Source organism: Corynebacterium sp. MSK019 (assembly GCF_030232425.1).
GTDB classification, from domain to species: domain Bacteria; phylum Actinomycetota; class Actinomycetes; order Mycobacteriales; family Mycobacteriaceae; genus Corynebacterium; species Corynebacterium jeikeium_D.
Map to the genome: position 1 here is coordinate 57,672 of NZ_JASPJT010000005.1, position 112,723 is coordinate 170,394.

Annotated in this window: 105 protein-coding genes, 3 tRNA genes and 1 pseudogene (1 of these 109 running past the window's edge); 51 read left to right on the plus strand and 58 right to left on the minus strand. The window is 58.7% G+C overall.

Features of this window, described 5'->3' with window-relative positions; all coding sequences use genetic code 11:
- The 3 genes from QP982_RS04820 to QP982_RS04830 all read right to left on the minus strand — a co-directional run.
- Positions 1 to 255, minus strand: the beginning of a protein-coding gene (locus tag QP982_RS04820) for a zinc metalloprotease (protein ID WP_126108112.1). The gene continues 351 nt to the left of window position 1, outside the view; the window shows 255 of its 606 coding nt (coding positions 1-255); its start codon is at positions 253 to 255; its stop codon lies off the left edge, out of view.
- 71 nt (positions 256 to 326) lie between these two features.
- A tRNA-Val gene (locus tag QP982_RS04825) sits at positions 327 to 398 on the minus strand.
- 123 nt (positions 399 to 521) lie between these two features.
- Complete coding sequence (locus tag QP982_RS04830; protein ID WP_005511050.1) at positions 522 to 932, minus strand: DUF3052 domain-containing protein; 411 nt, start codon at positions 930 to 932, stop codon at positions 522 to 524.
- A 276-nt stretch (positions 933 to 1,208) separates the two neighbouring features.
- Between QP982_RS04830 and aceE the strand changes: the two genes are divergently transcribed.
- Together aceE and QP982_RS04840 are read left to right on the plus strand one after the other, a co-directional pair.
- The gene (gene aceE, locus QP982_RS04835; protein WP_049170155.1) at positions 1,209 to 3,965 is read left to right on the plus strand and encodes a pyruvate dehydrogenase (acetyl-transferring), homodimeric type; all 2,757 of its coding nucleotides are present in this window, start codon (positions 1,209 to 1,211) and stop codon (positions 3,963 to 3,965) included.
- Positions 3,965 to 4,330, plus strand: a complete 366-nt coding sequence (locus tag QP982_RS04840) for an acyl carrier protein (RefSeq protein ID WP_049170153.1) — start codon at positions 3,965 to 3,967, stop codon at positions 4,328 to 4,330. The genes aceE and QP982_RS04840 overlap by 1 nt, the downstream gene beginning before the upstream one ends.
- Here QP982_RS04840 and QP982_RS04845 read toward each other — a convergent pair.
- From QP982_RS04845 to QP982_RS04860, 4 genes are all read right to left on the minus strand, one after another.
- Positions 4,306 to 4,929: a DUF3145 family protein gene (locus QP982_RS04845; protein ID WP_049170151.1), complete on the minus strand. Its 624-nt coding sequence runs from the start codon at positions 4,927 to 4,929 to the stop codon at positions 4,306 to 4,308. The genes QP982_RS04840 and QP982_RS04845 overlap by 25 nt on opposite strands.
- A 267-nt stretch (positions 4,930 to 5,196) precedes the next feature.
- Positions 5,197 to 6,051, minus strand: coding sequence for a serine hydrolase domain-containing protein (locus QP982_RS04850; RefSeq protein WP_049189602.1), 855 nt, complete (start codon positions 6,049 to 6,051; stop codon positions 5,197 to 5,199).
- A gap of 10 nt (positions 6,052 to 6,061) precedes the next feature.
- Positions 6,062 to 7,444: a dicarboxylate/amino acid:cation symporter gene (locus tag QP982_RS04855; protein WP_016423084.1), complete on the minus strand. Its 1,383-nt coding sequence runs from the start codon at positions 7,442 to 7,444 to the stop codon at positions 6,062 to 6,064.
- A gap of 317 nt (positions 7,445 to 7,761) precedes the next feature.
- Positions 7,762 to 9,405, minus strand: a complete 1,644-nt coding sequence (locus tag QP982_RS04860) for a DHA2 family efflux MFS transporter permease subunit (protein WP_080969555.1) — start codon at positions 9,403 to 9,405, stop codon at positions 7,762 to 7,764.
- 257 nt (positions 9,406 to 9,662) lie between these two features.
- Between QP982_RS04860 and QP982_RS04865 the strand changes: the two genes are divergently transcribed.
- Positions 9,663 to 9,736, plus strand: a tRNA-Ile gene (locus QP982_RS04865).
- 20 nt (positions 9,737 to 9,756) lie between these two features.
- Here QP982_RS04865 and QP982_RS04870 read toward each other — a convergent pair.
- Positions 9,757 to 10,323, minus strand: a complete 567-nt coding sequence (locus QP982_RS04870) for a thymidine kinase (RefSeq protein ID WP_048732776.1) — start codon at positions 10,321 to 10,323, stop codon at positions 9,757 to 9,759.
- Between the two features lie 94 nt (positions 10,324 to 10,417).
- Between QP982_RS04870 and QP982_RS04875 the strand changes: the two genes are divergently transcribed.
- Entirely contained in the window at positions 10,418 to 11,422 is a 1,005-nt protein-coding gene (locus QP982_RS04875) for a PfkB family carbohydrate kinase (protein WP_069359224.1), read from the plus strand.
- 69 nt (positions 11,423 to 11,491) lie between these two features.
- On the opposite strand, the gene QP982_RS04880 is transcribed toward QP982_RS04875, so the two are convergent.
- The 10 genes from QP982_RS04880 to QP982_RS04925 form a co-directional block, all read right to left on the minus strand.
- Entirely contained in the window at positions 11,492 to 12,124 is a 633-nt protein-coding gene (locus QP982_RS04880; protein WP_070546210.1) for a MusI family membrane protein, read from the minus strand.
- Between the two features lie 115 nt (positions 12,125 to 12,239).
- A complete protein-coding gene (locus QP982_RS04885; protein WP_502870631.1) occupies positions 12,240 to 13,154 on the minus strand; it encodes a carbohydrate ABC transporter permease in 915 nt (304 codons plus the stop codon).
- Positions 13,155 to 14,000, minus strand: coding sequence for a carbohydrate ABC transporter permease (locus QP982_RS04890; RefSeq protein ID WP_016423090.1), 846 nt, complete (start codon positions 13,998 to 14,000; stop codon positions 13,155 to 13,157).
- A gap of 179 nt (positions 14,001 to 14,179) precedes the next feature.
- Positions 14,180 to 15,187 carry an ABC transporter substrate-binding protein gene (locus QP982_RS04895; RefSeq protein WP_284870267.1) on the minus strand — a complete coding sequence of 336 codons (1,008 nt, stop codon included), beginning with the start codon at positions 15,185 to 15,187 and terminating at the stop codon, positions 14,180 to 14,182.
- Positions 15,180 to 15,509, minus strand: a complete 330-nt coding sequence (locus tag QP982_RS10695) for an extracellular solute-binding protein (protein ID WP_284870268.1) — start codon at positions 15,507 to 15,509, stop codon at positions 15,180 to 15,182. The genes QP982_RS04895 and QP982_RS10695 overlap by 8 nt, the downstream gene beginning before the upstream one ends.
- 480 nt (positions 15,510 to 15,989) lie before the next feature.
- Positions 15,990 to 17,201 (minus strand): DUF4032 domain-containing protein, encoded by a 1,212-nt coding sequence (locus tag QP982_RS04905; protein WP_172620277.1) that lies wholly within the window; start codon positions 17,199 to 17,201, stop codon positions 15,990 to 15,992.
- Positions 17,202 to 17,282: 81 nt separating this feature from the next.
- On the minus strand, positions 17,283 to 18,419 hold the full coding sequence (locus QP982_RS04910; RefSeq protein WP_016423093.1) for an ABC transporter ATP-binding protein: 1,137 nt from the start codon (positions 18,417 to 18,419) through the stop codon (positions 17,283 to 17,285).
- 97 nt (positions 18,420 to 18,516) lie between these two features.
- Complete coding sequence (gene phoH2 / locus QP982_RS04915) at positions 18,517 to 19,791, minus strand: RNA 5'-3' helicase PhoH2 (RefSeq protein WP_042388806.1); 1,275 nt, start codon at positions 19,789 to 19,791, stop codon at positions 18,517 to 18,519.
- 188 nt (positions 19,792 to 19,979) lie between these two features.
- Entirely contained in the window at positions 19,980 to 21,416 is a 1,437-nt protein-coding gene (locus QP982_RS04920) for an FtsX-like permease family protein (protein WP_284857638.1), read from the minus strand.
- Positions 21,413 to 22,129 carry an ABC transporter ATP-binding protein gene (locus tag QP982_RS04925; protein WP_042389415.1) on the minus strand — a complete coding sequence of 239 codons (717 nt, stop codon included), beginning with the start codon at positions 22,127 to 22,129 and terminating at the stop codon, positions 21,413 to 21,415. Before QP982_RS04925 ends, QP982_RS04920 begins: the two co-directional genes overlap by 4 nt.
- Positions 22,130 to 22,255: 126 nt before the next feature.
- Here QP982_RS04925 and QP982_RS04930 point away from each other — a divergent pair, with 126 nt between their 5' ends.
- From QP982_RS04930 to exaC, 3 genes are all read left to right on the plus strand, one after another.
- Complete coding sequence (locus QP982_RS04930; RefSeq protein ID WP_147721824.1) at positions 22,256 to 23,035, plus strand: sensor histidine kinase; 780 nt, start codon at positions 22,256 to 22,258, stop codon at positions 23,033 to 23,035.
- A complete protein-coding gene (locus tag QP982_RS04935; protein ID WP_005511017.1) occupies positions 23,032 to 23,757 on the plus strand; it encodes a LuxR C-terminal-related transcriptional regulator in 726 nt (241 codons plus the stop codon). The genes QP982_RS04930 and QP982_RS04935 overlap by 4 nt, the downstream gene beginning before the upstream one ends.
- Before the next feature lie 121 nt (positions 23,758 to 23,878).
- Positions 23,879 to 25,399: an acetaldehyde dehydrogenase ExaC gene (exaC, locus tag QP982_RS04940; RefSeq protein WP_147721826.1), complete on the plus strand. Its 1,521-nt coding sequence runs from the start codon at positions 23,879 to 23,881 to the stop codon at positions 25,397 to 25,399.
- 184 nt (positions 25,400 to 25,583) lie between these two features.
- On the opposite strand, the gene QP982_RS04945 is transcribed toward exaC, so the two are convergent.
- Positions 25,584 to 26,021 carry a hypothetical protein gene (locus QP982_RS04945; RefSeq protein WP_147721828.1) on the minus strand — a complete coding sequence of 146 codons (438 nt, stop codon included), beginning with the start codon at positions 26,019 to 26,021 and terminating at the stop codon, positions 25,584 to 25,586.
- A 430-nt stretch (positions 26,022 to 26,451) separates the two neighbouring features.
- Positions 26,452 to 26,526, minus strand: a tRNA-Asn gene (locus QP982_RS04950).
- A gap of 276 nt (positions 26,527 to 26,802) precedes the next feature.
- On the opposite strand from QP982_RS04950, the gene QP982_RS04955 reads away from it, so the two are divergent.
- Both QP982_RS04955 and QP982_RS04960 read left to right on the plus strand, forming a co-directional pair.
- Positions 26,803 to 27,960: an S-(hydroxymethyl)mycothiol dehydrogenase gene (locus QP982_RS04955; RefSeq protein ID WP_049170748.1), complete on the plus strand. Its 1,158-nt coding sequence runs from the start codon at positions 26,803 to 26,805 to the stop codon at positions 27,958 to 27,960.
- On the plus strand, positions 27,957 to 28,589 hold the full coding sequence (locus tag QP982_RS04960) for an MBL fold metallo-hydrolase (RefSeq protein ID WP_049170745.1): 633 nt from the start codon (positions 27,957 to 27,959) through the stop codon (positions 28,587 to 28,589). Before QP982_RS04955 ends, QP982_RS04960 begins: the two co-directional genes overlap by 4 nt.
- A gap of 14 nt (positions 28,590 to 28,603) precedes the next feature.
- Here QP982_RS04960 and dnaG read toward each other — a convergent pair whose 3' ends face one another.
- The gene (dnaG, locus tag QP982_RS04965) at positions 28,604 to 30,535 is read right to left on the minus strand and encodes a DNA primase (protein ID WP_101687542.1); all 1,932 of its coding nucleotides are present in this window, start codon (positions 30,533 to 30,535) and stop codon (positions 28,604 to 28,606) included.
- A 119-nt stretch (positions 30,536 to 30,654) separates the two neighbouring features.
- Between dnaG and QP982_RS04970 the strand changes: the two genes are divergently transcribed.
- A complete protein-coding gene (locus QP982_RS04970) occupies positions 30,655 to 31,158 on the plus strand; it encodes a guanyl-specific ribonuclease (protein ID WP_049189621.1) in 504 nt (167 codons plus the stop codon).
- A gap of 26 nt (positions 31,159 to 31,184) precedes the next feature.
- On the opposite strand, the gene QP982_RS04975 is transcribed toward QP982_RS04970, so the two are convergent.
- Positions 31,185 to 31,895 carry a GAP family protein gene (locus QP982_RS04975; protein ID WP_256885211.1) on the minus strand — a complete coding sequence of 237 codons (711 nt, stop codon included), beginning with the start codon at positions 31,893 to 31,895 and terminating at the stop codon, positions 31,185 to 31,187.
- Between the two features lie 69 nt (positions 31,896 to 31,964).
- Here QP982_RS04975 and QP982_RS04980 point away from each other — a divergent pair, with 69 nt between their 5' ends.
- The gene (locus QP982_RS04980; RefSeq protein WP_048732681.1) at positions 31,965 to 32,540 is read left to right on the plus strand and encodes a TetR/AcrR family transcriptional regulator; all 576 of its coding nucleotides are present in this window, start codon (positions 31,965 to 31,967) and stop codon (positions 32,538 to 32,540) included.
- A 15-nt stretch (positions 32,541 to 32,555) separates the two neighbouring features.
- Here QP982_RS04980 and QP982_RS04985 read toward each other — a convergent pair whose 3' ends face one another.
- A complete protein-coding gene (locus QP982_RS04985; protein WP_049170738.1) occupies positions 32,556 to 33,848 on the minus strand; it encodes a deoxyguanosinetriphosphate triphosphohydrolase in 1,293 nt (430 codons plus the stop codon).
- 28 nt (positions 33,849 to 33,876) lie between these two features.
- Between QP982_RS04985 and QP982_RS04990 the strand changes: the two genes are divergently transcribed.
- Positions 33,877 to 35,910, plus strand: a complete 2,034-nt coding sequence (locus QP982_RS04990) for a TPM domain-containing protein (protein WP_284870269.1) — start codon at positions 33,877 to 33,879, stop codon at positions 35,908 to 35,910.
- An 8-nt stretch (positions 35,911 to 35,918) separates the two neighbouring features.
- Here QP982_RS04990 and QP982_RS04995 read toward each other — a convergent pair whose 3' ends face one another.
- The 3 genes from QP982_RS04995 to QP982_RS05005 are packed head-to-tail and all read right to left on the minus strand — an operon-like array spanning position 35,919 to position 38,277.
- The gene (locus QP982_RS04995) at positions 35,919 to 36,335 is read right to left on the minus strand and encodes a hypothetical protein (protein ID WP_049170733.1); all 417 of its coding nucleotides are present in this window, start codon (positions 36,333 to 36,335) and stop codon (positions 35,919 to 35,921) included.
- Positions 36,323 to 36,892, minus strand: a complete 570-nt coding sequence (locus QP982_RS05000; protein WP_049170730.1) for a hypothetical protein — start codon at positions 36,890 to 36,892, stop codon at positions 36,323 to 36,325. The genes QP982_RS04995 and QP982_RS05000 overlap by 13 nt, the downstream gene beginning before the upstream one ends.
- On the minus strand, positions 36,892 to 38,277 hold the full coding sequence (locus QP982_RS05005) for a glycine--tRNA ligase (RefSeq protein ID WP_049170727.1): 1,386 nt from the start codon (positions 38,275 to 38,277) through the stop codon (positions 36,892 to 36,894). The genes QP982_RS05000 and QP982_RS05005 overlap by 1 nt, the downstream gene beginning before the upstream one ends.
- A 190-nt stretch (positions 38,278 to 38,467) precedes the next feature.
- Here QP982_RS05005 and QP982_RS05010 point away from each other — a divergent pair, with 190 nt between their 5' ends.
- Positions 38,468 to 38,962 carry a Fur family transcriptional regulator gene (locus QP982_RS05010; protein WP_016423111.1) on the plus strand — a complete coding sequence of 165 codons (495 nt, stop codon included), beginning with the start codon at positions 38,468 to 38,470 and terminating at the stop codon, positions 38,960 to 38,962.
- A gap of 36 nt (positions 38,963 to 38,998) precedes the next feature.
- Here QP982_RS05010 and QP982_RS05015 read toward each other — a convergent pair whose 3' ends face one another.
- The 12 genes from QP982_RS05015 to QP982_RS05070 form a co-directional block, all read right to left on the minus strand.
- Complete coding sequence (locus QP982_RS05015) at positions 38,999 to 39,721, minus strand: isoprenyl transferase (RefSeq protein WP_016423112.1); 723 nt, start codon at positions 39,719 to 39,721, stop codon at positions 38,999 to 39,001.
- 28 nt (positions 39,722 to 39,749) lie between these two features.
- Positions 39,750 to 40,499, minus strand: coding sequence for a DNA repair protein RecO (recO, locus tag QP982_RS05020; protein WP_070549895.1), 750 nt, complete (start codon positions 40,497 to 40,499; stop codon positions 39,750 to 39,752).
- A 4-nt stretch (positions 40,500 to 40,503) separates the two neighbouring features.
- Positions 40,504 to 41,445 carry a GTPase Era gene (gene era, locus QP982_RS05025; protein ID WP_042389423.1) on the minus strand — a complete coding sequence of 314 codons (942 nt, stop codon included), beginning with the start codon at positions 41,443 to 41,445 and terminating at the stop codon, positions 40,504 to 40,506.
- 4 nt (positions 41,446 to 41,449) lie between these two features.
- Positions 41,450 to 42,778, minus strand: coding sequence for a hemolysin family protein (locus QP982_RS05030; RefSeq protein WP_016423115.1), 1,329 nt, complete (start codon positions 42,776 to 42,778; stop codon positions 41,450 to 41,452).
- Positions 42,775 to 43,308 carry an rRNA maturation RNase YbeY gene (ybeY, locus tag QP982_RS05035; protein ID WP_005511056.1) on the minus strand — a complete coding sequence of 178 codons (534 nt, stop codon included), beginning with the start codon at positions 43,306 to 43,308 and terminating at the stop codon, positions 42,775 to 42,777. The genes QP982_RS05030 and ybeY overlap by 4 nt, the downstream gene beginning before the upstream one ends.
- A gap of 16 nt (positions 43,309 to 43,324) precedes the next feature.
- Positions 43,325 to 44,353, minus strand: coding sequence for a PhoH family protein (locus QP982_RS05040; protein WP_070549896.1), 1,029 nt, complete (start codon positions 44,351 to 44,353; stop codon positions 43,325 to 43,327).
- A gap of 12 nt (positions 44,354 to 44,365) precedes the next feature.
- The gene (locus QP982_RS05045; RefSeq protein ID WP_070549897.1) at positions 44,366 to 45,145 is read right to left on the minus strand and encodes a 16S rRNA (uracil(1498)-N(3))-methyltransferase; all 780 of its coding nucleotides are present in this window, start codon (positions 45,143 to 45,145) and stop codon (positions 44,366 to 44,368) included.
- Positions 45,146 to 45,189: 44 nt separating this feature from the next.
- Entirely contained in the window at positions 45,190 to 46,320 is a 1,131-nt protein-coding gene (gene dnaJ / locus QP982_RS05050) for a molecular chaperone DnaJ (protein WP_049170716.1), read from the minus strand.
- A gap of 2 nt (positions 46,321 to 46,322) precedes the next feature.
- Positions 46,323 to 47,360: a heat-inducible transcriptional repressor HrcA gene (gene hrcA / locus QP982_RS05055; protein WP_070549898.1), complete on the minus strand. Its 1,038-nt coding sequence runs from the start codon at positions 47,358 to 47,360 to the stop codon at positions 46,323 to 46,325.
- Between the two features lie 9 nt (positions 47,361 to 47,369).
- A complete protein-coding gene (gene hemW, locus QP982_RS05060) occupies positions 47,370 to 48,533 on the minus strand; it encodes a radical SAM family heme chaperone HemW (RefSeq protein WP_049170714.1) in 1,164 nt (387 codons plus the stop codon).
- Positions 48,530 to 49,216 carry a hypothetical protein gene (locus tag QP982_RS05065; protein ID WP_016423121.1) on the minus strand — a complete coding sequence of 229 codons (687 nt, stop codon included), beginning with the start codon at positions 49,214 to 49,216 and terminating at the stop codon, positions 48,530 to 48,532. Before QP982_RS05065 ends, hemW begins: the two co-directional genes overlap by 4 nt.
- A gap of 205 nt (positions 49,217 to 49,421) precedes the next feature.
- Positions 49,422 to 51,254 (minus strand): AMP-dependent synthetase/ligase, encoded by a 1,833-nt coding sequence (locus QP982_RS05070; RefSeq protein WP_016423122.1) that lies wholly within the window; start codon positions 51,252 to 51,254, stop codon positions 49,422 to 49,424.
- A gap of 154 nt (positions 51,255 to 51,408) precedes the next feature.
- On the opposite strand from QP982_RS05070, the gene malQ reads away from it, so the two are divergent.
- Positions 51,409 to 53,628, plus strand: coding sequence for a 4-alpha-glucanotransferase (gene malQ / locus QP982_RS05075; RefSeq protein WP_284870270.1), 2,220 nt, complete (start codon positions 51,409 to 51,411; stop codon positions 53,626 to 53,628).
- Positions 53,629 to 53,987: 359 nt separating this feature from the next.
- Here malQ and QP982_RS05080 read toward each other — a convergent pair whose 3' ends face one another.
- Both QP982_RS05080 and QP982_RS05085 read right to left on the minus strand, forming a co-directional pair.
- On the minus strand, positions 53,988 to 54,203 hold the full coding sequence (locus QP982_RS05080; RefSeq protein ID WP_284870271.1) for a hypothetical protein: 216 nt from the start codon (positions 54,201 to 54,203) through the stop codon (positions 53,988 to 53,990).
- Positions 54,204 to 54,278: 75 nt separating this feature from the next.
- Complete coding sequence (locus tag QP982_RS05085; protein WP_284870272.1) at positions 54,279 to 56,333, minus strand: M3 family metallopeptidase; 2,055 nt, start codon at positions 56,331 to 56,333, stop codon at positions 54,279 to 54,281.
- Positions 56,334 to 56,433: 100 nt separating this feature from the next.
- Here QP982_RS05085 and QP982_RS05090 point away from each other — a divergent pair, with 100 nt between their 5' ends.
- The 6 genes from QP982_RS05090 to QP982_RS05115 all read left to right on the plus strand — a co-directional run bounded on the left by QP982_RS05090 (position 56,434) and on the right by QP982_RS05115 (position 65,089).
- Entirely contained in the window at positions 56,434 to 57,708 is a 1,275-nt protein-coding gene (locus QP982_RS05090; protein WP_284870273.1) for a carboxylesterase family protein, read from the plus strand.
- Between the two features lie 231 nt (positions 57,709 to 57,939).
- Positions 57,940 to 58,428 (plus strand): PH domain-containing protein, encoded by a 489-nt coding sequence (locus QP982_RS05095; protein WP_049192868.1) that lies wholly within the window; start codon positions 57,940 to 57,942, stop codon positions 58,426 to 58,428.
- A 60-nt stretch (positions 58,429 to 58,488) separates the two neighbouring features.
- Positions 58,489 to 59,808, plus strand: a complete 1,320-nt coding sequence (locus QP982_RS05100) for a PH domain-containing protein (protein ID WP_284870274.1) — start codon at positions 58,489 to 58,491, stop codon at positions 59,806 to 59,808.
- Between the two features lie 108 nt (positions 59,809 to 59,916).
- Positions 59,917 to 61,728, plus strand: a complete 1,812-nt coding sequence (gene treS / locus QP982_RS05105; protein ID WP_070653225.1) for a maltose alpha-D-glucosyltransferase — start codon at positions 59,917 to 59,919, stop codon at positions 61,726 to 61,728.
- Between the two features lie 32 nt (positions 61,729 to 61,760).
- Positions 61,761 to 63,113: a maltokinase N-terminal cap-like domain-containing protein gene (locus QP982_RS05110; RefSeq protein WP_049189388.1), complete on the plus strand. Its 1,353-nt coding sequence runs from the start codon at positions 61,761 to 61,763 to the stop codon at positions 63,111 to 63,113.
- Between the two features lie 59 nt (positions 63,114 to 63,172).
- The gene (locus QP982_RS05115; protein WP_284870275.1) at positions 63,173 to 65,089 is read left to right on the plus strand and encodes an ABC transporter ATP-binding protein; all 1,917 of its coding nucleotides are present in this window, start codon (positions 63,173 to 63,175) and stop codon (positions 65,087 to 65,089) included.
- 55 nt (positions 65,090 to 65,144) lie between these two features.
- Here QP982_RS05115 and QP982_RS05120 read toward each other — a convergent pair whose 3' ends face one another.
- Complete coding sequence (locus tag QP982_RS05120; RefSeq protein WP_049170694.1) at positions 65,145 to 66,104, minus strand: diacylglycerol kinase; 960 nt, start codon at positions 66,102 to 66,104, stop codon at positions 65,145 to 65,147.
- A 224-nt stretch (positions 66,105 to 66,328) separates the two neighbouring features.
- Between QP982_RS05120 and QP982_RS05125 the strand changes: the two genes are divergently transcribed.
- The 3 genes from QP982_RS05125 (at position 66,329) to QP982_RS05135 (ending at position 71,477) form a co-directional block, all read left to right on the plus strand.
- Positions 66,329 to 68,023 (plus strand): FAD-binding oxidoreductase, encoded by a 1,695-nt coding sequence (locus QP982_RS05125; RefSeq protein WP_049192862.1) that lies wholly within the window; start codon positions 66,329 to 66,331, stop codon positions 68,021 to 68,023.
- Between the two features lie 622 nt (positions 68,024 to 68,645).
- Positions 68,646 to 70,229: a glycerol-3-phosphate dehydrogenase/oxidase gene (locus QP982_RS05130; protein WP_049189384.1), complete on the plus strand. Its 1,584-nt coding sequence runs from the start codon at positions 68,646 to 68,648 to the stop codon at positions 70,227 to 70,229.
- 96 nt (positions 70,230 to 70,325) lie between these two features.
- Positions 70,326 to 71,477: a MalY/PatB family protein gene (locus QP982_RS05135; protein WP_284870276.1), complete on the plus strand. Its 1,152-nt coding sequence runs from the start codon at positions 70,326 to 70,328 to the stop codon at positions 71,475 to 71,477.
- A gap of 8 nt (positions 71,478 to 71,485) precedes the next feature.
- On the opposite strand, the gene QP982_RS05140 is transcribed toward QP982_RS05135, so the two are convergent.
- The 4 genes from QP982_RS05140 to QP982_RS05155 form a co-directional block, all read right to left on the minus strand.
- Positions 71,486 to 72,844, minus strand: coding sequence for an acid phosphatase (locus QP982_RS05140; protein ID WP_049170684.1), 1,359 nt, complete (start codon positions 72,842 to 72,844; stop codon positions 71,486 to 71,488).
- Between the two features lie 280 nt (positions 72,845 to 73,124).
- On the minus strand, positions 73,125 to 73,991 hold the full coding sequence (locus QP982_RS05145) for a 3-hydroxybutyryl-CoA dehydrogenase (protein ID WP_016423138.1): 867 nt from the start codon (positions 73,989 to 73,991) through the stop codon (positions 73,125 to 73,127).
- 184 nt (positions 73,992 to 74,175) lie between these two features.
- The gene (locus QP982_RS05150; RefSeq protein WP_016423139.1) at positions 74,176 to 74,793 is read right to left on the minus strand and encodes a hypothetical protein; all 618 of its coding nucleotides are present in this window, start codon (positions 74,791 to 74,793) and stop codon (positions 74,176 to 74,178) included.
- On the minus strand, positions 74,793 to 75,116 hold the full coding sequence (locus QP982_RS05155) for a putative quinol monooxygenase (protein WP_038629105.1): 324 nt from the start codon (positions 75,114 to 75,116) through the stop codon (positions 74,793 to 74,795). Before QP982_RS05155 ends, QP982_RS05150 begins: the two co-directional genes overlap by 1 nt.
- A gap of 106 nt (positions 75,117 to 75,222) precedes the next feature.
- Between QP982_RS05155 and QP982_RS05160 the strand changes: the two genes are divergently transcribed.
- Complete coding sequence (locus tag QP982_RS05160) at positions 75,223 to 75,777, plus strand: gamma carbonic anhydrase family protein (protein ID WP_069359250.1); 555 nt, start codon at positions 75,223 to 75,225, stop codon at positions 75,775 to 75,777.
- 62 nt (positions 75,778 to 75,839) lie between these two features.
- On the opposite strand, the gene QP982_RS05165 is transcribed toward QP982_RS05160, so the two are convergent.
- A complete protein-coding gene (locus tag QP982_RS05165; protein ID WP_016423140.1) occupies positions 75,840 to 76,547 on the minus strand; it encodes an isochorismatase family protein in 708 nt (235 codons plus the stop codon).
- Between the two features lie 171 nt (positions 76,548 to 76,718).
- On the opposite strand from QP982_RS05165, the gene QP982_RS05170 reads away from it, so the two are divergent.
- A complete protein-coding gene (locus QP982_RS05170) occupies positions 76,719 to 77,672 on the plus strand; it encodes a DUF808 domain-containing protein (protein WP_069359251.1) in 954 nt (317 codons plus the stop codon).
- Here QP982_RS05170 and QP982_RS05175 read toward each other — a convergent pair.
- A complete protein-coding gene (locus tag QP982_RS05175) occupies positions 77,669 to 77,974 on the minus strand; it encodes a YchJ family protein (protein WP_342585523.1) in 306 nt (101 codons plus the stop codon). The two genes, QP982_RS05170 and QP982_RS05175, sit on opposite strands and share 4 nt — an antisense overlap.
- Positions 77,975 to 78,285: 311 nt before the next feature.
- A complete protein-coding gene (locus QP982_RS05180; protein ID WP_070859050.1) occupies positions 78,286 to 79,719 on the minus strand; it encodes a GuaB1 family IMP dehydrogenase-related protein in 1,434 nt (477 codons plus the stop codon).
- 152 nt (positions 79,720 to 79,871) lie between these two features.
- Here QP982_RS05180 and QP982_RS05185 point away from each other — a divergent pair, with 152 nt between their 5' ends.
- The 5 genes from QP982_RS05185 to QP982_RS05205 all read left to right on the plus strand — a co-directional run bounded on the left by QP982_RS05185 (position 79,872) and on the right by QP982_RS05205 (position 85,237).
- Positions 79,872 to 81,122, plus strand: a complete 1,251-nt coding sequence (locus tag QP982_RS05185) for a glutaminase (RefSeq protein WP_284870277.1) — start codon at positions 79,872 to 79,874, stop codon at positions 81,120 to 81,122.
- Between the two features lie 98 nt (positions 81,123 to 81,220).
- Complete coding sequence (locus QP982_RS05190) at positions 81,221 to 82,093, plus strand: patatin-like phospholipase family protein (protein WP_284870278.1); 873 nt, start codon at positions 81,221 to 81,223, stop codon at positions 82,091 to 82,093.
- Between the two features lie 295 nt (positions 82,094 to 82,388).
- Complete coding sequence (locus tag QP982_RS05195; protein WP_049189374.1) at positions 82,389 to 82,913, plus strand: CBS domain-containing protein; 525 nt, start codon at positions 82,389 to 82,391, stop codon at positions 82,911 to 82,913.
- A gap of 69 nt (positions 82,914 to 82,982) precedes the next feature.
- Positions 82,983 to 84,206, plus strand: a complete 1,224-nt coding sequence (locus QP982_RS05200) for an MFS transporter (protein ID WP_502870632.1) — start codon at positions 82,983 to 82,985, stop codon at positions 84,204 to 84,206.
- 146 nt (positions 84,207 to 84,352) lie between these two features.
- Positions 84,353 to 85,237 carry a hypothetical protein gene (locus tag QP982_RS05205; RefSeq protein ID WP_284870279.1) on the plus strand — a complete coding sequence of 295 codons (885 nt, stop codon included), beginning with the start codon at positions 84,353 to 84,355 and terminating at the stop codon, positions 85,235 to 85,237.
- Between the two features lie 99 nt (positions 85,238 to 85,336).
- Here QP982_RS05205 and QP982_RS05210 read toward each other — a convergent pair whose 3' ends face one another.
- The gene (locus QP982_RS05210) at positions 85,337 to 85,831 is read right to left on the minus strand and encodes a 2'-5' RNA ligase family protein (protein ID WP_049189371.1); all 495 of its coding nucleotides are present in this window, start codon (positions 85,829 to 85,831) and stop codon (positions 85,337 to 85,339) included.
- A gap of 322 nt (positions 85,832 to 86,153) precedes the next feature.
- Between QP982_RS05210 and QP982_RS05215 the strand changes: the two genes are divergently transcribed.
- On the plus strand, positions 86,154 to 86,477 hold the full coding sequence (locus QP982_RS05215) for an amphi-Trp domain-containing protein (protein ID WP_049189370.1): 324 nt from the start codon (positions 86,154 to 86,156) through the stop codon (positions 86,475 to 86,477).
- A 16-nt stretch (positions 86,478 to 86,493) separates the two neighbouring features.
- On the opposite strand, the pseudogene QP982_RS05220 reads toward QP982_RS05215, so the two are convergent.
- A pseudogene (locus tag QP982_RS05220) lies at positions 86,494 to 86,592 on the minus strand (YtoQ family protein); the annotation flags it as partial.
- A 194-nt stretch (positions 86,593 to 86,786) separates the two neighbouring features.
- Between QP982_RS05220 and QP982_RS05225 the strand changes: the two are divergent.
- The 8 genes from QP982_RS05225 (at position 86,787) to arfB (ending at position 93,521) form a co-directional block, all read left to right on the plus strand.
- Positions 86,787 to 87,095, plus strand: a complete 309-nt coding sequence (locus QP982_RS05225; RefSeq protein ID WP_005510705.1) for a hypothetical protein — start codon at positions 86,787 to 86,789, stop codon at positions 87,093 to 87,095.
- Between the two features lie 286 nt (positions 87,096 to 87,381).
- Entirely contained in the window at positions 87,382 to 89,094 is a 1,713-nt protein-coding gene (locus QP982_RS05230; protein ID WP_049189369.1) for a SulP family inorganic anion transporter, read from the plus strand.
- A 189-nt stretch (positions 89,095 to 89,283) separates the two neighbouring features.
- Positions 89,284 to 89,505, plus strand: coding sequence for a DUF488 family protein (locus QP982_RS05235; protein ID WP_224783734.1), 222 nt, complete (start codon positions 89,284 to 89,286; stop codon positions 89,503 to 89,505).
- A 174-nt stretch (positions 89,506 to 89,679) separates the two neighbouring features.
- Positions 89,680 to 90,039, plus strand: a complete 360-nt coding sequence (cmtR, locus tag QP982_RS05245) for a Cd(II)/Pb(II)-sensing metalloregulatory transcriptional regulator CmtR (protein WP_012359887.1) — start codon at positions 89,680 to 89,682, stop codon at positions 90,037 to 90,039.
- On the plus strand, positions 90,036 to 91,928 hold the full coding sequence (locus QP982_RS05250) for a heavy metal translocating P-type ATPase (protein ID WP_049189368.1): 1,893 nt from the start codon (positions 90,036 to 90,038) through the stop codon (positions 91,926 to 91,928). Before cmtR ends, QP982_RS05250 begins: the two co-directional genes overlap by 4 nt.
- A gap of 205 nt (positions 91,929 to 92,133) precedes the next feature.
- Complete coding sequence (locus QP982_RS05255; RefSeq protein WP_160310014.1) at positions 92,134 to 92,298, plus strand: hypothetical protein; 165 nt, start codon at positions 92,134 to 92,136, stop codon at positions 92,296 to 92,298.
- 157 nt (positions 92,299 to 92,455) lie between these two features.
- Positions 92,456 to 93,046 carry a putative glycolipid-binding domain-containing protein gene (locus QP982_RS05260; RefSeq protein WP_180950653.1) on the plus strand — a complete coding sequence of 197 codons (591 nt, stop codon included), beginning with the start codon at positions 92,456 to 92,458 and terminating at the stop codon, positions 93,044 to 93,046.
- 31 nt (positions 93,047 to 93,077) lie between these two features.
- The gene (arfB, locus tag QP982_RS05265; protein ID WP_010187974.1) at positions 93,078 to 93,521 is read left to right on the plus strand and encodes an alternative ribosome rescue aminoacyl-tRNA hydrolase ArfB; all 444 of its coding nucleotides are present in this window, start codon (positions 93,078 to 93,080) and stop codon (positions 93,519 to 93,521) included.
- 54 nt (positions 93,522 to 93,575) lie between these two features.
- On the opposite strand, the gene QP982_RS05270 is transcribed toward arfB, so the two are convergent.
- Both QP982_RS05270 and QP982_RS05275 read right to left on the minus strand, forming a co-directional pair.
- Complete coding sequence (locus tag QP982_RS05270) at positions 93,576 to 93,836, minus strand: HigA family addiction module antitoxin (protein ID WP_049189394.1); 261 nt, start codon at positions 93,834 to 93,836, stop codon at positions 93,576 to 93,578.
- A 34-nt stretch (positions 93,837 to 93,870) separates the two neighbouring features.
- On the minus strand, positions 93,871 to 94,152 hold the full coding sequence (locus tag QP982_RS05275; protein ID WP_049189367.1) for a type II toxin-antitoxin system RelE/ParE family toxin: 282 nt from the start codon (positions 94,150 to 94,152) through the stop codon (positions 93,871 to 93,873).
- Between the two features lie 287 nt (positions 94,153 to 94,439).
- Here QP982_RS05275 and QP982_RS05280 point away from each other — a divergent pair, with 287 nt between their 5' ends.
- The gene (locus QP982_RS05280; protein WP_049189366.1) at positions 94,440 to 94,763 is read left to right on the plus strand and encodes a type IIL restriction-modification enzyme MmeI; all 324 of its coding nucleotides are present in this window, start codon (positions 94,440 to 94,442) and stop codon (positions 94,761 to 94,763) included.
- A gap of 219 nt (positions 94,764 to 94,982) precedes the next feature.
- Here the strand turns inward: QP982_RS05280 and erm are convergent, their stop codons facing one another.
- From erm to ychF, 3 genes are all read right to left on the minus strand, one after another.
- Entirely contained in the window at positions 94,983 to 95,837 is an 855-nt protein-coding gene (gene erm / locus QP982_RS05285; RefSeq protein ID WP_251769470.1) for a 23S ribosomal RNA methyltransferase Erm, read from the minus strand.
- A gap of 349 nt (positions 95,838 to 96,186) precedes the next feature.
- Positions 96,187 to 96,420 (minus strand): recombinase family protein, encoded by a 234-nt coding sequence (locus tag QP982_RS05290; RefSeq protein WP_284870280.1) that lies wholly within the window; start codon positions 96,418 to 96,420, stop codon positions 96,187 to 96,189.
- Positions 96,421 to 96,525: 105 nt separating this feature from the next.
- Positions 96,526 to 97,605 carry a redox-regulated ATPase YchF gene (gene ychF / locus QP982_RS05295; RefSeq protein ID WP_049189393.1) on the minus strand — a complete coding sequence of 360 codons (1,080 nt, stop codon included), beginning with the start codon at positions 97,603 to 97,605 and terminating at the stop codon, positions 96,526 to 96,528.
- A gap of 94 nt (positions 97,606 to 97,699) precedes the next feature.
- Between ychF and QP982_RS05300 the strand changes: the two genes are divergently transcribed.
- The 4 genes from QP982_RS05300 (at position 97,700) to QP982_RS05315 (ending at position 102,180) form a co-directional block, all read left to right on the plus strand.
- On the plus strand, positions 97,700 to 99,250 hold the full coding sequence (locus QP982_RS05300) for an AI-2E family transporter (RefSeq protein WP_069359260.1): 1,551 nt from the start codon (positions 97,700 to 97,702) through the stop codon (positions 99,248 to 99,250).
- A 146-nt stretch (positions 99,251 to 99,396) separates the two neighbouring features.
- Positions 99,397 to 100,485 (plus strand): DUF6542 domain-containing protein, encoded by a 1,089-nt coding sequence (locus tag QP982_RS05305; RefSeq protein ID WP_042388835.1) that lies wholly within the window; start codon positions 99,397 to 99,399, stop codon positions 100,483 to 100,485.
- A 107-nt stretch (positions 100,486 to 100,592) separates the two neighbouring features.
- The gene (xseA, locus tag QP982_RS05310) at positions 100,593 to 101,828 is read left to right on the plus strand and encodes an exodeoxyribonuclease VII large subunit (protein WP_049181635.1); all 1,236 of its coding nucleotides are present in this window, start codon (positions 100,593 to 100,595) and stop codon (positions 101,826 to 101,828) included.
- A 61-nt stretch (positions 101,829 to 101,889) separates the two neighbouring features.
- Positions 101,890 to 102,180 (plus strand): exodeoxyribonuclease VII small subunit, encoded by a 291-nt coding sequence (locus QP982_RS05315; protein ID WP_049181637.1) that lies wholly within the window; start codon positions 101,890 to 101,892, stop codon positions 102,178 to 102,180.
- A 118-nt stretch (positions 102,181 to 102,298) separates the two neighbouring features.
- On the opposite strand, the gene QP982_RS05320 is transcribed toward QP982_RS05315, so the two are convergent.
- Positions 102,299 to 102,928: a DUF4245 domain-containing protein gene (locus QP982_RS05320; RefSeq protein WP_083309521.1), complete on the minus strand. Its 630-nt coding sequence runs from the start codon at positions 102,926 to 102,928 to the stop codon at positions 102,299 to 102,301.
- A gap of 373 nt (positions 102,929 to 103,301) precedes the next feature.
- On the opposite strand from QP982_RS05320, the gene glpX reads away from it, so the two are divergent.
- The 5 genes from glpX (at position 103,302) to QP982_RS05345 (ending at position 109,887) form a co-directional block, all read left to right on the plus strand.
- Positions 103,302 to 104,327 (plus strand): class II fructose-bisphosphatase, encoded by a 1,026-nt coding sequence (gene glpX / locus QP982_RS05325; protein ID WP_038626141.1) that lies wholly within the window; start codon positions 103,302 to 103,304, stop codon positions 104,325 to 104,327.
- 160 nt (positions 104,328 to 104,487) lie between these two features.
- The gene (locus QP982_RS05330) at positions 104,488 to 105,888 is read left to right on the plus strand and encodes a class II fumarate hydratase (RefSeq protein ID WP_284870281.1); all 1,401 of its coding nucleotides are present in this window, start codon (positions 104,488 to 104,490) and stop codon (positions 105,886 to 105,888) included.
- A 227-nt stretch (positions 105,889 to 106,115) separates the two neighbouring features.
- Positions 106,116 to 107,411: a TIGR01777 family oxidoreductase gene (locus tag QP982_RS05335; RefSeq protein WP_284870282.1), complete on the plus strand. Its 1,296-nt coding sequence runs from the start codon at positions 106,116 to 106,118 to the stop codon at positions 107,409 to 107,411.
- 192 nt (positions 107,412 to 107,603) lie between these two features.
- Positions 107,604 to 108,299, plus strand: a complete 696-nt coding sequence (locus tag QP982_RS05340; protein ID WP_049172273.1) for a TetR/AcrR family transcriptional regulator — start codon at positions 107,604 to 107,606, stop codon at positions 108,297 to 108,299.
- A complete protein-coding gene (locus tag QP982_RS05345; protein ID WP_016423176.1) occupies positions 108,289 to 109,887 on the plus strand; it encodes an MDR family MFS transporter in 1,599 nt (532 codons plus the stop codon). The genes QP982_RS05340 and QP982_RS05345 overlap by 11 nt, the downstream gene beginning before the upstream one ends.
- 30 nt (positions 109,888 to 109,917) lie before the next feature.
- Here QP982_RS05345 and QP982_RS05350 read toward each other — a convergent pair whose 3' ends face one another.
- A complete protein-coding gene (locus tag QP982_RS05350) occupies positions 109,918 to 110,550 on the minus strand; it encodes a GNAT family N-acetyltransferase (RefSeq protein WP_016423177.1) in 633 nt (210 codons plus the stop codon).
- 64 nt (positions 110,551 to 110,614) lie between these two features.
- Positions 110,615 to 111,367 carry a type 2 periplasmic-binding domain-containing protein gene (locus QP982_RS05355; RefSeq protein WP_284870283.1) on the minus strand — a complete coding sequence of 251 codons (753 nt, stop codon included), beginning with the start codon at positions 111,365 to 111,367 and terminating at the stop codon, positions 110,615 to 110,617.
- 40 nt (positions 111,368 to 111,407) lie between these two features.
- On the opposite strand from QP982_RS05355, the gene QP982_RS05360 reads away from it, so the two are divergent.
- Positions 111,408 to 111,800 carry a DUF5997 family protein gene (locus QP982_RS05360; protein ID WP_284870284.1) on the plus strand — a complete coding sequence of 131 codons (393 nt, stop codon included), beginning with the start codon at positions 111,408 to 111,410 and terminating at the stop codon, positions 111,798 to 111,800.
- Positions 111,801 to 111,852: 52 nt separating this feature from the next.
- The gene (locus QP982_RS05365) at positions 111,853 to 112,626 is read left to right on the plus strand and encodes an alpha/beta fold hydrolase (protein WP_284870285.1); all 774 of its coding nucleotides are present in this window, start codon (positions 111,853 to 111,855) and stop codon (positions 112,624 to 112,626) included.
- Positions 112,627 to 112,723 lie beyond the last annotated feature (97 nt).

Sequence of the window (112,723 nt, forward strand, 5' to 3'; positions counted from 1 at the left end):
CTGTGCGCGGTACGGAAAATCCGGGGCAACAACGTAATCCAAAGTGCCGTCGGCAATGTAGGAAGGCATCTGATCCGAGAGATGGAGAATCGACGGATTATCCACCGGCTCTCCCGCATCTGCAGCCTTGACCATTGCTTTACAGGTGGCCGAATCGATTATCGGTTTACCATCCCCGCCGATTGCGTAGGCGGGAGCGCCCGCGAGCAGAGATCCGACAAAAACAATGGTGGCAAGCGATTTTGTAAAACGCACAGACCGGAAGTTTAGCACAAACAAAATCCGCCCGGATTCTCCATTACAAGAATCCGGGCGGATTATGTCTGTGCGGCGAGAGGGTTTCGAACCCCCGACCGCTGGTGTGTAAAACCAGAGCTCTACCGCTGAGCTATCGCCGCGCTGCTGCGAAACTCTAACACACGGCAAACATAGATTGCCAATTGCGCACTACAAACAGCGTTTATGTAGATTGTTTCAACAGCTCAGCTAGTAGCCGATTCAAACGAGACAGCTAAAGCCGGCTAACTAGAGCGCTGCACCAGGCAATTGCCCTGCCAATCCCCCAGCCGGAGCGCCGAGGTGTTGGAGAAACCTGCCAGCTGTGCGGACTCGTCAATCACGCCAGGATCAATGGCACCCGGCTGACCAGCGCCCGGCGTGAGTAGCCAAACGCGACCTTCATCCTCCAAAGGGCGGGAAGCATCCACAAGACCATCGACCAAGTCGCCGTCTTCTTCACGCCACCACAGCAATACGACGTCGACAACTTCATCCGTGTCTTCGTCGAGCAGGTCTGCATCCAGGAAATTCTCGACCGACTCACTGATTGCTGAGTCACAGTCTGTATCCCAGCCAACCTCCTGGACTAGCTGACCTTCCTTGATGCCGAGCCTGCTCGCATATTCATGAGCAGCGCCTGTGGCGTTGACCACTTCCCTTTTCCTCCTCTAGAAAAACTATTCAGCTCGATTTTTCGAACTATGTGCAGGAATTTTACCGCTCAAATACATTTTTCACAGCTGCAAAATAAGAATTTCCCCAAAAAGGTGCAGTTTTCGCAGTGTTCTTCGCAATGTTCGTCGTAAAGCCAAGCGGATTATTCAGTGAAAGCGTGTGTAAGAAACGGCTGGGGGCACAACAAACGATTCAGAAGTAGAGTGGAGAAAAATAACCTTTGCCTTTCCTTCAGGGACTGAAAGGAGCTCACAATGTCCGATACATCGTCAGGTACGCCACAAGCCCACTCTGATGAGTCAAATTTTGCCCTTATCCGTGATGGGGTCGCCTCCTATCTCACGGATGCAGATCCTGAAGAGACCAAGGAGTGGCTTGAGTCTCTCGACGGCCTGCTGGAAGAGGCAGGTCCGGAACGCGCACGCTTCCTCATGCTGCGGCTGCTGGAACGTGCCACGGCAAAGCGCGTGGCCCTACCGCCGCTGACCTCGACAGACCTCGTCAACACCATCCCGACTGAGATGGAGCCAGAATTCCCAGGCGATGAGGACATTGAGCGCCGCTACCGCAAGTGGATCCGCTGGAATGCGGCAATTATGGTCCATCGCGCACAGCGTCCAGGTATCGGCGTGGGCGGACATATCTCCACCTATGCGGGTGCCGCACCGCTTTACGAGGTCGGCTTTAACCACTTCTTCCGCGGCAAGGACCACCCAGGCGGCGGTGACCACGTCTTCTTCCAGGGCCACGCTTCGCCGGGCATGTACGCCCGTGCATTCCTAGAGGGGCGCCTGACCGAAGAGGACCTCGACGGTTTCCGTCAGGAAGTCTCCCTCGGTGAGGGCAATGGCCTTCCCTCCTACCCGCACCCGCATGGCATGCCGGAGTTCTGGGAGTTCCCGACGGTGTCTATGGGGCTGGGACCAATTAACGCTATCTACCAGGCCCGTTTTAACCGCTATCTCCACGACCGCGGCATCAAGGACACTTCCCAGCAGCACGTTTGGGCCTTCCTCGGTGACGGCGAAATGGACGAGCCGGAATCCCGTGGTGCCATTCAGCATGCGGCGCTGAACAACCTGGACAACCTGACATTCGTCATTAACTGCAACCTGCAACGTCTCGACGGTCCGGTGCGCGGTAACACCAGCATCATCCAAGAGTTGGAGTCGTTCTTCCGCGGCGCTGGTTGGAATGTCATCAAGGTCGTTTGGGGCCGCGAATGGGACGAGCTCTTCGCCAAGGACAAGGACGGCGCACTAGTCGACCTGATGAATAAGTTCTGCGATGGCGATTACCAGACGCTGAAGGCTAACAACGGCGCTTGGGTGCGAGAGCACTTCTTCGGCCGTGACCCGCGCACTGCCAAGCTGGTCGAGGACATGACCGACGAGGAGATTTGGAACCTCCGTCGCGGTGGCCACGACTACCGCAAGATTTACGCTGCCTACAAGAAGGCCTTGGAGACCAAGGATCAGCCGACTGTCATCCTGGCGCACACGGTTAAGGGCTATGGCCTTGGCCACAACTTCGAGGGCCGCAACGCGACCCACCAGATGAAGAAGCTAGCACTCGACGACCTGAAGCTTTTCCGCGATAACCAGCGCATTCCAATCTCCGACGAGGAGCTGGAGAAGGATCCCTACCTGCCGCCGTACTACAACCCGGGCCCGGAGTCCGAGGAAGTGCAGTACATGCTGGAGCGGCGTAAGGAGCTCGGCGGTTTCGTGCCGGAGCGCCGCACTAGCTACGAGCCTCTGACAGTGCCAAAGCCTGAGAGCCTGAAGAACCTGCTCAAGGGATCAGGTAAGCAGAAGGTTGCCACCACTATGGCGACGGTGCGTGTTTTCAGGGACCTGATGCGCGATAAAGAACTCAAGGACCGCTTCGTGCCCATCATCCCTGATGAGGCCCGTACTTTCGGCATGGACTCCTGGTTCCCGACGCTGAAGATTTACAACCCGCACGGCCAGAATTACACTCCGGTCGACCATGAGCTGATGCTGTCCTACAAGGAAGCGAAGGACGGCCAGATTCTGCACGAGGGCATCTCCGAGGCGGGCTCTGTGGGCTCGTTTACCGCTGTCGGCTCAGCGTACGCCACCCATGGCGTGGCCATGATTCCGCTCTACATCTTCTACTCGATGTTCGGTTTCCAGCGCACGGCTGACTCCATTTGGGCCGCTGGTGACCAGATGTCCCGTGGCTTCCTGCTCGGCGCTACAGCTGGTCGCACGACGCTGACCGGTGAAGGCCTGCAGCACATGGACGGTCACTCCCAGCTGCTGGCGGCTACGAACCCGTCTGTGGTCTCCTACGACCCGGCGTTTGCCTACGAGATTGCCTACATCGTCTGCGACGGTATCGACCGCATGTACGGGCCAGAGCGCGGCGAAGATATCATCTACTACCTGACTATCTACAATGAGCCGACTTCGCAGCCGGCCGTCCCGGAAGACCTCGATGTCGAGGGGCTGCTTGGCGGTATCTACCGCTTCCGCAAGGCTGAGGGCGACAAGCATGTCAACCTGCTGGCTTCCGGCATTGGCATGCAGGAGGCGCTGCGCGCCGCGGACATCCTGGAAGACTACGGCGTGGCTTCCTCGATTTACTCGGTGACATCGTGGAATGAGCTGGCCCGCGATGGGCACGAGCGTGACACTGAGCGTCTACACAACCCGACTGAAGAGGTCGACGACGCCTTCGTTACCCGCCAGCTGTCCGACACCGATGGGCCGTTCATCGCAGTGACCGACTTCCAGCGTGCGGTCCCGGAGCAGATTCGCAAGTGGGTTCCGGGTGACTACACCGTCCTCGGCACCGACGGCTACGGCTTCTCGGATACCCGTCCGGCCGCTCGCCGCTACTTCAACTCCGACGGCGAGTCAGTCGCTGTTGCGGCCCTGTCCGCGCTGGCACGCGCTGGCAAGCTCGACATGGATGTCGCCCAGGAAGCCGCTGAAGAGCTGCAGATTACCGACCCAACTGCAACCATCCAGGACGCTGAATAATGACCTCAAGCCTTGGAGATCAGCTCAGCGCCCTACTGGGCACACAGGTCACCGGCGCCGGTGACGCTGGCGATGCCTCACCTAATGCAGCGAACGGGGGCCCGAAGAAGAGTTCCGCCGACGCTGACCTGCCCGCAGGTCTTCACGGCGAGGTCGCGGCAATCGTCAAAAAGATGGCTAACGACGAGGTGGAGTCCTTAGAGCTCTCCACCCCGCTGACCGACTACGGTTTTGACCGCCTAAGCGTCGTAGAGTTGGCCGTCCGTTGCGAAGAAGAGCTGGGAGCCCGCGTTGAGGACGAGGACATTTCCTCGTTTAAGACCCTCGGCGATGTAGTTGACTACATCGCCGCCCGGCGCGGGTAGAGCTGCAGCACGTTAGCTGCCTCTACCCCACCAAGGTCTGCGTTGCCAGCGGTCGAGTTGCCGCTGGCACTGTCGGTCCCGGCAGGGGTGGACGTCGTAAAGCAGTCTTCGGGGGCGTAGCCTGCCGTCATCATGCGCATCGGCTCTAACACGCGGTCCCACGGCCCACCGATGGCCGCGTCGAGGGCACCTTTGATATCGCCGCCGCGCGCCATGATGGAACGCAGTGCGTCTTCGTTGACCACGATGTTTCCGGCGGCATCGGTCTGTCCGGCGAAAGTCCCCAGCTGCGGGGTATGGCAGTAGCGCATACCGTCGATGGCGTAGCCGTCATCATCCACGGCTGGGTCTTGCGCCAGCTCGAAATAGAGGCGCGGCCACCTAGCCAGGTTGTCCACCAGTGTGGCGATGGTGTCAGCACTTGCAGTGAAAGGCACCTCGGCGCACAAAGTGGCATCCTGGTCGGTCGCACGCCAAATATCCCGGCCTGGCTTAGTGCCATCGGGCATGCTGAGTCGGGCCAGCGCCCACGTGATGTGTGGTTGCAGCGGCCCTGGCATGCTGTGAATCCACAGAACGCCTGAAAGCTGGGTGCGCATAGACGAAGGTCCTCGGAAAAGTTGCGGTCAATTGGTGTAAGACGAGATTCGTCTTCCCCTACGAACTCATCCAACGACACTTGCCACACTGCAGAAAAAGCACTGCGGTAAAACAACACTTCTGAGGTTTACGTTGCACGTGTTTATGATTGTTATTTCCGAGACGGCTGCTGGCAACCCTCAAGTTGTCCTTAATCCCCCAGATGTGATTTAACGCTGAGACGAAAAATCGGCGCCGCAAGCGACGCCGGCTTACTCCACATCCCCTTAATCCTCAGCGTGTTCTTCCAGCTCACTCCAGAGTTCGTCGTTGAAGTCGGCCCATAGAGGCTTTGCCCACTCGCCGAAATCTCGGTCGGTCAGCGCGATTGCCGCCCGTCCGGTTGGACGATGCAGCCACAGGAATGTGCCCGCTTGCCCAAAATGGCCTGCGACATCCTTGGGCATCGAGGCACCAAACCACAGCCCCTGCTTGGAATCGGGGTGCCCGAAGATTTCAAAGCCCAGGCCCCAATCGGCCGGACGTTGCATACCATAGCCAGGCACAACACCATTCAGCCCCGGGAACTGCACCGTCAACGCCTCAGTCACGGTATCGGGATGCAGAAGAGTCGGGGCGAGAATCTCATCGACGAAGGCCATGAGATTAGCGACGCTGCTACGCGCGCCATGCCCTGCCGATCCATCCAGCACGGAATCTGACATCCCCAGCGGCTCAAACACGGCCTGGCGCAGGTATTCACTAAACGGCATGTCTGCCTCCGCAGCGATGGCATCGGCGATGATTTCAAAGCCCGCGGAGGAGTAAATGCGCCGCTCCCCTGGTTCTTTTTCCAGCTCACGGCTGGCAAACCTCACCCCGCCGGCGTGCGCCAGAAGGTGACGCACAGTCGCGCCGTGACCGGGTGGCGTGAGCTCTTGGTCGAGCTCCACCGCGCCCTCCTCGACGGCCACAAGCATGCCCACAGCGGCCAGTAACTTGGTCACGCTAGCGAGCTCAAAAACGCGACCGCTATCACCGTGGGTATGCCAACTGCCATCGTCGGCACGCACGGCAGCCGCGACCGTGTCAACTGGCCACTGATCAACTTGCGCAAGAACAGAGGGCTTCCAAGAAGTCATGTCCTCAAGACTACGCAAGCGTGGCGGACTCGGATTTTTCGGCGGACTCGGACTTCTCAGCAGGCGCGTCTGCAGACTCGTCGTCCGACTCGTCGGCTGGCGACAGGTCGGCGTTGGCGCTGGCGTCCCACTCGTCCTTGTCCCAGATTCCCGCACGCTTTGCGACGACCAACGGGACCACAGCCTGACCGGTGACGTTCACCGCAGTGCGGCCCATATCCACGATCGGCTCGACAGCCAGCAGGAGACCGACGCCGGCGAGTGGCAGGCCAAGGGTCGACAGAGTCAGGGTCAGCATGACAGTAGCGCCGGTGGTGCCAGCAGTTGCTGCCGAACCGATGACGGAGACGAAGATGATGAGCAGGTAGTCCGTGAAGTCCAACGGCACACCGTAGAACTGCGAGACGAAGATAGCCGCGATAGCCGGGTAAATGGCGGCGCAACCATCCATCTTCGTGGTGGCGCCCAGCGGCACGGCGAAGGAGGCGTACTCATCCGGTACTGCCAGACGACGGGAGACAACGCGCTCAGTGACCGGCATGACGCCCATAGACGAACGGGTGAAGAAGCCGAGCGAGGTCACTGGCCAGACGCGACGGAAGAAGTCGATTGGGCTAATGCCATGAATCTTCAGCACAACTGGGTACACAACTGCGATGACCAGGAACAGACCAATGTAGATGGCAATGGCGAACTTGCCCAGGCTGCCGAGTGCTTCCCAGCCATACTCAGCGACGGCGTGGCCGATGAGGGCTGCGGTACCAATCGGTGCCAGACGTATGACCCACCACAGGACCTTCTGCACGATGGTCAAAAGAGAGCCGGAAAACTCGATGAATGGCTCAGCCTTCGGGCCAACCTTCACCGCGGCGACACCGAAGACAATCGCGATGACCAGCAGCTGCAGGACGTTGAAGTTCAGCGATCCAGATACAGCACCGTCAGATTCGCTGATCTTCACGCCAAGGCCGAGGAAGTTCTGCGGGACAATGCTCTGCAGGAATCCCCACCAGGAGCCCACGGAACTCGGCTCTTGCGCTGCCGAGGCATCCACACCAGAGTTAACGCCCGGTTTGATGACCAAGCCCAGCACGATGGCGATGACCACCGATACAAAGGACGTAATGGCAAACCAAATCAGTGTCGAAACAGCCAGCTTGGCTGCGCCTGCGACCTGGCGCAGGTTGGCAATCGACACCACGACCGCGGTGACCACCAGCGGCGGGATGAGCAGCTTCAACAGCGTGACGTAGGTACTGCCGACCTCGTCGAGCGCTGTGCGCAGCGAGGAGTCATCGCCAGTACTGCGGGCCATGAAGCCCAAAATGAGACCAATAATCAGGCCATAGACAACTTGGGCACCGAAGCCGGTCGCCCATTTAAATTTATTCACTTTTCCTCCTGGAGTTTTATTTCTCTGAAAACACTTGTGCCGCGCCTTATGCCGTCTGACAAATGCGCGCGACGGGATCCGAGGCCGCTGAGCTCAGCCTCGAAGAGACAGGCGCAGCGAGGCGGAAGCCCCGAAGTGTTTAGCGACAGGAGGAAGTGGAGATTCGGCCGTAATCGAGCCAACGCCGCTTTGTGAGCATTTTCATGTTGGTCATTTCTATCTAGCAAGTCCGGTCAAGAGACAAACGATAAGACTGCCACGATTGATGTTGTGACACCAATTTCCAACACGGCCCCTCACCCGAATATTCCACATCGCTAATTCGATTTCTCAGCCTGCCTGCGCAACTGCAGTACCTTCAGCGAGCAGAGGAAGCCAATAGTCAACGCGCCGACAGCGGAATACAGCGCAAACTGCGTGGCATGTGCAAACGCATTTGTCAGCGGCACCAACACACCGTCGGGAGCACCCTGCGCACGCAGACCAATCAGCATCGAGCCGGCGGAATCCTTCAGCCCCTGCCCCATCTGCTCCAGGCCCGGCGACAGCTTCGCGATCTCACGATCCAGCCCAATCGTCAGCGCCATACCACCGAGCGCAGCACCGAGCGCCGAACCAATCTGCCGAATCGTCGACTGCGTTGCCGATGCCTGCCCCGACAGCCGCACCGGAATATCACCAAGCACCAACGAGGTCAGCTGCGCCGATGCCAGACCAAGACCCAGACCGTAGACAATCAATGCAAACACAACCAGCCACAGCGGCAGGTCAACGCGCTCTTCGGCCGCCAACTGCAGCGAACCAAAGACCTCGAGACCAAGGCCCACAATCACCACACCGGCCGGGGTAATCCGAGCTGCCAGATGACGCGCCATGGCACCTGCGAAGAACGCACCGAGAGCCATTGCTGCCAGGACCAGGCCGGTTGCGATCGTCGATAAGCCAATCGCCGACACCAGGTAGAGCGGCAGCACGAAGACCAGCGCGAACTCACCCACCGCGACAAGCATCGCCGTGGTATTCCCCCAGCTGAACGTGGCGTAGGAGAACATCGACACGTCCAACAGCGCAGGATCCGCGTTCTTCCGACGACCGTTTTCCCACAGCACGAAAGCGACAAGCACCACCGCACCAACCAAGAGCGTGACGACGGGTGCGGAGGGAAAAGCAAACCCTATCTTGGCGCCCTGAATGATGCCGAAGACCACGGCGCCAAAGCCGATTCCAGACAGCACCAGCCCAAGGACATCGAAGCCACCCGCGCCATTGGTATCGCCTGCGGTGTTCGGCACCCAGCGCAGCGCAAGGACGAAAAGCACGACGGCGATAGGCACGTTGACCCAGAAGATAGCTTCCCAACCAGCAAACTGCGTAAGCACGCCACCCAGGAGTGGGCCGACTGCTGCAGCACCAGACATGACCGCACCCCAGATGCCGAATGCGGTGGCACGATCTTTATCACGGAATAGTGCGTTCACGCTGGACAGTGTTGATGGCAGAATGCACGCGCCACCAATGCCTTGGATGACGCGGGCAATGACCAGTGGCGCCAAGGCTGTGGAAAGTGCGGCCACGACGGAGCCGACCGTGAAGATGACCAGACCGACGAGAAAAAGCGTTCGACGGCCGAAGCGGTCGCCAGCGCGGCCAGAGGTCAGGAGTAGTGCGGCGAAAACGACGGAGTAGATTGTGGTGATCCACTGCGCGCCCACGATGTCGAGACTCAGCTCCGAAATGATGGTCGGCAATGAAACACCGACGATGGTGCCGTCCAGGACGATCATGCCGAGGCCAACCGCGAGCACGAGCAACCCCCACCATCGCTGTGGTGAGGCCGCGAACTCAGCGATCTGATCCTCGTTGGCGATTGCCATGACGGGGGTGCCCTTCGCTTTCGCTGTGGCACCGGCTTGTGCGTCGGCTGAGACGTCGGCGCTGCTCAAGGGAGGTTTTGTACTCATAGGATTAATGCTAGAAGTGTCCAAGCACTGATTCATCAACCGAAAGTCGTAACTTTGCGGAAAGATCAACTTCGTTGAGAACGAGGATTGCCTTCGTTGGCACGGAAATACTTTGCTTCATTGAAACTGTGCAATGGCAGCCGAACCCGCTGGGTATAGGGCTTTTATCACCGCACGGTGGCAGATTGCTATGATGCTATGAGGTTTTGGGCACTGGTTCATAGTGCTTAATTGTCACTTCACAATGCCCAATCCTTGCCCCTATAGCTCAGTCGGTTAGAGCAGAGGACTCATAATCCTTTTGTCGCAGGTTCGAGCCCTGCTGGGGGCACTAAAAACTCCGGGTTCACCTCACGCCCACTTCCCCGACATCCGGTTGTAACAGCTGGCGCACAGGGAGATGTACTTCGGCGCTTCGAGTGCCTCAATTTCCACGGTTTCGCCGTCGAGGATAATGCTGCCGTCCGGATTCAACCGTGCAGTAAAGATGGCCTTCTGCCCACAAGTGCAGATTGTCTTAATTTCCTCAATGGTGTGGGCAACTTCGAGCAATCGCTGGGAGCCTGGAAAGGCATGGGTGCGAAAGTCGGTACGCAGACCGTAGCAGAGCACCGGAGTACCGCGAAGGGTAATTCCCAGCAACTGATCGACCTGGTCAGGGGTAAGAAACTGTGCCTCATCGATGATTAGACAATCGTAGCCGTCGGCAAGCGAGGAGAGGTCATCGCCATCGTGGATGAGGTGCGCGCGTTCCGCGATTCCGATGCGGGAGTGCACGTCGCCGTCAGCCAAAGTATCCACGGCCGGCTTGGCGATCAACGGCCGCATATCGCGCTCGCGGTAGTTGTGGGCGACGCGGAGGACCTCGATGGATTTTCCGCTGTTCATGGTTCCGTAGCGGAAGTACAGTTTTGCCATAGCCATCGATTGTAGGGCATCGATTCGCGGGCTCTGACGGCTGTAAACTCGGGCCGCCAACACGGATTTGAATTCCCGACTATCCTTTATTTTTATGCAGCCGATTCCTGACCTGAATGAGAATCCAACAGTTGTTGTATGTGGATCTATCCACCTAGATACCTTGGTACAGGTCGATAGTGTCCCCGCAGAAGGTGGCACGCTCATCGTTGATGACGGCACGAATATGCTGGGCGGCAAGGGCGCTAACCAGGCCGTTGCTATCGCTTATGACGGCGTCCGTGCGATCATGGCCGGTACGGTTGGTGAGGACCGCGCAGCGGATTTCGTGGTCGAGGAACTCAACGCACACGGCGTAGATGTCCACTCCATTCAGACGTCCTGGGATTTGCCGACCGGCAGCGCTTTCGTCGCAACGAACCGCAAGGGTCGCCCGGTGATTTTTGTCCAGCGCGGTGCCGATGCGCTAACCGACCCCACCGATTTCGTCGACGAGTTCGCATCAGCGGATGTCGTGCTCGCGCAAGGCGAGCTACTTCCGGAAGCAACTGAGGCCATCGCGTCCGTCGCATCCATGTACAGCGCGCGTCTGGTACTGAACCTCAATCCGGTCGTAACCGTTACACCTGCGCTGATTGACCATGCAGATCCGCTGATCGTCAACATGAAGGGCGCCTGGGAAACAATCCGTCGCCTGGACATCGCCGAAGGAATCCGCGCTACCGACTACCGCGCACAGCTCGAGGCGCTTCTGCAGTACTGCCCCAGTGTCGTCATGCTCCGGGGCGACCACGGCTGTCTCTTCGCACAGCACTCCGACGGTCTCGACGACGAGCCGACAATCTACGAGCACCCCGCGCTCAAGCTGCCAGAGGAGAAGATTGTCGACGGCACTGGCTCCGGTGATGCGTTCGTCGGCACGCTCACCGCGGAACTGGCTAAGGGCACCTCGCTTTACGACGCCGTCCCCCTGGCCACCGCAGCAGGCGCAGCAGCTGTACAGGCGGTCGGCGCATGCTCCGCTTTTGCACGTCGCGAAAAACTGCTGGAGATGGTCGAGGCGGAGGATTTTCCCCCTGTGAAAGAGTACGCGGGCTAAGGGTCGTCAGCGGCCTGGTGTGCGAGCTGGCACCGATTAAGTCAGTGCCAGTGGGGCCAGCGGGAGAACCTACCCAGCATTGTCTGGCAGAACGGGCTCAAGCGCCAGCATCACCAAGTACCAACTCAACGCGTACCCGATGAGGAAGACATAGGTAGCAATCGCGTAGATTTTCGCCGGGAAAAAGAATATGGCCGCGGGCACGATGAGAAGCGCCAATACTGCGAGCGCAGTCCGCGGCAGGTTTTTGACGGTCATGCTGGTGGCCGTTGCCAGGGTTCGGCGGAGCGACGAGTGACCGTCGGAAAGCGAGCACAGCGAGTAGACCCACGCGGTAATTCCCAGCAGTATTAGCGCCCCGGAGGTAACTCCTGCGGCGAAGATCAGGCCGACAGTGCCGAGGTCCGCGCGGGAGATAACGTAAAACTCATAGCCAATGCCACTGGCGAGAACCAAGGTGAATAGCCACCACACGGTTGGTGTGCGCCAATTGTCCAACAGTGCGCGCAAGAAGCGCCGTACGGGCCTTGAGCCTTCGTCACGGACCATGTCGCGAGCGACTACTACTCCAGCGCGAGTTGCGGCGCCTGCAGTGACTATCGGGATGGATGCGACGATCATCAGCAGGTTGATGATTACAAGGTCTGCTAACAGCGACCAGGCTGCGTAGAACTTTGTATCGGTGCTGAAAAATCTATCCACGGGTTCATATCCTAATAAAGGCTGATTAACAGACGAAAGCCTCAACCTACGCGGTTGAGGCTTTCGCTTTCGTAAAACGCGGTGCTTGGCGTCCTATGCGCTAACGCTTAGGCAGCTATCCCTTAACGGCACCCGCAGCAACACCCTCGATAATGTGCTTCTGGGTGGCGACGTAGAAAATCACAATCGGAATGATTGCGAGCACCAGCATTGCCATCATCGCGCCAAGGTCACGGTTACCGTTGGAGCCAACGAAGCTCTGCACGACAACCGGGATGGTCTTGTACTTAGTGGACAGGCCGATGACCAGGTACGGCAGCAGGTAGTCGTTCCATACCCACATTGCGTTCAGAATGGCGACTGTCACTGCAGTCGGCTTGAGCATGGGCAAAACGATGCGGAAGTAGTTCTGCATCGGAGATGCGCCATCAATCATCGCGGCTTCCTCGATGTCAATCGGGATGGACTTGATGAAGCCTGCAAACATGAAGACCGACAGGCCGGAGCCAAAGCCCAAGTAGAGAACCACGATGCCGATTGGGTTGTTCAAATGCAGCATGTCGGCGATCTTGACGGTCGGGAACATCACCATCTGGAACGGGATGACCATCGAGAACACAAACAGGTAATACAGCAGCGAGGTCCACCACGTCTTCACTCGCGTGATGTAGTAAGCCGTCATCGCAGAGAAGAACACAATCGCAATAACCGAGAGGATCGTGATTACAAAGGACCACACGATCGCCCAGCCGAAGCCCTCCTTCATCAGGCCGACGGCGTAGTTTTCGAACCCGACCCACATGTCACCTAGTGGCAGCTGGAAGGGGTTATCTGAAATTGCGAACTTGGACTTGAACGAGTTGAAGATAATGAACGCGATTGGCCCCAAGAACACGACGGTCAAAAACACCAGAATCGCGTAGATGATGACCTTAGATACGCCTCCCACCTTGGCCTCGTCCTGTTTAGCGGGCTTGGTCTTTGGGAGCTTGGTGACCGTTTCAGTGGTCATTGCAGCGTCGACAGACATTTATGCCTCCACTTCCTTGCTGCGAGTAGCACGCAGCTGCAGCATCGCGATCGCTACGACCACGACGACGAATATTACTGCCTTGGCTTGACCAACGCCCTCCACACCAATTCGGTTGAACATGGTGTTGACGATGTTCAGAGCAACCATTTCTGTCTCTGAACCCGGCGCACCATTGGTCAGGGCCAAGTTTTGATCGAAGAGTTTGAAAGTGTTCGACAGGGTCAAGAAGAGGCAAATGGTAATCGATGGCATGACCATCGGGATAGTAACGTGCCGCAGAATCTCCCAGCGTCCGGCGCCATCAATCTCCGCAGCTTCGATGAGCTCCGGTGGGACATTCTGCAGACCGGCAATATAGATAATCATCATGTAACCGACCAGCTGCCAGTTGATGAGGATGATCAGACCGGCGTAACCGAACTTCCAGTCGGACACAATCGTCGTACCGTACGATGCCAGCACGGCGTTAATCATCGACTGCCAGGTATAACCGAGCACGATGCCACCGATAAGGTTCGGCATGAAGAAGACTGTGCGGAAGAAGTTCGTGCCCTTCAGCTTGCGCGTCAGAATCCATGCGATCCAGAACGCGAACAAGTTCACAGTAATGATGGAAACAACAACCACCATGAGAGTGAATCCGAAGGAGGCGACGAAGCCCTCGCGCTCACTAAAGGCCTTCTGGTAGTTCTCGATACCAACCCACTGCGCATTAGTGATGGTTGTGAAGTCAGTAAATGATAGGAAGAAACCGATAACGAACGGCACCAGGAACGCGATTGCAAAGGCAATCAGCGTGGGTAGCACGAAAATTGGGAAATACTTTTTCAATGTTGCTTGCATCTACAACACCGCTCCTAAAGCTAAAGGCGGAGCCCGGTGCCTCGAGACCGGTTTAACAGGTCACCGAGCCCCGAGCTCCGCCTTGCCATTGGATGAACTCATTCCGTCGGTTGTTCATGCGCGAGAAGCTTTCGCTTCACACTCACCGATGGAATGGATCACCATTGATTTGCTGGTATTTAATTGTTCGGAGATTCCGCATTCCAGCTGTCGGCGAAAGTCTCGACAACCTTGTCCCACGGCATCTTTCCGGAAGCGTACTGCGCCAGCGCTGCGCCAAAATCATCCTTGAACTGCTGCGACGGGAAGTACTGGAAGTCCCACGGGATGGTGGTCAGGTCCTCGTTCTCAATTGCTGCGGCCACTTCCTTGGCCAGCGGGTCATTCGGAGTGTCGGCTTCAGTGAAGTTCTGGAACGGAGCGATGAATCCGAGATCCTCGACGACGTACTTCTTGCCCTCATCGGTGTTGAACAGCCAATTGACGAAGTCCTTCGTTGCCTTTTGGGAAGCCTCCGAAGCCTTGGAGTTGACCGTCAGGTAGTTCTCAGTACCAACCGAGATGCCGGTCTTATCCTCGTCCTTCAGGCCCATGTACATAGGCATGAACTTAATCTTGTCCTGCTTGACCACGTTGCCGGAGACATCGTTGATCTGGGACCATGCCCAGTTGCCATTCTGAACCATAGCGGCCTTGCCCTGGGCGAATTCCGCCATCGAGTCGGACACAGCCTTCGACGGGGCCAGAGTCTTTTCGACAGTGGAGTTATTCAGGTACAGATCAAAGAGGTTCTTGAACTCCTTGTTGTACTTGAACTTCACATCAGCGGTTTCCTTGGTGCCAAGGTCCTCGAATTCATAATGAACCGGTCCGTTGGCCAAGTGTGTCTGCCAGCGCCAATCCTCACCGGATGCAAGCGAGGTGGAAGCGAAGGTGCCGGAAATCCCCAGCTTGTCCTTCTTGGCCTGCATGTCCTCAGCAACTTCCTTCAGCTTTCCGAAGGCCTTAATCTCGTCGATGCTCTTGGCCTTGGCATCGGGCAGCGCGAAGTACTTGTCCATGATCTCTTCGTTATAGATCAGGCCAAACCCCTCGACTGCAAACGGGACGCCGTATACCTTGCCGTCCTCGCCCTTCAGCGGCTCGATGCCCTCGTTGAGGTTTTGTGCGATCTCAGTGTCAGACATGTCTGCCATGTATTCCTGCCAAGTACGCAGGCCCGCCGGACCATTGACTTGGAAACAGTGTTGGCGCGTCCTTTTTACCAATCTCGGCCTTCAGAGTTTGCTCATAGGAATTCGAAGCAGCAGTAACGACCTTGACCTGGACACCAGTCTTGTCAGTGTATGCCTTCGCAATCTTCTGATATGCGGCATCCTGCTCCGGCTTGAAGTTAAGGAAGTAGACACCACCATCTGCAACCGCATCATCACTCGAGCACGCAACCAAACCAGCGGTTGCCATCAGGCCTGCTGCACACAGAGCTGAAAGGCGCTTGAAGTTCTTCACTATATTTTCTCCCTTGAGAAGAAAGGCCACTTCAATGGCATCCTCCGAGCAATTCGGACGAATATTTGCCAGCAGCCGTGGCCTAATTGGATTATCCCGCCCTGCGGCTAGAAGTAGCCTTTCATGCGAACTTCGACGCCACCCACGCGGGTATTCGGTCTCACCAAAATCTTACTTGACCAAAACCAATTTAGGTTGGCCTTCAGCCAGCTGTGAACAAATGCAAAGGAGAAAAATAGCAAAAGCTCTCGAAAGCACACCTAGAATTTGAGCTGTTTTCGAGCTGTTTTCGCTGAACAGAGCCGCCTACCGGCACCAAAGTAAGCACCTGGCCGCGACAATCACACGCAGACCCGACAACCACCCGACCACCAAAAGCACCCCTGTTTGGCGTGAATGTATATTTTTATAATATCCTGGCGAGTCGTTTACTTGTCACTTTTGAAATAATCGTACGCTCGACAGTCTGCTTCTAGAGAGCTACTCGACCTCATCGCTCGCCGGAAGATATACGGACTCGTCGCGATGCCCGGGCAACACTCGGTCTACGTAGCTCTGCACCGCTTCTTGAAGCGGCACATCCGCACGGCGTTTTTCTGCCATGTACCAGCGATGCTCCAAGACCTCGTGGAAAACCTGCGCATCCTGCAGCCTTCCACGCAGCCCCTCGGGCACAGCCAGGATTGTGGCCTCGAAAACTTCACGCAGCCATCGGTGCGCAACCTGCTCTAGCGGAACCCCTTCAAGACCTTCCGCCAACCGAAAGGTCTGCATACTATTGAGCATCCGCCTCGCTTGCCGTTCTTGAACATCCAACCCCGTCAGTCGCATTAACTGCCTATGGTGATGCCCTGCGTCAACCACTCGTGGTCGGAACACAACGCGGCCACCATCACTGGTGACTTTCAGCTCGCCAACATCGAAACCGAGGTCGTTGAGCCTGCGAATCCGCTCATCGACAAGCCAAGGCTCCTCAACACCAATAGATTCTTCCCCCGTCAGCTCTTGCCACAGGTCCTCATAACGCTCAATAATGCGCCTACCCACCGCAATTACGTCCAACTCAGGATCGAGGAATCCGCCGGCCTGCAGATCCATGAGCTCTCCGATGATGTTGGTATGGGCAACGTCAACGTCGTAAAGCCTGCGGGAATCTGAGAGTGTGCCTTGCAAATCTCCCGTTTCCGCGTCGACAAGGTAGGCGGAGAAAGCGTCTGCGTCACGACGAAACAACGTGTTCGACAGCGACACGTCGCCCCAGTAAAAACCAAGGAGATGTAACCGAACTAGCAGGACTACCAGCGAGTCAATCAGGCGGACCACAGTTTCGCGGGTGACCTGTTGAGAAAAAACTGCACGATACGGCAGCGAATACTCGAGATGTTCTGTGACGAGTGCCGCAGTTAACGGTTCGCCATCTGGATCCTTGCGGCCAGTAATGACCGCGAGCGGGCGAACCGATGGAGCACCGAGCCTGACCAGGTCACGCAGCATTCGATACTCATGATGAGCAGTGAACTCACCAATTTCTTTCACTGCAATGACGCGGTCATCTAAGTTGACGAATCGAACAATGTGCCGCGAAATTCCCTGAGGCAAGGCGGCTAACAAATCATCTGGCCACTGTTCCAGAGGTATATGCCAAGGAAGGCGCAAAAGCTTTGAAGCCACCGTTGTCGCGGCTATTTTCATAGTTTCCGACACGGTGGCTCCTAAAACTGTCTTACTGTCCCACTGCCCTACCAGCTACTCATTTCATCTAAACGAAAGAGTTTAGGCCGGAAGGCGCATACCAGTCGACTTCGAGAACAGGTGCAGCATGCCCGGACGAATCTTGCCGTAAACTACCGAGCCCAACTTCGGCGCGGTGCGCGGGGCGGTACGAATAACCACCTGACCGTGTTCCTCTTCGTCCGGGTTAGAGGAAGATCCGGAGCTCAGTGCTCCGCCACCGACGAGGTCGCCATACATGAATGCATCGGAGCCCAACTCCTCGACCAAGTTAACCTGCACCGGAATGACGTCATCGCCCGGACCCTCGACCAGGTCGAATGCCTCCGGACGGAAGCCCACGATAATCTGGTTCTGATCCTCCGGCGTGATTGCAGCAAGTGTGGCTTCCGGCAGCTTAATCTTGGCCTCACCCAACGTGGCGTAACCATTAGAGACGTTGAACGTGCCCAGGTTCATCGCAGGCGAGCCAATAAAGCCCGCGACGAATTCGTTTGCCGGCGTTTCGTAGAGTTCCCGTGGGGTACCGACCTGCTGCAGAACACCGAAGTTAATGACCGCGATGCGGTCGCCCATGGTCAGCGCCTCAGTCTGGTCGTGGGTGACATACATAGTGGTCACACCCATCCGACGCTGCATGGCCGCAATCTGAGTACGGGTTTGAACACGCAGCTTCGCGTCCAGGTTCGACAACGGCTCGTCCATCAGGAACACCTGCGGCTTGCGCACAATCGCACGCCCCATTGCCACACGCTGACGCTGACCACCGGATAGAGCCTTAGGCTTACGATCCAGGAACTGAGTTAAATCCAGGGTCTTCGCAGCTTCTTCGACACGACGGTCAATCTCGTCCTTGTCCACACCAGCAATCTTGAGCGCGAAGCCCATGTTCTCGCGCACCGTCATATGCGGGTACAGTGCGTAGTTCTGGAAGACCATCGCAATATCGCGATCCTTGGGCGAGACATTGGTCACATCACGATCTCCAATGAAAATCTTGCCCTCATTGACCTCTTCCAGACCGGCAAGCATGCGCAGTGTTGTGGACTTACCACAACCGGAGGGGCCCACCAGAACTAGGAACTCGCCATCGGCAATTTCCAAGTTGAACTTGTCCACAGAAGGCTTCGTCGCACCAGGGTAAATGCGAGTGGCATCAGCAAAAGTCACAGTAGCCATGTGAATACAAACCTTTCATCGACAGGTACGTGCCGAACGATCCGAGTGAAAGTAATCGCAGGAACAGCTCCTACGTATCTGCCTCACAAGCTTACTCTTAATCGAGTAGTCCCGTAACGAGCTCCGCAATCTTCGAGCGCTCCGAGCGCTTCAGCGTGATGTGTGCAAAAAGCTCGTTGCCCTTGAGTTTTTCAATCACCGCCTGCACGCCGTCATGGCGGCCGACGCGCAGGTTGTCACGCTGCGCCACATCGTGCGTAAGGATGACTCGGGAATTGCTACCAAGACGCGACAGCACCGTCAGCAGTACGTTGCGCTCCAGCGACTGTGCCTCATCGACAATCACGAAGCTGTCATGCAGGCTACGACCGCGAATGTGTGTCAGTGGCAGTACCTCCAGCATGTCGCGCGAGGCAATCTCATCCATCACGTTGTCTGAAACCAATCCCTCCAGGGTGTCGTAAACAGCCTGCGCCCACGGGTTCATCTTTTCGTCCTCACTACCTGGCAGGTAGCCAAGGTTCTGACCACCTACCGCGTAGAGCGGACGGAACACCACAATCCGGCGATGCAGTCCGCGCTCCAGCACCGACTCCAGTCCCGCGCACAGCGCAAGCGCCGACTTACCCGTACCGGCTCGGCCGCCGAGGGACACAATCCCTACCGAGTCATCCAACAGCAGGTCAAGCGCCACACGCTGCTCCGCCGACCGCCCCTTCAGGCCAAACGCCTCCGTATCGCCCCGCACAAGCTTGACGACGCCCGGGGCGCTCACCCGTGCCAGCGCAGACTGGCTACCAGCGCTGAGCTGCACGCCGCAGTGCAGCGGCTGATCCTGGATCTGCTCGAGCTCAAGGAACCCATTGGCGAAGAGACGATCAATTTCCTCCGGGTCGACGTCTACTTCCACCATTCCCGAGTACCCAGTCAGAACGACGTCCTGGGCGCGGTAATCGTCGGCAGGCAAGCCGACCGCACCAGCCTTGACGCGAAGCGGAATGTCCTTGGTGACCAGCACGACATCATGTCCATCGTGCTGAAGATTAAGGGCGCAAGCGAGAATGCGGTGATCGTTTTCGGCGGTGCGGAAGCCTGCGGGAAGGATGGAGGGATCGGAGTGGTTGAGCTCAATATGCATAAACCCGCCAAGATCATTGGCGGGCACAGGCCGGTCCAGGTGGCCGTAGCGGTAACGCAGCTCTTCGAGGAAACGGAGCGCTTCTCGGGCGAACCACCCCAGCTCTGGGTGGTGGCGCTTGGCCTCCAACTCACTCACCACGACCAGCGGAAGCACAACTTGGTGCTCATCGAACTTCTTGGTGGCGTGGGGATCGGACAGCAGGACCGAGGTATCAAGCACGTAGGTACGCATGCCCTCAGGCTAAAAGTCAGAGGTAGAAATTACGTGGTTGTGAGATGAATGCTTGGTTATCAGATGAACCACAGTTGGTTACAGGCTCTAATCCTCAAGTTGAACCCTAAGGAACTGGCCGAGCACCGAGCACCACTGCCCGGCCACTCCACTGCCCTTTTAATGGCGACTAGTCGTTGCAATGGTGACTAGTCGTTGTGACGGATTTGGCGACCCAGCAACTTGTGGCGAAGCGGATCAACCGCCAAGGTCACAGCGCCAACTGATACAACTCCCACGAGATACGCCAGCGCAACAACAAGGGAGCGTTGACCAAACGTGATTTCGTTCGCAATCGGTCCGAACATGGTGGCTCCCAACAGCGCACCCATGACAAAGCCGAAGATACTGGTCGCAAGCATGGGAAAGAATGTCTGCTTGAAAGTGACCGTGCGGTGGAAGTTGATTGGCGTCCCGATGAAGTCCAGCGCCTTTGTCAGCGATGCCTCTTCATAGACGGCTGAGGCCTGAGTCAGAAGCGTTGACACCAGCAGCAGAATGAAACCGATTACGAAAGTGATAGTCACACCGGTTGCAATATCGTGCGCGAACGTGACATCTGCAACCTCTTCAATCTTGTCTTCGCCAGGCACCATCATTGTGTAGCCAAGCAGCAGAGACAGGAAGGCCATGGAACTTACTCGACGCCACGATTCCTTAGCGTTAGTCGCTACTCGTCGCGTCGCCACAAAATCACTTGACGTACCGAAGAAGCTGGAGATGCGGGCAACAAGCTGGATAAAGAAAGGCGCCACCAGGCCAATTGCCCAGACCATCAGGTACATCATCGCTGCGACACCAAGCGTGGCAGTGACGGTTCCACCCGCGATATTGGAGTTGGCAATCACGTACAGGACGATCGCACCGATAACAACGGCCACAATCATGCGCCATGCCTTCATCGACTTGGGCACTTCCTTGCGGCTAACGCCGAGTGGTGAAATCATCACCCTTCGCAAACCGACCACAGCGGCAAAGAGTGCGAGTAGCACCACTGCTACCCAAACCAGCGGGTAGCCCCACCAGGGCAGCAACATGTCCCAGGTATCCAGGTAGTCATTGTCGAACTTGATTATCGCCCAGAATGGCGCAGTGGCCACCGACAACAACGTGCCCACCACAAGCCCAACAGCTGCCAATACGAGGGTTTCGATAATCACCATGCGCGTAATTGCCCCGTTGGAGAGACCAATTAAGCGCAGAGTTGCCAACCGTTGCTCACGTCCTGCAGCGCCAAGCACCGCCGACTGTGCTACCAGCGAAACCATTGCCGGAATCACAAAAACACAGGCCACAAGTGCCAGCTGCAGGTACATCTCGCCCTGACCTTGATTCATGTAATCCTCGGGCGTTGGGTTCGGCGGCAGATTTGGCTCAGCCTGCCAACGGCGGTAAAACATCGCCGTTCCACCGACGACGACCAACGCCAACCAGGTACTCACGGTCATGGCCACCACGGACAATGCGGACAGCCAGCCGTTTCCCGAATGCGATTCACGCCCGGCGCGCTGCAGCCGCGTGCTCAAGTCCGCTAGTGCGCCGGTAGGAATTCTCTGGGGTTTTGGTGCTTCAGTTACGGTGCTCACTTTGTAACCTCCGCTCCTGCCAGCATGCGGTCGTCGTGAATCAGGCCATCGCGGATCTCCACACGTCGACGACACCAGTCGGCCACCTTCACATCGTGCGTGACCATCACCAATGTCGTTCCAGTCTGCTCCACCAACGCGGTGAGCTGCTGCATGACCTCATGGCCTGTGGACTGGTCCAGCGCGCCAGTCGGCTCATCAGCAAAGATGACACCTGGCTCGCCGGCCATCGCGCGGGCAATTGCTACACGCTGTGCTTGGCCGCCGGACATCTGTCCTGGGCGACGGCGCGTTAGGTCTTCTAGGCCCAGGCGGCTGAGGACATCGTCGGCAAGCGCGAGTGACTTTGAGCGCTTCTTGCCCTGCAGAATCATGGGCAGAGCAACGTTTTCCCGGGCGGTCAGTTCGGGAAGGAGCTGGCCATCTTGAAAAACGAAGCCGAAGTCGTGCAGGCGGAGGGCGGAGCGGTCGGCATCAGAAAGCGAATTAATCTTTGTGTCACCGAAGATGACGTCGCCGTCGTCCGGCAGCAACACGCCGGACATGCAGTGCAGCAGCGTGGACTTACCAGAACCTGACGGTCCCATGACTGCCACGGTTTCGCCGGGCTCAATGGTCAGCGAAATGCCGGTGAGAACGGGAGCGGAATTGTAGGACTTAGTGATGTCACGAATACAAAGTCGTGCGTTTCTTGGGCTGTTGTTGTCTGTCATGGCACTCATTTCACTCGCACGGAGGCGATTTCAACACCGTGCCCACTTTCCTTTTGCGGTAGTGCTAGGTCTACTATGCCGGAAATGAATTCCTCCGCACACAGAGCTTTCGTACCATAGGAAACTATGGAGCTGAAGGATTATTTCCGCAAATATATCGGCGCAAGCCGCCGCGAAAAAGCGCATAAACGCAGCTACGAGGAATCCGCCGCCGCTCGCATCGCCGAACTTACCGCTTCACGACGAACAATTGCCGAAGCCTTCGAGATTGAACGTCGCCGCATTGAAAATGACCTCCACGACGGAGCTCAGCAATACATTGTTGCGGCTTCAATGAAATTGGGACTTGCAGAATTGGAAGCATCCAATACTGACAATGAGGAACTAATGCAGCTTCTCGCGGAAACTCGCGGCCATTTGGATGATGGATTACGTGCTTTGCGGCGAACAGTCCACGGAATTCATCCGCAGGTGTTGCGCGATCGCGGTCTGCAAGCGGCTGTTGAAGAGATTGCTGAAGGATACGGCCCTCACGTTGTTGTGCACACTCCCTATCCCCTGCCTGAATTGGAAGAAAGTGTGCTCGCCGCGGCGTATTTTTTCTGTGCAGAAGTGCTGACTAATGCGGCGAAATATGCACCGAACGCTCCTGTTTCTGTGCTGCTCACCTCGGATCAAACACTGAATATTTCAATTACGGACCAAGGCCCTGGCGGCGCAAAATTGGGGCGCGGTTTGCGGGGTATGAAAGAGCGTCTAGCCACTTTCGACGGTGCGATGACCATGCACTCTCCCGAAGGTGGGCCAACGCAGGTAATAGCCAGAATTCCTTTGATGTTGAACCGCTGGGAATCAGGTATTGGAGAAATGGAAAACGTGGAAATGAAAGGTGCGGAGAAGAAATGAAAATTGTCATTGCGGATGACTCGGCACTCCTGCGGGAGGGGGTCGCGGGGCTCGTCGAAAAGCGTGGACATGAAGTGATTGCGATGGTCGACACTGCCCACGGCCTGGTGGCGGACATCGATGACCGTTTTGATGACACGGGCGAGCTGCCAGATTTAGTGATAACCGATGTGCGCATGCCTCCAAAGATGAGCGATGACGGCCTGCGGGCGGCGGTCGAGTTGCGCGAGCGTTATCCGCAGCTGAATGTGATGGTGCTGTCGCAGTATGTGGCGCCGGCGTATGCGCGCGAGTTGTTCTCGTCGAGCGGTGCTGGAGGTAGTGCTGGGGTTGGTACTGGGGTTGGCTCGAGTGGCAGCAGCTCGAGTGGCGGGACCGGGTATCTGCTCAAAGACCGCGTTGGCCAGGTGTTGGACTTCTTGGGCTCGCTCGAAGTCGTCGCCGGTGGTGGCGTGGTGATTGACCCTGATGTGGCGACGGCATTGATGCAGTCCGGCAAATCGGGACTAGCCAGTTTAACGGCGCGCGAACGCGAAGTGCTCGAGCTGATGGCACGCGGCAAGTCCAATAAGCAGATTGCCGATGACCTCGTGCTTTCCGGGGCGGCAGTGGCGAAACACGTGTCCAACATTTTTATGAAGCTGCATCTGGAGCCCGGTGAGGAAAACCGCCGCGTGCGGGCAATTTTGGAATTTCTCACGGCGACGTCGGGGCAAATTTAGGGTCGGCAGCAATCGTATCTCTCGCAAAAGCGATGAAAAAATAAGTGTTGATTGTGGCACGAGTCACAACTTAATGTTGGCTCATACGTTTGTTGTTTCCCTATCGAAAGGAAGTGTCTACATGACTGTTTACGCCAACCCCGGCACCCCCGATGCGATCTTCACGTACAAGGAGCAGTACGAGAATTTCATCGGCGGTAAGTGGACACCTCCAGTAGACGGGCAATACATGGACAACTCCACCCCGGTTACGGGCGAGGTTTTCTGCCGGGTTCCGCGGTCTAACGAGAAAGACATTGAGCTCGCCCTCGACGCCGCACACAAAGCGAAGGACTCCTGGGCCTCGGTTCCTGCGGCCGAGCGGGCGCTGATCCTCCACCGCATCGCGGACCGTATAGAGGAAAACCTTGAGAAGATTGCCGTCGCCGAGACCTGGGAGAACGGCAAGGCCATCCGCGAGACCCTCTCCGCTGACATCCCGCTCGCAATCGACCACTTCCGCTACTTCGCCGGCGCCACCCGCACGCAGGAGGGGCGCATCTCGCAGATCGACGACAACACGGTCGCCTACCACTTCCACGAGCCACTCGGCGTCGTCGGCCAGATCATCCCGTGGAACTTCCCCCTCCTGATGGCCGCATGGAAGATCGCCCCGGCCCTCGCCGCCGGCAACTGCATCGTGCTCAAGCCTGCAGAGCAGACCCCCGCGTCGATTCTCATGCTCACCGAGATCATCGCCGATCTGCTTCCGGACGGCGTCCTCAACATCGTCAATGGCCTCGGCACCGAAGCCGGTGCTGCGCTGACCGCAAGCGACCGAATCTCCAAGATTGCGTTCACCGGATCGACTGCCGTTGGCCAGGTAATCAACAAGGCAGTGTCCGACAAGATTATTCCAATCACGCTGGAGCTCGGCGGCAAGTCCCCATCCATCTTCTTCCCCGACATCATGGACGCCGACGACGCGTTCCGCGAGAAGTGCATCGAGGGCCTGGCCATGTTCGCGCTGAACCAGGGCGAGGTCTGCACCTGCCCGTCGCGAGCTCTAGTCCACGAGGACATCGCTGATGAGTTCCTGAAGCTCGCGGTCGAGCGCGTTAAGCAAATCAAGACCGGCAACCCGCTGGATACGTCGGTACAGATGGGTGCCCAGGCATCCCAGGAGCAGCTGGACAAGATCTCCGGCTACTTGGAGTCCGGACCGAAGGAGGGCGCACAGGTTCTCACCGGTGGCAACGTCGCCAAGCTCGAAGGGCTGGAGGGAGGCTACTACGTCGAGCCGACAATCTTCAAGGGCAACAACTCGATGCGTTTCTTCCGCGAGGAAATCTTCGGCCCGGTCCTGGCCGTGACAACCTTCAAGACTCTGGACGAGGCGCTCGAGATTGCCAACGACACTATCTACGGTCTTGGCGCCGGCGTGTGGAGCCGCAACCAGAACAACGCCTACCGCGCTGCCCGCGGTATCCAGGCCGGCCGCGTGTGGGTGAATAACTACCACAGCTACCCTGCTCACGCAGCCTTCGGCGGTTACAAGCAGTCCGGTATCGGCCGCGAGAATCACTTGATGATGCTCGAGCACTACCAGGAGACCAAGTGCATGCTCGTCTCTTACGACGAGAACCCGACTGGCCTGTTCTAAAGAATCCATCCCCTTGGGGCTAGGCGATTTGTCGATTCCGATTCACGTCCGATGAAGGTGTCGACAATCGCCTCTGCCCCCTATAAAACGCCCTCCGCGCCTGGCAGGTTACGATGGTCGGCCTTAACCTGACGCACCAGGCGCTGGCGACTCCAAAGTTAGAGGCCTAACTCACGGCCGCCAGCTAGGCCTCTCTTTCTTTCTTCACTTGCCGGTACCACCTACGCATCCGATTAATCGCGGCACTGGCGGCCCATCCGCCGAGAAATAGTAGCGGGATGTAAAAGAACACAACATAGGCGACGACCAGGCCGTCCTGACCATCGGGCGGCGTGGTGAGAAATAGGAATGCCAGATCGCCAAGCGCGGCAATTCCTGCGCCGGTAGCTGCTGCGACAATGCTCCGCGCGCTGGTCATCCCCCGAGCCAACGACCCATCACCGGCGAAAACGGCTATTGCTCCGACCAGCATTACTGAGACCAGCATGGACACAATCCACGACGCAATTCCTTCGTCGTAGGCGAGGTTGGGCTCCGGCAAGATGAGCCCACCTAAAACGCTCCACGCGACCGCGGCGAAAAAGGACGCCAGCAAGGGGCAGGTTATATTGTCGAGCCTCATGCGTCCCAGGTTACGTGAGATGACCTCCAGAAAGACCAAATCCCCCTCCCCAGTGGAGAATCGAGTCACGCCCGCAAGAGCAAAAATCCCCCGACCATAGAGTGGGTTAAGTAGCAAAACTGACAACCCCGAAAAATTATGGGCTGCAAATGTGAAACTGTGTGAGTTTATGACACTTTCAGGGCATTTTTCGTGCCATTTTTGACATAAACGCAGTCAGTAACTCGCATCCACCCAACGCCATCAGCCATAAACGCAGTCAGTAACTCGCACTGGGGTAAGTGACGAAAGGTGCCCACCGGCGACGCACCGACCAGACACGCTTTTTCGACTTTCCTAGGGCTTGGATTATTTTCTGTCTGTTTTTTTGTCTTCTTTGCCTACTTAGACGAAAAACCAGGTCAGAGAAAAACTCTCTGACCTGGCACTTTGGCTCCTCCAGCTGGACTCGAACCAGCAACCCTTCGATTAACAGTCGAATGCTCTGCCATTGAGCTATGGAGGAATATCCACCGCACAGAACCGGCTAAACCGAACTTCGGCCATGCCGTTCCTTGCGACGGATAGATACTTTACCCAGACCCCTTGAAACTCACAAATCGCCAGGTCAAAGGTCAATTTATACCTTCTTTTCCCACACGTCATGACACCGTTGCGAGTTCTCAGAGCCACGCAATCCACGCAATCCACGCAACCTCACACAGCGCCCACAAAGCTCCTACCAGTACTGAAAACGCTTTCCATCATGCACTTTTCATACCGCGTTCATACGATGGGGCTTATGTCTGAACAAACCAACGGAACCGAAAACACCGAGCAAACCGCACGCGTTGTGCGCGGCGTTATCGCCCGCGAAAAAGGCGCACCTGTAGAACTTACTGATATCCACATCCCGTCCCCGGGCCCGAACGATGTCATTGTTGACATCCAGGCCTGCGGCGTCTGCCATACAGACCTGGCTTACCGCGACGGCGATATCACCGACGAGTACCCGTTCTTCCTCGGCCACGAGGCCGCAGGCGTGGTCTCCGAGATTGGCGAAGAGGTCACGCATGTTGCCGTCGGCGATTTCGTTGTCCTCAATTGGCGCGCCGTCTGTGGCGAGTGCCGCGCCTGCAAGCGCGGTGAGCCACAGTACTGCTTTAGCACTTTCAACGCCTCCAAGCCCATGACGCTCGCCGACGGCACCGTCCTCACCCCAGCACTGGGAATCGGCGCTTTTGCGGATGCCACCCTCGTCCACGAGGGCCAGTGCACCAAGGTCGATTCGGCAGCCGATCCGGCCGTTGCGGGCCTGCTGGGCTGCGGTGTCATGGCCGGCATCGGTGCGGCTATTAACACCGGCGAGGTCAAGCGCGGTGAATCGGTAGCCGTCATCGGCTGCGGTGGCGTTGGTACGGCCGCTATCGCCGGTGCCAAGCTGGCCGGCGCTAGCAAGATTATTGCCATCGACATCTCGGACGAGAAGTTGGATACCGCCCGCGAATTCGGCGCGACCGAGACCATTAACTCTGCGGAGCTGGCTAAGAGCGATAAGGGCACCGGGGAAGAGGATCCCGTCGTTAAGCGAGTGCGTGAGCTGACCGACGGTTTCGGTGCTGACGTCGTGATTGATGCGGTCGGCCGTCCGGAAACCTACAAGCAGGCGTTCTACGCCCGTGACCTGGCTGGACGCGTTGTTCTGGTCGGTGTTCCGGCGCCGACAATGGAGCTGGACATCCCGCTGGCGGATGTGTTTAGCCGCGGTGGTGCGTTGAAGTCGTCCTGGTACGGCGACTGCCTACCAGAGCGCGACTTCCCGATGCTGGTGGATCTGTCGTTGCAGAACCGCCTGCCATTAGAGGGCTTCGTGACGGAGCGCATTGGCATTGAGGATGTTGACGAGGCCTTCGAAACCATGAAGGCCGGTAAGGTACTGCGATCGGTGGTGACGCTGTGAACAAGGGTTTGAGGGTCGACCACGTTCTCACGTCGGGCACGTTCTCGCTCGATGGTGGCACGTGGGACGTAGACAACAACGTATGGGTGCTCGGCGATGACCGTGAGGTCATTGTCATCGATGCGGCGCATGAGGCGCAGCCGATTATTGACGCGGTGGATGGCCGCAAGGTAAAGGCGATTGTATGCACCCACGCGCACAACGACCACATCACTGTGGCCCCTGAACTGCAGGAGAAGCTCGACGCTCCCCTGCTCGTCCACCCGGGCGACCAGATGCTGTGGGAGCAGTCCTGGCCGGACCTGGCGCACGAGGACCTCGCGCACGGTCAGCGCCTGGAGATTGCAGGCACGGAGGTTGTCATTATTAACACTCCGGGCCACTCCCCTGGCTCGTGCTGTCTGTACGTACCGGAGGCCGCGGAGCTGTTCTCTGGTGACACGCTGTTTTCCGGCGGTCCGGGGGCGACCGGTCGGTCCTACTCGGATTTCGACACGATTATTAACTCCATCCGCGACAATCTGCTGACTCTGCCTGCGGAAACGACTGTCCGCACGGGTCATGGCGACCACACGACGATTGGCCGCGAGGCTCCGCACTTGGAAGAGTGGATTCGCCGCGGCTACTAGTCGCTAGCCACTAGCTACTCAAACACGACCTTGACCGCCTCTGCTTGCAGTTCGCGGCGGTACTGCTCCATCGCGAGCAGGTCCGCGAACAGCGAGTTGTAGGCGGTTTCGTCGTCTGAGGGGCGCATTCGTGAGAGCATCGCCTTCAGCTGTGCAATTTGGTCACCGACCCACACCTCCTGCAACCGCGCCAGAATCGCCTGCGCATACGGGCGCAGCGTCTCTGCATCGACGGCGATTTGCTCCACGCCCAGCTCAGTCACGAGATGCTTGACGACGTCCTCCCGCGCCTGATCCATAATTGCGGTCGCCCAACTATGTGGCTGTGTGGCCGCTTCCCCGCAGGCACCACCTGCAGCCATGATGGCATCGAATACCGCCCGGTAGGTCGGATGCCCAAAGGTCTCGGGTGCGAGCGCATCGAATACCGGACCGGTGGTGGCGGGCTCTTGAATTGCCAGCTTAAGGGCCTCACGCTGCGCATAGAGCACAGGGTCCCGCGGATTTGGATACGGCAGTGCCGGGTTGCGCCGGCGCCGCGCTTCCTCCGCCTCTTCGCGGGCACGGGCCTCTTCTTGGCGACGCTGGTAGGGAGTGCGCTTTTCACTCTGTGGCCGACTGGCCTCCTCGCGGACGCGCTGTACCAGCTCGGCCTCATCATTCCAGCCGATCCAGCCGGCCACTTCACGGGCATACTCATCGCGCAGCGCCGCGTCCTTGAGCTGAGCCAGAACAGGCACCACGCGGCGCAACCCGGAGACCCTGCCATTAGCGGTGGTCAGGTCATAGTCGGCCAGAAGTGTGCGGAGGACGAATTCGATCAATGGTCGTCGTGAAGCGACGAGGTCGCGCACTGCGGCCTCGCCCTTCTTCTGGCGCAAGTCGCACGGATCCATGCCGTCCGGCGCGACCGCGACGTAGGACTGGCCGGTGAAGTTCTGCTCGCCCTCGAAGGCGCGCATGGCGGCCTTCTGCCCTGCCTCGTCGCCGTCGAAGGTGTAGATGAGTTCGCCGCGGAAGAAGTTGTCATCGAGCATGAGACGGCGCAGCAGCTGGAGGTGCTCCTCGCCGAAAGCGGTACCACAGGACGCGACGGCCGTGGTCACACCCGAGGCGTGCATGGCCATGACGTCGGTGTAGCCCTCAACGATCACGGCCTGGTGGCCAGCAGCAATGTCCTTCTTGGCCAGATCCAGGCCGAAGAGCACCTTGGACTTCTTGTAAAGCATGGTCTCGGGCGTGTTCATGTACTTGCCCAGGTTGTCATCGTCGAAAAGCTTGCGGGCACCGAAGCCGATGACATCGCCGGACATATTGCGAATCGGCCACATGAGACGACGGTGGAAACGATCGATCGGCCCCATCCGCCCCATCTTGGAAAGACCTGCCTTGTCCAGCTCCTCGAAGCTAAAGCCCAGGCGCTGCAGGTGCTTGGTTAGAGTGTCCCAGCCGGCCGGCGAGTAGCCACAGCCGAACTGGGCCGCGTGCTCGGCGGTGAAGCCGCGGTTTTCCAGAAACTCGCGCGCGGGCGCTGCCGCTGGAGTGGAGAACTGTTCGCGGTAGAACTTCTGTGCCTCGCGGTTTGCGGCGATGAGACGCTGGCGAGTTCCCGGTTCCTCGCGACGGCCCGTGCCGCCGCCCTCATAGTTAATGTGGAAGCCAATTTTCTCCGCGCAGGCTTCGACAGCCTCCGGGAACGACAGGTGTTCCATCTCCATGAGGAAGCTGAATACATCACCGCCCTTGCCGGTGGAAAAGCAGTGGTAGTAGCCATGATTGGGGCGTACGTGGAACGACGGCGTGCGCTCGTCTTTAAAAGGCGAAAGCCCTTTCAGAGAATCCGCGCCAGCCGGTTTGAGGTTCACGTATTCTGCAACGATCTCCTCAATCGGAGTCCGTTCGCGGATTGCCGCGATATCGGAGTCCGGAATTCTTCCCCTAGCCATGAAAATAACCTTACCCAACCCGTCCAATCGACTCCGCCGTAGAGGTTTCGCTTGCCGACGAGCCGCCCGCGCCCAGCCCATAACGTGCCGGCGGCGACCGATATGGAAAGATACTAGCCATGGCTGAGTGGAAGAAGATTGCGAGCGGCGTCGGCGCTGCCGCCCTGGTGCTGGCTGGTAGTTACCTGGGACTCGATGGCGGAGATCAGAACGCATCGGGGTCGGAGGACTCACAGGGGTCGCAGAGTTCCGCCGCCTCTAGCGCGAAGTCGAATCCCAAGCCGGGTCCTAACTCGAGCAGCAACAAGTCGGGTGCAAAGGGTGCCACCTGCGCAGTAGATACCCTGCCGCAGGAGGCCGACGATGTTATCGACCGCATCCTGACCGACCAGGACCACATCTACTCGCAGCACGACGGCAAGCACTTCGGCAACTACGAGGGACGCCTGCCGAAGGAGCGCGGTGACTACTACCGCGAATACACCGTGACCACCCCGGGTAATTCCAGCCGCGGTGCACGCCGCATCGTTGTCGGCGGCGGTTCCGAAAACGATCCGGATGTCTGGTACTACACCGACGACCACTACGAGAGCTTCTGCGAGATTCCTGACGCGGAGGACTGAGCCAAAGTATCACTGCGGAATTAGCGCTACCCGATAAAACCGAGTTGATTTGCGCTCCGGGCAACAAGAACGATGCCAATTATTGCTGCCACCCACAAAACAGTGACCTTTGTTTCATATTCCAACCGGGGGATAACGCTCACTACCCGGCTGTAGACCTTATCTCCAAAGGCTGCGAAGAGCACTCCAACAATGACTGCGGGCAAAATCATCACTACACAGTAGAGCGCGAGGATAAGCAGTTGCACTGCGAAAGGCACTGCCATCGATTCAATAATTCCGATTGCCGCCAAGTACGGCAACATCGTACCGACCTCGACAACTGCTGCAGCTAAGGCTAAACCCACCATCGCTGGGAGACCGGCAGAACCTTTCTTAGTGTCCTCCGACCGAGATTCAATTACCTCTTCGACGGTCCGTTTCTTGGGATTCGGTGCCAGGATTCCGTAAGCAGCTAACAAAATACCCAACACCATCATCACCCAACTGAACCAAGTGTTGGATGCAATGCCCGAGACTGCGTCTAAAGCCTGACGCAGGCCGAAAAAGAGCGCGATGCCAACCGCAAAGTAGGACAAGACAATTGTCCCTAAATAAGTAACGTATTCGGCACCTCTCATCCTCCGCCAGACGATGAGCAGCACTACTGGAATCAGCAGGGTTCCAGCACTGAGACTGTCAAGAAGCGCAAGCCCCACAAGAACAAGATAGTCCATCTCCATCACTCCCTCGTACATTCGTATAGTAAACTATCATACAGTCGTACGGGAAGTGGCGCGAATGAAACCCCAAAGGAGTTTTAGGATATGAGCATGATGTCACCTCAAGAAAAAGCCATTTCCGATGCAGCAATCAAAGTGATTGTTAACCAGGGGTTCGACGTTGTCAGCGTTCGAAAAGTGGCTCAACAGGCGGGCGTAGCCCCTGGAACAGTGCAGTATTTTATGGGCACGAAAGACGAACTACTCAGCAGGGCACTTCTGCGCTCGGCAGCACGACAGCATGAAAGAGTCTCGTCGCTACGCTTTCAATCGAATACCTCGCCGCTAGAACAGCTCCACCGCTCCCTGCTCGAACTACTCCCCATCGGCCCAATACAGCGCGAAGACGCAGCACTGTGGGTTATCCTCGGTGCCGCTGCATCAACACGCAAAGTTCTGGCCCAGGAGTACCAGAACGAACTCAGTAGATTCCAGGACCATCTCATTTCAGCACTGTCCGCCGCAGACGTCCCTGGAGATATAGCTCAGACGGCCCGGCTCATCACAGCTATCGTAAATGGACTAGCCCTCGATTACATGCATGCGAAGCCCGACGCAGAGACTACGAAGGCGCTTTCCGATGACCTCAGTAGTAGCCTTCAGCGGATACTTCAAAAATAGTAATCGCTGACAGCACTACCCCCACGCCGCAGCCACACCAGCAATCTGGCGATCAAGCCGCTCTACACGCGATTCCGTCATCGACGCTAGCTGATCAACGATAACCCGCAGCCGCGCTTGGTCACTCTCCGCCCGGGAATAGAGCCACTGGAACATCGGATCAAGCGTCCCTGGAGCACCTTCCTGCAGATACTCGGCCACCCGGAAAAGACGATCGCGTTCACGCTCCTGACGGCGAATATGACGCGGAAGATCCATCACATACAGCACGGCGATGGTCTTCAGCATGGTGACCTCCGCCAGAATCGAGCTGGGCACGGCGAGGTCCGCGTCGTAACGCCCGAGCGGAAGCGTCGACCCGGAGGCAGCACGCGTACCCGCGACGGAAGCCGTGACGAAACGGCCGACCAGCTCCGAGGTCATCCGTTTCAGCGCGACCAGCGAGCGCAGCGAACCATCATAGGACGCCGCAGCTGATACCACCGGCAAGCTGGCAAGACGCCCGGCAGCCTCGACGAGCTCCGCTGGATCGCCACCAAATGCGGCAGCGCCCTTGTCAGCGAGCGCGGCCAGTTCCACCGTGTCCCACAGAACACCCAGGTCAACGCGGCCAGAGACGATGCCATCCTCGACATCGTGGACGGAATAGGCGACATCGTCAGACCAGTCCATAATCTGCGCCTCAAGACACTGCTTGCCGTGCGGAACGCCCTGGCGAATCCACTGCAGAATCGCAGCATCTTCCTGGTAAGCCCCGTACTTGTGGCGGAGCTGACCATCGGGACCGATCGGTGTCCACGGGTACTTACAAGCCGCATCGAGCGCCGCCCGAGTGAGATTGAGTCCGCAGGGCTCACCTGTACCATCGAGCGCCTTCGGCTCGAGGCGAGTGAGAATACGCAGCGTCTGCGCGTTGCCCTCAAACCCGCCGCACCCAGCGGCAATCTCGTTGAGGGCGCGCTCGCCGTTGTGGCCATACGGCGGATGCCCGATGTCATGGGTCAGGCCGGCCAGCTCTGCGAGATCCTCATCTGCACCCAACTCGCTGGCGATTCCGCGGGAAATCTGCGCGACCTCCAGCGAGTGAGTCAGGCGTGTGCGCGGAGTATCGCCCTCCCCTGGCCCTACAACCTGGGTTTTGTCAGCCAGCCTGCGCAGCGCTGCGGAGTGCAGGACGCGGGCGCGATCTCGTGCAAACGCCGCCCGGTGGGTTTCCAAGGACTGCACCCCGGGCAGCAATGACTGCTTCGGAGACTCCTCGACAATACGGGCGAGTTCAAAAGATGAATACGAAAATTTACCGGCCACGTGATTATTGTTACGTATCCTTGTAGATATGTCTGACAGGAATCGCGTGTTTCGCCCCCTTTACCTTGCTGCATCGGGTGCTTTCCTCGGCCTGAGCATGCCGCTAATTACTGCCGCGCTACCGGCACAGCCACCGGTTCACGCACCTGCTTCGCTGCTGGCACTCGCACCGTCAGCACCACTGTCGCACGCCGAGGCACCGACAGATGTGTCGGGCGAGGTGGCTGATCTCGCAGGTGTGCTGAGCGGCGGCGATGAAGCTCGTCTGAAGGAGCAGATTCAGCAACTCAAGACCGACAAGCGACTCCTGTTCTCGGTGTTTTATATCAAGAGCTTCGACGGCATTCAGGGCCAGCAGTGGGCACAGCAGGCCTGGGAACACCTCGGAGCTGCCGACAACCGCGGTGTCATCGTCGTCGCTGTGGAAGACCGAAACCTCGGCGCTTTCGTCGGAGACTCCTTCCCCCGCAACGCGGAGGCCATCAACAGGGCAGCTCAAGGGCAGTTGTTAGAGGATGACAACTGGGCAGCTGCGGGTGAAGCTGCCATCGCCGAGGCAGGCGGTGGCAGCGGCTCCGCCGGTGGGTGGGCGCTCGGTGCCGGCCTCGGTGGTGCCGCCGTTGTCGGTGGCGCCACCTGGGCCGTGGGCCGTCGCAATAAGAAGAAGCGCGATGAGGAGGAGATCGCTCGTGGCCGCAACATCGACCCCAGGGATGTCTCTTCGCTGGACTCGCTGAGCACCAGCTCGCTCGATGTTCTTGCGCACGATGAGATTGTCAGTACCGATGAGTCCATTCGCAAGGCCAACACCGAGCTCGACCTCGCTCGCGCTGAGTTCGGCACCGAACGCATCCGCAGCTTCGACAACGCACTGAAGCACTCTCAGTCCACGCTCGAGCGCGCGTTTGCACTTCGCCAACAGCTTGACGACGGCTCCGTGACCGACGAAATCGAGCGCCGCAGTGTCCTACTGGAGATTATCTCCACCTGTGGTGTTGCGGATGACCAGCTCGACGGCGAGGCCGCAAACTTCCAGAAACTCCGCCAGGAGTTAATGAATGCTGAAGCGACCATTTCAAAGCTCACTCAGCGAAGCGTCGAGCTGCGCTCACGTATGCCGCGTGCCGGCGAAATTCTCGACGGTCTGCGCGCACGTTACGAAGAGCAGATGCTCAGCTCTGTGACCGACAATATCGACATGGCCACGGAGCACCTGAATCAGGCTGACCAGTCAATGACTGAGGCCCGCCGCATCGCGGACCTACCCGCCGGTGAGCAAGGTGGTCTGATTGATGCACTGTCGGCCACCGACTTTGCGCTCACACAGGCAGAGAGTCTTCTGGAGGCCATTGAACACGCCGATAGCGATATTCACGCTGCAGTCGCGGGGCTGGCTTCCCTTATCGCCGAGGTCCGGGGTGAAATCGATGAGGCCTCGCACCTGATGCCGGCACCGCAAGGCGCCAACATCAACCGCGAGCGTCTCAATGCAGCCATCGAAGCAGGCCGCGAAGCACTCGGTGTGGCAGCCAATAAGTCCGAAGTGGATCCACTGAGTTCCTGGACCGCACTGACCGATGCCGATGAGCTGCTCGACGAAGCCCTCGACTCCGCTCGAGATAAGGCCGCGTCGTTCGCCCGCGCTACCGCTACTTTGCAGCACAGCATGCAGGATGCCGACAATCACATTCGCGCCGCGGCTGACTTAATTGCTACCCGCCGCCGTGTGGTTGGCGCTGAGGCTCGCACTCGCCTCGCAGAGGCGCAGCGTGCTTACGGCTCTGCTCAGGGCTTCGCCAACGACGATCCGCGAAAGGCTTTGGCCTACGCACGTCGTGCGCGCAAGCTCGCGGCTGAGGCCGCTGACTTGGCCCGCCGTGACATCCGCCGCTACCAGGATCAGCGCCGCGGTGGCGGCAGCAACGGTTCGATGGTCGCCGGCATGGTGCTAGGCAGCATGCTCAGCAACAACAGCGGCTTTGGTGGCAGTATCGGCGGATTCGGCGGTTTCGGCGGAGGTTCGAGCCGACCAGGCGGCTCCGGCAGCACAATGGGCTTCTAGATTCCCGCCTAGATTCGCATCTGGCGTGGTCCATCCACAGACCACGTCGCCAGAGCGGCGGCAATCAGCCAGTCTTCGAAACTCCCCCGGAAGTCTCCTTTCTGGGCATAGACACCAAATACCCCTCGGCCTAGGCTGTCCTCTCTGACGATTCGGGCGAGCTCATAGCCTGGCCGTTCGATGTCGAAGACCGTGCGAATTCCCCGTCCTTCTCTGTTTAGGACGAAAGAATCCCCCTCATCCGGATTCGTCATCACTAGCGCGTTCGTGCTAAAAAAGCGGGCTTTCACCTGCCAGCCACGCCCTTGTGGCGAGGTGATCCAGAAAGCACTAAAGACCCCGACCTGACAGCTCCAGCCGTCGGACAGGGTCTTTTTGTACTCGTCGTAAACGACGCCGTCTGCAATAGTTGCTACACGATCCACACCCAAATCATATAGGCAATCAGCAAGAGCAAGCAGACAGTGAGAATCCAGGTAGAGGAAACCATGCGGGACTCCAGCACTCGACGAGCACTGTAGACCAGGAAGATCTTCTCCTCTTCCGGCAGCGCACGGCCCTCATCGGTGTCGAACTGCACCTCTGCGTGGCGCACGCCACGGGACGCACCGGTAAACTGGCCCCACTTCTCGCCGGTCTTCGCATTCTCGATGACGTAGTTCGTCGATCCCTCGCACACCAGCTTGCCTTCAGGACGCTCCGGCCCAAAGGTCACTGAAAGCTGCTTGGCTCGCGAAATCTTGTCACGGTCAGCAGCAACGGTCGAGAACACGCGGCCGTCGGGAAGCGTGGCGGAAACACGGTGATTAGCAGAGGCGTCAATGACCCACTCCCCTTCCGGGGTGTTGAGGCGATCGCCCTGCTCATCACGGATGTACGTGCCGACTTCGGTGCTTTCCTTCAGAATCGGCCAGGTTTGCTCGGATTTTTCCCGAGAACCGTCGCCGAGACTATAGGATTCCCAAAAAACTTCTTCGGCCATTAGCAGCCCACCAGGCGAGCTGCGAGGTAGCCTTCCAGCTCGTCAATCTTGACGCGCTCCTGCTCCATGGTGTCGCGGTCACGGACGGTCACAGCGTTGTCCTCGAGAGTATCGAAGTCAACGGTGACACAGAACGGAGTACCGATCTCATCCTGGCGACGGTAACGACGGCCGATAGCACCGGAGGTGTCGTAATCGACGGCCCAGTACTGGCGCAGCTTGTCGGCGACAGCCTCAGCAGTCGGAGTCAGGGTGTCCTTCTTCGACAGCGGCAAAACAGCAACCTTAACCGGCGACAGACGCGGGTCCAGCTTCAGCACAGTACGGGTGTCGGTGCCGCCCTTTGCGTTCGGCACCTCTTCCTCGGTGTAGGCATCACACAGGAAGGCCATCAGGGCGCGGGTCAGACCGAAGGACGGCTCAATGACGTACGGAACGTACTTTTCGCCGGTGACCTGGTCGTGGTAACGCAGGTCTTCCTTGGAGTGCTCGATGTGGCAGCCGAGGTCGTAGTCCGTACGGTTGGCGACACCCATCAGCTCGCCCCACTCGTTGCCCTGGAAGTGGAAGCGGTACTCGAAGTCAATCGTGCGTGCAGAGTAGTGAGCGCGCTCGTCCTTCGGAACGTCGAACTGACGCATGTTCTCCGGGTTAACGCCCAGGTCAATGAACCAGTTCCAGCAGGCGTCGACCCACTCATCGAACTTCTCTTCCGCCTGGTCCGGTGCGACGAAGTACTCGATCTCCATCTGTTCGAACTCGCGGGTACGGAAGATGAAGTTACCCGGGGTGATCTCGTTGCGGAATGCCTTACCGGTCTGGCCGATACCGAACGGTGGCTTCAGGCGAGCCGTGGTCATAACGTTCTTGAAGTTGACGAAGATACCCTGAGCGGTCTCCGGGCGCATGTAGTGCAGGCCCTGCTCATTGTCGACCGGGCCGAGGAAGGTCTTCATCAGACCGGAGAACATCTGCGGCTCGGTCCAGTTGCCCGGCTGACCGGTCTCCGGGTCCGGAACGTCTGCCAAACCATTGGCCGGCGGGTGACCGTGCTTGGCCTCGTAGGCCTCCAGCAGGTGGTCAGCGCGGTAGCGCTTGTGGGTGTGCAGGGACTCCACCAGCGGGTCGGTGAAGGTAGCGACGTGGCCGGAAGCTTCCCAGACCTGGCGCGGCAGGATAATGGAGGAATCCAGGCCGACGACATCCTTACGGCCGGTGACGAAGGTCTTCCACCACTGGCGCTTGATGTTTTCCTTCAGCTCCACACCCAGGGGACCGTAATCCCATGCCGAGCGGGTACCGCCGTAAATTTCACCACACGGGTAAACGAACCCCCTGCGCTTACACAGGTTGGCGACGGTATCGACAACTGACTTAGGTGCCACGGTCTAGACCACTCCTTATAAATGGCTTCGCATCGCACACCACACGCCTTTTCCGGGCACACAATTCAGCCCGTTCCGTGCGGCGAACGACATAATGAAAAGCAAAATGTACTGACCCCAACAGGCCAGTTAAAAGTTCCCCTATACTCTAGCGCATCTTGTCCAACCGATACCGGGTAGTGTCGGTTACATGGCTGGCGAAGATATGCACGAAGTTAGTTCTGGCGAAAACCCACGTGGTACGGGCTCCCCCGCTAGCACCGGGGCACACGCCTCCGCGCGGCCGGCCGCAACCCGCATCGGCCAGCGCAGTACTCGCCAACGCCGCGCCGTCGTGTCGATTATGAGTGAGGCCCCTAATTTTCGCTCCGCTGCTGACATTCATAAGTCGCTGACGGAACGTGGGGACAAGGTCGGCTTGACGACGGTCTATCGGACGCTCCAGTCCCTTGCAGAAATGGACATTGTCGATGTTCTGCACAATGCCTCCGGAGAGGCTCTCTACCGGCTGTGCGGTGACCACCACCATCATCACCTGGTCTGCACCGATTGCGGCAGCACCGTTGAAGTCGCCGGCGGCCCTGTCGAGCAGTGGGCTCACAGCCTTGCGGAGGAGCACGGTTTTAATCTGACCGGGCACACTGCTGAGGTCTTCGGCCTGTGCAGGGACTGCCAGAAGAAGTAGCCCGGGCTCCCTCCCCCCCCCTAAAAAATATCGGCTCTAGGCCTTGCCGAACCTACGGTCGCGCTTGGCGTACTCCACCACTGCGGCGCGCATGTCATCCCGACCGAAATCCGGGAAAAGCTTGTCCTGATAGACCATCTCCGCATAGGCGGACTGCCAGATTAAGAAGTTGGACGTGCGCTGCTCGCCCGATGGACGCAGGAACAGATCAACATCCGGCATAGTCGGCTCATCCAGGAACTGTGCGAAAGACTTCTCGGTCAAGTCATATTCGCTGAGCTCCCCCGCTGCTGCCTGACGAGCAATCTCTCTAGCAGCATCAACAATTTCAGCGCGACCACCGTAGTTGACGCACATATACAGAGTTAGCGCGTCATTGTCCTTCGTCTGCTCCTCGGCAATCTCAAGTTCCTTAATAACCGAGCGCCACAGTCGCGGGCGACGCCCTGCCCAACGCACGCGAACGTTCTTCGAATCCAACTCATCACGACGTCGGCGCAGCACATCGCGATTAAAGCCCATAAGGAATCGGACCTCATCGACCGAACGGCGCCAATTCTCAGTGGAAAATGCGTAAGCCGACAGGTGCTTGACGCCCATCTCCAAACAAGCATCGACGCACTCCATCAGCACGGCCTCACCACGCTTGTGCCCCTCGGTGCGTTTGAGCCCACGCTGTTCGGCCCATCTACCATTGCCGTCCATCACGAGCGCGATGTGATTGGGCACGAATTGCTGCGGTACAGGAGGATTCAACACGCTTCCTATTGTGCCCCACCGCTACTGCTTACTGCCAAAAAGCATCCACATGTTCCAGCGCCGGCACCCGGCGGCCCAGGTAGTACTGCAGGTACTTCGCCGTTAGGGTACGCGCCGTCGCAATCCGCCCCTCAAAATCGCTTGACGACGTATCGATGCCCGCCCATTGCTCATGAGCAAGCTGCCACATCAGATGCAGAACCTCGGTCGGCGGAGTATCTGCACCCGGTGGCCTGCAGTTGGTGCACACTGCTCCGCCCAGTGCGGGAGAAAACGCGTGGTGAGGGCCGGCTTTGCCGCAGCCTGCGCATTCAAAGAGGCTTGGCTGCCAACCGGCCTGCGCCATTGCTCGCAGAATGTAGGAGGTCAGCAACAAATCGGGGCGATGGCGACCGGCCGCAACGTCGTCGAGCGATTGAGTGGTGAGATCCCACAATTCGGGAGCCGGCACTTGCTCCTCGCCGACAATGCGTTCGGCGACGTCCAGGACTGCACACGCACAGGTGTAGCGCGCATAGTCGTCGACAAGCGGTGCTGCCCACGTGCGCACGGTATCTGCGCCTGCGATAGTGGACAGTCCTCGGCGTGGGTAGATGTTGACATCCACGTCGACGAATGGTGAGAGGCGCGAGCCGAAGCGGCTCTTCGCGCGCCGCACGCCTTTGGCGACACCGCGGACTAAGCCGTGGTCGCGGGTGAAAAGGACGATGATGCGGTCGGCTTCGCCGAGGTCGTAGCGGCGTACGACCAGCGCACGGTCGCGATACGGCTCGACCAACTTTTTAGAATCCCAACTTGCCCAGCTGCTTCGGGTCCGACTGCCAGTCCTTCAATACCTTCACCCGCAGGTCAAGGTAAACATTCTGACCGAGCAGCGCAATGAGTTCCTTACGAGCCTTATGAATGGTGGTGCCCATGCGTCGACCGTCGCGCCCCATGAGGATGGACTTCTGCCCCGAACGCTCGACATAGATAACGGCGTGGACATCCAGGACGCCTTCGCGGTCCTGGTTTGGCAGCACCTCATCAATCTGGACTGCCACGGAATGCGGCAACTCATCGCGCAGACCGCCGAGGGCCGCCTCGCGGATGAGCTCTGCCATCCGGGTGTGCAGATCCTCATCGGTGATGTGCCCCTTCGGGTACAGGCGCGGTCCCTCCGGCAACTGGGAAGCCATGACATCAATCAGCGTGTTGATGTTCTCGCCGGACTTCGACGACAGTGGCACCAGCTCGGCATCCGGACCGAGCAACTCCTGCAGCTCGATCAGGCGCTCAATAATGGTGTCGCGCGAGACCTTATCCACCTTGGACACAATGCCCATGATGTTCTTGCAACCTTTGGAGACGTTCTCGTAAATCCAGCGGTCACCGGGGCCAATTTTCTCGTCGGCAGGCACGACCATCGCGACCAAGTCCACATCGGAGTAGGTCTCCTGAACCATGTCATTCAGGCGCTCACCGAGCAGCGTGCGTGGCTTGTGCAGACCTGGCGTATCCACGACAACAATCTGACAGTTCTCGCGGTGGACTACACCTCGGACTGGATGACGCGTGGTTTCCGGCTGGTTAGCGGTAATAGCGATCTTCTCGCCCACCAGGGAATTGGTCAGCGTCGACTTACCGGTATTCGGACGCCCCACGATAGAGACGAACCCAGAGCGAAAGCCCTCCGGCGCACTGTAATCATCAGCATCTCCGCCAAGTCCAGCATTGGCCAGCATGTCATCAAGATTGCCCATCAGTATCTTCTTCCTCGGAGTAAAACTCCGCAGTCGGCTCCACCACCACAGTGCGTACCCGCATACGACCACGACGGTCACGCGAGCCCTCGGCGGTAAACTTCAGTCCTGCATATTCTACGTACGAACCGGGCAGTGGCACACGTCCAAGCTCATATGCCAACAGACCGGAGACCGTATCCACCTCATCGGTGACCTCGTCATCGAAGACGAGTTGGCGCCCGTGGGCTTCGTCGTAAAGCTCTATGAGCTCGCCCAAGCTGAGGCGCGCCTGCACGCGGTAGGAGGCATCCCCCAGTGGTTCGATGGGGGCCTGCTCGGCCTCGTCGTATTCGTCGGCAATCTCACCGACAATCTCCTCGAGGATGTCCTCAATAGAGATAAGACCGGCGACCGATCCATATTCGTCGATGAGAATGGCGATGTGATTGCGGGTGCGCTGCATTTCATCGAGCAGGTCATCCAGTGGCTTGGAATCGGGCACAAAAACGCAGTCACGCATGACCTCGGAGACGCGAACACCGCGACCGCCATCAGTACGCGAGTACGTCTGCTGGACAATGTCCTTCAAGTAAATGACGCCGACGATGTCCTCAACGCTCTCGCCAATCACCGGCAGTCGCGAGTGACCCGACTTCACGCATAGGGCCACTGCCTGACCACAGTGCTTATCCGCCTCAATCCACACCATCTCTGGGCGCGGAACCATAACAACGCGTGCCGACGTTTCCGCGAGATCGAACACAGACTGAATCATGCGGCGCTCATCGTGCTCCACAATGCCGCGCTCCTGGGCGATATCGACCATCTCGCGCAACTCGACTTCAGTGGCGAACGGGCCATCGCGGAAGCCACCACCAGGGGTGATGATGTTGCCGAACCAAATCAGCAACTTTTCCAGTGGCCCCAACACCTTGGCCATAAAACTCAGAACGACCGCGGTGGCGAGGGAAATCGAGTACGGATTCTTCCGACCCATCGTGCGGGAAAACACCCCGAGGACCAGGAAGGTGAACAGAGCCAACAACACCACTGCAGCCACAATGGCCCAGCGCTCCGGCTCGAAAAGCTTAAGACAAACTGCCGCAAGCGTCACTGCACCGATTGACTCGCACAGCGTACGCAAAATCACCAGCACATTGACGTGCCGAGCGCGATTTTCTACGACCTTGAGAAGCGCATTAGCACCTGCGACCTCGTCACGCTGCAGCTCTGCCACGCGCGCACGGGAAATGCCTGCGACCGCAGTTTCGACTGTGTTAAGTCCGCCAGCGCAGATCATCGCCACAACGGCGACAATTATCAAAGTGATCATCGCTCGTTAGAACGCTCCGGGAACGCATTGGGGTTAATTGGTTTTTCGGAAAAGCTCACGCCACGACGATCGATGTCGTCGTACCAATCCGCCAACAGGCCATTCTGCAGGGAGAACATCTGGCGCTCTTCCTCCGCCGTGACATGGTCATAACCCAACAGGTGCAGTACGCCGTGCACGGTGAGCAGTACCAACTCGTGGCTCAGCGGATGGCCTGCACGCTCCGCCTGCCCCGCGGCAAACTCCGGGCACAACACAATGTCGCCCAGCATCGCAGGCCCTGGGCTAGCTGCATCTGGTCGGCCAGAGCCAGGAGTGAGCTCATCCATCGGGAAGCTCATCACATCAGTCGGCCCCGGCAGATCCAGCCAGCGCACATGGAGGTCTTCGATCGTCTTCAAGTCGACAATGTGAATGCTCAGCTCAGCTGCCGGATGCACGTCCAGGCGGCCCAGCGCATAACGGGCAACGTCGATAAGCGACTCTTCATTGACGCCCTGACCGGACTCGTTGAAAACTTCAATGCTCATGTAATTTCAGCGTCCTTTATCGCTTTGTGGCGGACTGTCGCTTTTGTGGGGACTCGGCGCCCTGTTCAATACCTTCGTTATAGGCATCGTAGTCATCGTAGGCCTCGACAATTGCGGTTACCAGCGGGTTGCGCACCACATCCGCAGCCGCCAGCGCCGGAAAAGCGATTCCCGGCACACTGCGCAGCACCTCACGGGCGACAGCTAGACCGGACTTCTGCCCTCGAGGCAGGTCGACCTGGCTGGCGTCACCGGTGATGACCATCTTCGAACCGAAGCCCAGGCGGGTGAGGAACATTTTCATCTGCGCCGGAGTAGTGTTCTGTGCTTCGTCGAGAATGATGAACGCATTGTTCAAGGTACGACCGCGCATGTACGCCAGCGGTGCGACCTCCACTACCCCAGTTTCCATCAGCTTTGGAATCAGCTCTGGCTCAAGCATTTCGCGCATCGCATCGTGCAATGGGCGCAGGTAGGGGTCAATCTTCTCGTGCAGAGTACCCGGCAGGAAGCCCAGGTTCTCACCCGCCTCCACTGCGGGGCGAGTCAGAATAATGCGTTCTACCTGCTTATTCTTCAGTGCAGCAACCGCCTTGGCCATGGCCAAGAAGGTCTTGCCCGTACCGGCTGGGCCGATACCGAAAACAACGTTATAGCGGTCGATGGCATCGACGTAGTTCTTTTGTCCCTCGGTCTTGGGACGCACGGTCTTGCCACGATGTGTCACGATGCCGCCACCGAGCACCTCGCTGGCGGACTTCTCCCCGCGATCCACAATGCCCACCGCGTGCCGCACCGACTCCGGGGAGAGCTCGTGCCCACGACGGGCCATTGCCTCTAGCTCCTTGAACGCGCGGACAGCCAACGAAACATCCGCCGGAGCACCCTTGATTGTCACAACTCCGCCGCGGACATGAATATCCGCTGCCAGCAGAGATTCCAGCAGACGTAGGTTCTGATCCGCATGACCGACCACAATCGGCGCGAGATTGTCATCGAGCTCGACGACGGCAGTGGTACGAGCAGTTACTGAATACTTTGTCATTATGCGTCTATCCTACTGACCAGGCGTGGGTGCGCCGCCCCAGCGCTTTGTCAACGGGCCCAGTGCGCAAAGAGCAGCAGCTCCCGCGAGGGCGCTGCGGAGAACTGTCGGGCCGAGTACTACCGAGCTAGCACCTGCGGCGCGGAAGGCCTCGAGTTCCCCAGGGCTGACTCCCCCTTCTGGGCCGACGATGAAAAGAACCTTGTCAGCGTTTGCTGCCTGCGCGGCGAAGTCCACGAACGGAGCTGTTTCCTCCTCGTGCAAAACTGCTGCCACACCACCTGCTGACGTGGTTTCCTGGATGAGTTGCTCAATATCAGCGGAGCTATGCAGGTCAGCGACCGGCGGAATCCATGCACGACGAGCCTGCTTGGCTGCCTCGCGCGCAGCCGACTGCCACTTGGCGCGGGCCTTAGTGACCTTCGCGGTACCCTGCCATCGGGCCACACAATTCACGGCCGCCCAGGGGATAATCTCATCGACCCCAGCCTCGGTCATCAAATCGACCGCAAGCTCAGCACGATCCGACTTCGGCAGTGCCTGCACCACAGTGACGTGCGGGCGCGGACGTGGACGTTCCTCGGCGGCAACTACGCGAACGTGGACCTCACGCGGATCTACGTGCATGAGCTGTGCCCGCACCACCTTGTCCGCACCATTGGCAAGAAGAATCTCCGCGCCCTCCTTCAGCCTGCGAACGCTGATGTGCTTTGCCTCCGACCCGAGGATTCGAATGATTTCTTCCGGGCGCGGCAGCTCGGTGAACTCACCGAGGAATACGGGCAAACTCATGTGTGCTTCACACTCACTGGAGGGGGCTTTGGGGATGGCGTGTTCTAACGGCGGCGGAATCGGGAGAAGAAACCGTTGCGCTCACTCGAGTCTGCCACCTTGGCATCATCATCGCGGTGCTCGCGTAGCTTCTCCAGCAGCTCGCGGGACTTGCGGTCCAGCTTCGTCGGCACCGTGACATCGACGTGTGCGACCACGTCGCCGTTGCCCTCGCCGCGCAGATGCGGCATGCCCTTACCCGACAGACGAATCTGCTCTGCCGGCTGGGTGCCCGAATCAACCTTGATGGTCATTGGTTCGCCGAGCAGGTCGTCGACCTCAAACTCGGTACCAAGTGCGGCATCAGCCATGGGCACCTGCACGTTAAAGTGCAGATCATCGCCCTCACGCTCGAATACAGGGTGCGGGTCCATGGCAACTTCCACGTAGAGGTCACCCGCCGGGCCACCGCCCGGACCGACCTCGCCCTGCCCTGCCATGCGAATACGCATGCCATCAGAGATACCTGCCGGAACGTTGACCGTCAGATCACGGCGAGCACGGACGCGGCCATCGCCACCGCAGTTGTTACACGGATCGGGGATGATCTCGCCGGTGCCCTCACAAGTCGGGCACGGCCGCGAGGTCATCACATTGCCCAGGAAAGAACGCTGGACCTGTTGAATCTCGCCAGTGCCATCACAGCTGGTACACATCTTCGGCTTGGACTTGGACTTCGAGCCGGTTCCCTCGCACTGCTCACACAGCACCGCGGTGTCCACCGTGATGGGCTTGCGGACACCGGTGAATGCCTCATCGAGGCCCAGAGAAATACGCAGCAGCGCATCTGCACCTGGCTGCACACGCGAGCGGCGCTGGCGGGTACCGCCGGCACCGCCGAAGAATGCCTCGAAGATATCGCCGACTCCGCCGCCGCCGAAACCGCCGAAGCCACCGCCTGGCATACCGCCCTGCGGATTGAGAGGATCTCCTCCCATATCCACAATCCGGCGCTTTTCAGGATCCAGCAGGACCTCGTTCGCTTCAGAGGCCTCACGGAACTTCTCCGCAGCTTCTTCATCACCCGGATTACGGTCTGGGTGGTACTTGAGCGCCAGCTTTCGGTACGCCTTCTTAATCTCAGCGTCCGTAGCGTCCTTCTCCACTCCGAGGATGCCGTAATAGTCGCGTGCCAACTTTAGCTACTTCCTTTCAATACCCGGCCAACGTACTGTGCAACAGCAGCAACCGAGGAAATTGTTCCCGGATAATCCATAAATGTGGGGCCAACTACTCCCATGCCACCCAAAATCTCGGTGCCGGTGCCATAGCCAGTTGAAACAACTGAAGTAGCGCGCAGCTCCTCGTCCTCGTTTTCCTCACCGATAGAAACGCGGACATGGTGTAAATCCTGCGCGGCCGACAGCAGTTTCAACACGATCACCTGTTCTTCGAGAGCCTCAAGAACCATGGGCAACGTAGAAGGTAAGCGACCGGCCATATTACCACGGGTCAAATTCGACGCCCCGGCCAGGATGAGCCTGTCATTCGGCCTCTCAATTAACGACTCCACCAGCACCGTCGAGCAGCGGATGATTACATCCCGCAAATCGCGCGGGGCGTTAGCCGCAAGATCGGAAATCGCAATCGACGCGTCGGCAAGTGTGTGCCCCGACATTGCACGGTTGAAATGCTCACGCAACAGCGGCACGAGATCGGGATCCATCGGTGCTGGCAGCTCGACATTGCGCTGCTCCACGCGCCCGGTGTCGGTGATGACTACCAGCAACAATCGCGCGTCGGCGAGCTGGACGACCTCGCAGTGTCGGACGCGGGAGACCTCCAGCGTCGGCACCTGCACTACTGCGACCTGGCGGGTTAGCTGGGCCAGCAGCTGCACACTGCGACGCAGAACGTCCTCCAAATCGACGCCGCCTTCGAGGAACTCGAGGATAGCTCGGCGCTCGGCCCGGGACAGCGGCTTAATCTGCGAAAGATTGTCCACAAAAAGGCGGTAGCCCTTCTCAGTCGGGATACGCCCGGACGATGCATGTTCCTGCTGGATATAACCTTCAGCCTCCAGCACCGCCATGTCATTTCTGATGGTCGCCGAGGACACACCCAGATTGTGGCGCTCCACCAGAGCCTTCGAGCCAACGGGCTCCTGGGAAGCTACGTAATCCGAGACAATTGCCCGAAGAACTTCCTGCCTGCGCTTATCCGTCTGAGATGACATGCGGATAGTTTAACTAAGGATGTCAACAATTATGGCGTCGGCCAGCAAACGACCGCGATTGGTCAGCTGAATCCGCTGGCCGCCATCGACGGAAACAAACTCCACCATGCCCGCTTCCGCTTGCCGACGTGCCTTGCCCAGCTCATCCTCACCGAGCAGATTGGCATCGATACCCTCGGCCAAGCGGAGGCCCAGCATAATCTTCTCAGTGTGCCGATCCTCGGCCGTTAGCCCTTCTGAATCCTTAATCGGCAATTCTCCGCCGGAAATGGTCGCCGCGTAGCGAGCCGGATGCTTGACGTTGTAAAACCTCGTGCCATCCAGGTGCGAATGTGCACCGGGGCCCGCACCCCACCAATTTCCATCGCGCCAGTAGAGCATATTGTGACGACATTGGCCGCCCGGTTTTGCCCAGTTGGACACCTCGTACCAGGAAAAACCGGCTTGACTCAGTGCGGCATCGATGCGCTCGTAGCGGTCGGCGAGATCGTCGTCGTCAGGCATCGGCAGCTCACCACGACGGACCTTACGCGCCATCGCGGTACCCGGCTCGACGATCAGTGAGTACGCCGAAACATGATCGACGTCCGTGGCCAGGACTGCCTCCAACGTCGTATCGAGGTTCGCCATCGACTCCCCTGGCGTGCCATAGATAACGTCGAGGTTGATGTGCTCAAAGCCGGCCGCGCGTGCCTCCGCCACTGCCGCCGCAGGACGCCCCGGCGTGTGCGTACGATCCAGAGTGGCCAGCACATGCGGCACAGCCGACTGCATGCCCAGACTCACCCGGGTAAACCCTGCCTCGGCCAAGCCTTCGAAAAACTCCGGGGAGGTCGACTCGGGATTCGACTCGGTGGTGACCTCGGCGTCGTCGGCAAGCCCAAAGCTGTTGCGCACACCGTCGAGCAGGCGACGAAGACCACTCGCCCCCAACATCGACGGCGTACCACCGCCGACGAATACGGTATCGGCGCCACGCGCTAGTTCGGGGTGCTTTACGACGGCCATCTCGAGCTCAGCCACGATGGCATCGAGGTAGTCTCCCTGCGTTGCGCCACTGCCCAGCTGACCTGGCGTGTACGTGTTGAAATCACAGTAGCCACAACGGGTGGCACAGAATGGGACGTGTAAGTAGACACCGAAGGAATCGGTGTGTGCGGAGGCTTCGCTCACGCATGCTCCTTGGCTCGACGTTGCTTGACGCGGCGGACAATTTCATCGATGCGGGCACGTTCCATCAGGAACTCCGGAGGCCTACGGCCGCGCAGCGCATTGGCAACTGCCGGATGAGTCTCGGGAACAGCAACACACCAAGCGGCGGCAGCGGACAGTGCACGGCGGCCAGACTGTGCGTAAAGCTGCGGAAGCACCACACTACCGAGCTTTTCCACGCCTCGGATGTTTTCGGCGGAAACCCAGTCGGCGAGTTCCTCCAGGTAAGAAGCCACGGCATCGGAGCGAGCAATCATTGCCTGCGTGACCGTAGGGACTGCAACCGGATGCTTCAAAGGAGCCGGAATGAGCGACAGTGACTGCACATCCGGCGACTTCGGTGCCGGATGCGGGTGTCGACGCGGTGTCGAAGCGGAGGAAAGAGTACCGATGCGCCCCGAGCGAATGCCGGAGGTAAACGCTTGGCGTAGACCATCAAGCTCACCAATCAGAGGGCGGCAGTCCTCAACGGCCTCGTCGACGATGTCAGCGAGCTCGAGGACACATTCGTCCACCAGCTCACGATCTACATCAGCAACCGCCTGAGCAAGGTGCTCGATGTGTTCGGCAACTTCGTCACCAATGTCGTAGAGCTCTTGGGTCACTTCGCGCAGGCGTAGCCGAGCATCGAAGTGGTTAATCATTGCCCGCCCTCCCACGACATCTTCGGCGCCGGTGACATCATTGCAGTCTTCCGCTTTCGAATATCGACGAACATTGACGAATGCCGACTTTCGAAAACTGAAAACTCCTTAAAAATTTCTAGCGCCCCTCACCTTAATGGGGTGAGGGGCGCTAGCGCGGTAACAACACGCTGCCGTTTTCTATCGGCAGCGGGTAGACCGTGAATTAACGCTGGTAGAGAGCCTCAATGTCACGCGAGTAGTTGTCCATGACAATGTTGCGCTTGACCTTCATGGTCGGGGTCAGCTCGCCGCTTTCCTCGGTGAAGTCACTGTCCAGAATATGGAACTTCTTAATGGCCTCTGCGTGAGAAACCAGCTCGTTAGCGGAGTTGACGGCGTCCTGAATCTCGGCGCGCAAAACTGCGCTGGAGGCAGCGAGTTCACGGATCGAGGTGTGCTCGGGGACGGAGTGCTCAATCTTCCACTTCTCCAGTGCCTCCTCATCGAGAGTGACCAACACGGAGACGAACGGACGACCATCGCCGATGACGACTGCCTGGGACACCAGCGGGTGCGCACGCATGCGGTCTTCCATCGGGCCCGGCGCGACATTCTTACCACCAGCGGTGACAATGAGGTCCTTCTTGCGGCCGGTGATCTTCAGGTGGCCTTCTTCGGTCAGCTCACCGAGGTCACCAGTCTTAAACCATTCGCCGTCGATGAAGGCTTCCTTGGTTGCCTCTTCGTTCTTCCAGTAGCGGTCGAACACAACCGGACCACGGAGCAGAACTTCGCCGTCATCAGCGATAGCGGCGGAGCAACCACCGACCGGACGACCAACGGTACCAATAATCTGCTCGCTCGGGTTGTTCACGGTGACGGCAGCCGTGGACTCAGTCAGACCGTAGCCTTCGTAGACAGGCACACCGAGACCACGGAAGAAGTGCCCGAGGTCAGAGGACAGAGCCGAACCACCGGAAATGGTGTACTGCACGGCCTCACCCATAGCTGCGCGAATTTTCGAGAACAGCAGGCGATCGTAGAGCTGGCGACGCAGCTTCAAGACACGCGACGGACCTGCCGGAGTATCCAGTGCCTTGGAGTACTCGATGGCGGTGGCCTCAGCACGCTCGAACATGGCCAGGCCGAATGCGCCCTTCTCCTTAGCGGAGGCGTAGGCGGAGTCACGAACCTTCTCGAACACGCGCGGCACACCGAGAATCATGTGCGGACGGGAACGCTGGAACTCCAGGGTGACGGTCTTGGTATCAGCCCAGTGAGACTGGGTAGCACCGGAAATCATCGAAGCCAGGGACACTGCGTGAGCCAACACGTGCGCCAACGGCAGGAAGGTCAGAATGCGGTTCCCCGGACGGGCAATCAGGCCAATCTCGTTGGTGAGGATGGCGCGGGCCTCCGCCAGCCAGTTGCTGTGCAGGAGCACGCAGCCCTTCGGACGACCAGTGGTACCGGAGGTGTAAATCACGGTTGCCAGGTCGTCGGCCTTGGTGTCCTTGATGCGGCGCTCGACCTCGTCGCCGTCAATGTCACGGCCTTCGTAGCTAATGGTGTCAGTAGCGGAAGCGTTAATCTCCAGTACACGACGCAGCTGAGACTCGCCCTCCGGGTTCTCGGTGCCCTTTTCGACCAGCAGAGGCTTCATGCGGTCGGTGTGCTCACGCGACTCGGTAAATGCGAAAACAGCACCGGAGTTTTCAATAATCCAACGAATCTGGCCAGACGAAGAAGAGCCGTAAATCGGGACAACAGCAGCGCCTGCCATCCAGATAGCGGTATTGATCAGGTTCCACTCGTAGCGAGTCTCACTGAGCAGCGCTACGCGGTCGCCCGGCTGAACACCGTTGGCAATTAGCCCCTTAGCGACGCCCTTTGCCTCGTCATAGAACTCCTGAGCAGTGACATTTACCCACTCAAAGTTCTTGGGGCGAGTGAAAAGCACCAGCTTCGGGCGCTTCTGCACCAGCTCCTGCAGCGAGGTAATAATCGTTTCGTCCTCGCCGATGACGTATTTCGCCTCGGTAGTATATTCACGCATCGAGTTACAAACCCCTACTTTCGGTAGTTCTGTCCGTCGTTGGTTTCGTTAGGAATCAACTTAGAACATCAAACCCTGCGCCGTTGTGATTTCAGTAAATATTTCGATAACGAAGTGATTTACCTTACTACTGGCAAAGTTTTTCTAAACTGGCATGATGGAAAGGGTGACACAGGCAGCTTCCAATCCTCCCCTTTCCTCTCCACTCGCCGACCTCGCTAAAGATGTCGGAGTTGGGGTTTCCTACTACTCCACCGAGGGCCAACTCGTGCACGTCTCTCGTGAGACAGTGCTAAAAACTCTCGCTGCTCTCGACATCGATCTGGGCCCAGATCCCAGCGATGCCGACATCAACGACGCCCGTCGTGAGTGGGCAGACACGCAGTGGTCTCGCCTTCTCCCGCCCGTGGTAGTTACCCGCCAGGGCATCTTCCACCGAGTTCTGGTTCACGTACCGCACGGCAGCAATGTCAGCGTGACTGTGAAACTGGAGGACGGCGCAGAATGGCCCTGCGCTCAGGTGCACCACTTGGTACCGCCACGCCAGGTCGGCGATGTGTTGATGGGTGAAGCCGCCTTCGCAATTCCAGAGGATCTGCCACTTGGTTGGCATCGCTTGCGCGCAGTCAACGATGACAACGTCGCTGAGTGCGATGTGGCCGTAACCCCCAACCGTCTCGCCACTGCCGACAAGTACGTGCAGAATCCTGCGCATGGTGTCATGGCACAGCTGTACTCGGTACGCTCCAGCCGCAGCTGGGGTATTGGCGATTTCGCTACCCTCGGCGACTTGGCACAGGTCAGTGCAGAGCACGCGGGCTCTGATTTCGTCCTCATCAATCCGTTGCACGCCGCAGAGCCACTGCCTCCGGTAGAAGACTCGCCGTACCTGCCCACCACGCGCCGCTATGTCAATCCGCTGTACGCGCGCCCAGAGCTTATCGACGAGTTCGGGTACCTGGACAAGGACGAGGCCGATGAAGCCCGTGCGCTAGCGAACTCTTTCCACCAGCTCAATCACAGCCCTGATGAGATTGACCGCAACCCCATCTACGCTGCAAAGCTCAAGGTATTGCGGGCAATTCACAAGATCCCCCTGTCCAGCGCACGCCAGGCGGAATTTGACCGTTGGCTGGAGGCCGAGGGCCGTGGCATATACGACTACGCGTCGTGGTGCACCGAGCGCGAGCTCGCGGATCGCGCTGCTGCCCGCGATGCTGCACGCGCTGCCACTTCCGATTCTGGTGCCGTAACCGAGAACGATATCGAGTTGGTTCCACCGTTGGGTAACCACGCCAGTGTCGAATCTCTGCGGGAGGAAATCTTCCAGTTCCACCTCTGGGTGCAGTGGATTCTCGATCAGCAGCTCGGCCAGGCACAAGAGGCAGCCCTGGATGCGGGTATGCGCATCGGCATCATGGCCGACCTTGCCGTCGGCGTGCACCCTGGCGGCGCGGATGCCGAGAACCTTGCGGATTGGCTCGCTCCTGCTATCTCTGTTGGCGCACCGCCAGACGGTTTTAACCAGCGCGGCCAAGACTGGTCGCAGCCGCCGTGGAACCCGCACAAGCTAGCCGAGGCCGGCTACCGCCCCTGGCGCGACATGCTGCGCACAATCCTTCGCCACGCAGGTGGCATTCGTGTTGACCACGTGCTGGGTATGTTCCGCCTCTGGGTCATGCCGCGGATGGAGTCCCCCGTCAATGGCACCTACCTGTACTTCGACCACGAGGCAATGGTCGGCATTCTCGCACTTGAGGCCGAGCTCGCTGGGGCCGTCGTCGTAGGCGAAGACCTGGGCACTTTCGAGCCGTGGGTGCAGGACTACCTGGCCTCGCGGGGCATCATGGGCACCTCGATCGTGTGGTTTGAATCCGAGGGCGACCAGCCGAAACCACCAAGCGCTTACCGCAGCCTGTGCCTGTCCTCCGTCACCACGCACGATCTGCCGCCGACGGCAGGCTACCTCGCAGGCGAGCACATCAAGCTACGGGAACGCCTGAGACTATTGCTTTCCGACGTCGCGGAGGAAGACCGCCGGGACTTCGAGTGGATTCGAAAGGTTTTGGGTGCGGCCAAGGAAGCCGGCTGCTTTGGTGACACGACTGCGGCGGACATGGATGTTCATTCCCTTACCCGCGATAATCTGCCACCAATTGACGCACTGGTCACGGGGCTGCACCGCTTCCTCGACCAGACGCCATCCGCGCTGAAGTGTGAGGCCTTGGTGGACATGGTCGGCGATCGTCGTACTCAGAACCAGCCGGGCACGAGCCACGACCAGTACCCGAACTGGTGCATTCCGCTAACCGATGCCGAGGGCAAGGCCGTGCTTGTCGAGGACCTGCCTCGCTTCCCCGGATTCAAGCGTTAATTGGTTCGTGAGCGACTAATCCCTCATTTTTGCTGTTCACCGATCTTTCAGGTTATATGCCCGGCACTAAAACCGAGGCTAAAACTGGAAATCGGTGACTGCACCAGCGATGAGGATGAGAAGAAGCAAAACGATTAGGGCAAGTAGGACCTTCGAGTGCCTCGACCGATGCATGCTAACTCAGCTCCCTACTGCGAAATATTTGCGAACTACCCAACTCTAGCCTGTTGGGCAAATTTCCTAATACTTTAAGACATACCTTAGGGCAGCGATAGCGACCCAACACTTAAAGGGGGCTTCTCCCAGCTCAATTCATCGGGTCTCTCGGTGAGCTATCCGCAAGGCCACTACCTCTTCGGCTAGCTCTCGCTGCCCGCTCCTCGACACTCCTGCGAACGCTCCCGCCGACGCACCGACCACTGCCACAGACGACCGCTGACAACATCGATTGCGCCAACGAGAACGAAAGCAAGAAACCCTCCGACTACCAGGAGAACCACGCATAGCACGCTGACCTGCGCAAGCAGTGGCAATTGGATAAGCCACTGCCCTACTCTGTCGAATGCTTCTGCCATGAGTGTCAACCTACCCTGCCGGTGACCGGAATAACCAGTGGGCGGCGGTCGCGGGGCTCGTCGTAAAGCGTGAAGCTAGGCATCAGTGCCCGACAGCCCGCGGCGTTCGAGGAGCGGCTGGATGTCCTTATCGCGACCTCGGAAGGCACGGTAGGCGGCCATGAAGTCGATGGCGCCACCACGGGAGAGAATCTCCTCGCGGAAGTGGCTGCCGCCGCTGATTGTGGCACCGCCGTTGTCGGTGAACCAACCGAAACCGTCCGCGTCGAGCACCTCTGCCCACAGGTAGGAGTAATAGCCCGCCGAGTAACCGCCGGCGAAGATGTGGTTGAAGTAGCGGGAGCGGTAACGCGGAGCCAGGTGGGGAACGTCGAGGCCGAGTTCAGCGAGTGCTTCCGCTTCGAAAGCGTCGACATCGGTGGCCTGAGCCGCTTCCTCCTCGGTGAGGCTGTGCCAGGCCAGATCGATGGCGCACGCGGCGAGGTACTCAACCGTGGCGAATCCCTCACCAGCGGTGCGGGCCTTCTTCACAGACTCGACTAGCTCGGCCGGGATCGGCTCACCGGTACGAACGTGGACGGCGTAATTGGCCAGAATGGATGGCTCAAGTGCCCAGTTCTCGTTAATCTGGGAGGGGAATTCCACGAAGTCGCGCGGGACGTTAGTGCCCGAGAAGGTCGGGTACGTGACGTCGGAAAGCAGACCGTGGAGGGCGTGCCCGAACTCGTGGAAAGCAGTGGTGACCTCGTCGAGCGTCAGTAGCACCGGGGTTCCCGGCTCGGTTTCGGCGATGTTCATCACGTTGACCACGACTGGCAGGCGCCCCAGCAGACGGGACTGGTCCCTAAACGAGCTCATCCATGCACCACCGCGCTTAGTCGGGCGCGAGAAGTAGTCCGTAATAATCAGGCCGATGGTCTCGCCTCCGCCCTGGCGTACCTCCCACACGGTCGTGCCCGGCGCGTATCCCTGCAGGTCCTCGCGCTTGACTACCTCGATGCCGTAGAGCTTGCGGGCAGCGTAGAACACGCCGTCTTCGATGACACGGTGCAGCTCGAAGTAGTTCTTGAGTTCCTCCGTGTCGACTGCGAATTCTTCCGCTTTACGACGGCGCTCCCAATACGGCCAGTCAGCGCCCGTGACCGTCTCACCGCCAGCCAGATCAGCGACCCGCTTGTACTCGCCTTCAGCATTGGCAATGGCAGCTGGCGCCAGGTCTGCAATGAGCTTCCGAGCAGCCTCTGCGGTGGTTGCCGTCTCCTTGGCAATGACGTAATCCGCATGCGTGTCGTAGCCGAGCAGCTTGGCACGGCGGGCACGCAGGCGCGCCATTTCCAGCACAATGCCGGAGTTGTCGAACGTGCCGGAGGCAGCACCCGCACGCCCCAGTGAGGCTTCATAGAGCTTGGCGCGAGTAGCCGGATTATCCAGGTCAGCCAGCTGTGCCGGAGTTGACGGTAGGTCCAGCGGAATCAGCCACGGCGCATCGGTGTCGGCCTTTTTCGCGTAGGCGGCGAAGGACGCAATGGCGTCGTCGGAAAGCCCGGCGAGTTCCTCGCGGTCGTAGATCTCCACGGCGCGCGCGACGGTGTCCTTCAGTAGGTTTTCACCGAAAGCCGTGGAGAGCTCAGAGAGACGGGAATTGATGCGGCTGAGCTCGGCTTTGTCCTCGTCGCTGAGGTCCGCACCGGCGCGCTGGAAGTCTTCGCGGACTTTCTTCAGCAGCAGCTTCGCCTCTTCCGGATTGGCGGCATCCTCAACGCTGTCGATGGCATTGATGCGCTGCCACAGGTCACTGCGCATGCGAATCTGATCCAGGTGTGCAGTGAGCTGCGGGGCAATCTCGGCTTCAATTTCCATGCGGACATCGGTGGCGTCCGTGCCGGCAACGTTGAAGAAATAAGCAGCGACGCGGTCCAGATCCTGGCCCGCCTTTTCCATTGCCTCGATGGTATTAACAAAGGTCGGCGCCTCCGACGACGTGGCGATGGCGTCGATCTCGCGTGCATGGCTGCGCATTGCTTCGCTAAAGGCCTCGCGGACGTGGCTGTCATCGATTGCCGCAAAATCTGGCAATTCGCAGAACAATTCTGACGGTGTCAACAGTGGATTTCGTGCATCATTGGTCATAGTGAATTCAACTGTAGCGTGCTCGAAAACGCGAGCGCGACTACCACAGGCTCCCCGCCCTTCTGGCAGGACCAACAGTGACGAGGAGGCGTTTTCCGCCATGACAGAGACGACTATTTCCGCTCCCTGCGGGCAACTGACCGGCCGGATTCACGATGGCGCAATACAAGTTTTCAATATCGATTACGCAGATGCTGCTCCGTTTGCCGCGTCGGCACCGGTGGCCGACGGCCCACAGTCAGGCACTCGGCGCTGTGAGCCCGAGCGCGAGTTAGTTCTCACCGTCACCGCACCGGCTGGGCCCGCGGACGCTTCCTACCCCGTATTGCTGTGGATTCACGGTGGTAGCTACGAGTTTGGGCACCCCTCCGAGCCCTGGACGGACGCGACGGCTTTTGCGCAGGCCGGCATCATCACCGTTTCGCTCGGATACCGCAAGGGACTGGAGGGATTCTGGCGCGACAGTCAAACAGAGACCTACCGGGCCATTGATGATCTGTATCTGGGGCTGCAGTGGGCCCGTCGGAACGCGCCTGCCTTCGGCGGCGATATCGACAACATCACTATCTCGGGGCAATCGGCGGGTGCGGCGCTGGCGCTCACCCTCGCGGCCGACGAACGCACGCGCGGTCAGATTCAGCGCACCATCGCCATGTCGCCGGCCTTCTCGCTGCTGTCGGGCTCGCGCCTCCGCCGCACGTTGGCCGGCATCGGCGTGGGACGTGTGCCGTCCACCGACGTCTTTTCGCGTGCCGACGAACGCAGGGTCGCTCGGGCCCAGAAATTGGTGTCGGCATCCTCGCCTTCGGATCCGGCAATTGGGCCTCGCTTCGACAGCTTTGCTCCCACACTGCCGACGATGGTGACCGCCACCAGCGAAGAGTTCTTCTCAGAACCGCCGGTTGTGGCGATGGACAAGTTGCCCATGCGAGAGTGGATGGCTCGGCGCTACGCCAAGGGGCATCGCGGCCACGGCGAATTTCCGGCCACCGCCTATGCCGAGCGTCCGATGGGGAATGTCATTTCTGACTCAGCGATTCGCTCATACGCTGTTAAAGTCGCCGAACGGTCCGTGGCGGCTGAGCTGGATGTGTGGGCGGCACAGTTCGAACCGGGAGAAGGGTTGGGCTATGCACCTGCTGGCCGCACCAGTGGTGCTCCGCACTGCATCGACATTGCACGCTTCTTCGGTATGAAAGAACCCAACCATCCATTCCACCAAGTGGCGGTCGAGTTCATCCGCGAAGGCACCTCACACATGCCCCGCTACAACGACGACCGCAAGGTGACTACCTTTACCGGCGCTGACGCCCAGGCAGTCGAGGGCATTGCCATCGATGCGTGGGCGGCTCCGCGCCAGCTCTTTGGTGCATAGGGAATAAGGCGGGTGAAGCTTGCGCTGGTTAGCGCTGTGCTGTTGCGCTCAACAACTGAGCCCAGCAACTTAAGCTGGCAAAGTCTGCATGTACCGATAAATCTCGACGCAGACCAAAATGGTGATCAGCGTGATAAGTACTGCTATGAGTTTCCTGCGATCCATAGCCACCGTTCTTACCGAAGCACCAGGCCAGACGCAAGCTTTACCGTCTGTGTTTAACTATCAACTATGGAGCCGCTTGATTTATTAGTCCCCGAGAATTCCGCGCTACAACCGGTCGACCCCGCGCTGGCTAAGGTGAAGCGAATCGCGCACGCCGCTCCCCTGCTAGTTATCACGATTGCAGCCGTCGTCGCCGCTGTGATGTGGACTCCGTGGATGTGGTTGGGCGTCCTCGCCTGCGTGCTCTACTTCGCATATATCTACTGGCTCATCGGTCGACGAGTTCGTGCCCACCGATACCTCGAAGAGGACAACGACTTCATCGTTGCGTCCGGACGTTGGTGGCGCTCGGTCACTGTTGTCCCTTACGGACGAATCCAGTTCATTGACATCGATGAAGGACCTCTCCTTCGACTATTCGGACTGGCAACGCTGAAGCTCAACACAGCATCGGCGAGCTCGGATGCAGCCGTCCACGGTTTGCCACGCGAAGAAGCGCTCGCCCTGCGCGCTCGTCTATCTCAGCGCGCCCACGACCGGATGGCGGGTCTTTAAATGAGGCATAGAGTTCATCCCCTATCTCCGCTGCTCAAAAGCTTCGCCACAATCGCTGCGGTGATTGCATTCGCAGTCGCGAATCAGTGGCAGTTGGCCGTTGCTGTCGTGACTCAGCTCTACGACTGGGCATGGCTCGGTCTCCTTGTCGGTACCGGTGCGGTCGCCATAATTATTGGTCTGATTGCATTTTTCTCGTGGCTATCCTGGCGGTATACGTTCTACGAACTCACCGACGATGAGGTTCGCTACGGCTCCGGATGGCTACTGCGTTCTCGACGCGCGGCACGGCTCGACCGCGTGCAGGCGGTGGATATCAACCAACCATTGTTGGCGCGCATTTTCGGGCTCGCCGAAATTGTCATTGAAACAGCCGGCGGCTCCGATTCGCACTTCACAATCAAATACCTCACTCCCCCGCAGTGCGAACAGTTCCGCGCCGACGTGTTGGGTGAGGTAGAAAAGCTGGACACCGAACTGGCACATTCGCTTTACGACGGCGACAGCCCCACCGCGCCCCTCGACTCCGGCGCCCACATGTCCTCCCGCATGTCCGACGCGAAGACCATCTTTGGCCCGGTCAATGTCGGACGGCTGATTGCATCCGTGGCCATTGGACCCGGTCTTTTCGTCGGCATAGCTCTTATCCTCCTCGCCGTTGTCTCTGCGCTGTTCACCGACTTCATCGTGGAAATCCTCAGCGGAGTAACCATCACTACTCTGATTGTGATTGGCAGTTTCGCGCTCGGCCTTTTCGGAGTACTAAATCAGTCGTGGGATTTCACGCTGAAGGTGTCGTCGGAAAGCAGGCGTCTGGCGATTACCGCCGGACTGTTGTCGACGCGCGCTCAGACCATTCCGATCGATCGCATTCATGGCTTTAAAGTGGTGCAACCGCTCTGGTGGCGTCCGTGGAGGTGGTCCCGTGCGGATGTCTCCGTGGCGGGCTATGGCCTGGACAGTGCACAGTCGAACAACACACTGGTGCCAGTGGCGCCGACACCGGAGACGGACACGATTGTCGATTACCTGATGACTGAGATTGCGGGACCGGCCTCTACCGATGACCTGCTGGGCTCCTGGCAGACTCCACGCACGGCATGGTGGCTCAGCCCAATTGACTGGAAATTTCAAAAGGTGCAGGCCACGAAGCGGGGGCTGTTAGTGACCAAGGGTCGGTTCTGGCATACGCGGTTCATGGTCCCCTGGCAGCGCATCCAGGGGCATACACTAACCATTTCTCCGCTGAAGAAAGCGGCGGGAGTGGCGAACGTGCGGATCGACATGGTGCCGGGAGCGGTCACTCCGGTGGCAACGGAGTTGAAGTTGGATGATGCGTACCAGCTCGCTGCGTTAATTCAGGAACACAAGGCTGTTTAGAATGCTGTTTAATGAGGTCTCCCAGGACGGCCATCTCGCACGGTCTTGTGGGATCTCGCAGGAAAACTCTCTCTGCAGGCTAGTGGCATAGTCATTACGCTGGGATGCATGACTATCGCCAAGGAAGATTACGAGTGGTACCGCAGCGCGGTGTTCTATGAGGTGCTCGTCCGGGCCTTCTTCGACTCCGACAACAACGGCTCCGGCGACCTCAAAGGGCTGACGGAGAAGCTCGATTATCTGCAATGGCTGGGCGTTGACTGCCTCTGGCTGCCGCCTTTCTACGACTCCCCGCTGCGCGACGGCGGTTACGATATCCGCGACTTCCGCGCCGTGCTCGACGAGTTTGGCACGGTCGAGGATTTTAAGGTGCTTCTCGACGAGGCCCATGCGCGCGGTATCCGCGTTATTACTGACCTGGTGATGAACCACACCTCCGATAGCCATGAGTGGTTCCAGCAGTCGCGCACTGACCCCGATGGCCCCTACGGCGATTTTTATGTCTGGACTGACGACCCGGACACCTACTCGGGCGCACGCATTATCTTCGTCGATACCGAGGACTCCAACTGGACCTATGACCCGGTGCGTGGCCAGTACTACTGGCACCGCTTCTTCTCCCACCAGCCGGATTTGAACTATGACAATCCGGCGGTGCAGGAAGCGATGCTCGATGTGCTGCGCTTCTGGTCCGATCTCGGCATCGATGGCTTCCGCCTCGACGCTGTGCCCTACCTCTTCGAGCGCGAAGGCACTAACTGCGAGAACCTGCCCGAGACCCACGCTTTTCTGAAGCGCTGCCGCAAGGTCATGGACGAGGAATACCCGGGTCGCGTCCTGCTGGCGGAGGCCAACCAGTGGCCCTCCGATGTGGTGGAATACTTCGGCGACCCGGAGGTCGGCGGCGACGAATGCCACATGGCTTTCCACTTCCCGCTCATGCCACGCATTTTCATGGCGGTGCGAAAGCAGTCCCGCTTCCCCATCTCGGAGATCCTGGAGTCTACGCCAGAGATTCCGTCTTCGGCTCAGTGGGGAATCTTCCTGCGCAACCACGATGAGCTGACGCTGGAAATGGTCACCGATGCCGAGCGCGACTACATGTACGCCGAGTATGCGCACGATCCGCGGATGAAGGCCAACATCGGCATTCGCCGTCGTCTAGCGCCACTGCTGCAAAATGACCGCACACAGCTCGAGCTTTTCAATGCCCTGCTACTCTCCCTGCCGGGTTCGCCGGTGCTCTACTACGGGGACGAAATTGGTATGGGCGACAACATTTGGCTCGGTGACCGCGATGGCGTGCGCACACCGATGCAGTGGTCACCCGACCGCAACGCCGGGTTCTCCAAGGCCGACCCCGGTCGGCTCTATCTGCCGACCATTCAGGATGCGACCTACGGTTACCAGGCGGTCAATGTCGAGAACCAAGCGAGCTACTCCAATTCGCTGTTGAATTGGGTGCGTCGACTGATTCAGGTCCGCAAGCGCTATGAGGCTTTTGGCCTCGGTGATTTCCGCGAGCTGAATAGCGATACCGCCTCTGTTCTGACCTATCTGCGCACATACGGCGACGAAGTGCTGCTGTGCGTCAACAACCTGTCCTCTTACCCCGCGGCCGTCTCACTGGATCTGTCCGAGTTCGCCGGTGCCACCCCGGTAGAGCTCACGGGTTCGGTTCCCTTCCCCACAATTGGCACCGATTCCTACCAGATCACGCTTCCTGGCCACGGTTTCTACTGGTTCGAAATCCAGCTTCCACCTGAGACAAACCTCGAATCGAGCGCCTCGATGTCGGCACCGACAATCCCGGTTGCGCAGGCGATATCGGACGCGCCGGTGACGTCATCACGCGAGCACTCAGGCACCGCCGCCGATGCCGCCGCCGATGCCGTCACAAACGCCGATAATAAAGAGTGATCTTTTAAGTCCCGAAAGGCGAACGAACTAAAATGACTATTCCCACCGCCGAATTCATTGCCGAAGAGCTGGCAGACACACTGGTCAAGATGCGCTTTTTCGCTGACAAGGTCTCTGACATCGACCACGTCGAGATCCTCGCGCTTGACCCCGTACTGCGCGACAATCCCGACAGTCCCGATGTCGATATCGCATTGGTGAGGGTGCACACCGCACATTCTGCACCGACCTATCAGCTGCCCATCGCTTGGGCGGAGGACGTCCCCGATGGCCACGAGCAGTCCCTGCTGGTTCGCGCGGAGGGCATCGTCGGCTACGACGCTCTGATTGATTCGGATGCCATCACAGCACTCGGCCAGAAGCTTTCCGACGAAGGCAAGCTCGGCCGCATGGAACTGCGACGTGTGCCGGGCTCTGAACAGCTCCGTCCGGAATCCGGCCGCCCCATGGGAGTCGAACAGTCGAATACCTCGGTCATTTTCGACGACCGCGTGATGTGCAAGTTCTTCCGTCGCCTCTACCCCGGCACTAATGCCGATGTGGAGCTGCTGGCCGCACTCGCCCAGGCAGATTGCAAGTTCGTCCCTGAGCTCTACTCCTGGGTAGAGACCACCATTGGCGAAGACGCCTACACCACCGCCATGCTGCAGGAATTCGCACCGAACTCGGTCGATGGCTGGGAGCTGGCTCTTGGCGCAGTGCGCGATGCCATCCGCGACAGTCAGACCCCGCTGGAAGATTTGGGCACCGACTTTACATCCGAAGCGCGTGCGCTCGGCGAAGCAGTGGCCTCGGTACACAGCAGCCTCGCTGCCGCTGTCGCGGTAAAGAAGCGTCTGACCGGTGCGGAGCTGGTAGCCCCACTGCGAGCTCGCCTGGACTTCGTCGCTGGTGTGGTGCCACAAATTGCTGAGGTCAAGGATAAGGCTCAGGCTATCTTCGATCGCGCAGAGGCTGCGGTTCCGGAAGGTGGCGCCGTCGTCCAGCGAATCCACGGTGATCTGCACTTGGGGCAGGTATTGCGCACGCCGAGCTCTTGGCGCTTGATTGACTTCGAGGGCGAGCCGTCGCGCCCGTGGGAGGAGCGTCGTCTGCCGGATCACCGCCTACGCGATATCGCCGGCATGATTCGCTCCTTCGATTACGCCGCTCACTACCCGCTGCTGACCGGACGTGAAGACACCGAGGCGGCTACCGAGCGTGTTGAGCAGTGGGCTCGCCGCAATATCGATGCCTTCTTGGAGGGTTATGGCGATGCCAGTGACCCGACGCTACTGGAGGCCTTTGTACTGGATAAGGCCATCTACGAGTGCCTTTACGAAGCGCAGAACCGCCCCAACTGGCTGCCGCTGCCGCTTGGTGCTGTGCACTCGCTGTTAGGATAGGGCTTTTGTCGCAGTAATTTCATAGCGGGAGTGATCCTCCCGCAAGATAGAGGTCTTTCGTGCGTCTGCTCAGCAGAATCCTGTCCACTACACGAGTGCTCTGGCCTTTCTATATCGGGGTCATCATCTGTTCGCTGGCCACCGCCGCCGCGTCGTTGATTAGCCCCTTCCTCATCCGCGATGCCACCGACGCCATCGTCGGCGCGGTGTCCAGCGGTGAAGCCTTGAGCCAGGCGGCGATGTCCGATACCACTCGCACGGTAATCTGGCTGGTCATCGGGCTGCTAATCGCAGATCTGACGCAAACCATCGTGCATAACATCGGTGGTTACCTGGGCGATATGATGACTGCACGCATGCGCGAGATTCTGTCGACCCGCTACTATGCAAAGCTGCTGTCGCTGCCGCAACGCTATTTCGACAGTCAGGTCACCGGCACAATTATCGCCCGCCTGGAACGCTCGATTAGCAATATCACGCAGTTCCTCCAGGCGTTTTCCAACAACTTCTTCCCGATGCTGTTGACCGTCGGCGCGGTACTGGGCATCACTGCCTGGCACTACTGGCCCCTGGCGGTGCTATTGATTATCGTTTTCCCGGTCTACACCCTGCTGACCGCGCTGACCTCGAAGCGCTGGCAGAAGATTGAAGCGAAAAAGAACGAACAAATCGATATCGCCGGTGGCCGTTTTGCCGAGGTCATCGGCCAAGTCAAGGTTGTCCGCTCCTTCACTGCGGAACTGCGCGAAATCGCTTTCTTTGGTTCCCGCTTCCGCCGCACCATCTCCCTGACCCGCGATCAGTCAACGTGGTGGCACCGCATGGATGCTCTTCGCGGGGGCATTTTGAATATCATCTTCGCAGGCATCTACCTGCTGCTTTTCCTGCGTACGCTGTCGGGAGAATTCTCCATCGGCACCATGGTCATGCTCATTCAGCTGATTAACATGGCGCGCCAACCAGTGACCATGATGAGCTTCCTGGTCGACGCTGCCCAGCGCGCAGTCGCCGGTTCGCGCGATTACTTCAAGGTCATGGAGCTTACTCCAGAGACCCGCACGCAGCCGGAGCTGCTCAGTGCAGCGACCGCGAATAACGGCGACTTCGACTCCGCGTCCGTTGGTTCCACCGCAGACGCAGAGTCCGTCGACAGCGCCCACCGTTCCTCCCTGGAACGCGCAGCCGAACAGGAGGCAATTGGCGCTCCCATTGTCGACTTCGACGCAGTGGATTTTGCCTACGAAGAGGACAAGACGGTGCTCTCCAATGTCAGCTTCCAGGCATATTCAGGCCAGAAAATCGCCCTGGTCGGCGAGTCCGGTGGCGGCAAGTCCACCATCGTCAACTTGCTGCTCGGCTTCTACGCCCCGACCGCAGGCCGCTTGAGCGTTCTGGGGTCGGATGTCTCCGAGGTTTCCGGTTCCACTCTGCGTGCTGGCTCTGCCGTCGTGTTCCAGGACTCGTCACTATTCTCCGGCACGATTCGGGAAAACATCGCCTACGGCAAACCCAACGCCACCGACGAAGAAATCATTGCCGCCGCGAAGAAGGCCAACGCCGACGACTTCATCCGCAGCTTCGCCGAAGGCTACGACACCACTATCGGCGAGCGAGGTCTGAAGCTCTCGGGTGGCCAGAAGCAGCGCATCGCCATCGCGCGCGCTATTTTGAAGGACGCTCCCCTGCTCATCCTGGACGAAGCCACTTCGGCGCTAGACACCAAGGCCGAACGCGAAGTTCAGCGAGGCTTGGACAAGCTGATGGAGGGACGCACAACGGTTATCATCGCCCACCGCCTGTCCACAATTTCCGATGTGGACACCATCGTGACGCTGCGTGACGGTCACGTCGACGAGGTCGGCGCACCCGCAGAATTGGCGCAGACTGACGGTATCTACGCCGAGTTGCTACGCCTGACGGCTTCGGCCTCGGCGGCGGATCGTCTGCGCCTGAAGAAATACGGCATCAAGGGGTAACGCGCCGTCGTCAAGCATGCAGGAAACGCTTGACGACGGGCACTCCTGCGCCCTTTTACGGACGGGGAACGATGTAGCGGCCAGCGCCCGGAACAATTTCGACGGTGACCGGCATCGGGAACATGAGGTCGCCGTCAGCGTAGGCGTTCATCTGGCGTGGCGGGCCGATGTACTCCACGTAAGCCTTCTTGGCGCGGTAGGTGCTGACCTCCCCGATTTTTTCAACGGTGCCGTCGAACACGGACTTGAAGGCCAGGGCGGCCTTGATGCGCCCGGCCTTGCCGATGACAGTGATATCCATCAGTCCGTCGGAGTGGTCTGCGGACGGGCAAATCTTCATACCACCGCCATAAGAACGGGTGTTACCGAAGGCGGCCAGCGTGATTGGATCTTCGAGAACCCGATTGTCATCGAGCGTGATGCGGAATGGCAGCGAGTGGAAAGCCAAGAACTCGCGGACGATGGCCAGGTTGTAGCGGTTACGGCCATGCGGCCAGGTCATCTGATTGACGCGGTCGGAGACAATCGAGTCGAAGCCGGCACACATGATAGTGCCGAACCAGCGCTGCTCCCCTGCCTCATTGGTGATGCGGCCGAGGTCAGTGGTCGTCCAGAAGCCATCGGCGATAACGTGAGCGGCATCGCGAGCATTGCCACGCGGCAGATTGTATTCGCGACCGTGGTCGTTTCCGGTGCCGGCCGGGATAATACCGAGGGGGATGCCGGTCTGTGCCTGCTCCTGCAGTGCGAGGTTAATCATGCCGTCGCCACCACAGACTGCCAGGGCATCAATTCGGCCGTCGGCGATGACCTCACGAATGAGCTTGCGGGCGTCGTCGGGGTTAGCACCTTGGAGAGCGATGACATCGATGCCGCGATCCGCGAACACCCGGCTCGCCCGGGCGGACGCAATCTGCGAGGCGCCATGACCCGCGTGGGGGTTAGTGACCAGAGCAAGGGTTCGAATCTCAGTTGTTCCCAGCGGGTAGTTGAGATCCTTGTCGTTAGCGTTCATCGAAGAAATACCTACTTTTACGTGGGCTTTTGACCGGTCAATACTGGCCTTTATGGGAGTGCGTTAATGCATCTAACTAAAGCTTACCAAGATTGATTGACATTTTTTGAGAAAACGTAACGTAATTCCGCTATAATAAAAGATGTAAAGATGTGCTTCCGCGCAAGTTACATATAATTCCGCAGTTCAGACTCGCAGCACCGATGCCCAAGGAGAAGCTCAGGATGTCTAACAAGCTCACGATTCCGTACCGCATGCGCTGGTGGGGCTGGGGTGTTGACGGCAACGACAAGCCAATCACCACGGCCAGCGAGAAGCTACTGCAGCGCGAAATCGGTATGTCGTTGGACGCAAACAACCCGCCGCGCAACATCGCCGACGTCACCATCCCCAATAGTCGCCTCAGCGCCGAGGATATCGAAGCCCTGGGCGCTGTTGTCGGCGCGGATGCCGTCGCCACCGACCACGACACCCGCGTCAAGCACGCGGTCGGACGCTCCTACCCCGACCTGGTTCGCCTTCGCGCAGCCAAGCTCGATGTCGCCCCAGATGCTGTAGTGCTACCGAAAACTGAAAAGCACATCGAAGACCTGTTCAAGGTATGCGCTGAGCGCAAGATTGCAGTCGTCCCCTTCGGTGGTGGCACCTCGGTCGTCGGCGGCGTGGAGGCTGTTGACGGAGGCATGGGTAAGGCCATCGCAGTGTCCATGACCGCCTTTAACAAGATCATCGACATCGACAAAGTCGCTGGCACTGTCACCGCCCAGACCGGCGTTTTCGGCCCCGACCTAGAAAAGGAGCTGTCCAAGGCCGGCTTCACCGCTGGTCACTTCCCGCAGTCCTTCGAGTACTCCACTGTCGGCGGTTGGGTTTCCTGCCGCTCGGCAGGCCAAGAATCCTCTGGTTACGGTCGTATCGACCGCAACGTGATTGGCATGCGCGTCGTCACGCCAGCCGGCACCATGGAATTCCGCGACATGCCGTCGTCGGCATCCGGCCCGAACCCGCGTGAGCTTTTCCTGGGTTCGGAGGGCACCCTGGGCATCATCACGCATGTGACGATTGCCCTGAATCAGCGTCCACAAAAGGAGATGCTCTTCGACACCTACTTCTTCAACTCCTTTGAGGAAGCCGCCGAGGAGCTGCGCAAACTGGAGCAGAGCGGCAATATCCCGCACCTAGCACGCATCTCCGACGAGAAGGAGACGCTGTTCGGCCTCACTCAGCTGGGCTCCGCCAGCATGTCCGAGAAGGTCACAAAGTACCTGAAGCTGCGTGGCATCGACACCCCGTGCATGGTGATTTTTGGCTTTGCGCAGACGGATCCGGTCGGCGCCCGCGTCACCCGTGAGCGCCTGGCCGCTCGCCTGCTGGCCAAGAAGTGCGTCCGCATGGGCTCCATCCCGGGCATGGCTTGGGTTAACCACCGCTTCTCCTCGCCGTACCTGCGCGATGTCATGATGACTCGCCGCGTCGGCGTCGACACCCTGGAAACCGCCACCACCTGGGATAACGCCGCTACACTGCGCCGCGAAATCGCCTCCGCAATGGAAGCCGCTGGCGAGAAGCACGGCACCCCGGTGTACGTCTTCTGCCACATCTCGCACATGTACGAATCCGGCTGCTCGCTGTACTTCACGTACTTCTTCCGCGAGACCGAGGGCGAGATCCTCCAGCAGTGGATGGACATCAAGACCGCGGCGTCGGAGGCCATGATGAACTTTGGCGGCACCATCACGCACCACCATGGCATTGGCCAGGATCACAGCCCGCAGTACTACGAGGAGAACACCGAGTTGTTCGCCAAGGTCATGCGTGCAATTAAGGACGAACTCGACCCTGCTGGCATCCTCAACCCGGGCAAGTTGGCTACCGGTCCGCACTCCTTGGAAGAGCGTTACGACGGCAACATGATTTAACCCTGTTGCCGCCAGCCTCCGCTAGCGAGCTAGACTGACCAGTTCGCTGGCGTAGATTGCCGGTGACGTTGGGCCGTCATAAATAAACAGTGAAACGTAATCGTCAAGGGTAAAAGATTCAAGTGCTGCGGTCATTGTCGCTGTCGCTTCTTCCTGGGATTCCAAGCGAAGATGCCCGGATAGTGGGATGGTCGGCTCAATCGGTGCGATTTCGTCCGTGCGACCGCAAACAGCGTGGCGTTTTAAATACCTAAGCGTGCTTTTCTAGTTACGACCTGTCTGGGGTGGCACGGACTGGAGACAGCAGCAACACATCTGCAGCGATGGTGCAATAGCAGCGAAAGCTCGGTTCATGGACTCAGAGCGGTTGGACGCTGGGTGCATAGCCATCGAGGTGTCTCCTTCCTTGTAATCCCGGGAAATGATTCGCAACTAAGAAAGATTTCTTGAATCAATATCCGTGCCGGTCGTTGATAATGAACAACTTAGTCTATTTCTAAGCGCCTTGCAATGGGGTACGCCCGAAATAGTTCACACTCACTACGCACTCCACAACTTCATCACTTACGCCAGATAGTTTCATCACTATTACCGTCTTCGGGAAAGTCGAGGAAGAAAGACTATGACTGCCACGCACGCTCCTCAGCGCGATCGCTCAGCTGCGGTTTTGAACAAGGCTCGTCGGCAAGCGGACTTGAATCGTCTACGCGAAGAGACCGTTAAGGGCGACATCCCAGATCTGCTGGTCATCGGCGCCGGTATTACTGGTGTCGGCATCGCTTTAGATGCGGCGTCGAGGGGTTTGACGACCGTTCTCGTCGAATCGAAGGACCTAGCTTTCGGCACCTCTCGTTGGTCATCGAAGCTCGCCCACGGGGGCTTGCGCTACCTTGCCAGCGGCAATGTCGGTATCGCTCGCCGCTCAGCTATTGAACGTGGTGCGCTGCTCGACGTCACCGCTCCGCACCTAGTGCGTAACCTGCCGCAGGTTGTACCGGTGATGGATAACTTTGCACCGTTGACCAGGGTTTTGCCGCGTTTAGGCTTTTTGGCCGGTGACTTTCTGCGCATTATCGCTGGTACCTCCGCCACTACCCTGCCATTGTCCCGCACTGTCAGTTCCCGCCGAGTCAGCCAGCTTTCGCCGACCGTCCGTAAGCGCGACGTGAAATTCGGCTACGTCAACTACGACGGTCAGCTGCGTGACGACGCACGCTTGGTCACCGCTATCGCTCGAACCGCCGCTAGCTACGGTGCAACTATCTTGACCCGGGTCCGCTGCGAGACTGCCTCTGGAACGAGCGCCACACTAAGCGACGAGCTCACTGGCGATTCCTTCGAGCTGCCGGCTCACGCTGTGGTCAATGCCACTGGTGTGTGGGCCGCAAACCTAGCGACGAACATCAAGATTCGCCCATCTCGCGGCACGCATCTGGTTCTTGACGCCGCGAAGCTAGGCAACCCTACCGGCTCTCTCACGGTACCGGTTCCTGGTCACACCAACCGTTTCTGTTTTGTCCTTCCCGCAGAGCACAACCGCGTCTACATTGGCCTGACCGATGAGGATGCACCGGGCCCGATTCCGGACGAGCCGGAAGTGCCGGAGGATGACATCGTTTTTCTGCTCGATGTCATCAACCAGGCACTCGAGGTTCCGCTCACTCGTGACGATGTCATCGGTGCTTTCGCCGGCCTGCGTCCGCTCATCGACGCCGGCGAGGCACACACCGCTGACCTCTCCCGCGAGCACGCCTTGTTGGAGGCCCCGAACGGCCTGATTTCCATTACTGGGGGCAAGCTCACCGAGTACCGTCTAATGGCGGAGCAAACCGTGGACAAGGTTGCGGAAAAGCTCGGTGTTTCGCTTGCTCCGTGCTCCACCCGCACCATCCCTGTGCTGGGCTCCGAGCCAGAGGAGCTCGACCGCGCTCGCACCGCCGCCGCTGCCGGCCGTATCCCGATGCCGCTGTTTAACCGCTACGGTGCCGAATCCTTCGAGGTCATCGAATCCTGTCCGCTCGACCGACCGCTCGACCCGGTAGCGGAGGGTCTCGATGTCACCCGCGCCGAGTTCGCCTGGCATGTGACGCACGAGGGAGCTCTCAGCGTCGACGATATTCTCGATCGCCGCACACGTCTGGGGCTGGTCAAGGCTGATCGCGAAGCTGCCCTGCCAGCTGCTCAGGAGGCACTGGGGCTGGCCTAGCGCTGGCCATTGCCGCGGCTGCTTCTGATGCGGCCGTAGCTACTGGTTAAAGCAGGGGTCTTCGGACTTCCCGCTTTTTCTGTATACACGGAAACTATGAGTGTAAATAACGCTGTCACTTTCCCCTCCCTCGATGAACTCCGCTCCCGCAGGACAGTCAAATGGACCGCATATTCACCGGACGTGCTGCCACTGTGGATCGCCGAATCCGATGCCACAACCTGCCCTGCCGTCAGTGCCGCAATCGACGAGGCGTGTCAGCGCGAACAATTCGGATACCTCTCGCAGGACATCACCGCGCTTACGACCGCAACCGCGGACTTTTCTGCACAACGCTACGGATGGCGCCCGAACCCCGACAATATCTTTGCCGTCGCTGACGTCGTCCGCGGTGTCACACTCGCGGTTGAACGCTTCACCCGCCCCGATTCCGCAATTGTCGTCCCCACTCCCGCCTACATGCCGTTTTTCCAGGTAGGTCCCGCGCTGGGACGCGAGACAGTGTGCATTCCCACGCTTGCCGACGGCCCGGATCTCGGCGCCCTCGAACGCGCCTTCGCCGACGGTGCCGGTTGCCTGATCTTGTGTAACCCGAATAATCCTCTCGGCTTTACCTACTCCCCCGAAAAACTGCGTGAGATTACCGATTTAGCCGCTCGCTTTGGTGCGCGCGTTATCTCAGACGAGATTCACGGCCCAGTTGTTCTAGATGGCACTCACACTCCAACCGCGTCGGTGTCGGATACCGCGGCGGCCGTGACTATCACGGTGACTGCTACCTCGAAGGGCTGGAATACCGCCGGCCTCAAGTGTGCGCAAATCATCTTTAACGACGAAGATGCCAAAACCTGGCTGGAGCTGCCCTTCATTGTTCGCGAAGGCGCTTCTATTCTTGGTGTCGTCGCGGCCACCGCCGCCTACCGCGATGGCGTGCCCTGGCTGGACAATTTTGTCGATGTCCTGCGCACCAACCGTGAGACTCTGCGAACACGTTTGTCCACTATTGCGCCGCAGGCTCGCTTTACCCCACCGCAAGCATCATTTTTGGCGTGGTTGGACTTGGGTGACGTGCCTGGTGTTGCCAGTGAGGACCCAGCTGCGTGGCTGGTTGAAAACGCCAAAATAGCACTCAACCCCGGCTTCGCATTCGGCGAAGGCGGGGCTGGGCATGTGCGGCTTAACTTTGCGACCTCCCCGGAAATCCTCGGTGAGGCCCTGGACCGTCTTGACGCGGCCCTGCGCTTGTAGTTGACGTTTTAGTTGGTGACAGTGACGCTGCCGTCGGCGTTGACAACAACGTTGGCGGCCAGAGCGCGAGCCAGGTTCATGCGAACGTGCTGGCCCTCACCGTCAGTGCGATCGAGCGGGTAGCCGGATGGGATTGCGGTCTGAGCGAGGACGGAGCTGCGCTGTTCCTCAGTCAGCTGCGGGAAGCGGGTCTCCAGCAAACCTGCGTACCGCTTCGGAACAACAACTGGCTCGTTAGCCGGGCCAACCTGCTTGAAGTCGTAGGTCATGCGTTCGGTGTACTGCTGAACGGCAGCTGCGGTGCTCATGTACGGAGTGTCCTTGGCAACGCAGTTGGCGATGGTGTCGCCACAGCGGTACTCGAGCTCCGTACGCAGCTCATCCATGGCTTCTTCGATGAGTGGGCGGAACTCTGGGTCTGCCCAACGATCAGCTGCGGCCTGGTTGCCCATCATGCGGCCGCCCATAACGTCCAGCGGGTAGTGGACGCCCATGACAAGGCGAGAATGACCAGCCTCGGACGCACGCGCCTGAATCTGCGGTGCAACCTCCGGCAGCATCATGGCCAGCATGGTTGAAGTCCATGCAGCCTTGTTGGTGTGGCCCGACGGGTAGGACGGGGTGGTCGAGTACGGGTCGTCCTGACCTTCGCGGTAGTAGCGCTCGATGCGCTCCGGCGCCACCACAAACGGGCGATCGTAGCCGTAGACGTACTTCTCGAAGAAGGTCGAGCTGACCAGACCGCCGCCGCGAGCAAGGTTGCCGGACAGCAGGGCCTTTACCTTCGGCAGGCGATCCTCGTCGTAGGCATCACGGAAGTGCTGGCCCAGGTTTGCACCGAAAGCAGTGGAAATATTGGCCAGTGGGTCCAGGTAGTCGTCATCAAGAGCGAGTTCCTGTGCCTGCGGGTCATTCTTGGCAGCGTTGTTAATGCGGACGACCGTTTCGAGGTTCTGGTCCATAACCTCTGGGTGGTTCTTCTCCAGCTCCACGAAAGGATGCACAACGTAGAAGTAGAACCAGTTATCGGTGGCGGCATCCGACGGGTACGCACGTGCAATCTGGTCCGGGCGGTACGAGGTTGGCTTCGGCGCATTCGGGTCGGTGTTTTCACCGGAAGATGACGGCAGCGAGATGGAATCCGGGACCTCGAAGCCACCGCCGGGGAGCTTGATTCCCTCTGGAGCTGCCACATTAGCTGGAAGATCAGAAACAGAGTCCAGGCGGTTGCCGAGCTCGGCCAACGGGTTGACCGGAGCTGCCACGGCCGTTGCCGGTGTAAGCCCCATTACAACTGCCATTGCTGCGGTAGCAGCGCCGACGCGAGTACGTGTTGCAGTGCGCTTGTGCGGCTTCAAAGAAGACACTGAAGCATTCCTTTCCAGATTGCTGCGTGGGAGGCACCAGTTGTGAAGTGCTCTATAAGCCAAGGTCTGACAAAATCTTCACTTATGTTAAGCGCACTGTGAGGTTTCGGCGCGTTGAAAAGAAACAAGTTTTCAAAATGCTAGGGCCAATCGTGGGAACTTTCCCCCTTAGACTCCGGGTTTTCACTGATAAATGCATAAAAGAAACCGGTTGGCGGGAGAAACGCCCGTCAACCGGTAAGAACTCAATACTCGCCCCAAACGGGGCTAAAAGCGTGGACTACTTGGAGTAGTCGTAGAAGCCACGGCCGGACTTGCGGCCGAAGTGACCCGCCTCAACCATGCGCTTGAGCAGTGGAGGTGCCGCGTAAGTCGGCTCCTTGTACTCATCGAACATGGCATCGGCAATGAACTTGATGGTGTCCAGACCAACCATGTCGGCCAGAGTCAGCGGACCCATCGGGTGCGCACAGCCATTGACCATTCCGGCATCGATGTCTTCTGCAGTAGCAATGCCGTCCTGCAGCATGCGAATAGCGCCGAGGATGTACGGAACCAGCAGGGCGTTAACAATGAAGCCCGAGCGATCCTTAGCGCGAATGACGGTCTTGCCCAGCGCCTCGGAAGCGTACTCGTACGCACGCTCCGACTGAACATCACCGGTCGTCAGAGTAACGACATGCTCTACCAGAGGCAGAACCGGAACCGGGTTGAAGAAGTGCAGACCCATGACGCGCTCCGGGCGCTTGGTAGCTGCAGCAATGGACTGAATCGGCAGCGAGGAGGTGTTGGAAGCCAGGATGGCATCTTCCGACTCAACAATTTCATCGAGCTGCGAGAATACGCTGGCCTTTACTTCTGGGTTCTCCACGATGGCCTCGATGACCAGCTCACGGTCAGCGAAGTCTTCCAGCTTGGTGGTGAAGCTAATACGCCCCAGAATCTCATCACGTGCAGACTGCTCTAGCTTGCCACGGGAAACGGCCTTATCCAGCGACTTTTCAATACGGGCGCGGCCGGACTCAAGGAACTCCTCCTTGGCCTCCCAGACCTTGACATCGCTACCGGCCTTCGCACAGACCTCAATAATTCCGGAGCCCATCTGACCGGCGCCGACGATACCTACTCGCGAGATACTATTTGCCATTGGCGTGTTTTCCTACCTTCTACTCTGGGTTATTAGCCAGCATTGTGCTTCATCCGAGTGCGCATTCGCTTGACGACGATCACAGCGCACTGGCTTTATTTACACGCTACTCACTTCCCCGGTTCCCCGGGCACGCTTTGCAGGACTTTTTACTTGAATTTCCCCCACGAGCTTTGGGCAGCGGCTAGTACTGCATACGTTTTTCCAGCGCCTGCTGAATATCTTCCAGCTGCTGCTGAGAAGAGCGTGCCAACTCTTTCAGGTCGTTTCCGCCATGCTTTTCCAGCTCTTCCCACTGTCCGAGCATCTTATCCAGGCTGCCTTCCATCAACGTCAGATAAGCCATATCTGCGTGTGGCCCCTCCTCGTTCTCGAGGCGAGTCATGGTGGCGGTGTCGAGCTTGGTCTCCGACGGATCAACATCGACACCGAGAGTCTTGACTAGCTGCGCTTCCTCTTCAGCAAAGATTGGTTCCGCCTGCTGCGCAATCTTTCGAGTCTCTTCCGAAACCGATTCCTTTGCAATCAGCGTCTGCGATGCTGTCTTCAGCGCCGCAGTATCTGCCGCCAGCTGAGCCAAGTTATCCCGAATGGCGGCGGTTGAGGCAACAGCACTCTGCTCCTGGCTTGTCTGATTCTGGTTGCTCTCCAGGGCTGCCTCATCGCTATCCCCACAAGCACTGAGACCAACGACGAGAGCAGAGGCCAGCACAGCGGAGCTAATACGCAGGCCACGCCCAATCAGAGAATAGGTCTCCCTGCTGGAAGCGGCTGCGCTATCGCGAAAGGTGTCTGAGGACATTAGTCGACCTGCAGCTCGCCCATGCGATCCCAGTCCTGCTTATCTGGCAGTACCTGCGAGACAATCTTCGGGGTCTCAGCGAGCAGCGGCTTCATCGCCTCCAGCCCCTTGGCGAAGTGCTCGGAATTGACGTGGGCTTCACCAGCGTCATCATCGAATGCCTCGACGAGGATGTACTGGTTGGGGTCTTCTACGCTGCGGGACCATTCAAACCACTTGTTGCCAGCCTCTGCGCGGGTGGCAGCGGTGAACTCAGCGACGTGGTCCATCCATTCGTCGGCAAACTCCGGCTTAACTTGGTAATTCACAACGATAAAAATCATGTCGCCCACTGTAGGCGCGTCCAAGCAGAATTGCACCCTTCGACGAATAGAGTTTCGCTGAGAATTTTTCTTACGCTGACCTCAGGTGACAGTTATATTGGTTTGTATGATGAACACTCCGCTCATTCTCACCTACCAAGATAAGACCCCACGCATTCATTCCAGCGCCTGGATTGCGCCCGGCGCGGTCATTATCGGTGATGTCGAAATCGGTGCGGATAGCTCCGTGTTCTACGGTTCTGTTCTCCGAGGAGACGTCGCACCAATCCGCATCGGCCAGCGCACCAATATTCAGGACAACTCCACAGTCCATGTCGACCGAGGCGTGCCCACGATTCTCGGCGATGATGTCACCGTCGGACACATGGCCTTGGTCCACGGCACCACGGTTGAAAATGGTTGCCTCATCGGCATGAAGTCCACCCTGCTTTCGCGTTCCCGTATCGGCGCTGGCAGCCTCATTGCTGCAGGTGCCGTGGTGTTGGAAGATCAGATTATCGCCCCCAGGTCGCTGGCTGCAGGCGTTCCCGCCAAGGTGCGTCGTGAACTCTCCGCCGAGGAAGCAGAGGGCTTCATCGCCCATGCAGGGCGTTATGTGGAAACAGCGTCCAACCACCGCCACCTCCGCGAGGTCGACCTGGATATGGTGACTTTTAACTAGGCGGCTGCCGAGGCGCCTAGTTAAGCGGCTAGGCGGATTATTTGACGCTTAACGTCGCCGCACTACACCACAGTCGCACCCGCCGCGGCCAATTCCGCTAGTGCAGCCTTGCCGCGCTCCGGGTCCACCGCCGCGACCTGATTACTCAGAACACGAACGGAAAAGCCCTCCTTGAGGCCATCGAGCACTGTGGCGCGGACGCAGTGGTCAGTCGCAACTCCCACCACATCGATTTCTTCGATGTCAGAGGCGCGGAGAGCGTCGGCAAGCGAAACGCCAGCCTCCGTTGTTCCCTCGAAACCGGAGTAGGCGGCGGCGTACTCCCCTTTTGTGACATCGATACGCACAGCAGCGGGGTTGAGCTGCTCAAAAAACGCGATGGCGCGCTGCATGCCGGGGTGAATCTCTGCGCCCGGGGTACCTGCAACACAGTGTTTCGGCCAGGTATCGACGAAATCCGGGGTTTCAGAGAAGTGCGTGCCTGGGTCGATGTGATTGTCACGGGTGGTCGCAAGAACCGAGTACTTGTTAGCTGTGCCCGCAACATGCAGATATGTAGCGGTGTACGCTGCCTCAGCACCGTCGACGGCAAGTGCGCCACCCGCGGAAAAATCATTCTGAGCGTCGACGACTACCAGTGCCATGCGGGGACGCGCCGGGCGCTGCTGTTCCTCGGAGTGGGCGTCATTGCTGGTGTCTGCCTCGGTGCCAGCGTTGTCCGAGTTGTCCGCATTGACCTGTCGGTAGATTTCGGAGAAGGAAGCGTTCATGGCCTATATCTTGCCACGTGCCCACGTTCAGAGGAGCACGTGAACTATCGACCGGACATCGACGCCCTACCGACAACACAGAGTCAATCCGGGAAAGCGGTTAAAATTGCTCCGGTAATTCTTTGGTACGACGACGGCTCCTGGTCGCGTCCTCCAATACGGGAGGTTTTTATGGCAGGCGGACTTGTCGCGCTGCTTGACGACGTTGCCACGATTGCACGTGCTGCAGCGGCAACAACAGACGATATTGCGGCTGCGGCCGGCAAAGCTAGCGCTAAAGCCGCCGGTGTTGTGGTTGACGACGCTGCGGTGACACCTAAATTCGTCGAGGGTGTCTCGCCGAAACGCGAGCTGCCGATTATTTGGCGTATCGCCAAGGGCTCCTTGGTCAATAAAATTGTCATTATTCTGCCGATTGCATTGCTGCTAAGTCAGTTTCTGCCCTGGGCGCTGACGCCGATTTTGATGCTCGGTGGCTCCTACCTGTGCTTTGAGGGCATGGAAAAGGTCTGGGAGAAGATTAAGCACCGAATCTCTCCCGATCAGACTGAGCAGGAGCGGATAGAGGCGGCGACCAACCGCACACCACAGAATGAAGATTCGCTGGTGAAGTCTGCAATTTTCACAGACTTGATTCTCTCTGCGGAAATCATGGTGATTTCTCTCAATGAGGTCGCTGATCAGCCGCTGCTCAATCGCGCGCTGATTCTTATTGTGGTCGCACTCATCATCACGCTTGCGGTCTACGGCGTGGTGGGCCTCTTGGTCAAGATTGATGACATTGGCCTGCACCTGCAGTCCAAGAAGTCAGCCGGTATCAGCAAGTTTGGTACGGCACTGGTCAAAGCCATGCCAATCGTTCTGAACACGATCGGCATTATCGGCACGTTTGCCATGTTGTGGGTCGGTGGCCACATCATGGTGGTCGGCCTCGACGAGCTGGGCTGGCATCTCCCCTACCAGCTGGTCCACAACCTTGAGCAGCTGTTTACCGGCGGCTTCCTCGGCTGGTTGGCCAATACCACCGGCTCACTGATTTTCGGCACCATCTGGGGTGCAATCATTGTGGCGATTGTCGCCGTGCTGCCATTCGGCCACGGCAAGCACAACAAGTCTGATGCTTAGGAGTACGTGACCTCGCCGTCGACGTAGACCCAACGTCGCGCACGCCGAACAAAACGGGAACGCTCGTGCATCGTACCGACACCGTCATGGTCATGAAAAGCCGCTTCAAATTCCACGATGCCTTCGCGGTCATCCTCGCCGCCATCGACAGCGTTGATGATGGTGAGTCCTTCCCATTCCACACCGTCATCGACATTGATAACTTCCGGGCGGTAGCGCGGATGCCACGTCCGCCAGATGTAATCCGCCTCGTGGGCAGCGTAAGCGCTGTACCTCGCTGCCATCAGCTCAGCTGTGGTCACCGCCTCCCGCTCACCGCGGTGCAGCGGGCCACAGCACTGCCCGTAGAGTCCCCCACCACACGGGCACAAATCGGAATCAGTAACGCGGGCGCGAGCGAAAAATGCGTTCCCGCTTCCTGCTCTAGCACCGTTTCCTGCTACCAATCCAGACTCCGTTACAGCACTATTTTCTCTTACCTGCCGACCCATAATCGCCAGCCCCTCCCCAATCTCGCACGTGGTACTAAACACGTCCTAACAACGTCTTTACATACCTACCAATTGGCCCGCAGCACCGCTAGTCGGCTTAGCCCCGAGAGGCTTGACGACGGCTACCGCGTCGCCCTCGGCATTCCTTCCGCAAAGCCCGCAGCGGATTGAATTCCCACCACTGCCCGCTCAGCGAACTGCTCGATGGTGGCCGAACCCGCGTATGTGAACGAAGAACGTACACCCGAGATAATGCGATCGATCTGGTCCTCCACACCTTCGCGGCCGGGCTCCAGGTAGATTTTCGCAGTCGAGATACCCTCTTCGAACATTTCACGCCGGGCCTTCTCAAAGGCCTCTACCTGTGCATTTCGGCTCTCCACTGCACGGTGTGAAGCCATGCCAAACGACTCCTTGAACATGCGCCCGTCGACGTCCTTTTGGACATCACCTGGGGACTCGAAAGTACCGGCAAACCACGAGCCAATCATCACGTTGGACGCACCCGCAGCCAACGCAAGCGCAACATCGCGAGGATCCTTCACCCCACCGTCAGCCCAGACATGCACGCCGCATCCACGGGCGGCTGCAGCGCATTCGAGCACGGCGGAGAACTGTGGACGCCCAACTCCGGTCTGCATTCGGGTTGTGCACATCGCACCCGGACCGACGCCGACCTTAATAATGTCGGCTCCCGCCTCCGCTAGGTCGCGAACACCATCGGCGGTCACGACATTGCCAGCGGCAATTGGCACAGGTGGGTTGAGCGCGCGGACTCGTCGTAAAGCATGGAGCATCGATTCCTGATGACCGTGGGCGGTATCGACAACGAGCACGTCGGCACCTGCGTCGAGCAGTGTCTTCGCGCGCCCTTCAACATCACCGTTGATGCCGAGCGCCGCACCGACGCGCAGCTTACCCTCCGCGTCGACAGCCGGCTTGTAAAGCGTCGCACGCAGCGCGCCCTTACGCGTGAGAATACCCACCAGCGCGCCATCGGCGTCCACCACCGGAGCGAGTTTGCGCCCGGAAGCAGTGAGCTGGTCGAAAGCGTCACGGGGCTCAATATCGGCCGGAAGCGTAAATAGCGAAGTGGACATGAGCGTCCCCACCTGCGCAAAGTTGTCAACGCCCGCCAGGTCACGGCCGGTAATCAGACCAACCGGTTTGTTGTCTTCCACCACCACTGCCGCACCGTGCGCGCGCTTCGGCAGAAGATGGCGCGCATACCCCGCGGTGTGGTGAGGCTTGACGACGATTGGAGTGTCGAAAACCAGCCCAGCGGACTTGACCTTGCGGATGGTCTCAGCGGCAATGTCAGCTGGGACGTCCTGCGGCAGGATGGCAATTCCGCCTCGGCGAGCGGTGGTTTCGGCCATCCGGCGACCGGAGATGGCCGTCATATTGGAGACCACAATCGGAATGGTTGTGCCGGTGCCATCATTGGTGGCCAAATCGACACCCATGCGAGAGCCGACGGATGACTTTGACGGCACCATGAAGACATCGCTGTAGGTCAACTCGTAGGGCGCGGACTGATTGTTGAGGAATTTCACACACCCCAGGATATGCCGATTTTTCCCGCACGCACGGTGAGAGTGCATAGAGGTGAGCATCAGTGGCTGACCTCGCCTGGTGTAGGTTCGAACGGGACTCCATTGACTCAACCGGGATTTTTCAGCCCAGGAAAGATGCTTAGCAGAATCTGATGAAAACGCCGATCAAAGATTACTTGTCCGAAATCGTCGAATCCGTCCGCCCCGATGAGTCTGGCGAGGTAGCGGACTATATTCCCACCCTTGCCCAAGCTAATCCTGACCGCCTGGCGCTTGCTATGACCACCGTGTCAGGGCGCACCTACGCCACGGGCGACACCGATACTGAATTCACCATTCAGTCGATGTCCAAGCCCTTCGCTTATGCCGCAGCCATCACCGAGCACGGCACAGACAAAATCGACAGCATTGTGGGCACCGAACCTTCCGGTGAGGCCTTCAACGAGCTGTCGCTGGAGCAGGGCACGCACCGACCAAAGAATCCGATGATTAATGTCGGCGCACTGGCCATCAACCAGTTCGTATGCCAGCCAGGTGCCAACTGGAAGACTCGCACCAAGCACATGGTGGAGCTTCTCTCAACTTTGGCTGGCCGTAAGCTCCGCGTTGACTACGATGCCTATGAATGCGAAATGGACACTGCCCATCGAAACATGTCCATCGCACATATGCTGGCAGCTTACGGTTTCATCGAAACCACGCCCCACGATGCTGTCCGCGGCTACACCGCACAGTGCTCCGTGCTGGTCAACACTCGCGATGTCGCCATGATGACCGCAGTGTTGGCCAACGGTGGCGTTAACCCGGTCACCAATCAGACTGTGCTCGGCCGCTCGGTTGTTCGCAGAGTCTTGTCCGTGATGGCTATTGCCGGCATGTATGACGAGGCCGGTGAATGGTTTACCGAGGTCGGGATTCCCGCCAAGAGCGGTGTCGCCGGCGGCTTGCTGGGAGCGCTGCCTGGACAGGCGGGTCTTGCAGCCTTTTCGCCGCGATTGAACGACCACGGCAACAGCGTCCGCAGCATTGCCATCTTCCGGAAGCTCTCCGAAGATTTGGGTCTTCATCTCATGGATGCCGATGCGATTGGTTCGCGTGCGCTGCGCGGTACGCGCGTCAGCAATGGCCGCTCGATCATCGAGATTCAGGGCCCAGTCAACTTCACTGCGGCCGAGATCATTCTCAACAGGTTGGCGACTTCCACACCGTCGGAAAGCGAAGTTGTCTTCGACGTCAGCCGCGTTGGCATTGTCAACCCGGTGGGACGCACGTTGATTCTGGAAGCGATGCGACGTCTGAGCCATGACGGCAAGGAGATCTTGTTCTACGACCCGGAGGGCGTACTGCCGAACCCAGATATGGGCGAGGGGCTGCTGCCAGTCATCCTCCAGGATGCGCCGTAAACTGCGCTAACCGAAATCCAATATGGTGACGTTCGGGTAGTCTTGAACGATCGTAACGCCCGAAAAGCAGCAGCGCGAGAACAACCGGAGGGATGTAAATGCAGGTCAGCGATGTAGCATTAGTCTTCGAGGGTGGAGGGACTCGCAATAGTTACACGGCACCTTTCGTCGAACGGTTACTTCGCGAGGGCATCGATGTCGGCTGGGTCGGTGGCGTAAGCGCCGGCGCCTCTCACGTCGTCAATTACCTTTCCCAGGATATCCAGCGCTCTATAAAAAGCTTCACTGACTTCATCGCACAGCCGAACAGCAGTGGCTGGCGCCCAATGTTGCGCGGACGCGGCTATTTCGATGCCGAGTACATCTATGAAGACGCGGGACTTCCCGACGGCGCCATGCCCCTGGATTACGAGACTTTTAAGAACAATCCAACTCCCTACCGGATTTCTGCTGTCCGAGCGGATACGGGCGAGACCATCAACTGGGGGCCGGACGATATCCCAGATCTACCTACGCTGATGAAGTACACTCGCGCGAGTTCGACGATTCCGGGTGTCATGCGTATGCCCTATATTGATGGCGTTCCGTTCGTCGACGGTGCACTGGGATCATCAGGTGGCATTCCCATTAATGCCGCCGAAGCAGATGGTTTCAAGAAGTTCCTCATCGTCCTGACTCGCCCGAAGGGATTCCGCCGCACCGCCCCTAAGCGCCCACAGCTACTGCGCCAGATTTTCCGCAGTAACCCGGTGGTGGCTGAGCTGCTTATCACTAGACACGAGCGCTACAACGCCTCTCTCGATTGGGCTGCTGAGCTTGAACGAAAAGGCCAAGCATATGTTTTCTACGCCAATAACATGAGTATCACAAAGGCGGAGCGGAGACGGTCGAAGCTGCTGCACAACTACGAGCTCGGCCGGGCGCAAGCCGATGCCGAATGGCCAGCAATTCGAGAGTTCATGGGCTTATAACTTCCGCCACCTCTAGGAAGCTTTTCATTCATTCCTCTTTACTGTGTACGTAACCTTGTGTTAACCTTTGCGTAGCGAACAACCTCGTTAGGTAAGGCTCCTATATCCACATAGGCCGCTGCCCTGCACTTTATCGAGAGTTTCGAAAGACTCTCGAAGCAAGGGTCCATCTCAAGTGGCCACCTTTAGTTACGGCATTACATTGCCAACACTCTTAGGCGGGGAGCCATAATTTTTCAATCAACAGAAATTCCCTCCTAGCAAAGGAGCTGGGATACCTGGAAAAGGATCCACAATGACACAGACACAGAACACCATCGCCAACTTCTTCAAGCCGAAGTCTTCAATCAGCCCGTACAGCCTCCTGCCTGACACCGTAAGCATGCACATGACGGATTCTTACATTGCGCTGCCGGAGGACATCACGGTCGGTGAGGCACTGAGCACCTACGCAGCCGAATTTGCTGGTCTCGATGACGATACCTGTGTCTTCCTCGTCGACGATGAAGGCTACCTGACCAGCGATATTACGCTGAAGGAACTCCGTGAGTACGCCGACCGCGATGCCTACATGAACACCGTCGGCGCCCCGGTGAAGGTCTTTGTCAAGCCCGAGGATCCAGCTGCAATCAGGGCTCGCCAGCTTATTGACGGGCCGCTCAGCGAGCTGCCCGTCGTCCGCAGCGGCAAGCTGGTAGGTGTCCTCACCGACCGCATCTCTGAGCGCATTCTTGGCAGGACAAAGGCAGCTAAGAAGTCAAAGAAGTCCAAGGGATTCTTCTCGCCGATTACCGCGTTTTTCGGCGCCGCCAATAACTAGGGCGACTAACTTGGGTAGACGACCCGAGTAACTCAATAGGCCAGCTAGCGTTTGCTAGCTGGCCTATTGTTGTTACCACACTGTTCTATCCCCACAGATGAGAGCCCTCAGGAGGCAACCGTGATACGAGACTGGATTCGGGTAGCCCTGGGCATGTTCGCGGTTGCGTTTGGAGCCAACCTCTTCGCACCACTCCTGCCCGCGTATCGAATAACCGATGCTCTCAACCAGTCCCAGGTCACCTTTCTCTTCGCCATCTACGTCGCAGGACTCATCCCCGCGCTACTCATCTGCGGCCCACTTTCCGACCGGCTCGGCCGTCGCGCCATCATCCGGCCTGCACTCATAACCTCTGCCGTTGGCTCAGCCGTCCTACTCACCGGCATCTGGTTCCACTTCCCATCACTTCTGGTAGGACGTCTTATCATCGGCATTTCGATGGGCATGGTAATGGCCGCCGGTGCCTCGTGGATCAAAGAAATTGCGCCCGTCGCACCTCAAATTTCTGCCCGGCGCGCAACCGTTGCACTCTCCGCCGGATTCTCCCTCGGCCCCCTGGCTTCCGGGTTGGTCGCAGAATTCACCCCGCGCCCTGATGTCATCCCCTATCTTGTTCATCTCGCACTGCTGCTTTTTATCGCACCACTAACATGGAACGCTTCCGGAGGACTTCCAAACGCAGCGCACAGCGACTCTCCGCAACGGTTCTTCTCCTCCGCCACGCTTAGCCCGAGGTTCCTGTGGGCAGTCGCCGCTTGGGCACCGTGGGTCTTCGGCGCTGCGTGCACATCCTTCGTCGTCCTGCCAACAATCGCCGAATCCCGCTACCCCATCGCCTTCGCAGGACTCATCGCCTGCCTTACGATGGGCACCGGTGTTCTGGTGCAACCACTGGTCACTCGCATCAGTTCCAGCAGCTTTATCCCGCCAGCTATTTTCGGTCTTGGCTTAACGACGGTCGGAATGCTGCTCAGCCTCATCGTCGCACTCACCCAGAATGTGTGGAGCGTTTTCCCCGCTGCCCTGGCTCTCGGTGCCGCGTACGGCGTGATGATGGTCTCCGGCCTCCGCGAAGTGCAAATTATCGCACCGCCAGCCGAGTTGGGTGCTGCCACCGCTATTTACTATTCGCTGACCTATGTTGGTTTCTTCGCCCCTTTTGTTATTTCTTTCGCAGCACCGAAATTCGGATTCGTGCCCGTTTTCATCTTCGGTGCGATTGTTGCGTTGGTATCCACGTATCCCGTGGCAAAGGTTGCACAGTCTGCGGTGAGGTCCGACGGAGCGTCGTAAAGCAGACGCGACTGAAATTCTTGTTTTTGGGAAGCGTGCCGAGGCGAGCTCTTGTATTCTTTCTTTCACAAAATATTGGCTCCGGCTCAGGACATCTGAGCAGGTTGCATAGGTTGTTGAAATTCAGCTCGATGGAATGAGGAATCATGAAGCAGCGCAGCTCTGGAATGTGGAAGAAAATTGCGACAACTGTCGTCGCAGGTTGTACAAGCGCCGCCCTGCTCACCGCATGCGGCTCGGGGGAAGAAAGCAGCAATGCCGGTGGCGAGGCAGGCAAAGAGTCGACCAGCAAGATGACGAAGGCAGATGGGTCAGCTCCAGCTGCAGCCGAAGATCAGCTCCTGCTCACTAATGAAGTTCAAGGTGTGGACTTCTCCAACAACAGGATTAATGGGTACAAGGACGCAATGGAGATGTTTTCGGAGGATTCTTTAGATATAGAGCCGGCCGAATGTGCCACTTTCACCAACTCAACTGAGGAATTGGAGAATGCTGCCGGTGCTTACACGGACATTAAGGAAGAGAACGTCGCTGTCAGCGTCTCAGTATTGAAGAACACTGATGCGTACCAGAAGTACGAAGACAGCCTCGAAAAGTGCTCCGACGTGACAGCTACGATGGATGCTTCCGACATTCTGAAAGACTCCATGGAAGGTCAGGAGATTTCTCCTGAGATGCAGGACATGTTTAATGACATGGACATGACGACCACAATGAAACTGCACCGAGAAAAGTGGGAGCCAAATCTTTCCGTCAAGCCAGCTGAATTCACTGCACACGAGACCAGTGCGAACATCAACGCCGGTGGCACGGATACTACGGCCACCAGCTACGACATTGTCGGCATCGTCAACGGCGTAATGGTAATGGTGTCCGCCGCCCCGACTCCGGATGCATCAGCTGGCAACATGGAAAACACGACGGATCCCATGCAGATTCCAGAGGCGACCCCAGAGTCCAAGGAAGCGGCAAAGAAGCGCGCCTTGGAGGTCTTCGATGCCCAGGCAAAGAAGATTATGGATGCCGCTTAGTTTTTCTTCTTAGGCTACTGTTTTCTGAAACCACAGTTTTTGTGAAGTAGCGGGGACGTAATCGCTGAGGCACAGCAGCACACAAGTACTGGAGTCTCCCTAGAACTCCGTTAATTCCTGCACTTTGGGACTCCAGAACGCAGCGCGTGGTGCACTAAGAGTTTTGAAGTGCGGGCTTGTTAGTTCATCAAGAGCCCGGACGTAACCGGGAACCATATCCCGCGGGATTCGCAGCCCCATAGTCAGGTGCGGAATCCAGCGGGAGCCGCGACCTTCAGGGTTAAGACGACTGATCTCGCGAGCAGCTTCTTCCAGCTCATCGCTTGTTTCTAATAACCATGCGACAGTCTGTTTACTCTTTGTCCCGAACACCACCGTTCCTACCCTGCGAAATTCCGCAGGCATCAGCGGTGGGAGAATTTCGGCTGCTCGTTGGATTACCTCCGGGCTCATGGTCGGTGCGAAAGTAACGGTGATGTGGGGCTTTTGATTCTGCTGCGGGAATCCACGCTCTGCCAGTTGCACAAAGATCTCTTTAATCTGCGCCTCTTGCTCAGGCAGAAGGTACATCAGGATGTTGTCGGGTGACACCATGTGACGTTTACTCCTCCCCTATTGCTGTCGGTCGACACGTTTGAAGCACTTTCCAAGGGCGCCGTTACTAAAGCTCCTCACCTAAGGCACTTAGGACCTTGCACCCCAGAGCATAGCGTAGGGATTTTCCACAATTTATAACCTACCTATAGACATTTCTAGCCTCTTATTATTTCTCCTGGTAATAACTACTTTTATTGGGATAATGGAGATGGATAAGCTTCCTGAAAGCTTTCTAGACCATCTTCAAAGACAGTGTGGAGTGACGGCCAATTCTCCGCACTGCACAAATACCGACACGGCTGGAAAGGTAAGTAAAGACATGGCACCGAAACCTAAAAAGATTACGCCCCCGAAGAATCAAAAGCTGGTGAAGAGCAAGGCAAGCTTCAACCGCGATGAGCTCGCGGATCTACTGGAGACGCTGGCAGCTCGCATCCGCGCCGGGGAAATGACTCTCGGCACTGGCGAGTCCGCGGTGACGATGACCATGCCGACATCGTTTAATACCACGATGGAAGTCGTCGATTCTCGAAAGCGTGCTGGCATCGAGCGCGAGCTGGAGCTGGAAATTGACTGGATGGTCGACGAGGCTGGCGAGCCCGTTGAAAAACCTGGACCAGCATCTGGCTTCGCAATCTCCTAGCGGGCTTGTTGCTGTCCGGTTTGTTCCGCGCAGCACAGTAACCTGCATCGAAGGCGGCGTTCCACTGTTTGTACTGGTCGCCGAAACAACTCACTACCGCTCGCCATTTCCGCAGGTCACAGTAAACAGACCTGAGTCGTTTTGGTCGGTTTTGCGTCCTTTGGCCGTCATTTACCGCTGCGGCACTGGCCGACAAGCAAGCCGTCGTCAAGCAACACCCAATTACACCCGTCAGGCACCCACGCCTCCCCACATCGCATGAGGTGACGCTAACCTAATTCAGGAAAATTCGCGACGAAGGGAACGCGCATGGCCAAGGGCAAGAAAGGCGACAAGGGCAAGAAGAAGGACGCCGCCAAAGCCAAGAAGAAGGCTGCGGCAACGACCTCGCTACGCCTGCCCGAATACTCGAAGGCCGAGGCCAAAGCCGCGAAAAAGCTCGCCGGCAAGGACCCCTTTAAACTGGCTGCGATGACGCCGAAGAAGAAGTGCTGCAAATCCGGCATCCGCTGCCTGCGCTGCCCCGTGGTGCTACACAAGCTCAATCGCGAGATCAAAAACGGCGAAGTCGACCATGCCGCCCTGCTGCTCGTCGCCGCGAAAGCCCGAATCCGGTAGCCGGTCCTCGCCCCCCCCAGCCCGCCGTCGGGCCCGTCCTATGAGCAGTGGTGTCGCGCACTGTATGGCACTGGTACCGATTCTCCCGGGCTGTCTGCTCTTCGGACACCGGCTCACACGCGTCACTCCAAGCACCGCGACAACGCTCCAGCGAACTCCCGCCAGGTCAGGAAGTTTTATTCCGTCGACATGAGGCCTCGGCCAGAACCGGGAATGCGGCCGTCGGAGGATGATACCTTGTGTATCCTTTGAGTGTCATTGAGCCCTGAAGGAGCAAGAAAGTAGCATGACCCGCCCCTCCTCCGCCGCCTCTACGGTGGGCTTCCAATCTCGTGCCCTGCGTTTCGCACCGCGCCGCTCGGACTGGTCCCGCGCGACGATTGGGCGCGACCTCTCGGCAGGCCTCATGGTGGCCCTCGTCGCACTCCCTCTCGCGCTCGGCTTCGGCGTTGCGTCCGGTGTCGGCGCGGCGGCCGGAATTACGACGGCCATCGTTGCGGGTATCCTGGCCGCGATCTTCGGCGGTAGTAACGTCCAAGTAAGCGGCCCGACCGGCGCAATGACCGTCGTGTTAATCCCCATCGTGGCCAACCATGGTGCCGATGGGGTTCTCGTCGTCGGCGTGCTGGCAGGGCTCATGCTGCTCGTACTGGCGTTCACCGGCGCTGGCCGCGCGATGAAGTACATGCCACTACCTGTCGTCGAAGGTTTCACCGCCGGTATTGCGTTAATCATCGGCTTACAACAGCTGCCTGCAGCACTTGGTGTTGACGTGGAGGGCGAGAAAGTCCTCGGGTTGGCGTGGGGCTCAATCAATGCTTGGTTAGATACTCCGGCATGGCAGGCGCCCGTGATGACCCTTGCAGTAGCGGCTGGAATCGTGCTTGCTGCGCGCGTCCGTAGTGGCTTCCCCGCGGCGCTAGTGTTGGTAGCTGCAGCAACGGCCATCAACATGCTGGCAGACAGCGGCCTGAAGACAATCGGCTACATCCCGTCGACATTGCCTGCTCCGCGCTGGCCAGAGATTCCGTGGGAGCACCTGGATTCCTTGCTGTTTGCAGCGGTCGCCGTCGCAGCTCTCGGTGCGCTGGAATCGTTGCTGTCTGCGACGGTTGCCGACGCAATGACTGTCGGCGACCGGCACGATCCCGACCGCGAACTCTTCGGGCAGGGCGTGGCCAACGTCGTCGCGCCCCTGTTCGGCGGGATTCCCGCAACCGCCGCGATTGCCCGAACTGCCGTCAACGTGCGTGCAGGCGCAGGCACACGCCTGGCAGCGGTGTTCCATTCGCTGCTCCTGCTCGTGGCCGTGCTCGTCGCGGCCCGGTGGGTGGGCGAGATTCCTCTCGCCGCGCTCGCCGGCGTGCTCATCGCCACTGCGATTCAGATGATCCACCCGCGGAACCTCCGCTCGGTGATACGCGCCACCAAGGGCGACGGGGCGACCCTGCTCATCACAGCTGCCGCCACCGTCGTGTTCGACCTTGTCGTCGCCGTACTCATCGGCCTTGTAATGGCGGGCTTCTTCGCACTGCGCGAGACCGCCCGCACTGCGGTGTTGGAAGCCGCCCCACTAGACGAGGGAGACCACCGCGACAAGGAACGCGAGCTCCTCGACGAGCACATCGCCGCCTTCCGTATGGAAGGCCCTCTCTTCTTTGGCGCAGCGCACGATTTCCTCCTCGAGCTCGCTGATGCCTCGTCGGTCAAGGTTGTCGTACTCCGCATGCGCTACGTCACGACGATCGATGCCACCGGCGCCCAGATGCTCGCCGACACAATCGGGCGCCTCGAACGCCGCGGTACCAGAGTCCTGCTCGCAGCCACGAAGCCCGAACATTTTCCGGTGTTGCGCGAACTCGGCGTATTCGACCAGCTTGCACACGAGAATCACGTCTTCGACAACACCCCTGACGCCATCGCCCACGCCCGACTGCATGCCTCACGCATTCAGCACGAAGAGTCTGATGGCACATCCGCAGCATCGCAGAGTCAATAGCTTGGCTGAGCCAGACAATGGTCACTCCGTCGCAGTCGACCCTGCAATCGTGGGTCCACGTCCCCATCGCGCGATGCTTGAAAAACCTTTACACGTTGCACTTAAACTCCACGACGTGTCGTTGCAAAGTCACCTTCTCATTCGTGAAGCCGATGTGGGTGTAACCGCTTGGCGCGTAGCATTGGCGACATGCGCATTTTCACCGTGGGCCACTCCAACCTCGAGTTCGAGGACTTCGCTGAAATGATCAAAGCTGCCGGTGTGGCATCCATCGTGGATGTGCGCAAGCTGCCCGGATCCAGGAAGTACCCGTGGTTCAACGGCGACTACCTTGCCGAACACCTTCCTACATGTGGCATCACTTACAGCAGAAGCGAGGGCCTCACCGGGATGGCGTCGACGTCAACGTGAAGATCTTGGACAACTTCGCCACGCATGTCGCCCCCGCGTTGGGTTGGCAGCCGAATCACGAAGGCCCAGTTACCGGCTATCTCATCGACTAATTCCTGCAGTTCGCAAGCTCTTCGCTTCAATGTCAGTTCAGTGCGTGTTGAATAGTTCAGTAATTGCTGTATAGTTCAGTATATGCTGACTATTGCTTCACGCCTCGACGTCATGAACCGGCTCGGCCGGGCCATGGCGGATCCGACGCGCTCCAGAATCCTGATCACCCTACTCGACGGCCCGAGCTACCCGGCCGTGCTTTCGCGCGACCTGGACCTGACCCGCTCGAACGTCTCGAACCACCTGACCTGCTTGCGTGACTGCGGCATCGTCGTCGCCGAGCCGGAGGGCCGCAAGACACGCTACGAAATCGCCGATCCGCACCTCGCGACAGCGCTCAACGCACTAGTGAACGCGACGTTGGCTGTCGACGAAAACGCCCCGTGCATCGACCCTGAGTGCTCGGTGCCCGGCTGCGACGGAAAAGGAGCGGACGCATGAGTTCAGCATGTGGATGCGAACACGAACCAGCCACGGAGATCGAAGATCTCGATCGGCCATGGTGGAAGGACCCCGAGTTGCTACTGCCGATCTTCTCCGGCGTAGCCCTCTGCATAGGTCTGGCGCTGGACTGGTCCGGACTAGAGACACCCGCGACAGTTCTGTTCTGGATCGGCCTGCTGCTAGGGGCGTATACGTTCACGCCCGGCGCTATCCGGAACCTTGCCACGAAGCGCAAGCTCGGCATTGGTTTGCTGATGACGATCAGCGCGGTCGGCGCGGTAATCCTCGGTTACGTCGGAGAGGCGGCGGCGCTAGCGTTCCTGTACTCGATCGCCGAGGCACTGGAAGACAAGGCGATGGACCGGGCCCAGGGCGGACTGCGGGCACTGTTGAAATTGGTACCGCAGACCGCGACGGTGCTGCGCGACGGTACGACGGTCGAGGTCGCAGCGAAGGATCTCGTGGCTGGCGAGCTGATGCTCGTGCGCCCCGGAGAGCGGATCGCCACGGACGGCATCATTCGGTCTGGGCGCTCCAGCCTTGACACCTCAGCGATCACCGGAGAATCCATTCCGGAGGAGGTTGCGCCCGGCGACGAGGTGCCCGCGGGAGCAATCAACTCCGCCGGCGTGCTGGAGGTCGAGACGACCGCAGCTGGAACGGACAACTCGCTGACCACACTCGTGGACCTGGTCGAGCAGGCGCAGGCGGAAAAGGGCGACCGCGCCCGGATCGCCGACCGGATTGCCCAACCCCTAGTGCCCGGGGTGATGATCCTGGCGGTGCTGGTCGGCGTGATTGGCTCGCTGCTGGGCGACCCCGAGACGTGGATCACCCGCGCGTTGGTGGTCCTGGTCGCAGCATCGCCGTGTGCGCTGGCAATCTCGGTGCCGCTGACGGTCGTGGCCGCGATCGGCGCGGCCAGCCAGTTCGGCGTGGTCATCAAATCCGGCGCGGCGTTCGAGCGACTCGGCGGCATCCGCCACCTGGCGGTGGACAAGACCGGAACCCTTACCCGCAACCAGCCCGAGGTTACCGACGTGGTCCCGGCAGACGGATTCGATCGGGCTCAGGTGCTTGCTTTCGCGGCGGCAGTTGAGCAGCAATCGACGCACCCCCTCGCCGCTGCGATCGCGGCAGCGGGGCCCGAAGCGCCCGCTGCCTTGGACATCAGCGAGGAAGCCGGGCATGGCATCGGCGGCACCGTCGAAGGTCGACGGGTACTTGTGGGCAGTCCCCGGTGGATCGACGCCGGGCCACTGAAGGCAGACGTTGAGCGCATGGAGTCCGAGGGCCAGACCTGCGTCCTTGTCACCGTCGATGACGCTCTCGCCGGGGCGATCGGGGTCCGCGACGAGCTGCGGCCCGAGGTACCCGAAGCTGTGCAGACCCTGCACGCCAACGGCGTGGAAGTGAGCATGCTCACCGGCGATAACGCTCGCACCGCCCGGGCTCTGGCTGAAATCGCCCGAATCGACGATGTGCGCGCTGAGCTGCGCCCGGAGGACAAGGCAAGCATCGTCGCCGAGCTCTCCTCCAAGACGCCGACGGCGATGATTGGCGACGGCATCAACGACGCTCCTGCGCTGGCGGGCGCGACGGTGGGCATAGCAATGGGAGCGACCGGCTCTGATGCCGCAATCGAGTCCGCTGACGTCGCCTTCACCGGCCACGACCTCCGGTTGATCCCGCAGGCGCTGCAGCACGCCCGTCGAGGCAGCAGGATTATTAACCAGAACATCGTGCTGTCTCTGGCCATCATCATCGTGTTGATGCCGCTGGCGATCAGCGGCGTGCTGGGTCTGGCCGCCGTCGTATTGGTTCACGAGGTCGCTGAAGTTATCGTGATCTTGAACGGCCTGCGGGCTGCGCGAGCGAAGCGCTGAGGCGCACCTTCGCCCAGCGCGCTGGCTCTCCAGCGCGGATCTTTGAAGGATCGAGCTGCTCAGGGACCAAGCGTCGTCTCAAAACTTTTGATGCCGCGCTTCATCGACACGACCCGCGACTACCTAGGCAGCGTATTTAGCAAAAGGACCCGACACCTATCAGGGTTGCCGAACCGTCGCCGGTCCAGTTGCCGTAACCAACTAGATGGAGATTCTTCACCGCGGTTTCGCGGTCGCGCATGAGGTGGCGGAATGGGCCGAGGGCCGGACGGAAACCAGTGCACCAGATCAGATGGTCGTGGTCGAGCTCGCTCAAACTATCGAAGATGGGGGCAGCGGTGAGCTGGCCGGAATCGCGGAGCTCACGTAGATGAGGAAGCGCGAGAATGTCCCCGAGGTTCGGGCCGGAATCGCCACCGAGAATCCGGCGGCGGCTGCCCGCGTTAAACGTTGAATTTGAACTCGACCGAGTTTCAGTCGAAAGCTACCTGCCTTTTCGCACCATCAAGCGTGGTAAAATCCTCACCATGGAGCGCACGTATAAGTGGGAGCATGTCAAGACTCCCCTCATCCGGAACGAGGCCGCAGTTCATTTTTTAGGAGCCGGTTTGACCGCTTCCGGAGTGCAATACGGCGATGGATACAAGGCCACGTGGGAGCTGCGCGCCGCGGAGAACTGGGTGACCGAACGTGTGTCGGTGAACGTTGAAGGCGACGGATGGGGGCGAAGCCTCGAGCTGTTTAGGTCCGAGCAAGGCGTGTGGTCGGCGGAAACCAATGAAGAGGGCGCCCAGCCTGAAGATCTGCCCTCCCCCGGTATCGTCCAGTCAGCCGACCTGAAAGCCGCACTCGATTGCGATCTCGGTCTGTGCCCTCTCACCAACACAATGCCTATTCGTCGCTTGACGCTGCTTGAGACTCAGGTCCCGAAAACGCAGCTGATCATGGCTTGGATTGATATACCGTCCCTCCAGGTGATCGCATCAGACCAGTACTACAGCTCCGTCGATGCTGAAACTGTCCGATACAAAAGCGGAACACGGGGAGTCGACGTCGAGTTGGAGGTCGACGGTGACGGCGTGGTCGTACACTACCCTGATCTCGCACGGCGGGTCTGATCCGGAAACAACTCTAACTAAGCTGGGCGGTATGAACGACCTGACCATCGCGCCTGGCCCAGGGATCCCCGGGGGTCTGGTCATCGTCGCCGCCGACCTGACGGAGCGGTTCGCGAAGTCGTCGGGACCAGGCGGCCAAGGCGTCAATACTACGGACAGCAAAGTGCAGCTTTCCGTCGATATCGCTACGTGCTCATCGCTTTCCGACGCCCAGCGTCGCCGCGTCCTCCACAACCACGAGCACCGCCTAGACGGCACCGTCCTTACCGTTACCGCATCGACCCAGCGATTGCAGGTACGCAACCGCGCCGAGGCACGCGAACGCATGGCCGCCCTCTTGCGCGAGGCGCTCGCTCCGCCTCCTCCCCCGCGGCGCAGGACCAAGCCGACGCGGAGCTCGGTGCGACGCCGTCTCGAAGCGAAAAAGCGGCGCTCGGAACTCAAGTCCACGCGACGGCGGCCCCAAATTCCCTAGTTCGAACCATCCGCATGCATATCCTCACGCTGACGGACCTGGTTCGGGTAACCGCTACGCTGAGACAGCTTGGACCGGTTGAATCCGCTCGATTTCCGAGAGGATCTTGTCTTCCGCAACGTCCAAGTCATATTGAGTCTGTAACCCGAGCCAGAACTGGGGGCTCATTCCGAAGAACTTAGCCAAGCGAAGAGCAGTGTCCGCGGTTACAGCCCGCTTACCGTGAACAATTTCGTTGATCCGGCGGGGCGGAACGCCGATGGAGACTGCGAGCTTGTGCTGGGTGATCCCCATTTCCTTGAGAAAGTCCTCCATGAGGATCTCACCGGGGTGAACCGGAGGGAGCTTGTCAGTGGTAGTCAACGATCTCAACCTCCTCTGGCCCCGCGGCGGACCAACGAAAACAGATCCGCCACTGGTCGTTGATTCGAATGCTGAACTGACCCCGCCGATCACCTTTCAACGCCTCGAGCCGGTTTCCCGGGGGAATCCGTAACTCATCAAGAGTCTGCGTGTACCCAAGCTGGCGAAGCTTGCGCAGCGCTACTGAGTGAATGCGGGAATCGATCGAGCGAACTCGCTCTCGATTCCACAAACGCTCAGTGTCCTTGTCAGCGAACGACTGGATCATGCTTCACCCTATCCCCCATAACGCGAAGCGTCAATAACGCTACACGTTAAATTTGAACTCCACGGAGTGTCGGCGATAAATAACCATTTTATTCGCAAGTGCGGAAGTAGCAACGAAATACCGCTAAAACGGACAACATGGGGGTGCACAGAAATACATATAGGTTCTGCGGAAAACCTATAGGGATCGTCGCTATAAACCGCTGTGCGTGGAAAACATAAAGGGTTTACGGACCCGGTCCCAGCCCCCTCAATACTCTGAGCCGGGAGAATGGAAAATGGAAGTCGATGTATCCCCACTATTCATTTTTCCGTTCTTCGGAGTACACCGGGAGCTACTCCTTCGGACCAGCTCCGTGTGAACTAGATGAGAAAGCGCAGCAGCGAATCATCGACGCTGGACAGTTGGTACTGCGGGCCCGCGAGCGGCACCCCGAGGGGTCACTCGCGGAGCACTACAACCCGTTAGCGATGGACCAAACTCTGCTCAAGGCTCACGACGAAATGGACCGAGAAGTAAATAAAGCTTTCGGTGTGGCACGCAAACTCACCAACGAGCGCCAGCGCCAGGAGCTACTGTTCGCCAGCTACGGGGAGTTGTCGAGGGGCTAATCTCCTCGCTTCCATCAAAATCGAAACCACCAGCAGGGTCGTTCCCCGTGCGGGTAATTTTGATCGGCCCCGCTGCTGGGTATAGAACCCTGTCGCCGGCAACGCCGGGAACTATGACTGTGCCCGACGAGAACACGTCACTGTCATAACCCGGCTCACGGTAGACCAGCACTGGTCGTCCACTACTACTGGTGGATTTCGGTTTGGGTGGCGGGGAGATTAACGCCGCCGGCCTCGTTTTTTGCGTTGAGGAGGGCGTTGACTACTTCCCGATTGTGAAATTGGCCGATGGTGCGATGGAGAGGAACCAGTCACCTGAAAGAGATCGATCCAGTCGCTGGTGCGCAATCTGGGGGGTAGGGTTGCGGGGTCGATTCCTCGCGAGCGCAACCATGATTGTGTATCTGAACGTGATGAAAACAACCCTGCCCTTCGGAGAATTTCCCCTATCCCGCGTCCCCGGGCGGTGAAAACGGTGTGCACCATAGCCTGAAAGGCTTTGCGTTGCTCTATCGGGATCTTCGGGTCACCCACCCGGCGGATCACTAAGATCCCCCCGTCAACGTTAGGCTGTGGACGGAAAGCAGACCTTGGTACTCGGGAACCAAGGTGAAACGTGAACCATGGGGACCACTGAGCCGTCATCATCGTGCTTGCGCCTACCCCGGCCCGGCGGCGAGCGACTTCCCACTGCATGAGGAGTACAGCGTCAGTCCATGCCGGCGCATGCAACAACTTTCGAAGAATGGCAGTGGTGAGGTGAAAGGGAATGTTTCCCACAATGACGCAGGGAGTGGCGGGTAACGGGAAGTTGAGGAAATCATCATGGACCACTTCGACCGACGCCGAGGCGGTCTTTTTTGTGAGTTTGGCAGCTAGTTTTGCGTCTACCTCAACTGCCGTTATTGCCCTCCCCAAGTGGGATATCGGGTGGGTGAGGGCACCGCTTCCTGGCCCGATCTCGATGATGGGGCCGGAGGTTTGTTTTACAAGATCGACGATGGAGTTGATGATCTTGTGGTCTGTGAGAAAATTTTGGCCATGTTCGTGACGGCCGTATCCGTATGTAGACATCAGGTGTGCTCCGTGGAGTTGAAACGGAGCCGGGCATGGCAAATGGCCGCCCGGCTAAAGGACCGGAGCGGTTTCTAACCTGCGGGAGGGAGAAAACCGCCTTAGCGGCTGGTGAGCGGCCGCATGAAAACGGAACCTGAAATCAACATGGGCCTATCGTATCCAATTAATTTCGCAGGGTCCAATACGGTGAGAAAGAAGACAACCGCACCGCAACAGTGCAAGACCTCTCTGGATTGGAATTTGTCCTACCTTCGGCTCGTCGTACAGACGCCACTGGCGTATTTTGTCTCTGGGCAACGAGGGGGAGTTACCCCCACCTCCGGATGTTTTTAAGGTGCACCCCTTATTACGCTGTGGTGCGGGAGTAGTTTTGTCCGACTGATCGGACTACCCACCGACGTGGGGCGGGTAGTTCGAGGTCCCAGCAGATGATCGCGTCGATTTCGCCGCGTTCAAAGGATGCCACCATGGCGTCGTAGTCGGGGCGAGCCACATTCTTCTTTGACGCGGAAATGGACTGATCGACGTCGTTATGTCCTATGTCCAACGTCCAAGCCACGCTGCTTTGCAATGGCTTCACAGTCCTGACGCTGCCGGTCGATGGTGCGGCCATCCACGTCAGCGTCTCGCGAGATACGAAGGTAAATAGGAGCGCGTGTTGTCAAACGCTATTAATAAGGCCTAGCTACACATTGAACTTAAATTCAACCACGTCGCCGTCGTGCATGATGTAGTCCTTGCCCTCCTGGCGGACCTTCCCCTTAGCCTTTGCCTCGGCAATCGAACCGGCCTCGACCAGATCACTGAAGGACACAATTTCAGCCTTAATGAAGCCACGCTCAAAGTCAGTGTGAATCACGCCGGCAGCCTGCGGGGCCGTAGCACCCTTCGGAATGGTCCAGGCGCGAGACTCCTTCGGGCCAGCGGTCAGGTAAGTCTGCAGCCCCAGAGTGCGGAAACCAGCGCGAGCAAGCGAATGCAGACCCGGCTCGGTCTGGCCAATTTCAGCCAGGAGCTCATTGCGGGATTCCTCATCCAGCTCCAGAAGGTCCGACTCAGCCTTGGCGTCGAGGAACACACAGTCTGCCGGTTCCACAGCAGCGGCTAGATCCGCGCGGCGGTCCTCGTCGGCAAGCACTTCCTCGTCAGCATTGAAGACGTAGAGGAACGGCTTTGCGGTGAGCAAGTGCAGCTCGCGCAGAGCGGAGAGCTTCACATCATCGGAAGCAGCGAAGAGAGTGCGCCCCTCTTCCAGCACGGCCAGAGCCTGCTTGACGGCTTCAACCTCGCCGACCTTTTCCTTATCCTTCTTGGCTTCCTTTTCCAGACGCGGCAGCGCCTTCTCAATAGTCTGGATATCAGCCAGGATAAGCTCGGTTTCAATCACACCGATGTCAGAGGCCGGGTCAACCTTGCCGTCGACATGCACAACGTCATCATCATTGAAGACACGGACGACCTGACAGATAGCGTCAGCCTCGCGGATGTTGGCGAGGAACTTGTTACCAAGACCTTCGCCCTCCGATGCACCCTTGACGATGCCGGCGATGTCCACAAACGACACCGTAGCCGGAAGAATACGCTCGGAGCCGTAAATTTCGGCGAGCTTATTCAAACGGGGATCGGGAAGCTCCACAACGCCGACGTTCGGCTCGATGGTGGCGAACGGATAATTCGCAGCCAGCACATCGTTGCGTGTCAAGGCGTTAAACAGGGTTGACTTTCCGACATTGGGCAGACCGACGATTCCAAGTGTAAGACTCACATTGCTCATCTTACGGGCTCGGGGAGAAAGATTTGAACTCGCCCTAACTTCGTGAAGTTGCCCCCTATCCCCTCCGAACCCCCATAATGAATACGTGAGCAATAAACCCAATGAAGGCGAAGAGTGGACTGCGCAGTCCGAAAAAGACGCTATCGATCACGTAATGGGATCGGAGCCTCTGCGTATAGAACAGTCTCTGTCTATCCCCTCCGACGCCCATAAGTCAGCGGCAACGCAACCGGATCTGCCGGAAGATGCTGAAAACCTCGATGAGCTTATGAGCGAAAATGACTCCGAGTCCATCGACCGCGCCGACGTCATTGGCGAGGGCGCCCGATGGTTCGCAGGTTGGTGCCTGCGTTTCCTCATCACCGCAGCGGCGCTGTATGTCAGCGCTATGATTCTGGGAAAGATTTGGGCTGGCGTTCTGCCGATTCTGCTGGCTCTGATTGTCTCCACGGTGCTGGCTCCGCCCGCCGTGTTCCTGATGAAACACCGCTGGCCCCGCGCACTCTCCGCACTGACGGTCATCCTAGGCGCGCTGGCGCTGCTTGGCGGCGTCGTCGCGTTCCTCGCACCGACTGTGCAGTCGCAGTTCCCAGAATTGCGTCGCCAGTTCACCGACGGCATTCAAGAAGTCCAGAACATCATTCAGGCACCGCCATTTAACGTCAAGGATGAACAAATCCTCGACGCTCTGGACCAGGGTTCCCAATGGCTCCAGGAGCGCTCCGGCGATATCGCCAACACAGTCTTCCAAGGCATCTCGGTGGTCTCTTCGGTCGCCGTAACCTTGATGGCAATGCTGGTGCTGACGTTCTTCTTCATCAAGGACGGCCAGGACTTCCTGCCATGGCTCCGCCGCCTGACCGGACGTCGCCTCGGCTGGCATCTCACGGAGGTACTCACCCGCTCCTGGAACACGCTGTCGGGCTACATCCGCACGCAGGCTATCGTTTCGCTTATCGACGCGGTCTTCATCGGTGCCGGTCTTGCGATTTTGAATGTGCCGCTGGCAATGGTCCTGGCCGTGGTGACTTTCTTCGCTGGCTTCATTCCTATTGTCGGCGCGTTCACCGCCGGCTTCATTGCGGTGGTTGTCGCACTTGTTGCCAACGGCCTGACCACAGCAATCTTTGTCTTGCTCATCATCATTGCCGTCCAGCAGATTGAGGGCAACATCCTCTCGCCGATTCTGCAGTCCAAGGCTATGGACCTGCACGCCGCAATCGTCCTGCTGGTTGTCCTACTCGGTGGCGGTATCTTCGGCATCATCGGCGCCTTCCTGGCGGTGCCGGTCACTGCAGTCGTCGCGGTCTGGTTCCGCTACCTCGGCGACCTCACTGATTTGCGTACGGGCGACAAGACTGCAAAGGATATCGAGTTCGCCACGGACGCCGGATCAATCTCCGGCATTCAGATTGAAGCTGCCGGCCGTGCGATGCGCGACCGACTGGCTTCGTTCCGTCTGGGCAGTGATGACTCCGACAGCTCCGCGGAGAGCGCTGTGAAGGCAGATGCTCGCACCGCCGGTAAGGTTTCCCCCGATGCTGGTCCGACCAAGCAGGAAGAGGGAACGATGACCAAGGCCTTCCACAAGGTCACTGAAGTCGTCTCCGGGCCTTTCTCTAAGAAAAACAAGTAGGGCGAGATTCCAAGACACGGGCAGGCTCTTATACCGGGCTTGCCCGTTTTTATCACTAATAACCGGTAGGATACGCATTCGTGTCGAACAGATCAGCAATAACCCGTAAAGGCAGTGGGAACAAACCCCTGCTTCCACGCGTGCCAATGTTTGTGCCGCCGTTGCTGATGCTTCTGGCCGGAGTTTTTGGTTTGCTCTTTTCTGTTCCCAACGGTTCGCTTGGCAAGCCCTACTTCATTGCTTTTGCCGTGGCTGCTGTCGCCGGAACACTGTTGGTGGTTCCTCGCGGCCTGGTAGTTACCGTCGCTCAAATCCCCATTTTGTTCGCGCTTGTCACGTTTTTCACAGCGTGGTTTACCGGTTCTCTCGCCGATCCCGAAAATGGTGGCGCGACCGCGACGACCTCTAAACGCGCTCGCCTGGTGACCTCGGCATATCCCATCATCCAGCAGTTCCCGTGGCTGCTGATCTTGATGATCATCTGTGTCATCATCGCAGTATGGCGTTACCTCGAAATCACCCGCACCCAGGAGAAATCCCTCAACACCCAGCGCAAGGCCGCTAAACAGCGCCAGCATCGTGACGAAGCCGCTGTCGAATCCAGCTCTCAGGTGCGCCGTCGTCTCGCCGAATCTGATCGCCGCGTAGCTTCTCGCTCTCAGGAACGCCCTGCTTCACGACGTCCCGCTGCGGACATTATCCGAGATGCCGAAGCTCGCCGCCAGGCGCGCCAGCAGGCTGCACGCTCTCGGCAGGAGACTTCTCGTTCTGGTGCCCGACCGGCAGCGAGCGCCAGCTCGGCATCGCGCAACGCCGAGCAACTGCGTGAGCGACCAGTTGACCGCTCTGGGGAGCGCGCCCAGCAGCGCTCGAATTTCGCACAGCGGGCCCAGCAGCCAACATCCCGTTGGCAGTCTCGCCCGCATCCGGGACAGGCGCAGTTCACTCAGGATTCCACTTCGCCGAACTCGACTAGACAGCAGCCTCGTCGTCCGATTGAACGGCCAAACGCACCGCAGCGGCCAACGCAGGAGTTTCCCCGTCGTCAAGCGGCAGGAACGGCACGGATGTGGGGAGAACAGTCTTCGCCGGAGTCTCGGTCCGAAAAGCCTCAACAGAGTCCCGCACGCCCGGGGAGCAACCACCGTCGCACCGAGGAGTGGCCACCGCGACAGCAGCGCCCTCGCCAGGAACGCATAACCGGGCGCGATAGCAGGTCTCGTTACCGCAAGTAACTCGGGCTTGCACCTTTACCGTCACAGTTGCCCACAGGCAAATTTAGCCTGTGGGCAACCTGCGTTTATTAGCAGGGCGATCCGCCCCATCGTGTAAGTGTTGATGTATGTCGAAATTGGAAACGTCGGCCGAGAAACCGGTTCAGGTTCGGCGCCTGAACCAGTTAGTCAAGGACTATATTGAGCGCCTTGGACAGATTTGGGTCGAGGGGGAAATCGCCCAGGTCAACTCCAAGCCGAGTTGGAAGCTCTCCTACATCACTCTGCGTGACACCTCCGCGGAGTTTTCGGTGTCGGTGACTTGTTCTACTGCGGCACTGCGTAATAATCCGTTGCGCAACGGCGACCGCGTAGTGGTTTTGGGCAAGCCTGCGTTTTATGCCGGGCGGGGGCAGTTTTCCCTGTGGGCTACGGAGTGGAGGCCCGTAGGTTTGGGGCAACTATTGGCACGGCTGGAACAGCTGCGCCAAGCGCTAGCGGCGGAAGGCCTTTTTGATCCACGGCTGAAACGCCCTCTGCCCTACCTCCCCAACAAGATCGGGTTGATTACCGGTCGCGGTTCGGCAGCTGAACGCGATGTGCTTTCGGTTGCGGGTGCCCGCTGGCCTGAGGTGGATTTCCGGGTAATCAACACAATTGTGCAGGGAGCCAAGGCTGTTCCGGAGATTATTGAGGCTCTGGCACAGCTCGACGCCGACCCGGAGGTCGACGTCATCATCGTCGCCCGTGGCGGTGGCAGTGTCGAAGATTTGCTGCCTTTTTCAGATGAGGCGCTGATTCGTGCGGTGAGTAAGGCGACAACACCGGTGGTTTCTGCGATCGGACACGAGCCGGATACTCCACTGTTGGATTATGTCGCTGACTTACGTGCTGCCACACCGACGGATGCAGCAAAGAAAACAGTGCCCGATGCTGCTGAGGAACGCCGCCTAATTGCACAGCTGCGTGAACGCACCTCGGCATCCCTGCGGCGATGGGTTGACCGTGAAGTAGCTACTCTGCGGGATTTGACGTCGCGGCCGGTACTGCGCGATCCGCTCACTCCCATCCGCGTGCGTGAAGAGTTTGTCACGGCGCAGGTCGATCGGCTGCGTTTTCTCATCCACCGCAGTCTGGAACGCGAGGAAGCAGTGGTATCGGGATTGCGCGGCAAGGTTTCAGCACTTGGCCCCTCTGCCACACTCGCTCGCGGCTATGCCATCGTGCAGGCACAATCGGCTACTCAGCCAGAACCACAGATTGTGACCTCTATTGCAGATGCTCCGATGGGTTCCCAACTGCGAATTCGCGTCAGTGACGGCTCCATCTCTGCAGCAACGCTCGCTACGAAGCCAGCGAATTAATAAGCACTGACTTTTCCAACCTTGAAGCTTTAATTACTAGATGTGAAGGACGTATTCGCTAATGAATGACAATGTTTTCGGCGCGGGTCAGGCTCCCTCTTCGGAGGAACAGGTACCGGTGGAGAACCTGAGCTACGAGCAGGCGCGAGATGCGCTGGTTGAGACCGTCAAGCTCCTAGAACTCGGACAGATGAGCCTGGATGAATCCCTGGCTCTGTGGGAGCGAGGCGAGGCGCTGGCCCGCCGCTGCGAGGAACATTTAGCTGGCGCACGGGCAAAAGTTGAAGCCGCCTTGGCCAGCAAGAATCAGGATGCCGCGGCTTCGGCCGAGAATGCGGGCGGTGAGGAATAAAAAGAGACGAGAAACGATCGTCAGTGCACGTCGTTTCTCATCTCGTGGCCGATAGTTGAGTTCAGCTATTTTATCGCGCTAGTTGGAATTATCGACCCAGGCGACCTCTCAACTCAGCTTACTTTGCTGGTGCCGACGGCGTCTCGGACGCAGTCTGCTGCGGCTGTGACGGATCCGGCATTGTCGCGTCCGGATCGATTGGCTCGGCCTTCTGCAAAGCCGCCGCCAACTGTGTGAACTCCTCGTCGTTGGCAGTGCCCTCGATAATTGCGCGGGAGTCACCGAGGTTCCCAACCCATACGCGACGCACGTTGTCCTCAGCCGGCACATACTTAGTCCAGGTTGTACCTTCCACGTCAGTGGTACCGTCGCGGAGACGATTCTTACCGTCATCCGGCAGCTGACCTGCTTCCGCATCTGTTTGCGTGACCTGGGCGAATGCTCCGCTAGCGGTGACATAGCCAATAATGGTCGTCTGCTTCCCCGCCGCCATACCCGCGCGGGTCGAGTTTGAAGTCCAGCCCTCAGGCACCTTCGGCAGGCGAACTGGATAGTCCACGCGCCGAGCCTCCATGTTCACGAATGGGGCGGCATCGACCTCGCGCACCGGACCGTTTTCCGGCTTCCCGGGGTTAAAACTGCACAGGCCGGTAAAGCCGATGGTGACAGCCACCGCAAGAAACATCACCACGAGGGTGAGAATCATGTCTCGACTGTCCTGCAAAATCCTAGGTTTCTCATTCGCCACGCGCTCAAGTATGCCAAAGGCCCCGCAACGAACCTAGTCATCAGTCGCATCCGCACAGCTGCGGCTAGCAATACTTGATGACGGACGCTGTCGACGTCGTCAAGCGAACGGATTTCAGAACAAAATACTGATACTCACGTGATGTGGGAGTTTAGCCCTGAAGCTCCCCCCACTTTGGCGCTGCGTCCACCCCCGAAGATGAAAAAGGTGGAACACTAGTAACAGATGCAATGGCGCTCAAAAGGACGCGCCAAACATCGATAAATAGAAATTGTTGCAGCGCCAAACCCCAGTTTCCTGGCGTGGCGTCTCCCAGCACATTCTCAAACCTCAAAAGAGTTCCTAAAAAAAACGACGGAAGGGCCAGAAGTCAATGAACGCCTCGAATCCTGAAGCACCAGATCGCAACCTTGCGATGGAGCTCGTCCGAGTTACTGAGTCCGCTGCACTGGCAGCTGGTCAGTGGGTCGGTCGTGGTCAGAAGGAAAAGGGCGACGGCGCTGCCGTCGATGCCATGCGTCAGCTCATCAACACCGTGGCTATGAACGGTGTCGTTGTTATTGGCGAGGGCGAAAAGGACGAAGCTCCGATGCTGTTCAACGGCGAAAAGGTCGGCAACGGCCAAGGCCCGGCCGTTGACATCGCGGTTGACCCGATTGACGGCACGACTCTGATGGCTGAGGGCCGCCCGAACTCCATCGCTGTTCTTGCCGCTGCAGACCGCGGTTCCATGTACGACCCATCGGCTGTGTTCTACATGGACAAGATTGCTGTTGGCCCGGAAGCTGCCGGCAAGATTGACATCGAGGCTCCGGTTGAGCACAACATTAAAGCCGTCGCTAAGGCCAAGGGTCTGCGTCCGGAAGATGTCACCGTTGTCGTGCTGGATCGCCCGCGCCACGCTGACATGATTCGTGACATCCGCGAGGCTGGCGCCAAGGTTCGCCTCATCGGCGACGGTGACGTTGCCGGCGCTGTTGCCGCAGCGCAGGACACGAACTCCGTCGATATCATGATGGGCGTCGGCGGCACCCCAGAAGGTGTCATCACCGCATGCGCCATGAAGTGTATGGGCGGCGAGATCCAGGGCAAACTGCACCCGCGCGATGAGGCTGAAATTAAGAAGGCTCTCGACGCTGGACACGATCTTTCTCGTGTTCTGACCACCGATGACCTGGTCGCATCCGACAACTGCTACTTCGTTGCCACCGGTGTCACCAACGGCGACATGCTGCGCGGCGTCGCTTACCGCGGTAACGGTGCATGGACCCGCTCGCTGGTTATGCGCTCCAAGTCCGGCACCATTCGCCGCATCGAGGCTTTCCACTCCCTGGAGAAGCTGCGTAAGTACGCCACCATCGACTACGGCAAGGGCGAGATGCCTGACATCGATCTGTAAGTAACTACCCCTTTAGTGGTGCCCTCAGGGCACCACTTTTTTATCAATCTGATTCATACTTGAAGGCGAATGCGCTAACGGTTCTGCGTCGCATGAAAATGACATGCATAATTGGCCGTTTTGCGCGCACTCAAGTTTCCCTAGCTGAAAGAGGCAACGAATGACAGAGCAGCAGTTCCGCATCGAGCACGACACTATGGGCGAGGTTAAGGTTCCGGTTAACGCCCTGTGGCGCGCACAGACTCAGCGTGCAGTTGAGAACTTCCCGATTTCCGGCCGTCCGCTGGAGTCTGCACAGATTCGCGCTATGGGTCTGCTGAAGGCAGCTTGCGCCATCGTCAACAAGGACCGCGGCCTGCTGTCTGCTGAGCAGGCAGATGCCATCGTCGCCGCTGCCAAGGAAATTGCTGAAGGCAAGCACGATGCTGAGTTCCCGATTGATGTCTTCCAGACCGGTTCGGGCACTTCCTCCAACATGAACACCAACGAAGTCATTGCATCCATCGCAAAGGCCAACGGCGTTGAGGTTCACCCGAATGACCACGTCAACATGGGCCAGTCTTCCAACGACACCTTCCCGACTGCTACTCACGTCGCAGCAACCGAGGCAGCTGTCAAGGACCTCATCCCGGGACTGAAGGTTCTGCAGGAGTCCCTGGCTAAGAAGGCCAAGGAATGGGAGACCGTTGTTAAGTCCGGCCGTACCCACCTGATGGATGCCGTCCCGGTGACCCTGGGGCAAGAGTTCTCCGGTTACGCTCGCCAGATTGAGGCTGGCATTGAGCGCATCGAGGCGACCCTGCCGCGTCTGGGCGAGCTGCCAATTGGTGGTACCGCTGTTGGCACCGGCCTGAACACCCCGGCGGACTTCGGTGCCAAGGTCACCGCTGAGCTCGTCGAACTGACCGGCATCAAGGAGCTGCGCGAGGCTCAGAACCACTTCGAGGCTCAGGCTAACCGCGATGCCCTGGTCGAATTCTCCGGCGCTATGCGCACCGTCGCAGTCTCCCTGAACAAGATCGCTAACGACATTCGCTGGATGGGCTCCGGCCCGCTGACCGGCCTTGCTGAGATTCACCTGCCGGATCTGCAGCCGGGTTCCTCCATCATGCCGGGTAAGGTCAACCCGGTTCTGTGCGAGACTGCCACCCAGGTCGCAGCGCAGGTTCTGGGCAACGACACCGCTGTTGAGTTTGCTGGCGCTAACGGCGCATTCGAGCTGAACGTCTTCATCCCGGTCATGGCACGTAACGTGCTGGAGTCCGCTAAGCTGCTGGCGAACACCGCACGCGTCTTCGCCGAGAAGCTGGTGGACGGCATCGAGCCGAACGTTGAGCGTATGAAGACTCTGGCTGAGTCCTCCCCGTCGATTGTGACCCCGCTGAACTCCGCCATCGGCTACGAGAACGCAGCTAAGGTCGCTAAGACTGCTCTGAAGGAAGGTAAGACCATCCGTCAGACTGTTATCGACATGGGCTTCGTCGACGGCGAGAAGCTGACCGAGGAAGAGCTGGACAAGCGCCTCGACGTGCTGGCAATGGCCAACACTGATCGTGACTAGTTCTTTCTGAACTCGAAGGTGTGAGAGCACCTTACGCATAAGACCCCGTAGTCTCACTTCGCTGAAAGACTTCGGGGTCTACTATTTTTCCTTAACGTCGGACAAGTTTCAGAGAGTGACTAACTATTCCCACCTATCGCCACACCATCGCATTTCCTCGCCGTTGCGTCGCCGAGTGGTTCTCCCGCCCAGGCGCTGTCACCCGCCTAACACCGGGGCTTCTCCCGATGTCACCGAAATCCGAATCCGCCAACCTCGCCGACGGCACGACCGTATTCTCCATGCCGGCTGGCCTCAAATGGATTGCACGTCACGACCCGGCCGGTTTCCTCCCCGGCCAGAGATTCATTGACGAAGTCACCAGCGAGCCCTTTCGCCGCATCACGGGGTGGAAGCACACCCACGTTCTCTCCGATACTCCGCTTGACGACGGCAGCGCTGGCACGGTTTTAGAGGACACCGTTGACACCAAGGTTCCGGTACCCGGGTTGGATTCGATGTTCGCCTACCGTGCTACGAAGGTTGCTGGAGACCTTGCGGCCGTCGATAGGCTTTCGGAGTATTTGGGGCATGTGCCGGAGCCGCTGACAGTGGCGATCAGTGGAGCTACGGGGACCATCGGAACGCAGCTGCGCGCGCTACTGACCACGGCCGGACATGAGGTGATTTTGCTGGTGCGCTCACGTGAACAGACGGGTGCGGACAAGCGATATTGGGATACTGCGGCACCCGCAGCTGACTTGCTGGAGGGAGTCGACGCGGTCATCCATCTGGCCGGCGCACCGATTGCGGGGCGCTTCACGGAGGCGCATCTTCGAAAGGTTCGCCATTCCCGTGTCGAACCAACGCGAGCTCTGGCAAAGCTCGTTGCATCTACTGACAGCGTGAAGGTCGCGGTTGGAGCGTCGGCGGTGGGGTTCTACGGTGCGGATCGTGGCCCAGAGGTGCTCACCGAGGACGCTGGCCCTGGCGCGGAAGCGCAGCGTTACGACGGCAGCGCCGCCGCGGACAGTCTCTCGGCTATCGTGCGCGATTGGGAAAATGCATGGGATCCCGCTCGCGATGCAGGCAAGCGGGTCGTAAACGTCCGTACTGGTCTCGTGCTTGCTGGTGGCGGCGGACTCTTGCCGCTACTAGCGGGCGTGGTGTTCACCGGACTTGGAGGAAGATTGGGGTCGGGCGAGCAGTGGTTCCCGTGGATTGCTTTGGACGACCTGTTGGACATCTATCACCGGTCGTTGGCAGATTCCGCACTTGCCGGACCTGTCAATGCGGTGGTGCCACTGGCTTCCGGAGTGAATAATGCGGAGTTCACGAGGGTATTGGGAGAGGTCTTGCACCGCCCGACGGCGGTTCCGATTCCTTCACTGGGGCCTGCAGTACTGCTGGGCAAACGCGGTGCTGCGGAGTTGGCTCTCGCGAATCAGAGAGTAGAGGCAGCAGCGCTGCAAAAGGCGGGGCACAGGTTCCGCTTCACTTCGCTTAACGACGCCCTGCGCCACGAGCTATTGAAGGAGACGTAGCCTTCCACCGTGCCTACACAAAACACGAAGGTTGTGTAATTGAATGGCGCGTTGCGACTATCAACAACCCGACCCCTGCGCCTGAGTCCACGGCATCCTGAACAACCCAAAGATGCTCTCTGCATAGGTACTCAAACACCTGTTGACTCATCAACTTGCCATCACATTGCACTCGGTGTAACTTTGCACCTCGTGCAAATTGATGAGAATACCTATCACAGATTGGACCCGGGCCAACACCCCGAGTGCGGTCTCCGGGAGCTCAAAAGGTTTCAAACACACTGCGCTTTGGCCGATGCCGCGACCGCCCTTGTATTGGATCGCGGATACGACCAAGTCAACATCGAAGACATCTGTCAGCGGGTCAATATCAGTCGACGCACATTCTTCAATTACTTCGACTCCAAGGATCAAGCCATCTTCGGCAACGGCATCATGTCATTCGATGCTGACGATGAAGAGGTATTCCTCGCCCAAATCCACCAAGACCCCATCGCGGACATGCTCGATTTCATCGAGAAAAAGCAGCAATCCCAGCTACTCCGATATAAAGAGCTGGGGGCAACCGAAGAGTTTCACCGTCTGCTCAAGGAGCGTATCCGCGAGATTTTGCGCAATGAGCCAAAGCTATCGACGGTTGTCATTTCGAATTTTGGCAACTCAATGCGCCGCGTCCGTTCTGCCTTTGAGCGCTATTTCGAGATGAATCCACAGTCGCGCACGCACCCCGAGCTGCCCGTCGGGCACGAGGTAGCACTGTCGGTCGGTTTCGTCCGCGAATGCGTGCTGTACTCATCGGCTCATCGGGACGAATTCACAACAGATACACCGCTTCACGACGCCGCCGACGTCGTTAAAAATTTCTGGAGGAGGAATAGTGACAGCTAGCAACACCACTGCTCAAGATCAAACCGACACCACGGTTTCTGACAACAAGTCCCACTTGGGAATCATTTTCTTCGCGCTCATTCTCACTATGCTGATGAGCTCGCTGGGGCAGATGATTTTCGCCACCGCCCTGCCGACCATCGTCGGCGAGCTCGGCGGAGTTGACCACATGTCGTGGGTTATTTCTGCATTCCTGTTGGCACAGACTGTGGCAATGCCGATTGTCGGCAAGCTCGGTGACATGATTGGGCGCAAGGGCCTGTTCATGATGGGGATCGCGCTGTTCATGGTCGGTTCCGTCATGGGTGCAATCACCAACTCCATGAGCCTGCTCATCGCCGCCCGCGCCTTTCAGGGATTTGCTGGCGGTACATTGATGGTTTCCTCGCAGGCCATCCTGGCCGAGGTTATTCCCGCACGCCAGCGCGGTAAGTACATGGGCATCATGGGTGCTGTGTTCGGCCTGAGTTCCGTGCTGGGACCAGTGCTGGGAGGCTGGTTCACCGACGGCCCGGGCTGGCGCTGGGGCCTGTGGATCAACGTCCCGATGGGCGTGGTTGCACTATCGGCAGCTGCAGCCTTCCTGAAGCTGCCCCGACGCCAGAGTGAAGGAAACTTCGACTACATCGGCACGATGTTCTTGACTGCCGCTGCCTCGACGCTAATTCTCACCACCACGTGGGGCGGTACACAGTACGACTGGAACTCCGGAGTCATCATCTCGCTTATCGTTGCCTCCGTGGTTTCCTGGGTGCTGTTCTTCCTCACCGAGACTCGTGTTTCCAACCCACTGATTCCGACGCACTTGTTTAATAACCGGAACTTCGTGCTCACGACTGTGTCGGGTCTCATTCTGGGTATCGCGATGTTCGGCACTATGGCCTATATTCCGACCTACCTGCAGATGGTGCACTCAATGTCACCGACCGCTGCAGGCTTGATGATGACGCCGATGATGGTCGGCATGCTGCTCACCTCAATTGGCGTTGGCCAGATTATTTCGCGGACTGGTAAGTATCGCTTCTACCCCTTCGTCGGCCTGATGATTATGGCTGTCTCCCTCTACTTGCTGTCCACGCTGGAGACCACCACCCCGCTGTGGCAGGTTGGTGTTTACCTGTTCATCATGGGCTTCGGCCTGGGCACCGGCATGCAGGTTCTGGTTCTCATCGTGCAGAACTCCTTCCCGGTCGCCATGGTCGGTACCGCTACCGCTGCGAATAACTTCTTCCGCCAGATTGGTGGTGCGGTCGGTTCCTCCATTGTGGGTTCGATTTTCATCCACCGCATGAAGGACCTGGCAGGCGAACGCGTTCCGGCGGCTATCGAACAGATCAAGGCCGCATCACCGGAGGCTGCAGCAGAGTTCGCAAAGCAGATGGGCCCGGAGGGCTTTTCCTCTAAGTCGATTGGTTCACTGACGCCGCACGTCCTAGATAGCATGCCGGCGCCAATCCACGAAGCGCTGATCTCCAGCTACAACGATGGTTTGACGCCGATCTTCTTGGTACTAATGCCAGTGATTATTCTGGCAGCAATCATTGTGTTCTTTGTTCGCGAGGATCCGTTGAAGGAAACCGTCGAATAATTAATTCGCGGGAGCCGCGGCTCCCGGCAGCTATGCCCCCACCTGGCCGTCGGCGCGGTCGAGCTTGTCCAGAATCGGACGGTTCGGCTCACCGGCGGCTTCTGCTTCTTCCTGGACGCGCTTCAGTGCGCGCTCCTCTGGCTTTTCCAGGAGCTTTTCCAAAATAATGACATCGCGCCACTGCCCCGCCATTGGGCCGTAGGTCATCTTTGCCATGTGGTGGTAAATCCCCACTTCACGGAAGCCGAGCTTTCGATGCAGCTTTAACGATCCCACATTCTCCGGAAAGACCCACGAGTGAATCGACCAGCAGTCGAGCTCCGTGGCATCGTCGATAAGCTTCTGCAGCAGCGTCGCCGCCAGCCCCATGCCCTGCCCGTCAGGATGGACGTAGATGGAGTCTTCGATGACGCCATTGAAAATCGGGCGCTTGGATACCGGCGCTGCCGATGCCCAAGCCAGAATCTTGTCCGGGTTTTCTGCGTCGACGGCGACGTAACACAAATCCACTCGTTTGAGTGCGATGAATTCGTCCCACTCGGGAGCGGAGTGCTCCCAGGACGCGTGCCCCGTATCCAGGCCAATCTCGTAGATCTCTTGGATCTGTGGATAGTCCTCTTCACGCATCATTCGAATCGTGAAATCGCGCTTCTTTTCAGCCATAACTACAAGTGTGGCTAATTTTTCCGCGCACGTCGAACGAAACGGCAAAAATATTGTAAAAAGATTACTTTCGCCTGCGCGGTCGCCTGCTTCCGCCGCTGCTTCGACGTCCACCACGACCACTGCGCGCATGCTTTACGACGGTCCCAGCGCGCTGCCGGCGGGCTTGCTTAGCAAGCGTCTTTTCTCTGGCCGACAACTTCTTCGGCTGCTCGTCAGCCCTCTTGCGCCCCAACTGCGTGCGTGTCGAGCCCTCCCTGCGCCCCTGGACAATGCCGACGAACTCCTGCCGGAGCTCGTCGTCCTCTACTTTCGGCCACACCAACCAAATAGCTGTCCGAGACAGCGGTTCCGTGGCGCCTTCCTCGGCCACCAAGTTCGATGAGGCCACCGCCTTCTTCGACAGCGCCTTCAAAATCGTGCGAGGTCCCACCACGACACCTGCACCAGTGGCCGCAACGGGCAGCATCTGTCGCAGCTCATCCGCATCCACGGAGGTCAGCAGCACAGTTTCGTCCGCCAACAGCTCCTCCGGCACGGACTCTGTGAGGGAGAACACGTGCTCTTTCTCGAAGGCCACGCCCCAGGCTTCGTCGTAAAGCCGGATGCGATGGAGCGACTCGGGCAGCGAGCTTTCGGACTCTAACCGAACCAGCGCCATGTCAGCGGCGCCACCGACCAGGTCGGACATCGGATCGTCGGCGGCGTGGGTGTGCAGTGTTGCCGGAATTCGATCCCTAAAGCGGCGAAACCACTTCTCGGGACTGGTGCCGGTGGCGAACACGATGCGCAGGACGGCGGGTTCAGGAGTCGACATACTCCGCAAGGTTACTCGAATGGGTGCTAGCGTTGAACCCATGAAACCCCTAACCGCAGCCAAAAAACTTCGCATTTTCCTCCCGGCCACACCCGAGGAATTTCGCACTGGTGAGATTTCGCACGCGCAGTTTGCCGAACTGCAATCCAATCCGCCGGAATGGCTCGCTGAGCTACGCCGCAACGGACCGCACCCGCGTCCAGAAGTTGCCCGCAAGCTGGGCATCACTATCACGGCGTTGAAGAAGAACGACATGGACAAGCCGCTGACAACGGCGGAGATTAAGGATTTGCTCGAGCAGATGCCGGAGTGGCTGGAGGCTGCTCGTGAGTCCATGGCGAAGCAGCGTGTTGAAACCGCTGAGGCAGAGGCCAAGAAGGACGACGGCCCTGGTCGGGCTGCCGCTGAAGCTGCTCGCAACGCCGAGAAATAGCCGACACAGCTGACACACCGACACAGCTGACACCTTCAAGGAGGATTCTCCCGTGGCCATCGACTACACCGCACATGCAATCAACCACAAGGACAACGGTACGGTTGTCCTGATTGGCTCGCTGGGCACCACACAGGAGATGTGGGAGCCACAGGTAGCCGCTTTGAGCGAAAAGTACCAGGTCATCACGCCAGATGTCCGCGGCCATGGCGATTCCCCTATCCCCGAGGGTGAGTGGGACATGAGCCACTTGGCCGCCGACATCATCGAGGTCCTCGATGAGGAGGATATTGACCGCGCACATTTTGTGGGACTATCTCTCGGCGGCGCTATCGCCCAAACCATCGCACTAGAAAACGCCGATCGCGTGGTCAGCCTGACACTGTCGTCGACGGCGCCGAAATTCGGCACACCCGAGGCCTGGCAGGAAAAGGCCCAGCTCGTGCGCGACAAGGGCACGGTCGCACTCGCCGACACTGTCGTCCGCAACTGGTTTACCGACGAGTGCTTCGACACTACCCCTGAGCTCCCCGCCCGCTTCCGCGACATGATCGCAGATTGCCCCGATGACGGCTACATCGGCGCCTGCGGAGCACTCTCTCGCTTCGACACCCGCGAGCGCCTCGCCGAGATCACCGCTCCGACGCTGGTCATCGCCGGCAAGCAGGACACCTCTACGTCTCTCGACGTCGTCACTTCGCTTCACGACGGCATCGCGGGCTCGACCATGGTCGTCATTTCGCCGGCCAAGCACCTGCTCAACCAGGAAACCCCGGAGTACTACAACTCGGCCCTGCTGGCGCACATTGATGGGATTGCCGACTAGCGCCTAATCGCAGCAATAAAGGGTTAAGTGACAAAAAGTGTGTCTGATTTTCAGCCTATTTGCTGGTCAGGCCGCATAAAACGGGCTTATATAAGGT

Excerpts from the sequence above, each read along its gene's own strand:
- ybeY (WP_005511056.1), bottom strand. The coding sequence starts at position 43,308 with ATGAGCATTGAAGTTTTCAACGAGTCCGGTCAGGGCGTCAATGAAGAG.
- QP982_RS05225 (WP_005510705.1), top strand. The coding sequence starts at position 86,787 with ATGGCCAAGGGCAAGAAAGGCGACAAGGGCAAGAAGAAGGACGCCGCC.
- glpX (WP_038626141.1), top strand. The coding sequence starts at position 103,302 with ATGAACGCCTCGAATCCTGAAGCACCAGATCGCAACCTTGCGATGGAG.
- aceE (WP_049170155.1), top strand. The coding sequence starts at position 1,209 with ATGTCCGATACATCGTCAGGTACGCCACAAGCCCACTCTGATGAGTCA.
- QP982_RS04850 (WP_049189602.1), bottom strand. The coding sequence starts at position 6,051 with ATGACTTCTTGGAAGCCCTCTGTTCTTGCGCAAGTTGATCAGTGGCCA.
- QP982_RS05110 (WP_049189388.1), top strand. The coding sequence starts at position 61,761 with ATGACTATTCCCACCGCCGAATTCATTGCCGAAGAGCTGGCAGACACA.
- QP982_RS05230 (WP_049189369.1), top strand. The coding sequence starts at position 87,382 with ATGACCCGCCCCTCCTCCGCCGCCTCTACGGTGGGCTTCCAATCTCGT.
- cmtR (WP_012359887.1), top strand. The coding sequence starts at position 89,680 with ATGCTGACTATTGCTTCACGCCTCGACGTCATGAACCGGCTCGGCCGG.
- QP982_RS05205 (WP_284870279.1), top strand. The coding sequence starts at position 84,353 with ATGAAGCAGCGCAGCTCTGGAATGTGGAAGAAAATTGCGACAACTGTC.
- QP982_RS05215 (WP_049189370.1), top strand. The coding sequence starts at position 86,154 with ATGGCACCGAAACCTAAAAAGATTACGCCCCCGAAGAATCAAAAGCTG.
- QP982_RS05145 (WP_016423138.1), bottom strand. The coding sequence starts at position 73,991 with ATGGCAAATAGTATCTCGCGAGTAGGTATCGTCGGCGCCGGTCAGATG.
- QP982_RS05000 (WP_049170730.1), bottom strand. The coding sequence starts at position 36,892 with ATGGCCGAAGAAGTTTTTTGGGAATCCTATAGTCTCGGCGACGGTTCT.
- QP982_RS05305 (WP_042388835.1), top strand. The coding sequence starts at position 99,397 with ATGTTTGTGCCGCCGTTGCTGATGCTTCTGGCCGGAGTTTTTGGTTTG.
- QP982_RS04895 (WP_284870267.1), bottom strand. The coding sequence starts at position 15,187 with ATGTCTGACACTGAGATCGCACAAAACCTCAACGAGGGCATCGAGCCG.
- arfB (WP_010187974.1), top strand. The coding sequence starts at position 93,078 with ATGAACGACCTGACCATCGCGCCTGGCCCAGGGATCCCCGGGGGTCTG.
- QP982_RS04945 (WP_147721828.1), bottom strand. The coding sequence starts at position 26,021 with ATGAGGCTCGACAATATAACCTGCCCCTTGCTGGCGTCCTTTTTCGCC.
- QP982_RS04845 (WP_049170151.1), bottom strand. The coding sequence starts at position 4,929 with ATGCGCACCCAGCTTTCAGGCGTTCTGTGGATTCACAGCATGCCAGGG.
- QP982_RS05130 (WP_049189384.1), top strand. The coding sequence starts at position 68,646 with ATGACTGCCACGCACGCTCCTCAGCGCGATCGCTCAGCTGCGGTTTTG.
- QP982_RS04925 (WP_042389415.1), bottom strand. The coding sequence starts at position 22,129 with ATGACAGACAACAACAGCCCAAGAAACGCACGACTTTGTATTCGTGAC.
- QP982_RS04870 (WP_048732776.1), bottom strand. The coding sequence starts at position 10,323 with ATGGCAAAACTGTACTTCCGCTACGGAACCATGAACAGCGGAAAATCC.
- QP982_RS04990 (WP_284870269.1), top strand. The coding sequence starts at position 33,877 with ATGTCTGACAGGAATCGCGTGTTTCGCCCCCTTTACCTTGCTGCATCG.
- QP982_RS05330 (WP_284870281.1), top strand. The coding sequence starts at position 104,488 with ATGACAGAGCAGCAGTTCCGCATCGAGCACGACACTATGGGCGAGGTT.
- erm (WP_251769470.1), bottom strand. The coding sequence starts at position 95,837 with ATGTCTACATACGGATACGGCCGTCACGAACATGGCCAAAATTTTCTC.
- QP982_RS05185 (WP_284870277.1), top strand. The coding sequence starts at position 79,872 with ATGAAAACGCCGATCAAAGATTACTTGTCCGAAATCGTCGAATCCGTC.
- QP982_RS04935 (WP_005511017.1), top strand. The coding sequence starts at position 23,032 with ATGAAAATTGTCATTGCGGATGACTCGGCACTCCTGCGGGAGGGGGTC.
- QP982_RS04980 (WP_048732681.1), top strand. The coding sequence starts at position 31,965 with ATGAGCATGATGTCACCTCAAGAAAAAGCCATTTCCGATGCAGCAATC.
- QP982_RS05040 (WP_070549896.1), bottom strand. The coding sequence starts at position 44,353 with ATGACAAAGTATTCAGTAACTGCTCGTACCACTGCCGTCGTCGAGCTC.
- QP982_RS04975 (WP_256885211.1), bottom strand. The coding sequence starts at position 31,895 with ATGTACGAGGGAGTGATGGAGATGGACTATCTTGTTCTTGTGGGGCTT.
- QP982_RS05250 (WP_049189368.1), top strand. The coding sequence starts at position 90,036 with ATGAGTTCAGCATGTGGATGCGAACACGAACCAGCCACGGAGATCGAA.
- QP982_RS05260 (WP_180950653.1), top strand. The coding sequence starts at position 92,456 with ATGGAGCGCACGTATAAGTGGGAGCATGTCAAGACTCCCCTCATCCGG.
- QP982_RS05095 (WP_049192868.1), top strand. The coding sequence starts at position 57,940 with ATGGAGCCGCTTGATTTATTAGTCCCCGAGAATTCCGCGCTACAACCG.
- treS (WP_070653225.1), top strand. The coding sequence starts at position 59,917 with ATGACTATCGCCAAGGAAGATTACGAGTGGTACCGCAGCGCGGTGTTC.
- QP982_RS05030 (WP_016423115.1), bottom strand. The coding sequence starts at position 42,778 with ATGATCACTTTGATAATTGTCGCCGTTGTGGCGATGATCTGCGCTGGC.
- QP982_RS05210 (WP_049189371.1), bottom strand. The coding sequence starts at position 85,831 with ATGGTGTCACCCGACAACATCCTGATGTACCTTCTGCCTGAGCAAGAG.
- QP982_RS04910 (WP_016423093.1), bottom strand. The coding sequence starts at position 18,419 with ATGGCTACTGTGACTTTTGCTGATGCCACTCGCATTTACCCTGGTGCG.
- QP982_RS05135 (WP_284870276.1), top strand. The coding sequence starts at position 70,326 with ATGAGTGTAAATAACGCTGTCACTTTCCCCTCCCTCGATGAACTCCGC.
- QP982_RS04905 (WP_172620277.1), bottom strand. The coding sequence starts at position 17,201 with ATGAAAATAGCCGCGACAACGGTGGCTTCAAAGCTTTTGCGCCTTCCT.
- QP982_RS04860 (WP_080969555.1), bottom strand. The coding sequence starts at position 9,405 with ATGAGTACAAAACCTCCCTTGAGCAGCGCCGACGTCTCAGCCGACGCA.
- QP982_RS05090 (WP_284870273.1), top strand. The coding sequence starts at position 56,434 with ATGACAGAGACGACTATTTCCGCTCCCTGCGGGCAACTGACCGGCCGG.
- QP982_RS04885 (WP_502870631.1), bottom strand. The coding sequence starts at position 13,154 with ATGTCTGTCGACGCTGCAATGACCACTGAAACGGTCACCAAGCTCCCA.
- QP982_RS04875 (WP_069359224.1), top strand. The coding sequence starts at position 10,418 with ATGCAGCCGATTCCTGACCTGAATGAGAATCCAACAGTTGTTGTATGT.
- QP982_RS05275 (WP_049189367.1), bottom strand. The coding sequence starts at position 94,152 with ATGATCCAGTCGTTCGCTGACAAGGACACTGAGCGTTTGTGGAATCGA.
- QP982_RS05155 (WP_038629105.1), bottom strand. The coding sequence starts at position 75,116 with ATGATTTTTATCGTTGTGAATTACCAAGTTAAGCCGGAGTTTGCCGAC.
- QP982_RS04955 (WP_049170748.1), top strand. The coding sequence starts at position 26,803 with ATGTCTGAACAAACCAACGGAACCGAAAACACCGAGCAAACCGCACGC.
- era (WP_042389423.1), bottom strand. The coding sequence starts at position 41,445 with ATGCTGGCCAATGCTGGACTTGGCGGAGATGCTGATGATTACAGTGCG.
- dnaG (WP_101687542.1), bottom strand. The coding sequence starts at position 30,535 with ATGGCTAGGGGAAGAATTCCGGACTCCGATATCGCGGCAATCCGCGAA.
- QP982_RS05160 (WP_069359250.1), top strand. The coding sequence starts at position 75,223 with ATGATGAACACTCCGCTCATTCTCACCTACCAAGATAAGACCCCACGC.
- QP982_RS04970 (WP_049189621.1), top strand. The coding sequence starts at position 30,655 with ATGGCTGAGTGGAAGAAGATTGCGAGCGGCGTCGGCGCTGCCGCCCTG.
- QP982_RS05120 (WP_049170694.1), bottom strand. The coding sequence starts at position 66,104 with ATGAACGCTAACGACAAGGATCTCAACTACCCGCTGGGAACAACTGAG.
- QP982_RS05010 (WP_016423111.1), top strand. The coding sequence starts at position 38,468 with ATGGCTGGCGAAGATATGCACGAAGTTAGTTCTGGCGAAAACCCACGT.
- QP982_RS04840 (WP_049170153.1), top strand. The coding sequence starts at position 3,965 with ATGACCTCAAGCCTTGGAGATCAGCTCAGCGCCCTACTGGGCACACAG.
- QP982_RS05350 (WP_016423177.1), bottom strand. The coding sequence starts at position 110,550 with ATGGCTGAAAAGAAGCGCGATTTCACGATTCGAATGATGCGTGAAGAG.
- QP982_RS05235 (WP_224783734.1), top strand. The coding sequence starts at position 89,284 with ATGCGCATTTTCACCGTGGGCCACTCCAACCTCGAGTTCGAGGACTTC.
- QP982_RS05170 (WP_069359251.1), top strand. The coding sequence starts at position 76,719 with ATGGCAGGCGGACTTGTCGCGCTGCTTGACGACGTTGCCACGATTGCA.
- QP982_RS05190 (WP_284870278.1), top strand. The coding sequence starts at position 81,221 with ATGCAGGTCAGCGATGTAGCATTAGTCTTCGAGGGTGGAGGGACTCGC.
- QP982_RS05280 (WP_049189366.1), top strand. The coding sequence starts at position 94,440 with ATGTATCCCCACTATTCATTTTTCCGTTCTTCGGAGTACACCGGGAGC.
- QP982_RS04890 (WP_016423090.1), bottom strand. The coding sequence starts at position 14,000 with ATGCAAGCAACATTGAAAAAGTATTTCCCAATTTTCGTGCTACCCACG.
- QP982_RS05085 (WP_284870272.1), bottom strand. The coding sequence starts at position 56,333 with ATGACCAATGATGCACGAAATCCACTGTTGACACCGTCAGAATTGTTC.
- QP982_RS05360 (WP_284870284.1), top strand. The coding sequence starts at position 111,408 with ATGAAACCCCTAACCGCAGCCAAAAAACTTCGCATTTTCCTCCCGGCC.
- QP982_RS05165 (WP_016423140.1), bottom strand. The coding sequence starts at position 76,547 with ATGAACGCTTCCTTCTCCGAAATCTACCGACAGGTCAATGCGGACAAC.
- hrcA (WP_070549898.1), bottom strand. The coding sequence starts at position 47,360 with ATGTCATCTCAGACGGATAAGCGCAGGCAGGAAGTTCTTCGGGCAATT.
- malQ (WP_284870270.1), top strand. The coding sequence starts at position 51,409 with ATGATGGAAAGGGTGACACAGGCAGCTTCCAATCCTCCCCTTTCCTCT.
- QP982_RS05270 (WP_049189394.1), bottom strand. The coding sequence starts at position 93,836 with ATGGAGGACTTTCTCAAGGAAATGGGGATCACCCAGCACAAGCTCGCA.
- QP982_RS05150 (WP_016423139.1), bottom strand. The coding sequence starts at position 74,793 with ATGTCCTCAGACACCTTTCGCGATAGCGCAGCCGCTTCCAGCAGGGAG.
- QP982_RS05080 (WP_284870271.1), bottom strand. The coding sequence starts at position 54,203 with ATGGCAGAAGCATTCGACAGAGTAGGGCAGTGGCTTATCCAATTGCCA.
- QP982_RS04930 (WP_147721824.1), top strand. The coding sequence starts at position 22,256 with ATGGAGCTGAAGGATTATTTCCGCAAATATATCGGCGCAAGCCGCCGC.
- QP982_RS05335 (WP_284870282.1), top strand. The coding sequence starts at position 106,116 with ATGTCACCGAAATCCGAATCCGCCAACCTCGCCGACGGCACGACCGTA.
- QP982_RS05315 (WP_049181637.1), top strand. The coding sequence starts at position 101,890 with ATGAATGACAATGTTTTCGGCGCGGGTCAGGCTCCCTCTTCGGAGGAA.
- QP982_RS05070 (WP_016423122.1), bottom strand. The coding sequence starts at position 51,254 with ATGCGTGAATATACTACCGAGGCGAAATACGTCATCGGCGAGGACGAA.
- xseA (WP_049181635.1), top strand. The coding sequence starts at position 100,593 with ATGTCGAAATTGGAAACGTCGGCCGAGAAACCGGTTCAGGTTCGGCGC.
- QP982_RS05355 (WP_284870283.1), bottom strand. The coding sequence starts at position 111,367 with ATGTCGACTCCTGAACCCGCCGTCCTGCGCATCGTGTTCGCCACCGGC.
- QP982_RS05125 (WP_049192862.1), top strand. The coding sequence starts at position 66,329 with ATGTCTAACAAGCTCACGATTCCGTACCGCATGCGCTGGTGGGGCTGG.
- phoH2 (WP_042388806.1), bottom strand. The coding sequence starts at position 19,791 with ATGCGTACCTACGTGCTTGATACCTCGGTCCTGCTGTCCGATCCCCAC.
- exaC (WP_147721826.1), top strand. The coding sequence starts at position 23,879 with ATGACTGTTTACGCCAACCCCGGCACCCCCGATGCGATCTTCACGTAC.
- QP982_RS05065 (WP_016423121.1), bottom strand. The coding sequence starts at position 49,216 with ATGATTAACCACTTCGATGCTCGGCTACGCCTGCGCGAAGTGACCCAA.
- QP982_RS05045 (WP_070549897.1), bottom strand. The coding sequence starts at position 45,145 with ATGAGTTTGCCCGTATTCCTCGGTGAGTTCACCGAGCTGCCGCGCCCG.
- QP982_RS05195 (WP_049189374.1), top strand. The coding sequence starts at position 82,389 with ATGACACAGACACAGAACACCATCGCCAACTTCTTCAAGCCGAAGTCT.
- QP982_RS05255 (WP_160310014.1), top strand. The coding sequence starts at position 92,134 with ATGGAGATTCTTCACCGCGGTTTCGCGGTCGCGCATGAGGTGGCGGAA.